Genomic DNA, 113,357 nt, shown 5'->3' on the forward strand with positions numbered 1-113,357 from the left:
CCGCTCGCGACGACCCGGACACGAAGAACGCCCGGGACACGACGAAGGGCCGGACACCCGAGAGTGTCCGGCCCTGAATCGAAACGGTTACGCCGCCTGCGCGAACTCCGCGACGTCGGCGTCGGCCGTCACGGCGAGCGACCCGTCGACCGCGTCCACGGTCACGGCCCCGCCGTCGAGCAGTGCCCCCGACACGAGCAGCTCGGCGATCGCGTCGTCGACGTTGCGCTGGATGACCCGCCGCAGCGGCCGCGCCCCGTACTCGGGCTCGTAACCGTTGTCGGCCAGCCAGTCGGTGGCCGCATCCGTCACCGTCAGCTCGATCTCGTGCGCGGCCAGCCGGGCACGGGTCGCGCCGAGCAGCAGCCCCACGATCGAGCGCAACTGCGCCTTCTCGAGCTTGCGGAACAGCACGATCTCGTCGATGCGGTTGAGGAACTCGGGCCGCATCGCCTCACGGAGCTTGCCCATGACGCGGTCGCGCAGCGCCTTGTCCGAGCCGAAGCCGTTGCCGTCGGACCCGTCGGCCGACTGCGCCACGAAGCCCATCGCCCCCGACCGCGAGGCCAGGAACTCCGACCCCAGGTTCGAGGTCATGATGACCACCGTGTTGCGGAAGTCGACCGTGCGTCCCTGACCGTCGGTCAGCCGTCCGTCGTCGAGCACCTGCAGGAGCAGGTTGAACACATCCGGGTGCGCCTTCTCGATCTCGTCGAACAGCACCACCGAATACGGGTTGCGCCGCACGCGCTCGGTCAGCTGGCCGGCCTCGTCGTAGCCGACGTACCCGGGAGGGGCACCGACCAGACGGGAGACCGTGTGACGCTCACCGAACTCCGACATGTCGAAGCGCAGCATGTTCGCCGCCGAACCGAACAACGAGTCGGCCAGCGACTTCGCCAACTCGGTCTTGCCGACACCGGTCGGGCCGAGGAAGAGGAACGAGCCGATCGGCCGGTTCGAGTCGCCCATGCCGGTGCGGTTGCGCCGCACCGCCTTGGCCACGACGGTCACCGCGTCGTCCTGCCCGATCACGCGCTCGTGCAGCTCGCCCTCGAGGGCGGCCAGCCGCTCACGGTCGACCTCGGCGAGCCGGGACACCGGGATGCCGGTCGCCCGCGAGATCACCGCGGCGATCTCGGCCTCGTCGACCACCGCATCCAGGTCGATCCCACCCGCAGCACGCTCGGCGGCGACGCGACGGTTCACCGAGGTCGCCTCCGCCAGCTGCTTCTGCACGTCTTCGATCTCGTCGCGGATGCGCGACGCCTCCTCGTAGTGCTCCGCCGAGACGGCGGCGTTCTTCGCGCCCTCGAGCGCGGCGAGGTCGGCCTGCAGCGCCGAGATGTCGACGACCGCCGGGATCTTGCCGAGCGAGAGGCGCAGCCGGGCACCCGCCTGGTCGATCAGGTCGATCGCCTTGTCGGGCAGGAACCGGTCGCTCACGTACCGGGCCGAGAGCTCCACCGCAGCGGTGAGCGCCGCGTCGGTGTAGGAGACGCCGTGGTGCTCCTCGTACGCCGGGCGCAGACCCTCGAGGATCAGCACCGCATCCGAGATCGACGGCTCGCCGACACTCACCGGCTGGAAGCGACGCTCCAGCGCCGGGTCCTTCTCGATGCCGCGGTATTCCTTCAGCGTGGTCGCACCGACGAGGTGCAGGTCACCGCGGGCCAGGCGGGGCTTCAGGATGTTTCCGGCATCCATTCCGCCCTCACCGGAGCCACCGGCGCCGACCACGGTGTGGATCTCGTCGATGAACACGATCACCTCGTCCTTGTGGGCCGAGATCTCGTCCATGAGGGTGGTGAGCCGCTCCTCGAAGTCGCCGCGGAACCGGGTTCCGGCGAGCATCGCGGGCAGGTCGATGGAGACGATCCGCTTGTCGCGCAGCTGCTCGGGCACGCCGCCGTCGACGATCGCCTGGGCGATGCCGTCGACGATCGCGGTCTTGCCGACGCCCGCCTCGCCCACCAGCACCGGGTTGTTCTTGGTGCGCCGGGAGAGGATCTCGATGGTCTGCTCGATCTCGTCCAGCCGTCCGATCACCGGGTCGAGCTCGCCCTGGCGGGCCAGCTCCGTGAGGTCGGTGCCGAACTTGTCGAGGGTCGGGGTGTCGGATGCGGCCTGGCCGTCCGCCCCACCCGCGGCGGTGGCGCTGGGGTCGGCCGAACCGGTGGCGCCCTCGGGGCCGGCGCCCACGTTCTGGCGCATCCCCTCCTGCAACGCCTCGGGGGTGACACCCGCCTGGGCCAGCACCTGGCCGGCGGGGGAGTCCTGGTTGATCACGAGTGCGAAGAAGAGGTGCTCGGGGTCGATGTAGGTCGAGCCGGATGCCCGTGCCACCTGGTAGGCGTGGAACAGTGCACGCTGGGCGCTCTGCGTCAGCGCGGGCTGCGTCACCCGGTCGGTGGAGGCGGCGGGCAGCCGCTGCTCGGCCGCGGCCGCGATGGCGCGCGGGTCGGCGCCGACACCGCGGATGGCGTCGGACGCGGGCTGCTGCGGCGCGATGGTGCGCAGGATGTGCAGCGCGTCGAGCTCGCGGTGACCGTGCTGGATGGCGTACTGACCGGCCTCGGCCAGCAGCTCCTGAGTGCGACGGCTGATCAGCTTGCTGAGGTCGATGGAGCGACCGGCGCGGGCCGCGCGCTCGCCCTCGAGGTAGCGCGCGAGGAACTCGTCGAACGAGTTGCTGCCGCCCTCGGTGCCGCCCTGGGTGGGGTCAAAGTTCTCGGGCACGAAACCTCCTGGTTGAAACTTGAGTGCCTTACTGTCAAGTTCAACGCTGCCCCGTGCTCGATATTCCCTCGCCCACCGACACTTTCTGGCAATCTCCTGATGGCGGTTCGATTCAGCGCTGAGCTCGCGGCCGCGGCGGCTGGGGCTTCTGCACCGCCAACTCACCACCCGCCCGGCCGCCGAAGGGCCGGCCGTGGTCGGCGAACTCCTCGCGGAAGTAGCCGAACCGCCACTCGCCGAGCTCGATCCGGGCGCCGGTGCGCAGCACCCGGTCGCGGTTCTGCGCGTCGTCGCCCGGCCAGCCCGAACCGCCGCCCACCGGACCGATGGCGTGCAGCACGTACTCGTCGGCGGCGTCGTGGCGGATCTCGGCGTGCAGCGCCTCCAAACCGGGCAGCCGCAGGTCGCAGTCCGGCCCCGACCCGATCGTCGTGACGTCGGGCCTGAGGTCGAACTCCCGTGGCGGCCTGCCGTCCCAGTGCTCGGAGCCGATCACGAAGATCAGCCGCGGCCGGCCCGAGCCGGGCACCGCGTGCGTGGTGGTCGGCCGGTGCCTGTGGTGTCGCGCAAGCGTCGGGGCGAGCGGGAAGAGCGTAGCGGGCGGCAACGGCAGCGGCTCCGCCCGCGCCGAACCCCGGTTCCGCAGGAGCAGGGGCGCCACCGCGGGCGGGCTGCCGAGCACGACGTGCGGCGACCAGGTCACCACCCGCTGCACCGGGTTGGCCTTCACGGCACCGATCCGCACGATGGTGCCGGCGGGGCCCGTCACGTCGACCGACACCCCGCGCCGCGCGAGAGCGGCTGCCACCACCCGCAGGTCGCGGAGCCGGCCGGTCGTGCCGAACGGCAGCCGGGTGGGATCGCTCACCGCGACCGTGACGCGGTCTCCGGCGGCGGTCACGTGGGCGTCGAAGTCGCCCTCGGTGATCTCGAGGTCGATGTCGAAGCGAAGCATGGCCGACGGCTCACGACTTCGGCGACGATGACTGCGACGACGCCGCGTTCGCCGTGCCGTTCTCGCTGGTCGTCACTCGCAGGGTGCCGTTGAACTTCCAGATCGCGCGTGGCGCATCCGGGCCGATGTCGCGCGGGACCTCGACGGTGAGGTCGTCGAAGTGGTAGTTCACCGCGGCGCCGCGCCCGGTGAGGTACGACCACATCTCGCGGCCGAGGTCGGTCCAGTCGGCGATCGAGCGGCCCTCGGGGCCGTCGGGCGAGGCGAATGGATCGGTGGTGGAAAGCGTGTCAGACATCTCTCGTCCTTCCCGGAATGAGCGGGGCGTCGTCGTCCCGTTGCTTCATATTCGTCCGTCTTTCAGAAAATTGCTAGATGATCTAGTAATAAACGTGCCTAGGATCTGAGGGTGGGAATTCAGACTGCCGTGGATGCGGTGCACGAGGCCGGTTCGATCGTCGAGGCGATGCGGCTGGCCGACGACCTGGCCCTGGAGGCCAGCCGGGAGCCGGGCGGCCGAACCCTGCGGGTGCTGACCGCGGCGATCGACGACAGCGACGAGGTCACGGCCATCGCCGCCGTGCACGCCCTCGGCCACGTCTTCGGCGACGACGCCGACCGCACGCTCTCGCGACTGCTCTCCGGCGACCGCTCCTTCCTCAGCGACCACGTCGCCTGGGTGCTCGGTTCGCGCCTCCCGCACTTCGCCTCCGTCGGGCGCCTGCTCGGCATCGTCGTGCGCGGCGGCTTCGGCGGCATGATCGCCCAGCGCTCGCTCGAACTGTGGGCGCAGACCAGTCCCGAGCACATCGCCGTGGCGACCGAGAGCGCCTTGCTCGGCATCGAGGCTCCGGATGCGCGCTACCGCCTGATCGAGACGTTGGGCCTCGTCGACGGCGCGGCACCGGCGCGCGTGCTCCTCGAGGTGGCAGCCGACACCGGGGAAGACCTGCTGGTGCGCTCGGCCGCCATCGCGGCGCTCGGCCAGCGTCGTGGGGATGCGCGCGTCGCCGCCCTGCTCGACGACCTCGCGTGCGCGGCCGACGACGCCCAGCTCGCCGCCACCGCCCAACTCGCCCTGATCGACCTCGCCGGCGGCCCCATCCGCACCGGATCGGCCGACGCGCCGTTCACCGTCGCGCAGCTCTTTCTGCACGCCGACGTCGACGCGGGCCTGAACGCGGCGGGCAGCGGCGACAACGGGGGAGTCGCCACGCTGCTCGTGCGCCTCGGCGACGCCTTGGTGCGCGAGGGCGGGCCGGGCACCCGGGTCGTCACCATGTCGCGCGGATCGGTCGAGAGCGCGATCGACAGCGTCACCCACATCGCGAGCGGCGCCGCGGGGCATCACTACGGCCGCATTCCGCTGCTCACGCCCACGCAGAGCTCGGCGACGGCGTGGCCGCAGCGGGTCGCGGCGCGCCGCGGCATCCGACGCCTCCTGCGCGCCGCCGGCGAGGTCGACCTCATCCACCTGCGGATGGCCGAGGTGGGCAGCCTCGCCGCCTCCGACGTGGCGCGCGAACTCGACCTGCCGGTGGTGTTCACGGTCGCACCCGACCCGCACGCCGTCATCCACTCGCTCGAGACCGCCGGCTCGCTCACCCGCTCGTCATTCGGCGAGGCGGATGCGCGCGAGCACTTCTGGTTCCGCGCCCGGCTCGTGCAGCGCCTCGCGTCGAACGCGAACCACACCGTGCTGTTCCCGCGGCCCGAGCTGCGGCGTGACATGCGGACGCTGGTGGGCATCGACATCGCCGCGCATCCGGAGCGGCACACCATCGTGCCCGAGGGGATCGACCTGCCCTCGGTCGACGCGGCGGTGCGCGACGCGGCGGCGCACGCGGGCGGCGCGGCGGCGGCCGGGCCCCTTGCTGAGCTGCGGGCGCTCGTCGAGACCCTGCCGCCGGAGCGCCGCGGCCTGCCGCTCATCGTGAGCGCGGGGCGACTGCACCGGGTGAAGGGGATGGCGGCCATCGTGGCGGCCTGGCAGGCGGGGTCGGCCGACCGTGCGAACCTGCTGCTGGTGGGCGGCGACCTGGCTCAGCCGTCGGCCGACGAGCGGGAGCAGCTGGCGGCGATCGACGCCATCGTTCCGCCCGCAGAACACGCCGCGCGCGGGCTGCTGTTGCCGGGGCACCGCCCCAACGACACCGTCGCCCGCTGGATGGCGGCGGCCCGGCTCGGACTGCCCGGTCTCGCGGCGGCGGGCGGCGTCTACGTCTGCGGCAGCGTGAAGGAGGAGTTCGGGCTGGCTCTGCTCGAAGCCATGGCGGCGGGACTGTTCGTGGTGGCGCCCGACGGCGGCGGCCCGGCGACCTACGTCGATGACGGCGACACCGGCATCCTCACCCGCACCGCCGATCCGGCCGCGCTGGCGGCCGCCATCGGCCGGGCGCTCGACATCGCTGGGGCCGAGCCGGCGGCGGCGAACGCGGCGCAGACCGCCGCGCAGCCCACGCCCGAGCGCGCCGCCCGGTCGCGGGCCGTCGTGGAGCGGCGGTTCACCGTGCAGGCGATGGCGGCGGCCCTCGATGAGGTCTACCGCCGGGTGCGCACCGAGAACGCCGAGGCTGAAGCGGCGGTGTCCGTCGCATGACGGTGCTCGTGCTCTCGCCCGACTACGCCTCCCACCTGCTGCCGCTCGCGTCTCTCGCGTCCGCCTGGCAGCGCCGCGGGGAGCGCGTGGTGGTGGCGACCGGACCGGCGACCGACCCGATCGTTCGCCGTTTCGGATTCGAGCGGATGCCCCTCAGCCTCGGCCGCGGATCGAACGCCGCCGTCATCCGGGCCGACGAGCAGCCGCCCGAGGAGGACGCGTCGCTGCGGGGGTTCTTCGACGCCACGCGGCGGGGCATGCTGCCCACCCTCGCCTACCAGGCGGCCGAGCGTCTGACCGATCTGATGTGGGAGCCGGTGGCCAAGGCGCGCGAGACGATCGCCGTGGTGGAGCAGGTGCAGCCCGACACGATCCTCGTCGACCACCTCGCCTTCAGTGCGCGCCTGGGGTTGGCGGCGGCGGGCATCCGGTACGCCGACGTCGTGCTGGGGCACCCGAGTGCGCTGCCCGTTGGCGAGGAGCTCTACGGCTTCCCGCCGACGTGGCCCACCGCTTTCCGGCCGGACGAGACGGAGATCGCCGAGCTGCGGGAGCTCTGCCGACGGGTGAGTGAGTCGTTCACGGCGGAGTGGAACGGGGCGCTCGCAGCCCTCGACCCCGGTGCCACCCCGAGTGCGTCAGCCTTCGCCGAGACCGGCGACCACCTGCTGCTCAACTACCCGGGCGAACTGGCCGACCCACGGCGGGCGGGCCTGCTGCCGCCGCACACCTTCCTCGGCGCGGCACCGCGTGACGACTCCGGCGACGCCGAGGTCGAACGGTGGATCGCCGAATCGGACGCGCCTTACGTCTACGTCAGCTTCGGCAGTTTCCTCTCGGTGCGCGACGACGTGCTCGGGCGGGTGGCTTCCGCGCTGCGGGCGGCAGGGGTGCGCGCGGCGATCGCGACGGGTTCGGCCGACCGTGGCGCCCTCGGGACGATTCCCGGCGACTGGCTGGTGCGGGAGTATCTGCCGCAGGTGACGCTGCTCGCGGGAGCCGCGGCGGGCGTGAGTCACGGTGGCAACAACAGTGTCACCGAGGCGGTCGCTGCGGGTGTGCCGCTTGTCGTGCTGCCCTTCTCGACCGACCAGTTCGACGGCGCCGCCGCCCTCGAGGATGCGGGTGCCGGCATCGCGCTCGACCCGAACGCGGCGTCGGTGACAGAGCTCCGTGACGCGATCGTGCAACTCGTCGACCCGGCCTTCGCGGGTCGCGCCGTTCTCGTCGGGATCGCGGCCGGGCTGCGGGAGCTACCCGGTTCCGAGCGCGCGTTCCGTGCGCTCACGACCTGAACGACGTCAGGGCACGAGCACGAACTTGCCGCCCGGATGCTGCCCCTGCAGCTTCGCGAGCGCCTCGCGCGCCTCGGCGAGCGGGAACTCCCGGGCGATCGGCGCCACCAGCTCGCCCCGGCCCGCGAGGTCGATCAGCCGCGCTCGCGCCGCGGCCCGGAAGGCGGCGCTCGCCGGCAACGCGCCCGCGATGGCGCGGAAGCCGTCCTCCCGCGCCCGTCCCGCTGCCGCGATGGTCACGATCCGCTCGCGGTCGGTCACGAGCGCGACCGACACGTCGACCGCCTCGTCGGTGCCGACGGCGTCGAGCGCGGCGTCGATGCCGTCGGGTGCGAGGTCGCGCACCCGCTGCTCGAGCCCCGGCCCGTACGCCACCGGCTCGCCGCCGAAGTGCCGCACCACGTCGGCGTTCGCGGCGCTCGCCGTGCCGATCACGCGGGCGCCGAGCAGCCGGGCCTGCTGCAGCACACTGACGCCCACGGCTCCGGATGCGCCGTGCAGCAGCACGGTGTCGCCGGCCTTCACCCGTGTGACGTCGAGCATCTCGGCCGCGGTCGTGCCGACGAGCAGCAGCGCCGAGGCCTCGGCGAACGACAGCGCGGGCGGCTTCGCGAACACGTCGGCCGCCGGCACCGTGAGTGCGGTGGCGTACCCGCCCTGCACGCGGAACGCGAGCACCTCGTCGCCCACCGCCCCAGCACCGGACGCGATCTGCGTGCCGGGCCCGATCGCCGCGATCACGCCGGAGCACTCGTAGCCGATCGGGATCGGCAGGCGGCTCCGGTCGTCGCCCCGCTCCACGTGCTTGTAGTCGGCCGGGTTCATCCCGGCCGCCCTGATCTCGATCGTGACCTCGCCCTGCGCCGGAGCCGGGACCTCGGTCTCGACCTCCTCGAAGACGTCGAGTCCGCCGTACTCCCGTGCCACCCACATCCGTGCCATGCGCTCCACGCTACGCCGGCTGCGGCGGGTCGGCCTCACCCTCCCAGAAGTTCCAGCGGTACCCCCAGGGGTCGACGACGGTGAACATCGTGGGGCCGTAGGGCTGTCGCTCGGGCGGCTCGCCCGCGGCCGCCGCATCGACGGCGCGCACCTGCTCGAAGTAGGCGTGCACGTCGTCGACGTGCACGATCACGAGCGCCCCGCCGCCTTCATCCGGCCCCGGCGCCCGCCCCGAGATCGAGACGCGGGCGCCGCCGATCCGGATGTCGGCCTCCTTCGTGACCGGCCCGCCCATGCACCACCGGGTCGACGGCCCGAAGCCGAGCACGCGCTCGAGCCAGTCGAGCGCGGCATCCGCATCGGGGTAGTAGAGGTAGGGCACGACTTCGGTGAAGGCCATGCGGCCACCCTGCCGCACGCCGCGAGTGCTGACAAGAGCGGCGGATGCTCAGTGCGCGATCGCGCGAGCGGCCCGCGTGTAGCGGTCGGCGAGCTCGGCGAAGGCGGCGACCAGCTCCGGCGGTTCCACCGCCTCGATGGGCGCGTCGAAGCGCCCGAACGTGGCCGCGAGTGCGACCCACGACCAGGCGCCGAGCTCGAGGCGGCACCGCCCGTCGCCCAGGTCCTCCACCGTGCCGTCGCCGGCGAACGGCGTCACCTCGCGAGCGGATGCTGCGAGCACGACCGAGCCTCGGCACGCCCACCGGTCGTCGGCGGTGGAGCCCTTGAAGCGGGCCGCGACGAACCGCCGCACGTCGCCGCCCGGCACCTCGCGCGGTGCGAAGCGCGGCCCGGTCGGGGTGCGCGGCCGGATGCGATCGGCCCGGAACACGCGCCACTGCGTCTTCTCGAGGTCCCAGGCCACGAGGTACCAGCGCCCGTTCGAACTGACGAGGTGGTGCGGCTCGACGCGTCGGAGGGCATCCGCTTCGCCGTACTCGAAGCGCAGCACCTCGCGGGCGCGCACCGCGGTCGAGAGGGCGATGAGAACATCCGTCGCCACCGGTTCGACGGGTGCGCCGCCGGGCTGGTGCGGCAGCGTCGTGAACTCGAGTGCCTGCATCCGGTGCCGGAGGCGTGCCGGCATGACCTGCCGCACGGTCGTGAGGGCGCGCAACGCCCCCTCCTCGATGCCGGCGCCGGTGGTCGCCGCGGCCTGCAGCGAGACGGCGAGGGCGACGACCTGGTCGTCGTCGAAGAGCAGGGGCGGCAGCTCGCTGCCCGCGTCGAGCCGGTAGCCGCCATCGGGCCCCATCGTGGCCTGGATGCGGTAGCCCAGCTCGCGCAGCCGGTCGACATCGCGTCGCACGGTGCGATGGCTGACCTCGAGGCGGTCGGCCAGCAGCGCTCCCGGCCAGTCGCGGCGGGTCTGCAGCAGCGACAGCAGCTCGAGGAGGCGTGCGGTGGTCGTCGTCACACCCTCCACCCTATTTCGAGTCGAGGACCGAAACTGTCCTAGACGCTTGCCAGAGTGGATGTCGCCGGGCAACTCCGGCGCTCATCCACTCGAAAACCAGGAGCAGTCATGACGATCACGACCACCACCCACCTCAACTTCCGCGGCGAGGCCCGAGAGGCCCTCGAGTTCTACCGGACCGTCTTCGGTGGTGAGCTCACCATCGCGAGCTATGCCGATTTCGGGATGCCCGCGGATGCTCCCGGAGCCACGAACGTCGTGTTCGGCCAGGTGATCTCACCCGACGGCTTCCGCGTGATGGCGTACGACATCCCAGGCCCGGCGGCGGAGCCGACGACCGACGGTGCAGGGTCGTCCGCGCCCGCAGCCACCCGTCGCGAGAACGGCGTCACCCTCACCGACCAGCCGTTCTTCGTCTCGGTGCGCGGCGAAACCCTCGCAGAGGTGGAACACCTCTGGGCTGGTCTCAGTGCCGGCGCCACGATCGTCGAGCCCCTCGCCGCCTCCGCCTGGAGCCCCGGTTTCGGCATGCTCACCGACCGCTTCGGGGTGACCTGGGTGATCGACGTCGCGGCCGCCCTCGGCGCGGAGTCGTAGCGCTCAGGCCCCGTGCGGGTCGAGCTGGTTGAGCGTCGCCACGGTCTGGTCGTAGTCGCCACGTGCCTCCCCGTAGCGCAGGAACTTCACCCGCTCGACCTGGATCTCCTTCGCATCGGGTTCGGCCTCGATCAGGCCGACCACCTCGGCGATGAACTCGTCCAGGGGCATCGCGAAGGCGCTCTCGCGCTGCCCCGGCATCAGGTCGGTGGCGACCGACGGCGGTTCGAGCTCGGTGACCGTCACCGAGGTGCCGGCGAGCTGCAGGCGGAGCGACTCGCTGAGCATGTGGATGGCGGCCTTGGTCGCGTTGTAGCTCGGCGTGATCCGCAGCGGTGTGAACGCGAGCCCCGACGAGACGGTCACGATGGTGGCGGCCGGCCGCGACCGCAGGTGTTCGATGAACGCGGCTATCAGCCGGATCGGGCCGAGCAGGTTCGTCGTCACCGTCTGCTCGGCCGAGGCGAGGAAGCCCTCGGGGGTCGTCCAGTCCTCGGCGCGCATGATGCCGGCCATCGTGATGAGCACGTCGAGATCGGGGTGCTCCGCGATCACGGTCGTGGCTGCACGCTCGATGCTCTCGGGGTCGGTGGTGTCGATCGCGACGGTGTGGATGCCCGGATGCTCGGCCGCGATCTGCTCGAGCAGCTCGGCCCGCCGGCCACCGACGATGACCTCGTTGCCCTTGGCCTGCAGGGCGAGTGCGAGGGCGAGACCGATGCCGCTCGTCGCGCCGGGGATGAAGATGGTGTTTCCGCTGATGTTCATGACCCGAGTCTCCGCGCCGGCGTGGCCGCCTGCCAGAGACGGCTTATCGGGGGATCACCGATCCCTGCCTCCGCCGCTGCGCACGGTCGATACTGTCGGTATGGATCGCGACGCCCTCGGCACCTTCCTCACCCGCCATCGGGACGCCCTGCTGCCCGCCGACGTGGGCCTCACGGCCGGCCCGCGCCGGCGCACGGCAGGCCTCCGCCGCGAGGAGGTCGCCCAGCTGGCCGGCATGTCGACCGACTACTACACGCGCCTCGAGCAGGGCCGCGGGCCGCAGCCGAGCGTGCAGATCCTCGGCTCGGTGGCGCGCGCCCTGCGCCTCACCCCCGACGAGCGCGACTACCTCTTCCGGGTCGCGGGCCACAGCGCGCCCGATCGCCACTCCGTGGGCGACTACGTGGCTCCCGCGCTCCTCCGGGTGCTCGACCGGCTCACCGACACCCCGGCCCTCATCCTCTCGATCCTCGGCGAGACCCTCGTGCAGAACGAGCCCGCCAAGGCGTTGTTCGGCGACGTCAGCGGGTTCACCGGGTTCGATCGCAGCGAGATCTACCGGTGGTTCGTGCATCCGGAGCCGCTACCCCGAACACGACCAGGCGCGGCAGGGCCGGGCCCAGGTGGCGTCGTTGCGGGCGGCGCTCGGTGCGCTCGGCCCCAACTCGCGCGCGGCCGAGCTCGTGCGGGAGCTCAGCAGGCGGAGCGCGGAGTTCACGGCCCTCTGGGAGGCGCAGGAGGTGAGCCGGCGCTTCGAGGATCACAAGGTGCTGCTCCACCCCGAACTCGGCCCGATCGAGGTCGACTGCCAGGTGCTCTTCACCGAGGACCAGTCGCAGGCGCTCCTCGTGCTGACGGCGCCGCCGCGCTCCGAGTCGGCGGGAAAGCTCGAGCTGCTCGCCGTGCTCGGCAGCCAGCGGTTCGGGGCCGAGGCGCGTTCATAGCGTCGTCATAGCCGGCGCATCGGATGCGCATGGGCCGGTCACGAAGACTGGGGTCTCCACCGACCGTGCGGAGGCACCCATGAGCAGAATCCCCGAACCCGAGTCCACCCCCGAGGGGCCCGCCTACGAGGGCCGGTTGCTCGACCGAGCGGACGAGGAGGTGGTCGACCAGGGCGTGGCGTTCGACCTGCGCACGTTGCTCAGCCGCCGCTCGCTGTTCGGCGTCGTGGGTCTCGGCCTCGGCGCCGTCGCGCTCGCGGCCTGCACGACCGGCACGGGCGGTGCGAGTGCGACCGGCGGGGCGGCGGCAACCGGCTCCGGCACCGCCACTGCCACGCCCTCCGCCGCAGGACTGCCGGCGGCCGAGATCCCCGACGAGACCGCGGGGCCGTACCCGGGTGACGGATCGAACGGTGCCGACGTGCTCGAGCAATCCGGCGTCGTGCGGAGCGACATCCGTTCCAGTATCGGCGGCGGAGCGACGGCGGCCGGTGTGCCGATGGCACTGACCCTCACCGTGCTCGACCAGGCGAACGGCGACGTGCCGTTCACGGGTGCCGCCGTCTACGTCTGGCACTGCGACGCCGGCGGCGGGTACTCGATGTACTCCAGCGGCATCGAGAACGAGACCTACCTCCGCGGTGTGCAGGTCGCCGACGCCTCGGGCGCGGTGACGTACAGCTCGATCTTCCCGGCCTGCTACTCGGGGCGATGGCCGCACATCCATTTCGAGGTCTACCCGTCGGTGAACGACATCGGCGACTCCACGAACGCCATCGCGACGTCACAGGTGGCGCTGCCTCAGGCTGTCTGCGAGACGGTCTACGCCCTCGACGGCTACGAGGGCTCGACCGCGAACCTGGCGAAGGTCAGCCTCGACTCCGACAACGTGTTCGGCGACGACGGCGGCGCCCTCCAGCTCGCGACCGTGACCGGCGACGCCACGTCCGGCTACCAGGTCGCCCTCACGGTGCGCGTCGACACTAGCACCACCCCCACGGCCGGTTCCGCACCCTCAGGCGCCGGCGCCGGTGGCAGCGCCGGCGGGCCCGCCGGCGGCACCCCGCCGACGCGCTGACAGGCGCAACACGAGGTAGCGCCAAATGTCGCCACGGCGCCTGTGTGGCGGCCCTTGGCGCTACCTCGCTCGGGGGCGGCGGCCCCCGGGGGCCGGTGCGCCGCCGAGCGAGAGGGTTGCCAGGAAGCCGACGGCGAGGAAGCCCGCGGCCGCGAACGCCGAGTAGCGGGTGCCGTCGGAGAACGCGATCTTCGCATCCGTGACCACGTCGGCCATCGACGGGTCGCGCTCAAGACCGGCGATCGCGGCACCCGAACTGTCCACCACCTGCGACACGAGCTGCGAGCGTGAGGCGTCCGGCACCCCGGAGTCGCTGAGCCGCGCGTCGAGCTGTGCCGCTGCCGTCGTGAACAGGACCGTGCCGAGGATCGCGATGCCGAGGGCCGACCCGATCTGCCGCGCGGTGCTCTGCGTGCCCGACCCCTGGCCGCTCTGGGCGAGCGGCACATCCTTCAGCACGACGCCGGTGAGCTGGGCCGTCGCGAGCCCCACCCCGAAGCCGTACACGAACAGGAACGGGATGAGGAGGCCCCAGGCCGTGTCGGGCCCGATCACGAAACCGAGACCCGCCACCCCCACGATCTCGGCGGCGAGGCCGACCCGCACGATCACGACCGGCGCGATCCGGTTGCCGAACGCGCCGGCGAACCCCGACGCCACGAACGAGCCGACGGCGAGGGCCACCAGGATGAACCCGGTCTGCAGGGCGTCGAAGCCGAGCACGTTCTGCAGCCACAGCGGCAGCGACAGGATGATGCCGAACTCGCCGAGCGACACGATCATGGCCGCGAGGTTGCCGTTGCGGAAGCTCGGGATGCGGAAGAGGTCGAACGCGAGCATCGTGCTCTGCCCGCGTCGCATCCGTCGCCGCCCCCAGAGCACGAAGGCGACGCCGGCCAGGATGCACACCGCGAACGCCAGCGGGATGGGGGAGAGGTCGAACGGCCAGGTCCAGTCGCCGATCGCGGGCGGGGTGTCGGTGAGCCACCAGCCGTAGGTGCGGCCCTCGATCAGGCCGAACACGAGGGTGGCGCTCGTGATCACCGAGAGCACGGCTCCCACCACGTCGACGCGCTGGGGAACGGTGGCGCCCGGAGCAGCCGTGGCATCCGGAGCATCCGGAGCGCCCGCCTCGTCGCCCGCCCGCGACTCGCGCACGAACAGCAGCACGCCCACGACGATGACCACGCCGAGCGGGATGTTGATGCCGAACGCCCAGCGCCACGAGAAGTAGGTCGTGAGCCACCCGCCGAGGAGCGGCCCCACCGCGGTCATGCCGCCGATGGTCGACCCCCAGACGGCGAACGCGATGGCCCGGTCGCGCCCGCGGAAGGTGGCGTTGATGATCGAGAGCGTGGTCGGCAGCACCATCGCGCCGCCGACGCCCTGGATGACCCGCGCGCCGATCAGGAGGTCTCCCGAGGGTGCGAGCGCCGCGAGCACGCTGGCGCCGGCGAACACCACGACGCCGAGGATGAGCATCCGCCGTCGGCCGAACCGGTCGGCGAGCGTGCCGAACACGAGCAGCAGCGCCGCGAACACGAGCGTGTAGGACTCCTGCACCCATTGCACCTGGGTGGAGGAGATGCCGAGGTCGTCGATGATCGACGGGATCGCCACGTTCACGATCGTCGAGTCGACGATGATCAGCGCCACCGCGAGGCTGATGAAGACGAGCCCGATCCAGCGTGCGCGTGCGGTCATGGCGACCTCCGGTCGATGCGGGCGAGCGATCTGCTCGCGCCGATTTCGCTAATCAGCTTAGCGACTTTCCGAGATCTTGACATCGGTCAGGCAAGGCCCTATCGTCTAGTAATCCGCATTAGTAAAGCGCATTAGGAAACGATGTCGAAGAAGACGAGCTCCCCCCGCATGACCCAGCGCCGCATCGCCGAGCTGGCTCAGGTCAGCCAGACCACCGTGTCGCTGGTGATGAACGGCAAGGCCGATTCCTCGCACATCCCGCCGGAGACGGTACAGCGGGTACTCGCCATCGTGGCCGACTCGCAGTACGTCGCCGACCCGGCCGCCCGCCGCCTCGCCGGCGCCGCGAACCGCATCTTCGGCATCTTCACCTACGAGTCCGCCTTCCCGAGCGAGAGCGTCGACTTCTACACGCCGCTCCTCACCGGGATCGAGGCGGCCGCCGAGCACGCCGGCCACGACCTGCTCATGTTCACCAGCGCTCCGGTCGAGAACGGCCGTCGGCACCTGTTCCACCCGAACAACAGGCTGCGGCTGGCCGACGGATGCCTGCTGCTCGGTCGCGAGATGGATGCCGACGAGCTCACCCGGCTGGTGCAGCTCGAGTTCCCTTTCGTCGCCGTCGGCCGCCGCGAGACCGCGATCCCGGTGCCCTACGTCGGTGTCGACTACGTGTCGGCCACGGCCGCCCTCGTGTCCGATGCGCTGGCGGCCGGGCACCGCGACTTCTATTACCTCCACCTCGACAGCACCGGCGAGTCGGTGCTCGACCGCCAGACCGGATTCTTCCGCGAATTGATGGACAGCACGGCGCGTTTCGAGTCCCGCCCGGTCGCCACCGCAACCCTGCGCGCGGCCTGGGAGGAGGCGAAGGTCTGGCGCCCCACGGTGCTCTTCGTCGAGGACCCCGAGCACGCCGAGACCATTCACCGCTGGGCGGCGGAGGAAGGCATCCGGGTGCCGGAGGACCTCTCGATGGTGGTGCTCGGTGAGCACAGCCGACCCGAGAACCGCGACGTCGACTTCACCCGGCTCTCGGCGCCGCGCATCGAGCTGGGCTCGCGCGCCGTGCAGGCGCTCAGCCGGATGCTCGGCGAGGACGCGCCTGCCGAGCCGATCCAGGAGCTGCTGGCGTGCACCCTCGAACCGGGCACCACCCTCGCGGCACCGAACCGCGACGGGCAGGCCGCACGATGACGATGACGACGATGACGATGACGACAGCATCCACCCTCACCCCCGACCTCCTCGTCGTGGGCGGCGGCCTCGGCGGTGTCGCGGCGGCCCTCGGCGCGCTGCGCTCCGGCGCGAGCGTGGTGCTCACCGAGGAGTACCGCTGGCTCGGCGGCCAGCTCACCAGCCAGGCGGTGCCGTTCGACGAGCACACCTGGATCGAGGAGTTCGGCAGCACCGCCCTCTACCGCGACCTCCGCGACGGCATCCGCGAGTACTACCGCCGCTGGTACCCGCTGAACGACCAGGCCCGCGCCACCCGCTTCCTCAATCCGGGCGCCGGCCTCGTCTCCCGCATCTGCGCCGAGCCGCGCGTCGCGGTCGCGGTGATCGACGCCCTGCTCGCGCCCTATGTCTCGGCCGGCCGCCTCACTCTCATCCAGCCCGCCGTGCCCGTGCGCGCCGAGGTCGACGGCGACCGGGTCACGAGCGTCACCGTGCAGAGCATCGCGGACGGCGAGACGGATGCCCCCCGCCGCACCACGATCGAAGCGGCCTTCGTCATCGACGCCACCGAGCTCGGCGACCTCCTCCCGCTGACCGACACGCCGTACGTCACCGGCTTCGAGTCCCGCGCTGACACCGGTGAACCGAGCGCGCCCGAGACTGCGCAGCCCGCGAACCAGCAGGCGTTCAGCTGGTGCTTCATCGTCGACCACGACGAGGGCGGTGACCACACCATCGAGCGTCCCGCCGACTACGACTACTGGCGCGCCGTGCAGCCCGACTTCTGGGGCGCCCCGATGATCTCGCTCACCGGCCCCGACCCGCGCTCGCTCGAGATCTACACCCGCAGCTTCACCCCCACCATCGACGACGACCCGTTCGCCCAGACCGCCGACCAGCGGGCAGCCGCGGGCGACCGCGAGCTCTGGACCTTCCGGCGCATCCTGGCGAAGAAGAACCTCGTGCCGGGCGCGATCGACAGCGACATCGTGCTCGCCAACTGGCCCATGATCGACTACCTCGGCGGCGTGATCGTCGACGTGCCGGATGCCGCACGCCACCTCGAGGCCGCCCGCGCCCAGTCCCGCGCCATGCTCTACTGGCTGCAGACGGAGGCGCCGCGCCCCGACGGCGGCTTCGGCTGGCCAGGCCTCCGCCTCCGCCCCGACGTCGCGGGCACCGACGACGGTTTGGCGATGGCGCCCTACATCCGCGAGTCGCGCCGCATCCTCGCCGAGTACCGGGTGACCGAGCTCGACCTCTCCATCGAGGCGCGCGGCGATGCGAACCCGGCCACCTTCGCCGACAGCGTCGGCGTCGGCATGTACCGCATCGACCTGCACCCCTCGACCGGCGGCGACAACTACATCGACGTGCCGTCGGTGCCCTACGAGATCCCGCTCGGCGCCCTCATCCCACGCGGCCGCAGCAACCTGCTCGCCGGCGGCAAGAACATCGGCACCACGCACATCACGAACGGCGCCTACCGGCTGCACCCCACCGAGTGGAACATCGGCGAATCGGCCGGCCGGCTCGCCGCCTTCTGCCGGGAGCGTGGGCTCACGCCGAGCGCGGTGCGCAACGACGAGGCTCTGCTGCACGAGTTCCAGCAGGTGATCGAGGCCGACGGTGTGCAGCTGCACTGGCCGACCGTGGAGGGCTACTGACCATGGCCGACACGACACTGCTCCAGGGCGTCACCGTGCCGATGGTGACCCCGATGACCGCGGGCGGAATCCCGGATGCGCGGGGCGCCGCCGCCCTCCTCGACACCTTCGAGGCGGCCGACGTCGACGTGCTGATGCTGCTCGGCTCGAACGGCGAGGGCGCTCTCGTGCCCCAGCGCGAGGCTGCGGCCTTCGCGGTCGACGTGGCCGCGGACTGGCGCCGTCGCCGCGGCGCCGACGCCCGCGTTCTCGTCACCGCGTTCGGCACCGGCACGCGCGCGACCGTCGCCGTCGCCGAGGCACTCCTCGCCGCCGAACCGTCGGCCGTGGTCGCGGCGCCGCCGCTCTACTTCCACCACACCGAGACCGAGCTGGTGACCCACTACCGCGCGGTCGCCGCGGTCGGCGCGCCCGTGGTGGTCTACAACATCCCGCGGTACAGCGGCAACCCGGTCACCCCGGCACTCCTGGCCCGGCTGGTCGAGCTCCCCGGGCTGGTCGGCATCAAGGACTCCGGTGGAACGGATGCGCTCATCCCCGCCGCGGTGGCGTTGCGCGAGCAGCGCCCCGGCTTCCAAGTGTCGCAGGGCGCCGAGGGCGCGCTGGTCTGGGCGCTCCGTCAGGGCGCCGACGGCATCACCCCGGGCCTGGCGAACCTCGCGCCGGCCCTGTGCGTGGCGTTGTTCCGGGCCGCGCAGGCCGGCGACGCCGCCGGCGCCGAGGCCGACGCCGCGCAGCGCGCGCTCGACCGGCTCGCCGGTGTGCACGCCATCCGCCCCGGTGTGGCCGCGATGAAGGCCGCCCTGCGCCTCCGCGGCCTCGTGGCCGACGAGGTGGCGCCGCCCTTCGAGCGCTACGACGACGCCGAGCTCGCGCGGCTGGGCGAGTGGCTCGCCTCCGTGGATGACATCCTCACCGGCGAGCAGGTCGGCGCGGGCGCACAGGGGGTGCGCTCGTGACCGGCATCATCCTCCGGCGGCTCGGCTCCACGGTGATCGTGGTGCTCGGGGCCGTGACGCTCATCTTCCTCCTGGTGCGGCTCGCCCCGGGCGACCCGGCCCTCGTCATCCTGGGCCCCACCGCCACGCCCGAGCAGCTCGACGCGTTGCGGCTGCGGCTCGGTCTCAACACGAGCCTGGGCCAGCAGTACCTCATCTTCCTCGGCGACCTGGTGCGCCTGGACTTCGGCGAATCGATCCGGCTCGGCAAGCCCGCGATCGACGAGGTGATGAACCGGCTGCCGGCCACCCTGCAGCTCACCTTCGTGGCGGCGCTCGCCTCCGTCGTGATCGGCATCCCGCTCGGCATCCTGGCCGGCCGGAAGCCCGGCGGGGTGGCCGACCGGGTCATCTCGACCCTCGCGCTCGTCGGCAAGTCGATCCCCGGGTTCTGGCTCGGCGTCATCCTCATCCTCGTGTTCGCCCGCACCCTGCAGATCCTGCCGAGCTTCGGCTACGGCACGCCGGCGAACATCGTGCTGCCCGCCATCACGCTGACGCTGCCGTTCCTCGCCATCGTCATCCGGCTGATGCGCTCCTCGGTCGTCGACACGCTCGGCGAACCCTTCGTGCAGACCGCCTACGCGAAGGGCCTCACCGAGCGCGTGGTGCTCGGCGACCACATCGCCCGCAACTCGTTGCTGCCCGTGGTGACCGTGACGGGCCTGCAGATCAGCACCCTGATCGGCGGCGCCGTCATCACCGAGACCGTGTTCGCGTGGCCGGGCATCGGCTCGCTCCTCGTCGAGAGCGTCGCGGCTCGCGACTACAGCGTGGTGCAGGCGGTCGCGGTGGTGGTGGCGCTCATCGTCGTGATCATCAACATCCTCACCGACCTGCTCTACCTGCGGCTCGATCCGCGCATCCGATTGGGGGCGCTCGCATGAGCATCGACTCCGAGATCGCGATCGGCGCCACGGCGCCGTCGGGCGGGTCCGGCCCCGGTTCCGTGCCGGAATCCGTCCCGCCGTCGGGCGGGAACGCCGGCCGCCGACGCCGCCGCGGCTTTGACGGCGGCCTGTGGATCTCCCTCGGCGTGCTGGTCGTGCTGCTGCTGATCGGCTTCATCGGCCCGCTCCTTCTGCCGTTCGACCCCGCATCCGTCTCGCTCCTCGACCGGCTGAAGCCCCCGGGCAGCGTGCTCGCCGACGGCAGCGTGGCCTGGTTCGGCACCGACGCACTCGGGCAGAGCCTCGCCGTGCTCATGGTGAACGGGCTGCGCACCTCGCTCGTCGTCGCCGGGGCCGCCACGATCGTGGCCGCCCTCGTGGGCGTCGCCCTCGGCGTGATCGCGGGCTACTCCGGCAAGTGGGTGGACGCGGTGGTCTCGCGGGTGGTGGAGATCGTGCTGGTGTTCCCGGCCATCCTGCTCGCCATCGTGATCGCCGGGCTCCTCGGCCCGAGCATCCTCAACCTCATCCTGGTGCTGGCGGTCACCCGTTGGGTGGTGTTCACCCGGGTCACCCGGGCGTCGACGCTCAGCATCCGGGAGCGGGACTGGGTGAAGTCGTCGCGCGTGCTCGGCGTGGCGTCGCCACTCATCATCCTGCGGCACATCCTGCCGTTCCTCGTCGGCCCGCTGGTGACCGTCGCCACGCTCGAATTCGCGGCGTTCGTGATGGCCGAGGCGAGCCTCAGCTTCCTCGGCATCGGGCTCCCCGCGAGCGCCGTATCGCTCGGCAAGACGATCTCCGAAGGGCGCGACCACCTGGTCGACGCCTACTGGATCACCACCTACCCCGGCCTCCTCCTCGTGATCCTCGTGGTCACGATCGGCCTCCTCGGCGACAGCCTGTCGCATCGCTTCGGCAAAGCCCGCTGAACTCCCTCTCTCACTCCCACTCTCACCCTCACACAGCACCCATCCCGACAAGGAGACGACGATGTCCATCCACCCCTCACTCCGGCGCCGCCGGACGGCGTTCGCGGCAGGCCTTGCCGTGACCGCGGCCGCCGCGCTCGTGCTCACCGGTTGCACCGGCAGCCCGCAGGCCACCTCAACCGCCAGCCCCGAGAACGTGGCGCAAGACCTCACCGTCGGTCTGCCCGTCGCCACCATCGCCAACCTCGACCCATTCGGCGCCAACGCGCTCGCCCAGGGCAACCTCCAGGTCGACGCCCAGATCTTCGACACCGTCGTCACGTACGAGAACGGTGAGTACACGCCGTCGCTCGCGACGGAGTGGACCTCGTCGGACGACGCGAAACGGTGGACCTTCACCCTGCGCGATGACGTCACCTTCAGCGACGGCTCCGCGCTCGACGCCACCGACGTGAAGGCGTCGATGGATCAGGTGGTCGCGCTCGCCGGCCCGCTGGCGGGCATCTTCAAGCCCCTCACGGCCACGGTCGTCAGCCCCACGGAGCTGCAGATCACCTCCGATGTCGGCCAGGGTGCGCTGCTCGGCAAGATGTCGATGCTCGCCGTCGGCCCGTCGGAGCTCGTCGCAACCGAGGGCTTCGGCCTCTCGCCCGTGGGCTCGGGCCCCTTCATCGTCGACTCCTTCGACCCGAGCGGCGGGGTCGACCTCACCGCGAACGCCGACTACTGGAACGGCGCGCCGAAGCTCGACACGCTGGCGTTCCGGATGATCCCGGAGCAGTCGGCGCGCTCGACGGCGCTCGAGACCGGCGAGATCCAGCTCACCTGGACGGTGCCCGACGACGAGGTCGCCGCCCTCAGCAGCGACCCGAACCTCGTGGTCGAGTCGACGCCGACGCTCGCGAACCTCGTGCTCTGGTTCAACTCGAGCCGCGCCCAGTTCGCCGACGCCGCGGTGCGCCAGGCGCTCTGGCAGGCGGTCGACTTCCAGACCATCATCGACGCGCTCTACCCGAACACCGGCACGGCGATGAACGGCCCGCTGCCCGACGACGTCTTCGGCGCGAGCGACCAGACCCCGTACGACTTCGATCCGGATGCGGCGAAGGCGGCTCTCGAAAAGGCGGGCTGGGACTTCAACCAGACCATCAAGATCCTCATGACGGCCAACACCTACCAGCCGTTCGTCGAAGCCGTCATCGCCGACTGGGCCAAGATCGGCGTCAAGGCCGAGGTCGACCTGCAGGAGGCGGCCGTGGGCACCCAGAACCTGCTCGGACTCAACTGGGACGTCGTGATCATCCAGCCCGTCATCACCAGCACCGGTGACGCCGACTACAACCTCGGCCGCCTCTACACCTGTGCGGCGAAGCGCACCGGTTACTGCAACCCCGATCTGGATGCGCTGCTCGCCCAGGCGGGTTCGTCGCCCGACCAGGATGCGCGGAAGGACCTGTACGACCAGGCCGGGAAGATCATCTGGGACGACGCCGTCGGAATGTTCCCGATGACCGTGGTGCAGGTGTGGGCGTGGAGTTCGGCGCTCGAGGGCGTCGAGCTCGACCCGATCTACAAGCCCGACCTCACCCAGGTGCAGTTCACCCGATGAACGCCGCAGCCGCCGCTCCGGCGCCCACGCCGGCAGCCGCCCCCTTCGCAGACGACCCGCTCCTCCAGATCGACCACCTGGTCGTCGGCACCGAGTCGACCGAGATCCTCAAGGGTGTCTCGTTGTCGGCCCGGGCCGGCCGCACCACCGGTGTGGTCGGGGAGTCGGGGAGTGGCAAGAGCATGACCGCCCTGGCCGTGCTGGGGCTCCTGCCGACGGGCGTGCGGGCGACCGGGGGGAGCATCCGTTTCGACGGCCGTGACCTCCTGGCGCTCGGCCCGCGGGAGCGGCGGCTGGTTCGCGGCAAGCAGGTCGGCATGGTGTTCCAGGATCCGCTGGCGGCGCTCGACCCGGTGATGCGGATCGACGACCAGATCGGGGAGATCCTGCGCCGGCGCGACGGCGTGAGCCGCCGCGAGGCGCGGAAGCGGGCCGTGGAGCTGCTGCACCGGGTGGAGGTGCCGGAGCCCGAGCATCGGGCGGCGTCGTATCCGCACCAGCTCTCCGGCGGTCAGCGGCAGCGCGTGGTGATCGCGATGGCGCTGGCGGGGAAGCCCCGACTCATCCTCGCCGACGAGCCGACCACCGCGCTCGACGTCACCGTGCAGGCGCGCATTCTGGAGCTGCTGCGGCGGCTGCAGCGGGAGGAGGACCTCTCGATCCTCCTGATCAGCCACGACCTGCGGGTGATGGCGCACTTCGCCGACGACCTCGTGGTGATGCAGCACGGCGAGGTGGTCGAGTCGGGGCCGGCGGCGACGGTGCTCGGCGACCCGCAGCATCCGTACACCCGCAACCTCATCGACAACGTGCCGGCGGTGCACGCGTGAATCCGGAGGCATGACCATGACCACTCTCCTCTCGGTCGACGGGCTCGATCTCAGCTACACCCGGGCCGGGCGCACCACCCGCGCCGTGCGCGACGTCTCGTTCGAGGTGGCGGCGGGCGAGGTGCTCGCGGTGGTGGGGGAGTCGGGCTCGGGCAAGTCGAGCCTCGCGAAGTGCATCGTGGGGCTGGCGCAACCCGACCGCGGTGCGATCGAGCTCGCCGGCGCGCCGCTTGGGCACCGGCGGCGCTCGAAGGAGGAGCGCCGGCGGGTGCAGATGGTGTTCCAAGACCCGCGCTCGGCGCTCGACCCGCGGATGACCGTGTTCTCGCTCATCGACGAGGGCTGGCGCACCCACCGCTCGATCGCGCCCGCCGACCGGCGTGCAGCGGCCGGAGCGCTGCTCGAGAGCGTCGGCCTCGACCCGCTGCTGCTCGACCGGCGCCCCAGCCAGATCTCCGGCGGGCAGGCGCAGCGGGTGAGCATCGCCCGGGCGCTCGCGGTGGAGCCCGAGCTGCTGGTCTGCGACGAGGCGGTGTCGGCCCTGGACGTCTCGGTGCAGACGCAGGTGCTGGCGCTGCTCGCGGAGATCCGCACGCGGCTGAATCTCACGATGGTGTTCATCACCCACGACCTCGGCGTCGTGCGGCGGATCGCCGATCGGGTGGCCGTGATGTACCTCGGCGAGATCGTCGAGATCGGGCCGGTGGACGAGGTGTTCGCCGCGCCGAAACAGGAGTACACGCGCACGCTGCTCTCGGCGGCGCTCGACTTGGCGACGGATTGGACGTGACATGACTCAGGGATTGATGAATCGGCGGGCGTTGATGGGGCTGGTCGGTGTGGGAGCGGGAGCCGCGGCGGCGGCCTCCTGCCCGAGACCGCGATGGCGGCGGGGGTGACCGGATCCGGGAGCCCAGCATCCGGAGCTCCCGCCACCGGTCCGGTGTTGCGGGTGACCGACTTCGGTGCGGTCGGCGACGGCATCACTGACGACACCGAGGCGATCCAGGGCGCGATCAACATCGCTTCTGCGGCGCAGACGGGCGGTGTGGTCTATCTGCCCACCGGCTCCTACCGCCTCACCCGCCAGCCGGGAGAGGCCACGATCACGCTGCGGTCGAAGGTGACCCTCCGGGGCGACGGATACTCGACGCACGTCTTCCTCGACCCGACGACGGCGCCCGATCCGACTCGACACTACGTGCTGCGGGTGGGCGGTAAGGACGAGGCCGCCACCGACGTGGTGGTCGAAAACCTCCGTCTCACCGTCAACAACGCGGCCATCGGCGGCGGCTCGCTGATGGGTGTGTGCGCGCGTCACGACGGCACCGACAAGACGATCCACTCCGACAACATCACCGTGCGCAATTGCTACATCCTGGATTCGCAGATCGCGGTCGGCTGCACCAAGAGCGCCGTCACCGGGCCGTACCCCGCGGAGCGGCTGGCCGGCCAGTTCCGCAACTGGACGGTGGAGAACTGTGTGCTCGATCTCTCCGGCAACAAGATGATCGAGTTCGGCGAGTGCGAGAACGGGCAGATCCGCAACAACGTGATGACGCGATGCACCGACGGACCACAGGCGATCTTCCACAGCCGCAACATCCTGATCGAGGGCAACCGGGTGGGGTACACCGTGTCGGGCATCAACGTCACGGCGGGGAGCAACAACGTCACCATCATCGGCAACGTCGTCGAGGCCGAGCCGACCATCGCGACCACCGTGGTGAACCCGGCGCTCTACTTCCGCACCGAGGCGACGGCGTCGACGGACTACGTGCAGTCGGACATCCGCTCGATCGGCAACGTCTACCGCGATCGGTACACCGCGACCAAACGGGCCTTCCGCACCGGCACGCGCACCGAGGTCTCGAGCTCGGTCTACGAGCGTGCGACGTTCGTGGGCGACACCTTCGACGGCAACGTGCAGCTGGCCGACCTGCTGGCGCCGGGGAAGACGACGCTGCGCGACTTCACCTTCACGAACTGCACCTTCTTGGGCGACGTGGTCAGTGCCCCGAACTCGACGACTCCGACCTCCGACGTGGCGATCGTGGCGAGCGACCTGCGGCGCACGGCCGGGTACACCATCAACGCGAACCGCTGGTCGATCCAGAACAGCCGGGTGCGCGGGCCGCTCATCGTGAGCTCGACCGCGAGCGACACGATGATCACCGACAATCGCGTCGACGGCACGATCACGGATGCGGGTGCCGGATCGCTGATCGCCGACAACAAGTCGCTGACCCCGCCCGCCTGATGGCGGGGCGGGGTGGCGCAATGAGGTCGGTCGGCATCGTGGGCACCGGTGCGTTCGCCGCCGTGCATGCCGACGCTCTGGCGCGCCATCCGCTCCTTCGTCTGGTCGGCGTCGCGGGGGCCGCGCCGACGAGCGCCGATGTCCTCGCCGCCGAGTACGCCGCGCGTTCCTATCCCGGCGCGCAAGCCCTCTTCGACGATCCCGCCCTCGACGCCGTCATCATCGCGACCCCGCACGCGACCCACGCCGAGCTCGCGACTGCCGCGCTCCGTGCCGGCAAGCACGTCCTGATCGAGAAGCCGGTCGCGGTGACGACGGCCGAGGCGGATGCGCTGAGCCGGGTGGTCGCCGCATCCGGCGCCCGGGCGATGGTCGGTCACCTCATGCGCTGGGCGCCGGCGCACGCGCAGGCCCGCGCGCTGCTCGACGGTGGGGCGATCGGCGAGGTGGTGGCGGCGGAGAGTCGCCGCGTCATCCCCTGGAACGCGGCCGAGCGCCGCCCCTGGCACCTCGACGCCGCGGCGGGCGGCGGGATGTGGCTCGTGCAGGGCGTGCACGTGCTCGACCAGCTGCGCTGGCTGCTCGGCACGCACCCCGATCGGGCTGTCGGCACGGCCGCGACCCGCTTCCATCCTGGCCAGACCGCCGATGACTTCGGCACGGCCTTGCTCGACTACGACGGAGTGGAGGCGTCGGTCACGATCGCCGGCGTCGCCCAGGGTCCGGCGGAGGTCTCCACCGACGTCTACGGCACCCGCGGTGTGCTGCGCGTCTCCCATCGCGGCCTCCTCCAGGTCGACACGGGTGCAGGCTGGCAGAACCGCCTCGTCGAGCCGCAGCCACCCCTCGACCACTGGGCCGCCACCCTCGACGGCGAGCTGGACGAGTTCGCCCATGTCATCGACGGCGCCGATGCCGCGACCGACCTCGCTTACGGCCGGCAGATCCTCGCGACCGTCGAGTCGGTGCGCCGCTCGCAGGAGTCGGGCCGCTGGGAGGCGGTCGCATGACCCGCGACTTCGTGATCCTCGGTGCCTCGCACTGGCACGCGCCGTGGCACCTCCGCTCACTCGAGGCGGCCGGGCAGCGGGTGGTCGGCCTGAGCGACCCCTCGCCCGCGGCGCGGCGTGCGCTGAGCGAAACCGGGCCGCTCGGGTACGACTCCTGGCAAGAGGCGCTCGACGCGCATCCGGACGCGATCCCCGTCATCCTCACCCCGCCCGCCGACACACCGCCGGTGCTCGACCTCGTGACGGCGGAGCGTCGCCCGTTCGTGCTCGAGAAGCCCGGCACGGTCGATGCCGCGGCGCTCGAACCGGCCGCAGCAGCGGTCGCCGCGCACCGCATCCCGACCCTCGTCCCGCTGGTGAACCGCTACGCCGACTTCTGGGCTGCCGTCGACCGCACCGACCTCCGCCGCACCTGGACGCACGCGCACTTCCGCATCATCGCCGGCCCGCCCGACCGCTACCTCCGCGACGGCGTGCCTTGGGTGCTCGACCCGGTGCGCTACGGCGGCGGCGCCCTGCGCAACCTCGGGGTGCACGCGGCGGATGCGATCGCCGAGCTCGTGCACGGATCGATCGGCCCCGAACACCTCCGAATCCGCTCGGCGCAGCTCTCCCGCTCGCTGCACCACCTCGCCGTCGAGGACTTCGCCCTCGCCACCCTCGTGACCGCCGACGGCCGCACCATCACGATCGAGGCCGGCTACGCGATGCCGGCCGAGAACGCGCCCGACAAGGAGTGGCGCCTGCACGGGCCGGGCGAGAGCGTCGCCGAGTCGAACGGGCTCGTGATCGTGCGGGATGCCGCGGGCGTACACACGGCGGAGAGCGCTCCGTCGTCGGCGCAGTACCTCACCTTCGGGCACACGATGGCGGCACTGGCGACGCTTCCCGACGGCGGTTTCGTCGATTTCGCCGGCGTGCCCGAGTTACTGGCGGCGCAGCGTCTGGTCGACCGGATCTACGCGGCGGCAGAGACCGTCTGAGACATCCCGTACCGGATTCACCCCATCGAACAACGAGCAAAGGAGCTGCAGTGACGATCGCAACGACACACCGGTGGAAGAGATGGGCGGCGACGGTGCTCGCCACGGCCCTCGTGGTTGGCGCCCTCAGCGCGGCCGGCCTGGCGGGCGCGGCCCCCTCCGCCACGGCCGCCGACCCGCAGCTGCTCGAGAAGAACACCGTCTGGGCGGCCGGGTCGGGGTCGGTGGCCTCGCACCGCATCCCGAGCCTGGTGGTCACCACGGCCGGCACGGTGCTCGTGGCCACGGAGGCCCGCACCACGAACGGCGACGACGATCCGCACCACCTCGTCGTGAAGCGCTCGACCGACGGCGGCCAGAGCTGGGGCGCCGATATCACGATCGAGGCCAGCACGGCGGGGGAGTCGTGGGCGAACCCGACCCCCGTCGTCGACCAGAGCACCGGTCGCATCGTCCTCTTCTACGCCCTGAACCACGACAACGTGAGTTCGCAGGTCTTCTACCGCTCGAGCGACGACGACGGCGTGACCTGGTCGTCGCAGGTCGAGGTGACCTCGCTGTTCGACGGCAACCCGGAGGGCTGGACCTTCCACCTCCCCGGCCCGGGCCACGGCATCCAGCTCGCCGACGGCCGGCTCCTCGTCGAGGTGTGGCATCGCAAGTCGGTGACCCTGCCGGCCGCGTCGCGCGCCTACGGCGCGACGGTCGTCTACAGCGACGACGGCGGCGCGACCTGGGAAGCGGGCGGCGGCCCGGCGCTCGACACGGCGTACCCGATCGGCGAGGCCGGCGTCGAGCAGCGCGCCGACGGCAGCCTGCTGATGCTCGGCCGCTACTCGGTCTCCGGCACCCACAGCCGCATCGGCGCCGTGAGCGCCGACGGTGGCGAGACCTGGTCGGATGCGTTCCTCGCGGCCGGCATCCCCTCGGCCACGACGGTGCAGGCGGGCTATGCGCGCTTCCGCGCCGACGGGGACAGCGTGTCGCGCCTGCTGTTCAGCCGGCCCGTCGGAGCGACCACGCGCACCGACCTCACCCTCGCCGTCTCCTACGACGAGGGCGAGAGCTTCCCGGTGGAGCGGGTGGTGCAGTCGGGAGCAGCCGCCTACTCCGACATCGCGACGCTCGACGACGGCACGATCCTGGTGCTCTACGAGGTGGGCTCGACCGTCCAGATCGCGCGCCTCAACCTGGAGTGGCTGACGAACGGCACCGACTCCGTCGACGACGGACCCGCCGTGACCCGCACGGTGATCGAGGCCGAGGGCCTCACCCGCACGGCGAGCGATCCGACCTCGGTGGTCTCCGATCCCATCCTGAGTGGCGGCGCGTACGTCGAGCTCGACGGCTCGGCGACCGGTGACTACCTGGATGTCGCGTTCACCGCCCCGGCCGCGGGCACTTACGACCTCGGCATCCACTACCTCACCCGCAACGACCGCGCGAACTTCGCGGTGACGGTGGACGGCAGCCCGGCCGCGGCCGGTTCGCCGGTGACGGGGTACACGAGCATCCGCAAGTACCCGGTGGCCGACCTCGGCGCGGTGACGCTCACGGCCGGCACCCACCATCTGCGCCTGCAGGTGACGGGCAAGTCGTCGTCGTCGAGCGACTACCGCATCGGCCTCGACTACCTCACGCTGTCGCAGTAGCGGGGCATGCTGGACGCACCCCCGGGAGGATTCCACGAGAATGGAACCCTCCTGGGGGCAGCGGACAGTAGAGGGTATGGGGACGGAATCTCACGACGAGGCGGCCGACTGGGCCGCCGCGCTCACGGGTGACTCCGCCGCGTTCGGCCGCGTGTTCGATCGCCATCGCGATCGGGTGTTCGGGCAGGCGCTGCGGCTCATCCGCGATCCGCACGATGCCGAGGATGCGACGGCGCTGGTCTTTCTCGAGGCGTGGCGCAAGCGTGCATCCGTGCGGGTGATCGACGGGTCGGTGATCGGCTGGCTGCTGGTGGCGACGAACCACGTCGTACGCAATCTCGCGCGCAGTTCCCGGCGCTATCGGGCGGTGCTCGAGCGCATCCCGAAGCCGTCGGTCGACGACGAGCCGGACTTCTCGGATGCGGTGGGTGCGCGGATCGATCAGGTCGCGCGCGACGCCAAGGTGCGGGAGGCGTTCTCTCGCCTCTCGGAGGCCGACCAGAACGTCATCACGCTGTGCGTGCTCGAAGATCTGACGACCGGGCAGGCCTCGCGTGTGCTCGGCGTGCCCGTCGGCACGGTGAAATCGCGCCTGTCGCGCGCCAAGTCGCGGCTCGCCGTGCACACGAGCGAGCTGCTCGATCCGTCCACGAGTGTCACCGGAGGTGTGAAATGAGCGAACGTCCTCGATTCGATGAGACGCGGAGCGCCGCCATCCGGGCCGCGCTCGTGGCGACGGTGGAGGAGTCGCCGCGGCGTGACCGCCGGCGCCAGGTGCGCGTGGCGCTGGCGGCGGTGCTGGCCGCGCTCGGCCTCGGCCTCGGCGGCACCGCGGTGGCGTTCGCGGTGACCGGTGTCTCGCTGTTCGGTGATGGCGGGATCACGGCGGCGGCACCTCCGACCTCTGCCTCGCCCACGCCGACCCCCACTCCCACGGCGACGGATGCTCCGCCCACCGCGGCCCCGCATCCAGTCGTGCTGACGGGGGAGCTGATCGCCCCGCACGACGTGCTCACGCAGCCGGCGGTGAGCCCGGTCTGGTCGCTGCAGCTGCCGGGCGCGGGGGACATGTGCGAGTACCCGCGGGTGATCGACGTGGCCGACGGCTACGCCCTGGTGCAGACCGGCCCGACGACCCCGCCGGAGGATTCGGTCTACGACTGTGATCTCGACGCGAGCCGGTTCTCGCTCACCCTGCTCGACACGAGCACCGGTGTGCCGGTGTGGAGTCGCGACTGGTCGTGGGCATTCACCTACGGTGACCAGACCACCGCGACCTTGCTCGGCACTTCGGGTCGTGTGCTGGTGTGGGACGTGCTCGGTGGGCCCGGCCCGAAGGAGGTGCTCGACCTGGCGACGGGTTCGACTCTCTCGTCGGTGACGCTTCCCGACGGGTTCACCGTGCGCGACCTCAACGCCGTGCCGGGCGACTCGGGCGACGTCACGTTCGTGGCGCAGAAGCTCGATGCGCCGGGAGCGCCGACCACGTCGTGGGCGGTGGAGCGCGCCGACCCGCGCGATCTCGCGAGCCCGCGCTGGTCGGTGCCGTTCGATGCGCAACGGGCGAACACCCCGCCCATCACGAACACGAGCTCGATCCTGCAGGTCAGCCACTGGTACGACGGGCAGCCCTCGGTGCTCGACGTGTACGACGTCGATTCGGGTGCCGTGATGGCCGGTGGGACGACCGGTCGCGACTATGCGTACTACGACGGGTTCACCCTCCGCTCCTCCGACCGCATCGATTACCAGCGAGCCCGAACGGTGGCGGGCATCGACGACGCCGGCAACGAGGTGTGGAGCCGTTCGCTCGACGCGGGCTACGCGGTGGCGCCGGTCGACCTCATCCCGCGGCAGCCGGGACGTGACATCCCGCGGGTCTCGGAGGTGCTGTTGATCGGTCCGGGCACGCAGCTCGAACTGGTCGACGGCGCGACCGGGCAGTCGCGGTGGACCGCTGACGGGTCCGGATGCACGAAGGGGGCAGGGCTCAACAGTCCGGCGCTCTCGACGTTCGGTTTCACTCTGGCGGCCGACGGCGTGATCGTGCAGTCCGGCGAGCAGGGCGGCTTGTGCGGATTCGACGAGGCGACGGGTGCGCCGGTGGATGTGTCGCAGCGGCCGTCGGACTTCGTCGGAGCGCAGGGCGCGCTCGCCCAGTACAGGTTGGACGGCGCGCTCGGAACGGGTGGGCTCTACACCTCGAAGTGGCAGACGCCGCCGCCCACGCCGATGCCGCAGAGCGGCACCGGAACCGCGTTCGATGCGGTGACCGGAGCGCCGCTGTGGAGCATCCCGGCGTACTACGACGAGCGGTGGGCGTTCGCCGGGGGTTACCTCGTGGGGTTCTCGCAGGGCCGGGTGTTCGGCATCGGCTGAGCCGGTACCGTTCGGAGCTCGCGGCGAGTGATCTCTACCGGCCGGGCTCCTGCCGCCTCACTGGTCGCAGGGCGTGCTAGAAAGGCAGGTTGCGGGCGTCCGGTGGCGCGATGACGATACCGGTGATCTTGCCGGAGCCGTTGTAGGCCACGCGACCGATCCATTCGCCTGTCTCGTGTCGCAGCGTGGCCTGGACGATGATGCCGGTGCTGAGATGCCGATTCGCGAATCGGCTGAGTGTCGTGCTGCCGTCAGGCGTCCGTGCCGTCACATCGACGCATTCTTCGAGTCGGCCGGAGTCGTCCCGGATCTGGTGCCAGACGCTCATGAGTCTGCGTCGGGTGAGCGCGCGGCCGCAGGCATAGGTCATGTGCGCACGCACCGCTTCGTATTCGTCGGCATCCAGTTGGGTGAAGACCTCGACCGTGCGGGCCAGCAGGTCGGTGCTCTCCTCCGTGGTGGTCTCGTCGGCGCCACTGCCGAATCGCTTGAACGCGGCCTGCCGGCTGATGCCGAGTTCGGTGCCGATCGCCTGCCACGACACGCCCCGCGATCGGGCGATGGACACGAGCTCTGACAGACGGTTCTGCGAACGTCGCGTCAACTCGTCCGCTTGCCCGATGATCGGCAGTTCGTCACCGGATCGCTCAGGACCGGCTTCGACACGCGAGGCCAGTTCGGAAAGGGTCGACTCGTTCGACGATGTTGAGCTGCTCATGTGATGAGGGTAGGGATAATCGGGTGTGCGCGTCAACTAGAGGATGACATTCACAGGCGCTGTCGTGGTTCGAGGCGCACCGTTGTGCTGGCGCCCGCTATCGGCTCCCGCGCTGCGGCGAGGAACGCGTCGACGGCTGCCCAGGTCGCCTCGGGCGCCTCCAGGTGCGGCAGGTGGCCCGCCTCCTCGATCTGAACCAACTCCGCACCGGGCACCGCGCGTGCCAGCGCCCGCCCGTACCCCGGTGTGACGATGCGGTCGCTGGCTCCCCACACGACGAGCAGCGGGGTGTCGGGGGAGATGCCGCCCAGCCGCCCGAGCAGTCCGGGGTCGCTCATCGTCGCACCGGCGATGGTCGCCATCGCCCGCCCGTTGCCCGCCAGCACGGCGCGCTGCTCGTCGCTGAGGCCGGCGGGGTCGATGTACCCGCGATCGGGGTCGTGCCAGGCGTGTTCGGCGAGCTCGCGTGGGCTGAGGGCGAAGAAGTCGGCGGCGGGTTCGTCGGGCACCTCGATGCCGACCGAGTCGATCACGATGACGGGACCGAGGAGCCCCGCGAACCGCTCGTCGCCCGCGGCCTGCACAGCCATCTCCAGCGCGATCCACCCGCCGATCGACGATCCGACGACGGCGACGTCCTGCTCGCCCCGCTCCCGCAGGAGTTCGAGGTACGCCGTCGCCAGCTGACCCACCGAGGTGAGGCCGGCGGGTAACGGTGTCCCGTCCCACCCCGGATGCGTCGGCGCGAGCACGTGCCGCGTGGCGGCGAGATGGCCGACGATGGGCGCCACGGTGCGGGGGCCGCCCCCGCCGTGCAGCACGAGTGCGGCGGGAGCGGTCGTTGTGCCCTGTTCGGTGAGTGGTGCGTGGGCGATGTGTTCAAGCATCCGATGTCTCCATATCAACATATTTATATAAGTGTGCTGATACAGTAACACCATGGCAACCGATCTGGAACTGCTCGGCCAGGCGATCAAGCGGGCACAGTACCGCAACCACCGCACGATGGATGCTGCGCTGCGCGAGGTCGGCGTGAGCCTCGTGCAGTGGGATGCGATGCGGGCCATCGCGAACGCGCCCGGCGCATCCGGTCACGAGTTGGCGGTGGCGACCTTCCAGAGCGACCAGTCGTTCGGCACCCTCGCGACGCGGTTGATCGCGGGTGGGTGGGTCACGCGGTCCTCCGGTCGGGGGCGCCGGCTCGAGTACGCGCTCACGGAGAGGGGGGAGGAGGTGCTCGACGCCGGACGTGGGGTGGCATCCCGGATGCTGCCGACGCTGTTCGCACCGCTCGACGAGCGCCATCGGGCAGCGCTGTTCGAGGCTCTGCGCCTGTTGGAGGCGGATGCGGCGGCTTGACCGGCCTGAGGCTCAGGGTTCGACGTTCTCCAGGTCCGCAAGCAGGCTCGGCCGGGTCGGCTCCCACCCGAGCTCGGCGCGGGTGCGTGCGCTGGAAGCGGGCTGGTCGGCGGCGAACACGGGACCGATCGGTCCGAAGCTCTCGACCGGCACCGATTCGACGGGCAGTCCGAGCCGACGGCCGATCACGGTCACCATGTCGAGCACCCTGTCGCCCTCATCCGCCACCGCGTGCCAGGCGTGTCCCGCGGGTGAGTTCTCGAGCGCCAGCCGGAACAGCACGGCGGCGTCGAGGGCGTGCACGGCAGGCCAACGTTGGCTGCCGTCGCCCGGGTATCCGGCCACGCCGGTCTGGCGGGCGATCTGGGTGAGCAGCCCTGCGAATCCGCCCTCTCCGTTGTTGTGCACCGTGCGGGGGAGGCGGATGGCTGAGGTGCGTACGCCGCGTTCGGCGAGCGCGAGGATGCGGTTGACCGTCACGCCTCGTCCGCCGACCGGGCCGCCCGTGGGTAGTGGGTCGTCTTCGGTCGAGGGTCGGCCGTCGGCCTGAGGGGTGCCCGATACGGTGACGAGCGGTTTGCCCGTGCCGATCAGTGCGTCGCCGAGGGTGGTGAGAGCGGCGGTCTCCTCGGCGATGTTCTGGTTGAGGGCTTCGGGTGTGCTGAAGTCGTTGCCGAAGGCGAGGTGGATGACCCCGTCGGCCTTCTCAGCCTCGCGGCGAAGCAAGTCGAGGTCGACGAGGCTGCCGCGAACGGTGTCGGCGCCGGCGGCGGCGGCCTTGGCGGCGGACGCGTCGGAGCGGGTGAGGACGGTGACGGAGTGGCCGGCGGAGAGCAGTTCGGCGACGACCGCCGACCCGATCAGGCCGGTGCCGCCGGTGATGAAGACGCGCAGGGGAAACCTCCACGGTGTGATGCGACTAATGTCTCATCACAGTAGCACCCTGATGAGACACATGTCGCATCGCGTAGACTGAGCGTGTGCCCAGATGGAAACCGGATGCGCGGGAGCGCCTCGTCGAGGCCGCGCTCGACCTCTTCACCGAGCGGGGCTACGACGAGACGACGGTGGCGCAGATCGCCGAGCGGGCAGGGCTGACGCGGAGCACGTTCTTCCGGCACTTCACCGACAAGCGTGAACTCCTGTCGGCGGGGCAGGAGATGCTGAGCACGCTGCTGGCCGAGGGCATCGCCGCGGCGCCGGAGAATGCGTCGCCGTTGGATGCGGTGGCGAGCGGCCTCGATCGTGCATCCGGGGCGATGACGGAGTTCAACCGCGGTCTCGGCCCGCGTCTCCATGCGGCGATCGAATCCAACGATGAGCTGCGGGCCCGCAATGCGATGAAGACCGTCGGTCTGGCGGCGGCGATGTCGGATGCGCTGCGTCGCCGCGGTACGTCGGAGGCGGCAGCGCAGGTGGCGGCGGAGCTCGGGGTGCTGGCGTTCGGCCTCGGTTATCGCCGGTGGTCCGACCCAGAGCGCGACGATGCCCCGGGCGACCTGGTCACACATACGAGGGCAGCCTTCGCCGAGCTGAGGGCGGCAGCAGCCGAGCTCCGCTAGCACGACGCGAGCGTGGAAGGTTGCAAGCGCCGTCCAGAGGTGTCGGAATCTCGATCAGCCAGCCAGCCAGCCTGCCGTGTCGTGACCCGACCTGGCGCAATCCTCTCTAGGTGACGCCTCTCGATTCAACCATGGTTCATTGAGGGCAAGCGCGAAGCGCGCGGCAGCCTCTGTCGGGGTGAGACGTTCGGGGTGCTGTTTGTTGACGTGCTGCCGCGCGCTGCGCGCTTGCCGAAGATGTTCCGTGGTTGCGTTTCCGGGCGCGCCGGATTAAGCGGCTGGCCGGTTGATGGTGCGTCGGCGGGTGGTCGGGATCGGGGCCTGGGTGATGTCGATCCACCTCGGCGGTATGAGGTGGGGGACGCCTTTGAGCATGATCAGTTTCCACGCCGCACGGTGGAGGTGGGAGTGGTGGAAGTGACACAGCAGCACGCCGTTATCGATGTCGGTTCGGCCCGGCGGGTGATCGTCATCCCCCCACTCATCGACGTGGTGGGTTTCGCAGAAGGAGGGTGGCCGGTCGCAGCCCGGGGCGACACAGCCGCCATCCCGGGCGGCGAGGGCCCGGTTCTGCGCCGGAGTGAAGAACCGCTTCATCTTCCCCTGGTGAAGCACCTCGCCGCGGTCACCGAACACCGTCACCGCCGTTGGGGACGAGCAGCGCATCTGCGCGATGGTCGACGCCGGGATCGGGGCGTCGATCCCGTCGATCCACCCCACACCGCGGCCGGCCTCGAGGTCGTCGAGAGTGATATGCACGTTCACGGTGGTGGTGGCCCCGTTCAGGCGCGGCATGTCCGCGGCGCCCGCGGCGCGCGCGATCAACTCGGTCACGGTGTCCGCATTCTTCTGCGCCTGACTCCGCATGTCGGTCATGACCATCTCTGCGACAGCTTCCTCGTCGGTGAGGAACCGGGGCCCGGTCACGCGGGGGCTTTGCATCGCCTGGATACTCGCCAACCACACCCCGCCCTGCTCCGGCGTCAACGCGAACTTCCCCCGGATCATCCCATCCGAAGCCTGCGCGATCGTCAACGACCTCTGAGCTTGCAACACCTCATCCCGCGGCTCCGCACCATCGGGGTCGATGACTTCGCGGAGGTGGATGGCCAACTTGTGGGTCTCATCTGTGGTGAGGTGCAACGCGACCGTCTCATCGACCAGGGTCTGTTCCGCGCCGGCCACAACGTCAGGGGCGCATCCCCGGGTGGCCAGCGCACCGCACTCCTTCACGATCACCGCCGCCGCCTCCACACCCACCGTGCCGTCATCCAGGGCCGCTCCCACCGCGGGGAACGGGGCGGGGCCTTCGCCGCCGCCGAGGAGCATCGCCCCTCGCAGTCGCTGCCCGAGCTCGAGCCGCGCCTTGCACTCCCGCGCCGATGCCCCCGTCACGTTCGCGACGAGCTTCACCGGGCTGGTGAAGTTCAACGACCGGCTCAGCCCCTCATCACCAAGCTCACTCCGCGACCGCACCCCCACCTCACCCGCAACCCGCACCTGCACCCCCGACACCACCCGGCCCACCGCCTCAAGAGCGGCCATCACCTCCAGCAGCTCCTCGTCAGAGACCCCACCCAACCCCGCCCCGACCGCGCCCGCGACATCACGGAGATCGGTGACGATCTCTCGGAGTCGGGCAGCTGAAGTCATACTGATATTCTATCATCAATCAGTGACGAATGCTCGAATATCCGAACACGCATTCGACCAGAGTGGGACAGCGCGCGCGAGGCGCGATCCCTCTGTTTCGCCCGTGTAACACGCTCGTAAAAACCACCACCTCTCCCGACCCGACTCTTGACAGCCCAGCGTCGCGTACACCAATCTGACCACACGGTACGAAAAAACGTACCAAGTGGTACACGGAGATCAACGACACGGGGGAGGTGACGGATGCCAAGCAGCCGCGGCAAGAAGAGCAAGCGCGACGTGCTCCTCGACAAGATCATCGACCAGCTCATGACGAGCGGGATCAGTGACCTGACTGCGGCTTCGACCTGCTGTGCTCGCGCTTCGGTGATAGTCATGATGCCTCCTGGTGCCCGATTGTAGTCGGAGCCGCCGACAAGGCGCGGGCAGTTGGTGCAGCATTCCCTCGCACGGATGACGCAGGTGATCGCCGGCCGCTCGCGCCGGGAGGATGTGGACGGCGTACACATGCGGGTAGGCTCGGAGCATGACGAAGCTGCGTGTTCACAATCTTGCCGTCTCGATCGACGGGTTCGCGACCGGGGAGGGGCGCACCTTCGAGGCGCCGTTCGGGCACGCGGGGCACCGGCTGATGGGGTGGTTCTTTCCGACCCGCTCGTTCGGCAGCATGAGCGGGCACGGTGACGAAGCGTACGGGCCGGGCACGACGGGCGTCGACGACGCCTTCGCCGCGGCGACCAAGGCGGGGATCGGCGCCGAGATCATGGGCCGCGGCAAGTTCGGGCCGCAGACGGGGCCGTGGGAGGACGAGACCTGGCAGGGCTGGTGGGGCGACGAACCGCCGTTCCACTCGCCCGTGATCGTGCTGACCCATTACCCGCGGCCTGACATCGTTCTCGGCGAGACCACATTCCTGTTCCGGAATGTGTCGCCGCAGGAGGCACTCGCCGAAGCGACCGAGCTCGCCGGCGGCCTCGACGTGCGGCTCGGCGGAGGGCCGACGATCGTGCGTGAGTTCCTCGAGGCGGATCTCGTCGACCACATGCACATCGTCGTGTCACCGATCGTGCTCGGGCGCGGGGTGAGTCTCTGGGAGGGGCTCGAGGGTGTGGAGGAGCGATTCGCGGTGGAGGCGGTGGCGTCGCCGACGGGGGTTGTGCACTACGTGTTCACGCGGTGAGACACGGGGCATCAGCGCGCTGAAGGGTGCGTGAGGCGGGCGCGGGCTCGGCGGGGCTGCGAGGCGAAGCGGTGCTGACGCCGCGGGCGTGGCGGGTGTGCGCTGGCGCGGTGATCGTGGCTCGCTCTCAGAGCGGTGCCAGGCAACACCGATGACGATGGGGTAGCTTCGCTCCTCGTGTCGGACGGTCGTGATCTCCCAGAGCTGAGCCCGCGCGGCGGACTCCTCGTGCGGGAGGCCGATCTCGGCGCGCGCACGCGGATCGGCGGCGGTGCGACGAGCGACGTCGAGCGGCTCGACACCTTCACCGTGCCGGGATACGACGGCGGAGTGGCGTTCGTGCGGATGCGGGATGCAGCCGGCGCCGACGACGCGCTGCGGCTCGGGCGGCTCGCCGCGTGGCGTGACGGGCTCGACCCGCGTGAGCGCGCGACGCTCGACGGGGTCGCCGCGTGGCCGCTCGCCGCGGTGACCGACGATGACGGGGCGACGCTGGGGTGCCTGGTGCCGCTGGCCGCGCATCCGTTCTATTACGTTCCCGCGGGGGAGCGCGAGACGAGCAAGGCACCGCAGAGCGCCAAGTGGCTCGTGGTCGCGCCCAAGCGCGCGCGACGGGCGGGAGCGGAGGCCGTCGCCGAGCGCGACCTCGTCGCCCGCTGCACCGTGCTCGCGCGGATGTGTCTGCTGCTCGACCTGCTGCACCGGCACGGGATCGTCTACGGCGACCTCTCCGACCGGGCCGTGCTGTTCGGGGCGGGCGAGGTGCCGACCGCCTTCGTGGTCGGCTGCGAGGGGGCCGCGTTCGCCGACGCCGCCGGTCGCGGGACGGCCGCCCAGCGCAACAGCGTGGGCTGGGTGGCGCCCGAGACCGTGGAGTCGGGGGAGGGGGAGAACGGGCATCCGGACGCCGTGCTCAAGGCGGCACCGTCGGTGCAGAGCGTGGCGACGGACCGGTACAAGCTCGGACTTCTCATCCTGCGCGTGCTCGCACCCGCGGGCGACGGACTCGAGCGCAGCCGCGACGCCGCCCGCCTTCGCAGCGTGCTCGACGACACGGGCGAACGGATGCTGCAGCGCGCGCTCGGCGAGGCTCCAGGTGAGCGGCCGAGCGCGGCGGACTGGTACACGTACCTGCGCGGAGTGATCGTGCAGAACCTCGAGGCGCCGGTGATCCGGAGCGTGGTCGTGAGCCCCGCGCTCGTGGCCGAGGGCGACGAGGTGTGGCTCGACGTCGAGCTGGCGGGCGCGCAGCAGCTCACCATCGAGTTGCCGGGGCGCGCCGACATCACACGCGAGGTCCGCGGCCGCACGGTGTCGGAGCGGTTCACCGCGCGGCAGAGCGGGCGCATCCGAGTGCGGGCGGCGAACCCGCACGGCGACACGGTCGCGCTCTCGAACACGGTGCGGGTGCTGCCGGTGCCGACACCGGCGCAGGTCGTGGTCGCGGCGCCGGAGATTCCCGGGTTGCTCGGCGTGATCCCCGACTTCGCGGCACTGCAGACGGGGCTGGCGATCGCGACCGCTGATCGGCTGGCCGCCCCGCCGGCCCCAGCGGTGGCGTCGCCCACGCCGGCCGAAGAAGCGGATGCGCGTGCCGACCGTGCCTCGCGAAGCCGCTCGCCGAGGCGCTCCGCGCCGGCGCAGCAGCCGCCCGTGCCCGTGACCTCGCCCTATGACGCCGTCGCCGCGCTGCGCGAGCGCATCGAGGCCGATGCGGTGCCGCTGAACGACATCCTGCGCCTGGGTGTGGAGGCCGAGCGCGCTTCGCGGGAGCAGCTGCTCCCGTCGTTCAGCGAGGTGCTGGCCGAGGTGCGCGCCCTGCGGAGCCGTGGCCGTGGCCGTGGCCGCGGCACCGGCATCGATGCGGCCGCCGAGCTCGCCGAGGACGACTGACCCGCAGGGGACCCAGGTCTATTCCACCGCCGCATCCGTGCATGACAGCATGGTGACCACAGCGCGGCCGTCATCCAGCAAGGCGGCCGGCAGCGGGAGGCGGGACCCATGGCACACAGCATCGGCGTGCGACGGAACAGGCGGGCAGCAGCGGGGATCGCGGCCGTCGCGACGGCGATCCTGCTGAGCGCCTGCACGGCCGGAAGCGGGAGCAGCGGCAGCACCGAAGCCGGCGCGAGCACTGACGCCCCGGCCCCCGTCGCCACCCGCTCCGCCGCCCCCGAGGGCGAACTGCCCACCGAGCTGCAGTCGAAGCTGCAAGCCGCCGTCGAGAAGGTCATGGCCGACTACGACGTGCCCGGCGCCGCCGCCGGTGTCTGGGTTCCGGGTGAGGGGTCGTGGACGACGGCGGTGGGCCTGGCCGACATCGCCGGCAACGTGCCCGTGACCACCGACATGCAGTGGCCCATCCGCAGCGTCACCAAGTCGTACACCGTCACCCTGCTGCTCCAGCTCGCCGATGAAGGCAAGCTGAGCCTCGACGACACCCTCGACCAGTACGTCGACGGTGTCACGAACGGCGACACCATCACCCTCCGCGAGCTCGCCAACATGTCCAGCGGCAACGCCGACTACGTGGGCGAGGCGTTCATCGCCGACTTCTCCAAAGACCCGTCGAAGATCTACACCCTCGATGAGCTGAACAGCTTCGTGCTGGGCCAGCCCGCCCAGTTCGAGCCGGGCACCGAGTACGTCTACACGAACGCCAACACGAACCTGCTCGGCGCCGTGATCGAGAAGGTCACCGGCCAGGACTACGCCGACGTGCTGCAGGAGCGCATCCTCGACCCGCTCGGCCAGACCGGAACCGAGTACATCCTCGACGCCTCGACCTGGGCCGAGCCGCACCCCACGGGTTACCAGCCGGCCGACGACGGAACGCAGGAGCCCCAGACCGAGAACTCCTCCATCCTCGGCGCCGCCGGTTCGCTCTTCTCCACCCTCGACGACGGGCGGGTCTGGGCCGAGACACTCGGCTCGGGCGCTCTCCTGAAGCCCGCGACCCAGGATGAGCGAGAGCAGGGCCACCAGATCGCCTCGCCGCCCTACGACCAGTACGCCCTCGGCATCGGCGAGACGAACGGCTGGTGGGGGCACAACGGCGAGGGCGTCGGCTTCACCGCCGCCACCTTCCATGACAACGCCACGGGAGCCAGCATCGTCGTGTACATGAACGAGTCGAACGTGGCCGGGCGCGCGCATCCGGCCGACCAGGCCTTCCGAGCGCTCGCCGAGGTCCTCGCGAACGGAGCGAGCAAGTGACCCGGCGCGGCCTCACCCGCGCCGGTGCCGGGCGCACCGCCGTGGTCGTCGCCGTCATCGCCGCCGCTGCGGTCACGGCCGGCTGCACCGGCACGCCGAGCAGCAGCCCCACCCCGAGCAACGCGAGCGGGGCCTACCGCCCCGGTCAGGTCCCTGGGCTTCCGGATGCGGCACTCGACGTCATGAACCAGCCGCAGTACGCGCAGGGCCGCTGGCTCATCTCGGTGGAGGACATCGACAGCGGTGAGACGCTGATCGATCTCGACGGCGACAAGATGGCCGAACCCGGCTCGTTCGTGAAGACCTACAGCGCGGGCGCCGCGTGGGTGAAGTGGGGGCCCGACCACACCGTCAGCACCCCGGTGAAGCAGAACGGCACCGTGAACGGCGGCACCCTCACCGGCGACCTCGTGCTGGTGGGCCAGGGCGACCTCACCATGGGCGGGCGCACCAAGGCCGACGGCACGGTCGACTTCGCGAACCTCGACCACAACGACGCCAACCCGCTGCCCGGCGCCACGCTCACGCCCGAGAATCCGCTCGCGGGGCTCGACGAGCTGGCGGCTCAGGTCAAGGCCTCCGGCATCTCGGCGGTGAACGGCGACGTGGTGATCGACGACCGGTTGTTCAGCGGCGAGCTCGCCGGCGAACCGATCACGCCGACCATCATCAACCAGAATCTGCTCGACGTGCTGGTGACGCCGGGAGCCGAGGGGCAGCCGGCCACCGCGGCCCTCACACCCGCCGTCGCGCCCTGGACGCTCGTCAACCAGGTGCAGACGGTGGCCGCCGGCGGACCGACGAAGGTCACACCGCCGACGCCGTCGCCCGACAACCCGAACGAACTCGTCGTGACGGGCACCATCGCCGCCGACAGCGACCCGGTGCTGAAGGTGTATGTGCTCGACGACACCGAGTCGTTCGCGCGCACCGCATTCATCGAGGCGTTGCAGCGCGCCGGCGTCACGGTCTCGGCGAACCCGACCGCCCCGAATTCAGCCGCAACGCTGCCCGATCAGGCCGCCGTCACCGCACTGCCGACCGTCGCCGCGCTCGAATCCCTCCCGCTCGCCGAAGAGGTGAAGTACACCATGAAGATCAGCTACAACCGGGGCGCGCAGACCTTCATCTGCCGCCTCGCCGCCGAGGCGGGCGACCCCACCTGCGAGAGCGGTATGGGCATCGCGCAGCAGATCTGGGCGGATGCGGGCCTCGACACCCTCGGCGCCTCCCTCGTCGACGGCTCGGGTCTGTCGGGCAACTTCATCACCCCGCAGAACGCGGTCGACATCCAGACCATCTTCGCCAAGCGACCCGACGCCGAGCGGTGGAAGGAGACGCTGCCGATCCTCGGCGTCGACGGCTCACTCGCCGACGTACAGGCCGACAGCGAGTCGGCGGGCAAGGTGTTCGCGAAGACCGGCACGCTGCTCGGGGGCGACTCGTTCAACGGGCGGTACCGGCTGGTCACCAAGACCCTGGGTGGCGTGATGGACACCGAGAGCGGCCGGCACCTCGCCTTCACGGTGATGGTGAACACCGGCTTCTACGACGACCTCGACGGCGTGTTCGAAGCGAACAACGACGTCGGAGCGGTGGCCGCGGCCATTCAGCAGGCGTACTAGTGCGCACTCGACCGCGGAGCCCCCAGCGGATGCGCGCGACCCGGAGCACCACGATCGCGGTCCTCCTGCTGGGCGCTGTCGCGCTCTCGGCGTGCACGGGCTCGCCGGGCTCGGCCCCCGCATCCGCATCCTCGTCGCCGTCGTCGGCCACCGCACCTGCCGGCGACAGCGACGCGGGCGCGGCTGCGACGCCATCCCGGCTCGTGACCCCGCTGGATCAGGACGCGCTGACGGCGATCTTCGAGAGCACCGCGGAGGAGCTCGGTCAGCCGGGCGCCGCGATGCTGCTGCGCACACCCGAAGGTGGGTTCACCGCCACCTACGGCACTAGGACACGGGGCGGGAGCACGCGCGTGTCGGCAGAGGATCACATCCGCATCGGGTCCAACACGAAGACCTGGACGGGCACCGTCATCCTGCAGCTCGTGCAGGAGGGCAGGATCGCCCTCGACGACGCCGTCTCGACCTTCCGTCCGGATGTTCCGAACGGCCAGAACATCACGATCGAGCAGCTGCTCGAGATGCGCAGCGGGCTCGCCAACTACACCGACACGTACGAACTCAACGCCGGTCTCGACGCCGACCCGCAGCGGGCGTGGAAGCCCGAAGAACTCCTGGCGATGGCCTTCGCCCTCCCGCCGACCTTCGCTCCCGGCGCGGCCTATCAGTACTCGAATACCAACACCGTGCTGCTCGGCCTGATCGCCGAGCAGGTCGAGGGCAAGCCACTTGCACTGATCTTCCACGACCGGCTGTTCGCTCCGCTCGGCCTGACCGAGACCTCCTTCCCGGCCATCGACGACACCGACCTGCCCCTTCCGCGCGCGGACGGCTACCACTGGTGGACCAACGTCGGCACCATCTCCTCCACGAAGCTGCCACCGGATCTGCTCGCCCAGGCCCAGGCCGGCACCTTCCAGCCCACCGACAGCACCCTCGACAACCCGTCGTGGGCCTGGTCGGCCGGCGCCGGCATCTCGACCCTCGACGACCTCGCCACCTGGGTCGAGGCGCTCGGCGGCAAAGGGACGCCGCTCCTGAACCCCGAGCTGCAGCGGTCGCGCCTGAACAGCGCCCAGCCCGTCGCCGCCGACGCCCCGGGCGCCTACGGGTGGGGCATCGCGAAGATGGGCAGCTTCTACGGCCACACCGGAGAACTGCCCGGCTACAACTCCTTCATGGGCTACGACCCGGCCACCGACGTGACCCTCGTGGTGTGGGCGAACCTCGCGCCCGCGGCGAACGGGAAGGGCCCGGCAGACGTCATCGCCCAGGCGCTCGTCAAGGCCCTCTACGAGTGACCTCGAGCGCGGGCCGAGCCGGCACGATGCTGGCTCAGCGCTCAGCGCTCAGCGCTCGGCAGTGCCCGCCTCCGAGAGGTAGCGGATGACCGCCAGCACGCGACGGTGGTCGTCGGCGTCGACCGGCAGGCCGAACGCGTCGTAGATCTTCGAGGTGTGCTGCACCACCGCCTTCTCCGAGGTGCCGAGACGCGCCGCGATGTGCGCGTTGCTGCGCCCCTCCGCCATCAGCCCCAGCACCTCGAGCTGGCGTGCGGTCAACGCACCCACCGCGCCACTGACCTTGCTCGCGCGCGAGACGAGCACGGCGACCACCTCAGGATCGAGCGCGGTGCCGCCCGCTTCGACCCGCCGGAGGTCGGCGGTGAAGGTGCGCACATCCGCGATGCGCTGCTTGAGCAGGTAGCCCACGCCGCCCTCGCGGTCGGCCAGCAACTCACTCGCGTACCGGCGTTGCACGTGCTGCGACAGCACCACGACGGCGATCTCCGGATGGTTCTGCCGGATGCGCACGGCCGCGCGAAGGCCCTCGTCGGTGTGGGTCGGCGGCATCCGGATGTCGGTGATCACGAGCTGCGGCCGGAGTCGCGCCACCTCGTGCTCGAGCTCGACTGCCGTGCCGACCGCTGCCACCACCTCGATGCCGTCGTTCTCGAGCACGTGCCCGATGCCCTCACGCAGCAGCACCTCGTCTTCGCCGATCACGACCCGCACGGCAACTCCACCCGCAATCGAGTGCCCGCGCCCTCGGCGGACTCGAGCTCGAAGGTGCCGCCGACGGCATCGATGCGATCGGCCAGACCCTTGAGCCCGGTTCCGCGCTCGATCGCCGCACCACCGCGCCCGTCGTCGGCCACGCTCACCCGGAGCCGGTCGCCGGCCCGGCGGAGCTGCACAGCGACGGTGCTCGCTCCGGAGTGCTTGACCGCGTTGGTGAGCGCCTCCGCCACGATCAGGTAGGCGGTCTGCGCGGTGGCCGGGCTCAGCTCGTCGTCGTCGACGTCGCTGTCGAGGGTGGCCGGTATGGCCAGCCGGTCGACGAGGTCTTCGGCGGCTGCGGTCAGGCCCCGCTCCACCAGCGCCGAGGGCAGCACGTCGTGCACGAGGCGGCGCAGGTCGGCTGCCGCCTGGTCGATGCGCTCCCGCAACTCGGTGGCCGACGCCGCGGTCGCGGCCGGGGTGCCGGGCGCGTTGGCGATCTGCTGCGCTTCGAGCGCCAGCAGCACGAGCTGCACCTGCAGGCCGTCGTGCAGGTCGCGGGCGATGCGGCCGCGCTCGCGGTCGGCGGTCTCCACCAGGCGGAGCCGGGAGAGACTGAGCGCCTCGTTGCTGCGCAGCAGCGCCGCCAGCAGACGCTCCCGGTCGAGGGCGATGGCGAGCACCCGGCCCGCCCGCTGCACCTCCTCCGGGTCGGCGATCATCAGACTGTCGTAGCTGATGGTGGCCACGAGCAGTCCGTCCACCCGCACGTCGTGCCGGCGGCGGGACCCTTCGGCGGCCACCGTGACGGAGTCGGCGGGAAGGTCGACGGATGCGCGGTCGTCGTCGCCGGGATAGGCCACCTCGAGCGACTCGTCACCGAGCGACGCGGCGAGCGCCCGCTGCACCGCCGACCTCGACGACCCCGAGAGACTCAGCCAGGCGCTCAGCGCATCCGTCTCCGCCGTGCTGCCGAAGTGACCGGAGAGGAGACCGGCCAGGAAGGCCAGTGGGATGCCTCCGATGAGCACCAGCTGGGTGGTGCCCACCACCACGAAGTCGGCGCCGAACAAGGGCAGCACATTGGCCGACGCCGGAACCGCGAGGATGGCGAGGATGCCGTAGAGGTAGAGGGGCACGAGCGTTCTGCGGGTTCGCGGCTCGGCTGCGCGCAGTCGTGTCACCAGAAGGGCGGCCGTGACCACCACGACCGCGAGCCCGGCGATCCGTTGCAGCCACGTCGCGGCGGTCAGCAACGCGGGCTGATCGGGAGGCAGGAGATACAGCGGGATCTGGAGCACCAGGCACACCAGGTAGCCCGCCAGAACGGTGACCACGGAGAGCCGGCCGCGCAGCCGGCCCGACGGGAAGGCGTGCAGCAGATGGACGGTGACCGCGATGCTGCTGGTGGCGAAGACCACGCTGAGCGCCTGGAACACCGGCTGGCCGAGGTTACCGACGCCGGTGACGAAGACGGCGAGCGCTCCAACGAGCAGCAGGGCTCCGGTGAGGTTGGCCGGCCGGCGCCACCACGCGGCGACACCGGCCGCCGTCCAGATGAGGAACACGACGGTGAACGCGACGGGAATCCAGAACTCGGCCGGCGCGACCGCCCCGACCACGAGCTGGGTGACACCGAGCAGGAGAGCGAAGGCGGCGACGGCGACGAGGGCGAGCCGCAGCGAGCCGGTGCGGGAGGCGGCCGACCTCAGGCGGGGCGCGGCGGTGCTCGTGCGGGAACCCATGTCAGCGCGAGCATAGACGGGCGGGTGCCGCACTGTCGAGGTCGCTGAGCTCACCCCTCCAGGGTGGTGCGCGAGCGGCGTCGGGTCGATAGACCTGAGTCCCCGTTTCGCGGGGCCGCCGCGAGCAGCGCCGGCAGCAGCACGACGTCGACGAGGTCGGCCACGGTCTCGGGCTCGAGCGAGCGCTTGCGCAGGGAGACGCTGCCGAAGGCCGCCGTCGGCACGATGTTCGCAATGAGGTCGACCCGGGCATCCGCCGGTACCACTCCGCGCCCGATCCAGCGCTCGATCACCGCGACGAGCGTCGCCACGGGCGGGCCGCCGATCGTGCGGTAGGCCGCTTCGCGCAGCTCTTCGTCGCGGCCGAGTTCGCCCAGTACGCTCGCCAGCACAGAGCCCGCGCGTGCATCCGCACCGGCGAAGTGCAGTGCCGCCTCGAGGAGGTCGCCGCGGAGCGAGCCGGTGTCGGGGAGCGGCATCGGCACCTGCGTCGCCCGAACCGCGGCCACCACGAGCTCGACCTTCGTGCTCCACCGCCGGTAGATGGCCGACTTGCCGCAGTGCGCCCGCGCGGCCACGCCCGCGATGGTCGTGCCGGGGTAACCGCTCTCGATGAGCAGGTCTTGCGTGGCGGTCAGGATGCTCCGCTCGACATCGGGGTCGCGCGGCCGGCCGGCGGTTCGAGGGGCGTCATCGGATTCCACAAGACGTCATTGTACCTTTCGGGTCCAGCGAGTACCGTTATTCAATAACGGTTCTGATCGGAACCGTAATCGAGGTGAGTCCCCACCGAAGGAGCCATCATGACCACATCCGCCGTCTCCCACCCCGCGCCCGCGCGATCCTGGGTGCGCACGACGCTCGTCCTCGCCGCCGCCGTCGTGGTCGCGATCGCACTCAACGCCGCGGTCGCCGCCGTGGCGGTCGCCGCCGGCGCGCCCACCGACTACGGTCCGCTGACCGCACCCGCCTTCGCGTCCATGACGCTCGTCGGCGTGCTCGCCGGCTGGGCGGGCTGGTCGATCGTGGTGCGGCGCGCCCGCGATCCGCGTCGCGTGCTCACCGTGCTCGTGCCGGTCGTGGCCGCGCTGACCTTCGTGCCCGATGTGCTGCTGCTCGTGTTCGCGTTCATCCCCGGCACGACGACCGCCGCGGTCCTCGCCCTGATGGCGATGCACCTCGTGGTGCTCGGGGTCGCCGTGCCCGCCTACCTGCTCGCCACACCGCGGGAGCGCCTGCGCCGGGCGGCATAGCCGGCACTCAGAGGGGTGCCAGGGAACACGGATGCTCGTGAGGTAGCTTCGCTCCTCGTGCCGGGAGGTGCGGGCGCGCCCTCGGCGCGCATCCGTCGTTCCGGCCGATGTCACCTCCCGAAAGGTCACGATGGCTCGTCGCTACAACTCCAACCCCGTCTCGAACTTCTTCGCCTGGCTCGGTGGCGCGCGCCTGGACGTGTTGCAGGATGCGCCCGGCGACCGCGCACGGTTCGTCGCGATGGGCGGGGTCATCCTGAGCACTGCGTTCCTCAGCGCGGTCTCGGCGGCGTTCGCGCTGAAGATGGCCGTCGGGGCGCCGATCGCGGTCGCGGTGATCGTGGGGGTGTTCTGGGGGGTCATCATCCTGAACCTCGACCGGCTGCTCATCATCGGCATGGCGAAGCAGAAGGGGGTGGCGCGCAACATCGGGCTCGCGATCCCGCGCATCGCGCTCGCCCTCATCATCGGCACGGTCATTTCGACGCCGTTGACGTTGCAGATCTTCAACGCCGAGATCACCTCCGAGATCCAGGTGATGCAGGCCGAGGACAAGGCGGCGTTCGAGCAGCGGATGGCCGACGATCCGCGGTTCGCCGCCATCCCCGACCTGCAGGCGTCCATCGCCGCGAATCAGGCCATCGTCGACAAGGGGCTGCAGACCGACCTGTCGGCCGACCCGAACTACGCCGCCGCGGTGGCCGCGACCGCTGCCGCGCAGGCGGCGTTCGATGCGGCGCAGGCTGCCTACCTGGCCGAGATCGACGGCACCGGGGGCACCGGCATCCGGGGCGACGGCGCGGTGACGCAGTCGAAGCTCGTGGCGATGCAGGCCGCGCAAGATCGGCTCGATGCCGCGAAAGCCGCCGAGCAGACGGCGCAGGCCGCCGCGCAGACGAACCTGCAGGCATCCGCACAGAGCCGGCTCGACGCCGCCAAGGCGCAACTGGCCGACGACCAGGCGACCCTCGCGTCGGCGCAGCAGGAGCGCGCCGCCGAGCAGGCCGCCTACGACAGCGCGGTCGACAACAGTGCCGGGTTGCTCTCGCGGTTGTCGGCACTGTTCCGGCTGGGCGAGGCGAACGCGCTGCTCAATGTGGCGCACATCATGATCGCGGCGCTGTTCGTGTGCGTCGAGTTGCTGCCGGTGATCGTGAAGGTGCTCTCGAACCTCGGCACACCGACCGCCTACGACCGGATGCTCGACGTGCGCGAAGACGGCGAGGTCGCCGGGGGTGCGGTGTGGGCTGCGGAGCGAGCGCGCGCCATCGAGGCGGAGGCGTCGGTGCAGGTGGCGGTGGCCGAAGACCGGGCGGCGCACCAGGTGGAGTTCGGCAAGCGCATCAACGCCGCCGTACTGGAGCAGCAGGAGGCCGTGATCTCGCGGGCGCTCGAGGTGTGGGGCGGGTACGCCGGCGAGCGGGCTGCCGCGCGGATGGCGGAGTGGGAGGCGTCGCTCGAGGCGGGCGAGGCGCCGGACTCCACGCTACGGGCGGTGGACGGCCGGGGTGCGGATGCGCGGGGCCGGGCCGCGGCGGCGACGGGTATCACCGCCCGTACAGGTGGCGGCCTCGCCGACCCGCGTGACATCGCGCCGACGCGGCCGCTCGACCTGCAGCGCGCCGGGGCCGCGCCGATGGACGCGACCGACGAACTGAGCGCCCTCTTCGACGCCGACACGGCGGAGACGGCGGTCATCGACCGCGCCGACCTGGGCGGCCCGGCCGCCGGTGCCGACTCACCTGGCCCGGCCGCCGGTGCCGATCGTGCGTCGGACGTCGCGGAGCCGCGGCGGGTGCCGACGCGCCCCGTGCCGCGCAACTCCGACCGCGCCGCCTTCCTCCGCCAGGCGGGGCTGCCCGACCAGCTCTGACCCGCGGCCGCGCGTCGGTGGGCGGGTCTGCGTGACCGGCTTCGACGCGGAGGTGGCCGTCGGTCATGCGGCTGCCCGACCGGCTCTGACCCGCGGCCGCGGCTCCAGGTTCCCCCGAACGAGTGGTAGCGACCGCCCGAGCCGCTGCCCTAGCGTCTGGGGGTGGTGGCCGCCGTCCGGCGCCGCCGGCAGGGGAGCACGGTGAGTCCGAGACATGCGCGAGCGCGCCCAGCGCCGGTGCTCGTCGACCGCCGGATGTTCCTCGGTCTGCTGGGCGTGGGCGTCGTCGCCGGGGGAGCGACCGCCGTCGCGGTCTCGAGCGCGGCGTCGCCGACGACGAGCACCGGCGCGGTGAGCGCATCCGCGACCCCGTCGCTGACGCCCACGGCGACTCCGACACCCACGGCCACCCCGACTCCCACCCCGACGCCGACCCCGACTCCCACACCGACACCACCGGCCCTCCCGCCGATCGAAAAGGTCGCCCTACCCGGCGGCGCCATCACGGGCCTGCCCGGTGACGGCAATCTGCTCGCCTGGACGGTCGACGACGGATCGAACGCCGACGTCATCCGCCTCTACACCGAGTTCGCGGCGGCGTCGGGCACGCGGCTCACCTTCTTCCTCAACGGCACGTACCCGGGCTGGACGCAGCACGCCGATCTCCTCCGCCCGCTCGTGCAGTCGGGGCAGATCCAGCTCGGCAACCACACCTTCGACCACGCCGACCTCACCAAACTGAGCGACGCCGACGTGCTCGACCAGTTGCAGCGCAACCACGACTTCATCCTCGCCACTTACGGGGTGGATGCGCGGCCGTACTTCCGCCCGCCCTACGGCTTCCACGACTCCCGGGTCGACGCGCTCGCCGCGAGCATCGGGTACACCTGCCCGGTGCTCTGGTACGGCTCGCTGTCGGACTCGGGGCTCATCACCGAGCAACAAGTCGTCGACTTCGCCACGCAGTGGTTCCTGCCCCAGCACATCGTGATCGGGCACCTCAACTTCGCACCCGTCACCAACGTCTTCCCGCAGCTCCAGGGCATCATCGCCGAGCGGGGCCTCCGCACCGTCACGCTCGACGACGTCTTCCTGCGCTGAGCGGGTCTGGCCGCAGGCGGCCGGATGCCCGGTGCTACGGTGAGGGTCGTGCCACGGATGTCACCCCGACCCGGTCGTGCCCTGCGCCGCCGTCAGAGCGCCGGCAGCGCGGATCCAGCGCTGGAGCGGCGGCTGCGCGACCTCGAAGACCGTGCCGAGATCACCGCCCTGATCGCGCGCTACGGACCAGCCGTCGACTCGCTGCAGGCGGCCGAGGTGGGAGCGCTCTGGGCGGAGACCGGGGAGTACGCGTTCGACGACACGGTGCTGCGGGGTGCCGCCGTCGGAGCCCTCGTCGATCTGCCGCAGCACCGTCAGCTCGTGGCCAACGGCTGCGCCCACGTGCTGACGAGCCCGCGGATCGACCTCGCGGGCGACCGCGCGGTGGCGGTCAACCACTCGGTGGTCTTCGAGTTCCCGCCGGCTGCCCCGCGCTCGGCGTCGGGCGCGCCGGCGGTGGACGTCGAGCCGAGCGGCGCACCCGGCGGTTGGCTCGCCGTGCGCGTGAGCGCCAACCGCTGGCACCTCGTGCGCACGCCCGCGGGCTGGCGTGTCGAGTCGCGCACGAACCGCCTGCTCGACGGTGCCGCGGCCGCCCGGGCGCTCCTCGAGCCGCTCTGACGCGCCAGGCAGTGACACCGAGCGCACGGCCCGATGGGCGGCCTGCCGCGGGCGTCGCGCAGCGGTCAGCGGTCAGCGGGTGTTGAGGCGGGCCTTGGCGGGGCGACGGCGGAGGGTGAAGACGTAGCAGAGGGCGGCGCCGACGAGGGCGGCCAGGGCCGAGAGGCCGAGGGGCGGGAACTCGGGCCAGTCGTCGGGCATGTCGGAGGTGGCCCAGACGAAGAGCCATACGGTCGAGACTGCTGTCGACGTGCCGAGCCACCAGACCACGTCGCGCAGCAACCCGGGCGGCGCGCGGCGTGAGCGCCGGCGACCGGCCGCGACCGCGCTGAGCACGCCGATGCCGAGCGCGAGCACACCGAGCGCCACCACGAGCGCGAGCGGGAACGCGTCGCGGATGCGCTGCACCGTCAGTGCCCCGGCATCGGGCCCCACGAACGTCCCCGCCGGGAAGTCGAGCATCGCGCCCACGTCGTCGACGGTCAGCTCGAACGGATAGCCGGTGTCCTCCGCATCGCGGAGGTCGAGCGAGAAGGTCGTGGCGCCGTCAGCCGCGGTCTGGGACTCGGTGGTGCCGGAGTCGTCGGGCGGTGCGCTGCCGAACGGCACGACCGCATCCGTCCACTGCTGCACGGAGTCCGCCGCGGTGTCCAGCGTGATCCAGCCGGCCGCCCGTGACGCGTCCATCACCTCGTCGGGCACCGTGAGCGAGCTGCGCACCGAGTCGGGTGCCGGATCGTCGCGGAACGGGGGCGCGTCGTCCCACCCCTCGAGGAGGCTCACCCAGCGCAGCCGGTCGACCGTTCCGCCCGCCGACTCGCCGTCGCCCGCTGCGGCCGGCGCCGCCACGATCGGCGAATCCACCGTGTACGTGATCTCGAGGGCGTGCTCGCCGCTCAGCACCTGCCGGAACGCCGTCGTGAGCAGCACGGTGTCGCCCTCGCGCGTGGTGCCGTAGCGGGCATCCGCCCCGTCCAATCGCACCGAGACGACGTGCAGACCGAGCTCCTGGCCGTCGAGCCGCGTCGGCCATTGCCGCGCGAACTGCGGCACCTCGGCGCTCGACTCGGTGCCGAAATCGACCGTGATCTGCTCGGTCGCGGTGAGGGTCGCCCGCCGGGCCCCTTCGGCGGAGTCGACGTCGAGGGTCGCGGCCGAGTCGAACGCTGTGACCTTGTTCCAGTAGGTTCCCGGCAGATCGCCCGAGCTCGAGCTGTAGTCGGGCGAGCGTGGGTACGGGTTCGGCAGCACGGCAGCCGCCGTCACCGACGCCGCGAGCACGGCGACGGCGAGGATGCGCACCAGGATGCGCGGGGCGCTGAGGAAGTCGAGCGTGCGCCAGCCGCGCGCGGCCTGCGGGTCGCCGAGCGTCGTCTCAACGAGTGCCGCGACCTGCCGCCCGGCGGTGCGCGGGTCGACGGTGAGCACCGCGTAGGGCAGCAGCCGGTCGCCGATCGTCGCGCGATCGAGGAACGAGGTGCGGGCGACGAAGACCTCGACCCCCTGGAGGTGCTGCTTGACCAGCGCACCGGCCCGGGTGAGCGGCCTGGCCGAGAGGGCGATGCCGAGCACCACGAGGGAGATGGCCGACGAGAGCAGCACGAACACGGCCGGCCACCACACCACCGCGAGAGTGGCCTGGTGCGAGAGCTGGCGCACGAGCCCCCACTGCAGCAGGGTGAGAGCGAGGGGGGCGGCGATGAACAGGTCGCGCACGAACCCGGTGGGCACGCGGCGGAGCCCCTCGGCCAGCTGGGCATGGCGCTCGGGCGCCTGCCCGTAGGCGAGCAGTGCGCGCAGGCGGTCGCCGAGCCGGCCTGCGCGACGGGCGCTGCGCGCGACCGCCCGCAGCCGATCGGCCCGCGACGAGTCGGGCCGCACGGCGGCTCGGGCGGCGGCGCGGCGCCGGCCACGACGAGCCGTTCCGGGCTTGCCGCCGCGGGCATCCGGTGAATCCCCACCGCTGCCGCCACCGCCCACCGCGGCCAGCGCCGTCGCGAGCTCCAGCGCGAGCGGGGTGCGCAGCACCTGCGCGGCCATGCGCGCGGTCACGCCATCCGGTGGCTCCGACTGGGACACGAACCACGGCCGGCCGCGCTCGTCGCTCCAGGCCACCGCGCGCGCCGCGAACGCGAAGAGCAGCGTGAGCACGAGGAACGCCAGTGGCAGCACCGGCCCGAACGACTGCAGCAGGAACAGCGGTGTCGGCCCGGGCATCGTGAAGGTGCCGGGCTCGAACACCATGGTGAACCGGGCGGATGCGTGGGGCGGAATGTTCTGATCGTTCGTGAACGAGTACGTCACCTCGCCCGGCGGGCTGTCGGCCTCCGGCTCGAGCCACTCGCCGGCGGCGACGATGCTCCAGGCCAGCGAGCCGCGGGGCGCGCGGACGAGCTGGTCGTCGAGTTCGGTGGGCATCGTGATGGTGACGTCGAGCCCCGAGAACGCCTGCGGCCACGACGGGCCGAAGACGTCCCAGGCGAGCAGGTCGACCGCGCCGCCGCCGCCCCGCTCATCGGTCGTCGCGTAGGCCAGATCGTGCAGTCGGTAGCGGATGACGTACCGGTGGTCGCCCGTGACCGGCGCTGCCCGGGTGACGTCGCCGCCGTGGTCATCCGGGTCGCGTGACTGCAGCGTGAGGGTGAGCTGGTCGGAGCTCTCCGACGAGCTCACCACGACGGGCTCGCCGTCCATCGTCGCCTCGATGCCGGAGGGCGTCAGGGCGTGACCCTCGTACTGGGTCGGCAGCACCCGCACGATGCCGTACTCCTCGACGTCGTCGGGGAAGAAGGCGTCGATGGTCTCCACCACGTCGGCCTCGAGGTGGCCGTCGTCGGTGCGGGAGAGCGCGTAGTCGACGTCGAAGTCGCGGGCGATCCAGGTGTCGGTCGCGTGCGAGGCCGATTCGGTGATGTCGTCGAGGGTGAGCGGCGGGTTGATCACCGGGCCGAACAGCAGGATGCCTCCGGCCAGCGCCACGACCCCCCAGAACGCCAGCAGCGCCGCCCGCAGTCGTGGCCCGCCGTGCGAACGCAGCCACGCCTCGAGCGCGAGGAGCCACCGGGACAGGAGCGCCCAGAGGGGAGTGGGTTGCGGCCGCGGGTCGGGGATGCGCGTCTCATCGATGCCGTCCCCCGTCACCGTCCCGATCTTACGTGGGGCGCCCTTCCTGCGCATTCGCTGCAACCTCGGCGAACGTCCGCCGCAGCGGGTCACGGAGGCATATCGTTGAGTATCGTTCGCGGTGCACAGAGGAGGACATCATGGGTGGTTCGAACACGGCCGGCGGCTTCGGCGGCTTCGGCAACAGCTTCGGCAACGGCGGCGGCTTCGGTTCCGGCGGCGCGGGTCGCGGCGAGGGCATCTGGCAGGCGATGGAGGAGTTCCGGGCCCGGTTCGAGAAGAAGGTCGGTACCCGCATGGGCCGCGGCGACGTGCGCGCAGCGGTGCTCGCGCTGCTGGCCGAGAAGCCGATGCACGGCTACCAGATCATCCACGAGATCGAGGAGCGCTCGGGCGGCAGCTGGAAGCCGAGCCCCGGCTCGGTCTACCCGACCCTTCAGCTGCTCGCCGACGAGGGTCTCATCTCGGCCGAGGAGTCGAACGGGCGCAAGACCTACGCGCTCACCGACGCGGGCCGCGCCGAGGCGGCGAGTGCCAGCACGTCGGCCCCGTGGGCGTCGGCGTCCGGCTCCGACGGTGCGGGCGGTGGGCGCGGTGACCGCGACTTCGGCGCGCTGCCCAAGGCCGGCTTCGAACTCGCCCAGGCAGCGGCGCAGGTGGGCCGCACCGGCACGCCCGAGCAGGTCAAGCAGGCCGTGGCCGAGCTCGAGGATGCGCGGCGGCGCCTCTACTCGATCCTCGCGCAGGACTGACGCGGGTGACCTCGGCGCTCCCCGCGCAACCGGACGCCCGCGCCCGCCCGGCCGTGGGCACGACCGCCGCCACCCGTGCGCGGTACCGGCGCATCCTGCGCTTCGCCGGCTGGAACCTCGCGGTGACCTGGTGGTACGAACTGGTGCTGCCGCGCATCGGCCTGACCCGCATCGCCGAGCGCACCCGGGCCAGACGGATGCAGCGCTTCGCGCGCCGGTTCCACGTGCTCGCCGTCGAGCTGGGCGGCCTCATGATCAAGGTCGGGCAGTTCATGTCCTCGCGCCTGGACGTGCTGCCGCCGGAGATCACCAAGGAGCTCGAGGGCCTGCAGGACGAGGTCCCGCCGGTGCCGTTCGCCGAGATCCGGGCGCTCGCCGAAGCCGAGCTCGGCATGCCGCTCGCCCGAGCGTTCAGTTGGATCGACGAGAACGCGCTCGCCGCAGCCTCGCTCGGCCAGGCGCACCGGGCCCGGCTGGCACCGCTCGACGCGCTCGACACGGGTCTCAGCGGCGTCGTCATCAAGGTGCAACGACCGGGCATCGACGCGATCGTCGACGTCGATCTGGCCGCGCTGCGCCGGGTGGGCCGCTGGCTCAGCCATGTGCGGATCGTGTCGTCGCGGGTGGATGCCCCGGCGCTCGTCGAGGAGTTCGCGCTGACCAGCCTCGAGGAGATCGACTACCTGCACGAGGCCGCCAGCTCGGTGCGCTTCGCCGAGGAATTCGCGGGCGACGACCGCGTCGCCGTGCCCGAGGTCGTGTGGGAGCGCACGACCCGGCGCGTGCTCACCCTGCAGGACGTCACGGCCATCAAGATCACCGACGCTGTGGCCCTCCGCGCCGCCGGCATCGACCCGGCCGAGGTTGCGCCGGTGTTCGCCGCCGTGATGTTCGACCAGCTGTTCACGAACGGCTTCTTCCACGCCGACCCGCACCCGGGCAACATCTTCGTCACGCCCGTGCCGCAGGGCGGCGACGGGGCCGCGGATGCGGCGGGTGGCCCCGCCTGGCGCCTCACCTTCATCGACTTCGGCATGATGGGCACCGTTCCGCCCACCACTCGGAGCGGGCTGCGCAAGATGCTCATCGCCGCCGCGTCGCGCGACGGGAAGGGACTCGTGGCCGCGGCCCAGGAGATCGGTGTGCTGCTGCCGAGCGCCGAGACGAGCGAGCTGGAGCGCGCCCTGACCCAGTTGTTCGCCCGCTTCGGCGGCATGGGCTTCGCCGAGCTGCGCGAGGTCGACCCGCGCGAGTTCCGGGACTTCGGGGAACAGTTCGGGCACGTGGTGCGCTCGCTGCCGTTCCAGCTGCCCGAGAACTTCCTGCTGATCATCCGGGCGATGTCGCTCACCTCGGGGGTCTGCAGCGCGCTCGATCCCACCTTCAACCTGTGGAACTCCGTCGAGCCGTACGCCCAGCAGCTCATCCGCGAGGAGCGCGGCAACCTGGTGCAGGACCTCGGCAAGCAGGCCCTCGAGAACCTCGCGCTGGTCTGGTCGCTGCCGAAGCGGGTGGACGCGCTGATGTCCCGCATCGACGACGGCACCGTGGCGACCCGCAACCCCGAACTCGAGCGCCGGATCGTCTCGCTCGAGCGAGTGGGCCGGCGCGTGGTGTCGGCGGTGCTGTTCGCGGCGCTTCTCGTGGCGGGCGCGGTGGTGCGGGCCGACGACACGGTGTTCGGCACGGTGCTCATCGTGGTGTCGGTGCTGCCCCTCCTGCATGCCCTGTTCGCGGGACGTCGCGCGCGCTGACGCCCCCTCAGCGCTCGCGACGCCACGCCGCCCAGAGGTCGGCGTAGCGCGGATTCGTGGCGACGAGCACGGCGTGCGGGGCGGTTTGCTCGATGCGGCCGCGATCCATCAGCACGACGCGGTCGGCGGCAGCGGCCTGACTGAGGCGGTGGGCGATCACCAGGGCGGTGCGCCCGCGGGTGACCTCCGTGGCGGCGCGGTCGAGTAGGTCGGCATCGAGCGAGCCGGACTCGGCGGTGGCCTCGTCGAGGATGACCAGGGCCGGCCGGGCCAGCAGCACCCGTGCCAGCGCGAGCTGTTGCGCCTCGGCGGGGGTGAGTGAGGTGCCGGCCGCGCCGAGCGGCTCGTCGAGTCCGGCGGGGAGGCGTTCGAGCAGGCGGCGGGCGCCCACCTGGCCGAGGGCGGCCGCCAGTTCCTCGTCGGTGGCGCCCGGGGCCGCGAGCGTCAGGTTCTCGCGCAGGGCGACAGCGAAGACGTGCACCTCCTGGGTCACCAGCACGGCCCGCGAGGTGCGCTGCACCCGGCCGTCGACCGGCTCGTGCACCCCGGCGGCGAGGGCTGCGAGGGTGCTCTTTCCGGCACCGGACGCGCCGACGACGGCGACCGTCTCCCCGGGCGCCACGGCGAGGTCGATGTCCGTGAGCACCTCATGGCCGGCCGTGTACGAATGCGACACCCGCGAGAGACGGAGTGCCGCCGAAGCAGGGGCGGCAACGGATGCGGGACGCCCACCCGACGGCACGGGCGCCGCCGCTGTGATCACACCGACGACGCGGCCGAGCGAGGCCAGCGCCGATTGCAGCTCGTCGACCACGAACAGGAGCTGGTTGATCGGTGCGAACAGGCGCAGGAAGAGCAGCATCGCCGCGGTGGTGCCGCCGATGGTGCCGGAGCCGCCGGCCAGCAGGAGGAAGCCCACCACGAGCAACCCGCCCATGCCGAGGAACTCCGCCACGTTCAGCCGCGCGAAGAAGGTGTTCTGGATGCCGCGGGCCCGCATCGTCCACCGCACGACCGACCACGAGGCCGCCGCGATCCGCCCGAGGTGCTGCGGAGCCAGGCCGTAGGCACGCACCGTCTCGATGCCACGCAGTGAGTCGAGCAGGTGCTGTGCGCGCTCGGCGGCCGCGGCCCGCTCGGCCGCGTAGGTCGCAGGGGCGTGGCGGAGGTACCACCGCACCGCGAGCACGTGCACCGGCACCACGGCGACGAGAGCCAGCGCGTACCAGGGGTCGATCACCGCCATGCCCACGACGGTCACCGCGATCGTGAAGAGCGACCCCGCGATCGCCGGCACCACATTCGGGATGGCGTCGGACACCACGGCCACGTCGTCACCCGCCCGCGACACGAGGTCGCCGGTGCCGGCGCGCTCGATGCGCGACTGCGGCAGGCGGAACGTGGATTCGACCATGCGTTCGCGGAGGTCGGCGAGCATCCGCTCGATGAGGCCTGCCGCCGCCACCACCCCGATCGTGGTCAGTACCGTGCCCACCGCGATTGCGGCCGCCATCACGGCACCGAGTCGCCACACGAGCGTGACGTCGCCCGTGCCGAGCCCGGCCGTGACCGCATCCACGATCTCCCCGAGCGCCAGGGGCGACACGATGCCGGCGGTCGCCGCAGCGATCAGCACCAGCACGAGCGGCACGAGCTGCCACCACCGTCGGCCGAGCGCACGCGCGCTCTCCCGCAGCACCGCCCGACCGCCCGCCACCGGCAGACGGTCCGCGGATGCTGCGGGCGAGGGCGGAGTGGGCGAGGATGCGGTCGTCGTCATGCGGAGAGCTCCGTCGTCGAACCGTCGGGGCCGGGTCGCACGATGCGGTCGGCGATCGACAGGAGGGCCGGGGAATGGGTGACGATGACGGTGGCTCCCGCGCCGCGCGCCGCGCGCAGGCGGTCGGCGATGGCCGCCTCCGTCACCGCGTCCACCGCCGTCGTCGGGTCGTGCAGCACGAGCAGAGGTATGTCCTGCGCCAGCGCCCGGGCGAGCGCCACGCGCTGGCGCTGACCGCCCGAGAGTGCGGAGCCGCTCTCGCCGACCGCGCTGTCGTAGCCGTGCGGAAGCGACTCGGCCAGCTCCTCGCATCCGGCCGCCCGCAAGGCCACCGTGACGCGCGCCGGCGCGACCCCGGGCAGTGCGACGTTCTGCAGCACCGATCCGGCGAACAGGTGCGCGGCGTGCGGAGCGACGAGGGCCGTCGGATGCGCGTGGCGGAGTTCTGCGATCACGACCCCGGCCGAGGCGTCATCGGCCGCGATCGCGACGATCTCGCCGGGAGCGAGCGCGCCGACGGTCGTCACCGGTGACGTTTCGCGCACCCGGGACGTTTCGCGAGGATCCCCCGCGTCGCCGGGGCGCTCGGGCAGCCCGGCCTGCGTCGGAGCGGCGGAGGGGCGCGCTTCGTCGCGCAGCAGCTCGAGCAGGCGCGCCGAGGAGGCCGTCGCGGACGCCCACCAGCTGCCCGCCTCGCGCGCCGCGTTCTGCAGGGGGTCGATCAGGAACTGCGTGAGGCCGATCACCGTGATGAGTTCGCCGAGGCCGAACGCTCCCGCGAGCGCCATGAGCCCGGCCGCCACCGCGATGGCGGTGAGGAAGAGACCGGTCACGAGATCCATGGCGCCACCGAAGGTTCCCTCCGCGCGCCGGGCGTGGACGGTTCGGGAGAGCGCCGTCCGGCTGGCCATGCGGTACCGGCGAGCCGCCTCCGCCTCTGCTTCTGCGCCGATTCCGCGGATCACGCGGTACCCGGCCATCAGGTCGGCCGCCTGACCCGCCGCGGCCGCCGCAGCCTCCTGCTCGTCGCCGCTGCGCCGGCGCAGCCCCCGCCCGGCCAGGTCGGTGAGCCCGAGCAGCAGGGGCGCTCCGAGCAGCACCGCCAACCCCAGCGGCCACGAGATCGACAGCAGCACCGCGCCACCGAAGACCACCGCCGCGAGCTGTCCCACCGGATACACGCCGATCTCGACGGCCGCAGACAACCGGTTGACGTCGGAGGTCGCGAGGGAGAGGGCCGTGCCGGGCTGGTCGGCCGCGCGGCGTCGCGCGCTGCCCGGGCGCAGCAGCAGGTGCTCGGCCACGAGTGTGCGCAGCCGGTGCTGCACGGCGAGCATCCCGAGTTCGGCGATGCGGGCGCCGAAGCGCCAGGAGAACGACAGGACGGCGAAGTCGGCGGCGAGCACGACGAGCCAGAACACCAGCTGACCGAGGTCGCCGGTGGCGACCGCCCGCTCGATCGCGATGCCCATCAGCACCGGAACGAGGGCCTCGCCGATCTGGTGAACGACGACCAGAGCGGCGGCCGGCACGGTGAATCGTGGCGCGCCCGCGAGCACACGCAGCGTGAAGCGGGCGGGCGACGGGTCGTCGTCCAGGCGCAGGATGCGCGTGCGGATCGGTTCGGGTGGTGCCTGCAGCAGCATCCGCGGCTCACGACGGGCACGGCCGGGGCGCCCTGTCACGCGTCACCGCTCAGTGCGCCCACCCGCCGGAGGGATGCGGGACGGGAGCCGCCCGGGCGGCCCGCACGCCCGGGGCGCTCGCGGCCGATCGGGGTCACCGACGGCGTGCCCGTCACCGGGTCGGGCATCACGACGCAGCGCAGCCCGAACACCTCCTCCACCAGCTCCGCCGTCACGATCGAGGCGGGCGCGCCCTCGGCCACCACCGCGCCATCCTTCATCGCGATCAGGTGCGTGCCATAGCGCGCCGCCTGGTTGAGGTCGTGCAGCACCGCCACCACGGTGGTGCCCTGCTCGTGCAGATCGGTGAACAGCTCCATCAGCTCGATCTGGTGCGCGATGTCGAGGAAGGTCGTGGGCTCGTCCAGCAGCATCAGCGGCGTCTGCTGCGCGAGCACCATCGCCACCCACACCCGTTGCCGCTGCCCGCCCGACAGCTCGTCGACCAACCGGCCCGACAGCGCGGTCACGCCGGTCGCCGCCATCGCCGCCGTCACGGCATCCTCGTCGGCCGGCGACCACTGCCGCAGGAATCCCTGGTGCGGATGCCGTCCCCGCGCCACCAGGTCGGCCACCGTGATCCCGTCCGGCGCCAGCGAGGTCTGCGGCAACAGCCCGAGCACCCGCGCCACCTCCTTCGCCTTGTACTCCGCGATCGACTTGCCGTCGAGCACCACCTGCCCGGCCGCGGGCGCGATCAGCCGCGACAGGGCACGGAGCAGCGTGGACTTGCCGCAGGCGTTCGGTCCGACGATCACGGTGAACGAGCCATCCGGAACGGCGACCGACAGGTCGTTCGAGATGACCCGCTTGTCGTAGCCGATGCGGATGCCGTCCGCCCGCAGCCGAGCACCGGCAGCGGTTCGCAGCGCGGGGGAGAGTGCGGTCATGAGCGCCTCCGGGCTTCGTGGATGAGGAGCCAGACGAGGTAGACCCCGCCCACGACGACGGTCACCACCCCCACCGGCAGCGACCCGGGCAGCGCGTGCTGGGCCAGGATGTCGGATGCCGCGAGCACGAACGCGCCGAGGAAGGCCGCCGGCACGAGCGCGATCCCGGCCGTGCGCGTGATGCGCCGGGCGATCTGCGGCGCCGCCAGCGCCACGAACGCGATCGGCCCGGCCGCCGCGGTGACGACCGCCGTCAGCACGACGGCGCAGATCACGAGCCCGAGTCGTGCGGGCTCCACCCGGGAACCGAGCGACCGCGCCGCGTCGTCGCCGAGTTCGAGCTGCCGCATCGAGCCCGAGAGCGCGCAGAGTGCCAGGAAGGCGATCAGGATGAGCGCCGCGGCCGGCAGGAACTGCGCCCAGCCCACGAGGTTCAGCGACCCGGCACCCCAGATCGCCGCGGTCATCGCCACCTCGAGCTTCGCGCGCAGCACGAGGTAGACGGCGAGTGCTTCGAGCATCGCCGAGACCCCGATGCCCACCACGATCAGCCGGAACCCCTGCACTCCGCGCCGGTAGGCCAGCAGATACACCAGCGCGGCCGCCGCGAGACCGCCGAGGATCGCCCCGCCCGCGACCGGCAGGGTTCCGCCGCCCGCTCCGAACAGGATGATCACCACCAGCCCGCCCGCGTACGACCCCGCCGAGAGGCCGATGATGTCGGGGCTCGCCAGTGGGTTGCGGGTCAGCGACTGGAAGATCGCGCCCGAGACGCCGAGCGCGGCCCCGAACACCACGGCGCCGAGCACGCGCGGCAGCCGCCACTGCAGCACGACGGTCTCGGTGATGCCGCTCTGCTGCCCGAGGAACGCCGACACCACCTCCGGCACCGACAGCGGCAGGTCGCCGAGGCAGAGGGCGAGCACGGCGACGCCCAGCGTCAGTACGGCGAGCGCGACGCAGCTGAGCACGGTGCGCATCCGGAACCGGAGCGAGAACGGGCCGCCGCGCCAGACGACGGTGCGCATCCCGAAGTCGACGCTCACAGGGTCCTCGCCTTCGCGCGGCGCACGAGCACGATCAGCATGGGCGCGCCCACGAATGCTGTCACGACCCCCACCGGTACCTCGCTCGGCCACAGGATGACGCGGCCGATCACATCCGACACCAGCAGGATGGTCGGAGCGATCACGACGGAGTAGGGGAGGATCCAGCGTTGGTCGGGGCCGACGATCCAGCGCGCGAGGTGCGGGACCATGAGACCCACGAACGCGATCGGGCCGGCGATCGCCGTCGCTGCTCCGGCGAGCAGGGTGATCGCCAGCACCGACAGCACCCGGGTACGCAGGAGGTGCGTGCCGAGGGAGGAGGCGAGGTCGTCGCCGAGCCCCATTGCGTTGAGCGAGCGGGCGCACAACAGCGCGATCGCCACGCCCACCACCACGAACGGCAGGGCGGGCAGGATGACGTCGAACCCGCGCTCGACGAACGAGCCGGCGTTCCAGCTGCGGAGTTTGGCGAAGGTCACGGGGTCGAGCAGGGTCAGCGCCGTGGTGATGCCCGTGAACACCGCCGCCAGCGCGACGCCGGCGAGGGTCAGCCGCACCGGATCAGGCCCGCCGCGGCCGGCCGAGCCCACCAGGTAGACCAGCACGGTCACGACGAACGCGCCGGCGAACGCGAACGGCAGGTACTGCACGGGGCTGCCCGCCCCGAGCACGACGCCGATCGCCACGAACAGGCCGGCGCCGGCGTCGACGCCGAGGATGCCCGGGTCGCCGAGCGGATTGCGGGTGAGTGCCTGGATGACCGCACCCGCCACGCCGAGCCCCACCCCCACCACGAGTCCCGCGACGGTGCGCGGCACGCGCAGGTCGACCACGACCTGGTCGGCGGTCGTGTTGCTGTAGGCGGTGAGCGCGTGCCAGAGCTCCTCCGGCGAGAGGTGGTTCGAGCCGACCAGGATGCTGAGGAGCACCGCGGCGATCAGCGCGACGACCGCGAAGCTGAGCCCGAGCATCCGGCGCCGGTTCGCCGAACCGGGGGAGCGGCTGGGTGTCTCCCGGTTCGGCGGTGGCGCGGCGGGCTGCGGATGCGCCGGCCGCGCGGTCGTGCTGCTCAGGGTCAGCCCTCGATGCTCTGCGGCGCCTGGCCGTTCACGGCGTCGACGAGCCGGGGCACGAGCTTCTCGAGCACGTACTTCTGGCTGAGCGGGGTGAGGAAGTAGATCGCCCCGGAGAGAGTCGGGTCGGTGAACACGGCGTGCCCGCCGGTCACGGCCTTCAGGCTCGAGGTGGTGCCGAAGTCGAGCAGCTCCTGCACGCCCTCGGGCGACTCGGTGGCGAACACGATCACGTCGGCGTCGATGAGGCCCATGTTCTCGGGCGAGATCTGCGCCTGCTGACCTTCCTCGGCCGCGTACTTCTCGAGGCCCGGGGTCATGGTGAAGCCGAGGTCGGTGAGGAAGTCGGTGTTCAGGCCGTCGGGGTACACCCACATGTTGCCGTCATACGGCGTGCCCTGCGAGAAGCTGGCGGTGAGGCCGGCGAACTCCGGATGCGCGGCGGCGGCCTCGGCGTAGGCGTCCTCGACACCCGTGATGAGCTCCTCGCCCTCGGCGGAGCGGCCCACCGCGGCGGCGACCTGGCGGGTCTGGTCCTGCCAGCTGGAGAAGTAGAGGCCGGAACCCTCGATGCCCGCGACGGTCGGGGCGATCTCGGCGAGTTTGGCGTAGCTCTCCTCGGTGAGGCCGGCGTTGGTGCCGATGATGAGGTCGGGCTTCAGCGACGCGATCTTCTCGTACTCGAAGCCGTCGGTCTGGTCGAGCACGGTCGGCTCGGCGTCGCCGAGGAGGCCCTGCGCCCACGGCCAGACCGCGAAGGGCTGCTCGCCGTACCACTCGGTGGTGGCGATCGGCGTCACGCCGAGCTCGAGCAGGATGTCCTGCTCGGTCAGGCCAGCCACGACGATCCGCTGCGGTTCGGCGGGGATCGTGGTCTCGCCGAACTGGTGCTCGATGGTCACCGGAAAGCTGTCGGAAGGTTCGGTGGTGTAGTCCGGGTTGTGCTCGGCGGCCTCGCTCGTGCTGCTGCAGCCGGCCAGGGCGGCGCCGGTCAGGGCGAGCGCGGCGGCGGTGGCGAGGAGGCGGCGGGGGAGAGTGCTGTTCATGGGTCCTCAGATGGTCGGGGCCGGCTGGCGCGGAGGTCGAGGACAGGTTAGCCTTGCCTAACTCCGCGCGCCATCCTCGCGAGCGGACCCCGATGCCGAAGGAGCGACATCCGGATGTCTCTTGCCGACGATTCGCGGACCGATTCTGGGCCTGTTGCGGGCCTGGATGCCGCTGAAGCGACATCCGAGAATTTCGCCGCTTCGCGCTCCCGCGTCGACTCCGGGACGGGTTTCGAGCTGCACGCGCACCAGGAGGACCAGCTCGCCTGGATGAGTTCGGGGTCGATGGAACTGGCGGTCGAGGGCGAGCGCTGGCACCTGCGGCAAGAGCACTTCGCGTGGATTCCGGGTGGGATGCTGCACGAGATGACTTTCGAGGAGCCGGGGGAGCTGGTGAGCGTCTACGCCGATCCGGGGCTGCGGCCGCGCGGGAACTGGGATCGGCCGCGCACCCTGCAGGCCGACGAGCTCGCGGCCGCGCTGCTGCTCCACCTGGTCGACGGGTCGCCGTCGCCGCTGCGCCGAAGCCGGTGCCGGCTGCTGCTGGCCGATCTCCTCGCCGAGGCGCCGGCACACCACGACGCGGTGGCCCTGCCGCGGGACCCGCGGGCGCGGGCGATCGCGGCCCGGCTGCTCGAACAGCCGGACGACCCACGCCCCCTCGCCGAATGGGCCGGCGCGCACGGCGTGAGCACGAAGACGATCGCGCGCGCGTTCGTGGCCGACACGGGGAGCACCTTCCGGGAGTGGCGGGTGCGGGCGCGGCTGCACGCCGCGGCCGGGATGCTCGCCCGCGGCCAGGCGGTGCAGACCGTGGCGCGCGCCGTCGGCTACGAGTCCGTGAGCAGCTTCATCGCCGCCTTCAAGCTCCGCTTCGGCACCACCCCCGCCCACTACGCCGCCGCCGCCACCCGCCCCGCCCGATCGGCCTGACTACTACTCTGCGCGCAGCACGGCGTGATCGTCCGTGGTCCAGAGCTGATTTCGGTTGTCCGCGAAGCTCACGCGGGTGACGCTCCACTTCGCCGTGACGGCGAGCGGCCGCAGCGGCCCGGAACTCTCGCCGGCGTCGACGGGATACTCCCACCGCCCACCACTCGGATGCAGCCGAACGAAGAGATCCCCCGGTGGCAGGACGCGCAGCCGGATCGGCGCTGCCACGGGTCTGTCATCGATCCGCGCCTCCATCTCGACGTCGTGGAACGTGGACCCGGAGGTATTGAGCACGCGAATGCCCCAGCCTCCGTCTCGTGGTGACCCACGCCGGCGGAAGGCCGAGCCAGGCAGGTAAGTTATCCACACACCCTCCCTAGGAAGCTGAATATTGCTCAGTCCAGGACTATCTTCGTGGGGTGATCGTGGGCGTGTACATCGATGGGTTCAACCTCTACTACGGCGCGCGCGGGCTGTGCGGGCGCTCGAGCGCGGGATGGCGGTGGCTCGACTTGCGGGCGCTGGGCGAGCGTCTTGTGGCGGGCCACTCGGGGTGGGGAGAGGTGAGCGGGATGCGGATTGTGTACTGCACCGCACGGATCAGCGGCGCCGGGAACGCGAGCGGGCAGCAGGATCAGGACGTGTACCTGCGGGCGCTGCGGGTGGCCCGGTCGGTGGACCAGATCGCGCTCGGGAACTACGTGTCCCGGGTGTCGACGGCTCCGCTCGCGACGGCCGACTCGCGCGGGCGGCCGGTCATCCATCGACCGGGGTGGCCGATCATGGTGCAGGACGGTGCTGGGGTGCCGCAGCCGGATGCGCGGTACATGGCGTCGAGCGCTCGGCGTGAGGAGAAGGGGAGTGACGTCAACGTCGCATCGCACCTGCTGATCGACGTGCTGGAGGGGCGGGTGGATGCCGTGGTCGTGGTGAGCAACGACAGCGATCTGGAGTTCCCGATCCGGCAAGCGCGGAACCGGGTGCCGGTCGGCCTGGTGAACCCGACGAAGGGGTTTCCGGCAGGGCGTCTCAACGGTGATACGAGTGACGGAGTCGGTCAGCACTGGTGGCATCAGCTCACCCCCGCAGAGGTCATGCTGTCGCAGCTTCCGGTGCGAATCGGGAAGCTGGTACGTCCTGCAGGATGGTGACGATAGAAAGTGATCATTCGTCGAGGACTGTGCTACAGTATCCGAATACCGCTCGGTCCCTCTGGGGCCGAGTTTTCTTTTACCGGCGGCGGGTTGGCCGACGGCGGCTTGGCGGGCGGTGGTTCGAGGCGGGCGCCGGGTGCGAGAGCATTGTGGGATGACCGCAACGCTCGTCGCCAAAGGGGTGGCCGGAGGCCACGACCACCGCACGCTCTTCAGCGGGCTCGACCTCGTGGTCGCGCCCGGCGACGTCGTGGGCGTGGTGGGGGCGAACGGGGCGGGCAAGTCGACGCTGCTGCGCATCCTCGCCGGCATCGACGCGCCCCTGGAGGGGAGTGTCGACCTCGCCCCTGCCGACGCGTTCGTCGGCTGGTTGCCGCAGGAGCACGAGCGCGTGGCCGGGGAGACAGTGGCCGAGTACGTGGGCCGACGCACCGGCACCACCGCGGCGACGGAGGAGATGGATGCGGCTGCCGCGGCGCTCGCGGAGACCGAGCCCCGCGCATCCGGAGCCCCCGACCCCGCCGATCTGTACTCGGCCGCGCTCGAGCGCTGGCTGGCGAGCGGTGCCGCCGACCTCGACGAGCGCCTGCCCGCCGTGCTCGCCGAACTGGGCCTCGGTGTCGCATCCGATGCCCTGATGACCAGCCTCTCGGGCGGTCAGGCCGCCCGCGTCGGGCTCGCCGCGCTGCTGCTCTCGCGCTTCGACGTGGTGCTGCTCGACGAACCCACCAACGACCTCGACCTCGACGGGCTCGAACGCTTGGAGGGGTTCATCCGGGGGCTTCGGGGCGGCGTGGTGCTCGTCAGCCACGACCGTGAGTTCCTGGCCCGCAGCGTCACTCGCGTGCTCGAACTCGACCTGGCGCAGGGCACGAACCGGGTCTACGGCGGCGGGTACGACGCCTTCCTCGAGGAGCGCGCGACGGCGAAACGCCACGCCCGGGAGGAGTACGAGGAGTTCGCCGACAAGAAGGCCGACCTCGTCGCGCGAGCACGCACGCAGCGCGAATGGTCGAGTCAGGGTGTGCGCAACGCGATGAAGAAGGCGCCGGACAACGACAAGATCCGCCGCAAGGCCTCCGTCGAGTCGAGCGAGAAGCAGGCGCAGAAGGTGCGGCAGATGGAGAGCCGTATCGCGCGGCTCGACGAGGTGGAGGAGCCGCGCAAGGAATGGCAGCTGCAGTTCACCATCGGCTCGGCGCCGCGGTCGTCGTCGGTGGTGTCGACGCTGTCCTCGGTGGTCGTCGTGCAGGGCGACTTCACGCTCGGCCCGGTGACGCTGCAGGTGGATGCGGGCGACCGCATCGGCATCACCGGACCCAACGGCGCCGGCAAGTCGACCCTGCTGCGGGCGCTGCTGGGGCGGGTCGCGCCGTCGTCGGGGCAGGCGTCGCTCGGCGCATCCGTCGCCATCGGCGAGATCGACCAGGCCCGCGCTGTGCTCGCAGGACGGGCGTCGCTGGCGGATGCGTTCGAAGCGCAGGTGCCGGACTGGCCGGTCGCCGAGGTGCGCACCCTGCTGGCCAAGTTCGGGCTGAAGGCCGACCACGTCGGCCGCCCGGTCGACGAGCTGTCGCCCGGCGAGCGCACCCGGGCCGGGCTCGCCCTGCTGCAGGCGCGCGGCGTCAACCTGCTCGTGCTCGACGAGCCCACGAACCACCTCGACCTGCCCGCGATCGAGCAGCTCGAGCAGGCCCTCGAGTCGTACACCGGCACGCTCCTGCTCGTGACGCACGACCGGCGGATGCTGTCGACGGTGTCGCTCAACCGCCACTGGCGCGTGGAGAACGGCCGCGTGACCGAGACCTGACGTGCGGTGAACCGCATAGTTGCCTCGGGGGAGCGCGCGATGTCGGAGGATGCTGCGATCATCGGGTCATGAACGCGACCCGGCCCCCGTCGCTCGTGCCCGGTCGGCCGGTGCCGCCTCAGCCGGCCCCGCCTCAGCCGGCCCCACCTCAGCCGGCGCTGTCGCCGCCCGTGCGCTGGTTCCTGGCGGGCGGCAAGGCGATCACCTGGTGCGCCGGGTTGCTCGCGGCCATCAGCGCGCTCGTGCTCTTCGTGCCGAACGCGGTGAACACCGTCTTCTGGCGCCCCGTGGAGTACGGACTGTTGGAGCGTATCCACGCGGGCGATTCCAGCGATTTCGTCACGAGCCTGCTCGGTCAGCCGGCACTCGTGCAGGCGTTCGCCGGAACGGGGCTCACCCAGGCGACCTACCTGCGGCGCGATCACGTGGTGATGACCGTGGCCGACGAAGCCGGGCGCGTCGTGCTCTACTCGGTGCTGTCCTGCGACCCCGCGTTCGCGCCCACCTTCACGACGCCCATCCGCAGCACGGTGCAGCTGCAGGCGCGCCCACTCGCCGAGGCGGAGTCGGCCTTCGACGGCGGAGCGCGCGCGGAACTGAACGACCGCGCAGCGTTCGCCCTGCCGCCGATCAGTGTGTCGAGCGTCGACCAGCTCGTGGAGGTCGGCATCCAGTCGGGCAGCAATGTCGCGCGGGCGCAGTCGTGGTTCGTCGGCATCAACGGGGCGTGCGCCGACACCGCTGTGCTCGCCGCTGATCTCCCGACGACCACGACGGAACCGACGGATGCGGCGGTCGCCGCCCTCCGCACCTCGACGGCCGCGAACTTCTACGCCGAGACGGCGACCGGCGTCACAGCGAGCCTGCAGCCTGACGGCGAGATCGCGCTCGGCCCGTACACGAGCGTGCCGCTCGCCACGCCGCTCGGCCTCTACGTCACGCCCTACGTCTTCAACCTGCCGATCGATCGCCTCGACCGCTCCGCCACCCGCACCTTCTGACTGCCCGTCGCGGTCTGCTCAGCGAGCTGCGAGGCGCAGCATCTCTTGCGCTTGCAGCAGAACGCTCGCGCGGTCGTCCGTGAGTGTGAAACCGTCCTCACCGAAGACATCGAATGTGAGATCGACGATCTCCTGCGGATCGGTGATCTCGAGATGCCGGATCAGCATCACGATGTCGGCATGATCCTTCGCGCGGCCCGCTGCCATCTTCATCGCCAGGAGGAATCGCGGCGAGGCGAGCCGCACGTGCATGCCGCCGAGCTCGATCACCTGGGCATCCGTGTCGTCATGCTCGAGGCTCATGAACGAGAAGGCGCTCTGGTTGATCCAATGCTCCGGCAGATTCTTCTCGAGGCCATCGCCGCCGCCTCCTCGCGCACGACGTCGAACGGCTGGAAGAGGCCGTCGACATCCTCGGTCGCTCGGCGGGAGCCCAGACCGATGGCCATGGCTGTGCCGCCGATGATGTACGCATCGACGGATGCGCCTCGACGCTCGAGTCGGTCACCCAGTTCCGTGAGCAGGGCGCTGATTTCGTCTGGGCTGAGGAGACGCGGAGCTGTCACCGCGTCATCAGGTCCTTCTCGCGCATCAGGATTCGTCGTGAGAGGAAGGCCGGTTCGGAGGAGCGCCTGACGAATTCGACATACTCGGGCGAGTACTCGTCGAAACCGCTCGGAATCCACTCGTCGTCGAGCGGCGGCTTGCGGGTCCACCGAGGCGCTTCGACACCGCGCCGTGATGCTTCCCAGGCGACCGCCGTGGCCAACAGCGTGTCCCACCGCTGATCGCTCAGCGTCGCGGGCTTCTTCAGGAAGTCAGCGATCTCGTTGTCATTCTCCGCCTGACGGAAGTGGTCGATCGCCTGGATCGTGAGGCGCAGGGCGGCATCCGGGTCCCCGGTTGCGAGTTCGTGATCGATCGCTCGGGCTGCCGACCTGGCGCTGAGGAGGTTGCGTGCAGCCATCGTGCTCGGAGTGGACACGACGCTGAGCCGTTCGCCCATGACGTCCAGCGCGCGTCGGAGGGAGGCGACCTTGATCGTGCCGGCACGCTCGGATTGCTCGAGTTGGGACACGGCGCCCGCAGTCACCGCGAGTCGAGCCGCCAGGTCGTAGATCGACAGTCCCAGCCGGGTGCGAGCGTCACGAATCAGGTCGGTCACGCTGCCTCCTCTGTATAGGTATAACTATACTCCATGGCGATGGCGTGACGAGTAGACTAGACGCCTTCGAGGCGCCTGCGACTCCAGCTGCGAATTCCCGATCGTCAGCGAGGGCGTGCCAGTGGGGCTCGGCGACTACGGCATCCACGTCGGCGACGCTCCCCGCCCGGCCTACGCGTTCGACGAGTGCCAACTCCGTAGCGGCCCCGCCTCTCCCTCGACTGAACTCGCGTCCTCCGGGCACCACCCCCGCAGCCGAAGACGCGGTGTGCGACGGTCGGGCTACGGGGCGCAGGGGCCGAGGGTGGCCGTGACGTCGATGTAGCGGGGGCGGTAGTTGGCGACGTCGGCGTAGACGTCGGCGGTGTCGAAGCTGTTCACGTTGTAGGTGATCGTGATGGTGCGGCCGTGCGTGAACTGCGGATGCGCCTTCGCGTTGTACGTGAACACGTTGCCGCCGGTCTCGGGGGTCGTGTAGAGCAGGGTCTTGTGGCCGAACGGGCCCTTCGGCGAGAGCGCGGCGTAGCCGACGATCTTCGCGCTCAGTGCCTCGGTGGCGTCGCCCGTCACGAGCAGGTACGCGCCGTGCACCTTCTGCACGCTGAACTCGTTCGAGACGCCCTCGAGCACGCGCGTCGATGCGGTGGGATCGGCGACCCAGGAGCTGCCCGCGAGGTAACGCCAGGCCGACGGATCGGTCAGCTGGCCCGACGGCACCCGCGCGAGGTGTGCCCACTTCTGCGACTGCTGGTCCTCGACGCCGTAGACGTAGGTGTACCCGCCGTCCTCGAGGATCGCCGAACCCCAGTGGATGCCCGACTCCGGCAACTCCGTCGTTCCGGTGAGCGTCATGGTCGCCAGGTCGAACGACGCGATCGCGCTGCCCGCGAACGCGAAATCGAACACACCCGTCCCCGTCTTCTCGAACTCGAGCAGCAGCACCCGCAACGACCCGCCCTCGACCGTGGCGTCGCCGAACCAGTACCAGTTCTGCGCCTCGTCGCCGCCGGGCACGGTCACGAGGGAGGCCGGCGCATCCGTCGTTCCGCCCGTGTAGGTGGTGAGGGCGCCGTCGTCCTCGACGATGATCGAGTTGTGCACGAAGGGGGAGTCGGCCGGGCGTGAGTGGTCGGGGTTGACCTCGCCGAGGAAGGTGTCGGAGTAGATCCACGCGGTGCGGCCGTCGGGGAGCGGCACGCTGTACGAGGAGTCGGCGCCGGTCCAGCGGCCGGCCGTGTCGCCGTAGTCGTTGAAGAGCGTGGTCAGCTCGGTGTTCGTCGTGGCGGTGGGCTGGATGCAGGGGAGGGCCGGATGCCCGGACACCGCGCTCGCCGCGCCCGCCGCCACCGGGGCGCCCGTCGCGGCCAGGGCGAGCGCCGTCACCGCCGCCGCCATCGTCGTGAACCCGATCCGTCGACCTCGTCGTCGCATGCTCATCAGCGGGAAATCCTCTCGCGATCGGCAGACACCGCGGCCTCGACAGCTCAGTCTGCGCCTGTTAACGTTATCAAGCCGGAACGGTAGCACCTACCGCGACATCGCGCCAGTGTTCACCCGACCCGACGGCACGCAGGTTGTACCGTGGATCAGCGGCCTGCTCTCGAAGGGATGACACGTGAAGCGCTCCGAATCGCGACCGCCCACGGTCAAGGAGGTCGCGGCCCGTGCGGGAGTGAGTCCGATGACGGTGTCGCGCACGCTCGGCGGGGGCCTGAACGTGCGGCCCGAGATCCAGCAGCGGGTGCTGGCGGCCGTCGAAGAGCTCGGCTACCGCCGCAACGAGAACGCCCGCAGCCTCCGGCCGGGCCAGCCGAGCGGGCTGATCGGTGTGGCCATCACGAACCTCGCCAACCCGTACTACGGCAACTTCGCGCTGGGTGTGGAGGAGATCGCGGCCGAGCACGGCCGGCGCATCCTGCTCGGCAACACCGGTGAGGCGATCGACCGGGAACGGCAGCTCGTCGCCGACTTCGTGGGCCGGCAGGTGGAGGGGCTCGTGCTCGTGCCCTCGGGCGGCGCCTACGACCACCTCAGCCGCGAGCGCCTCGGCGACGCGCCGCTCGTGCTGGCGTCGCGCCGGGTCGACGGTCTGCACGCCGATGTCGTGGTGCTCGACGACGTCGGCGGCGCCTACAACGGCACCATGAAGCTGCTGCGCGAGGGGCACACCCGCATCGCCTACCTCGGCAACGTGCTCTCGGTGATCACCGGGCAGCGACGGTTCGACGGGTTCCAGCGCGCGCTCGACGAGAAGGGTGTGGCCCTGGCTCCTGAGCTGATCCGGCGCAGTCAGCAGGATGTCGAATCGGCCCGCATCGCGACCGAAGAGCTCTTCGACCTCGCCGACCCGCCCACCGCGATCTTCTGTGCCAACAACCGCAACACGATCGGTGCGCTGCAGGAGATCGGGCGGCGTGCGGCCGCCGGGCGGAGCGAGTTCCCGAGCATCGTGAGCTTCGACGACTTCGAGCTCGCCGAGCTGATGCCGGTGCCGGTGACGGTGCTGCACCACGACGCGCGCGAGTTGGGGCGCGTGGCGGGGCGGTTGTTGTTCGAGCGGCTGGACGGCGACACCGGGCCTGCCCGCACCATCGAGTTGCCCGTGTCGCTGCGCGTCGCGCGCTCCTGAACGACGGCTCGCGGATGCCCGGGTTGCGGTGATGGTCGCGATGCGGTTATGGTAACGATACCAAGACGCGGGCGGGCTGCTGGTATCGCTCGCTGAGGGCCGGCCCGCCCCGCCCACCGCCCCACATCAGAGAGGATGCGCCGATGACCGAGCTCTGCATCGACTTCGGCGGATCGGCGATCAAGCTCGGTGTCTGCGACGACGGCCGCGTCCTGGCGCGCTCTGAGCTGCCGGTGCAGGGCACCCCCGCGGACCTCGACCGCGCCGCCGCCGAACTCCGCCGCCTGGCCGACACCCTGCCCGTGACGCAAGCGCCCGTGGGCGGGGCGGCCAGCGCTGCACCGAGCCATGACGCGAGGGAAGCGGGCGCAGGTGGAGCCGACGGTGGGGTTGCTCTACGCGACGCGCGGGCGGCGGGCGGGGACGCCGTCGGCGGAGCGCGGGCGTGGGGCGGCGCATCCGTCGTCGCGATCGGGGTGCCGGGCGTGGTCGACCGGCGTCGGTCGGCGCTCGTCGCCGCCCACGACAAGTACGGGTACCTCGCGGGGCGCGACCTCGACGCGTGGGCCCGCGAGACGTTCGGGCTGCCGGCGGTGGTCGAGAACGACGCTCGCGCCGCCCTGCTCGGCGAGGCACGCTACGGCGTCGCCCGCGGCGCACAGAACGCGGTGATCGCCGTGTTCGGCACGGGCATCGGCACCGCCGCGCTGCTCGACGGCCGGCTGCTGCACGGTAGCCACGATCACGCCGGCATCCTCGGCGGCCACGTCACCGTCGACCTCGACGGCCCGGTCTGCAACTGCGGCAACGTCGGCTGCGCCGAGGCGATCGCCAGCACCTGGGCCCTCGACCGCTCCCTCGCCGCCATCGAACGCCGCGGGGCGGCAACCGAGCCGGACACCGCGGACAACTCCAAACGAAATGGCGAGCTCGGCGCTATTGCTGCCGCTCAGCACGACGATTGGAGAACTCCGCGCGATCGCACCGGGAGGGGCGACGGCACTGGCGCCAGCACCGGCGGGGCGACGCTGCGCGCCCGGATCGACGCGGGGCACGCGGTCGGCATCGCCGACATCGTCGAGACGCTCGAGCACCCCGACTCCCGCGCGCTGCTCGACCTCTACCTCCGCGCCTGGAGCGCCGCCATCGTCGGCCTCTGCCACGCCTACGACCCCGACGTCGTCATCGTGTCGGGCGGCGTGATGCGCTCGGCGCAGCTGATCCTTCCCGCCCTGACCGAACAGGTGCACGCGCACCTCTGGTCGTCGTCGTTCCGGCCGCCGCTCGTGGTGCCCGAGCATCCCGACAGCTCCGTCGTGCTCGGGCTCTCCGCCCTGGCGCACCCGACCGACGACGCCGCAACCGAAAGGCCCCGCACCCGATGAGTTCCCGCCCGTCGAGCTACGACAAACAGCCCACCATCCCGCTCCCCGACGGCGCCACCGTGCTCCGTGGCGGCGCGGCCTGGGCCGCGGTCGACACCGCAGCCCGCGAGCGCAGCGGTGGCCGCGCACCCGTCATCGCGATCGACACCTACCCCGGCGTCGACCTCCCTGCCTTCACGAAGGCCGTCGCCGCCGCGCTGCCCGACTACGAGATCGTCGACATCGAGGATGCCGCGGCGCTTCCCATCGAGACCATCGACCGCCTCATCGCGCCCAACCTCACCGACGACCGGGTCTTCGGTGTGTTGAGCCACCTCTCCCTTCCCGCGTTCTACGATGCCGAGCGCCTCGCCACGATGCGGCGGCGCCTGACCGGCGGCGACCGAGCCAGGGACGCCGACGCCCGCCCCACCGTCGTGATCGGCTGGGGCGCCGAACTCGCCGCCCCGAACGCCGACGCCCTCGTGCTCGTCGACCTCGCCCGCTGGGAACTGCAGCTGCGCCTCCGTGCCGGCGCCACCAATTGGCGCACGCCGAACTCCGCCGAGGAGCCGCTGCGCAAGTACAAGCGCGGCTTCTTCGTGGAGTGGCGCATCGCCGACCGCCACAAGCGCCGCTTCTTCGACCACGTCGACTTCGTGGTCGACGGCGCCGCGCGCGACGCGACCGGCGGCATGGTGACGGGCGACGCCTTCCGCGGCGCGCTCGAACACGCTACCACCGGCCCGATGCGCGTCGTGCCGTTCTTCGACCCCGGCGTCTGGGGCGGCCACTGGATGCAGGACCGCCTCGACCTCGAACCCGCCGCCAACAACTACGCCTGGTGCTTCGACTGCGTGCCCGAGGAGAACTCGCTGCTGCTCGAGGGCCCCACCCCGGAGGGGGAGCGCGCCGTGGTCGAGATCCCCGCCATCGATCTCGTGCTGCAGCAGCCGCGTGAACTCCTCGGCGCCAAGACCTTCGCGCGGTTCGGGGCCGAGTTCCCCATCCGCTTCGACTTCCTCGACACCATGGGCGGCGGCAACCTCTCGCTCCAGGTGCATCCGCTCACCGACTACATCCAGCAGACCTTCGGCATGCATTACACGCAGGACGAGAGCTACTACCTGCTCGACGCCGACGACGACGCGGTGGTCTACCTCGGCATCAAGGACGGGACCGACCCGGCCGAGATGATGGCGGCGCTCCGGGCGGCGACGGATGGGGAGCATCCGTTCGACGCCGACCGCTTCGTCAACTCCTACCCGGCCAAGAAGCACGACCACTTCGCCATCCCCGCCGGCACCGTGCACGCGTCCGGCGCGAACTCGATGGTGCTCGAGATCTCGGCGACGCCGTTCATCTTCACCTTCAAGCTCTGGGACTGGGGACGCCTCGGCCTCGACGGTGTTCCGCGCCCGGTCCACCTCGAGCACGGCGGCAACAACATCCAGTGGGACCGCACCACCGGATGGGTGGCCGAGAACCTGCTCGACCAGGTCGAGACGCTCGAGGAGCACCCGAACGGCGACCGCGAGGAGCGCACGGGCCTGCACGAGCTCGAGTTCATCGAGGTGCGCCGCAACTGGTTCGCCGACGTGGCCGCGCACGACACCGAGGGCACGGTCAACGTGCTGAACCTCGTGGAGGGCGACGAGGTCGAGGTCGTGAGCCCCACCGGCGCCTTCCCGCCCTACACCGTGCACTACGCCGAGACGTTCATCGTGCCGGCGGCGGTGGGGCCCTACCTCATCCGGCGCACCCCGAACTCGGTGAGCGAACGCTTCGCCACCGTCAAAGCCTCCGTGCGCGGCACGGAAGACCCAACGCACACCACCCCGCACCACGCAGTACCGACGAACCACAGAGAACGAGGGAGTTCACGATGAAATCGACGACACGGAGGCTCGGCCTCCTGGCCACCGTCTCGGTTGCCGCCCTGGCCCTGACCGCCTGCTCCGGCGGCGGAGGCGGCTCCAGCGACGGCGCCACCACCGGCACCCTGAACTTCTACACCGACAAGGCGGCCTGGGAGCCCGACTTCGACACGCTGAGCGAGACCTCGAGCTCCGACGTCGACATCGAGCTGAACACCACCGGGTACTCGGATGCGAACCAGTACGACGCGTTCATCCGCCAGTCGTTCCGCACCAACAAGAGCCCGGGGCTGTTCAGCTGGCACACCGGGTCGTCGCTCAAGGAGCTCGTCGATGAGAACCTCGTCGCCGAGACCACCGACATCTGGGACAAGGCGATCAAAGACGGCTACGTCAGTGAAGACCTGAAGAAGTACTACACGATCGACGGCAAGCAGTACTGCGTGCCGATGAACATCGCCTACTGGATCATGTACTACAACAAGAAGATCTTCGACGAGAACGGCCTCGAGAAGCCCACCACCTGGGACGAACTGATGCAGGACGCCGCGACCCTCAAGGCCAACGGTGTCACGCCGTTCTACCAGACCAGCGTGCTGTTCACCTTCCCCTGGTTCCAGCAGCTCGTCGCCGGCACGGACCCCGAGCTCTACAACGGGCTCTCGACCGGCGAGGTGAAGTACACCGACCCGCGCATCGTCGACATCATGAACGTCTGGCTCGACCAGCAGAAGAAGGGCTGGTTCAGCGACGCCGGCAGCACCACCGACCCGGCGGTCATGCTGAAGCAGGGCGACATGGCCATGATCAACTTCGGCAGCTTCTTCGGGGCGTCGCTGGATGCCGCGGGCATGACCCAGGGCACCGACTACGACTTCTTCGTGATCCCCGCGGTGAACTCCGACGTCGACCCGAACGCCGTCGCGGTCGAGACCGGCCCGCTCTGCACCGCCGAGAACTCGCCCCAGCGCGACCTCGGCATGGCTTTCGCCGAGTGGTGGATGAGCCCGGATGCGCAGAGCGCGTGGAGCGAGGCGCGCGGCGACGTGCCGTTCAACCCGAAGGCGACGGTGGCCAACCAGGCCCTGAGCGAGCTCGGCACCTCGGTGGCGACCGACGACCAGCTCGTCGAGCGGTACTTCGAGGCGACGCCCACCCCCATCCTCACCGTGGCACTGGAGCAGTTCGGGGCGTTCAACGCGAACCCGGGCGACCCGCTGCCGTTCCTGCAGAAGATCCAGGATGCGGCCGACGCGTACTGGGCCGACCAGGGCACCGACCAGAAGTAAGAAACGGAAGCCTTCGTGTCTCGTCGTGACTCGACCAGCTACCAGTGGTCCGCCCGGGGCTTCATCGCCCCGGGCGTGATCCTGGTGGCGGTGCTGCTCTACGCACCGCTGCTCTGGACGACCTACCTCAGCTTCACCGAGTACAACGGGCTCGGCGACCCCGACTGGGTGGGCCTGGCCAACTACGGCGCGATGTTCGCCGACCCCGAGTTCTTCGGCTCGCTCGGCAACACGCTGCTCTGGGTGGCCGGCACGCTGATCGTGCCGGTGGGGCTCGGCCTCGGCCTCGCCCTGCTCACCTTCGACCTCAAGGGCGGCATCTGGCTGCGGCTGCCGTTCCTCATCCCCTACGCCATCTCGGGCATCGGGGTGGGGCTGATCTGGTCGTTCATCCTGCAGAGCGACGGCGCGCTCGACCAGGCGCTCGCGCTCGTCGGCGTCGTCGATCCGCCCCGCTGGCTGCTGGATGCGCCGCTCAACACCGTCGTGATGATCCTCGCGTCGTCGTGGCAGGGCGTGGGCGTGAACGCGCTGCTGTTCACCATCGGGCTGCAGTCCATCCCGAAGGAGCCGCTCGAGGCGGCCCGCCTCGACGGCGCCCGGGGCGCGCGGCTGTTCGGCAGCATCCTGTGGCCGATGCTGCGCCCGCTGACCGCGGTGGTGATCGGGCTCTCGATCGTGGCGAGCCTCAAGACCTTCGACATCGTGCAGGGCATGACGAAGGGCGGGCCGGGACGGGCATCCGAGACCCTCGCGCTCACCATGTACAAAGACACCTTCGTCAACAGCGACTACGGGCTGGGGTCGGCGATCGCGGTGTTCCTCACCATCGTCACGCTCGTGGCATCCGTGCTCTATCTCCGGCAGCAGCTGTCGAAGAAGAACGAGATCTAGGAGGGCTCGATGTCGAGATTCATCCGCACCGCCGTCTTGATCGTGGCCGGCATCATCTGGTTGCTGCCGGTCTACCTCCTCGTCATCAACGCCGCCAAGTCGCCCGCCGACTTCACCTCGAAGGAGGCGTGGCTGCCGAACGGCTTCGCGCTGTTCGAGAACATGTCGGATGCGCTTTCCCTCTCCGGTCTCGGCGACGCCGTGTTCAGCACGCTCATCTACGCTGTCGTGTCGCCGATCGTCGCCGTGCTCGTCGGCGCCGCCGCCGGGTTCGCGATCGTCGCGCTGCGGCTGAAGCACGGCTTCGCCTGGTTCGTCGTGATCTTCGGCGGCACCGTCTTCCCGCTCCAGATGGTGCTCATCCCGCTGTTCGACGGCTACTCCCGGGTGGGCCTGTTCGACACCCGGCTCGGCATGGTGCTCATCTACACCGCCATCTCGGTGCCGTTCTCGGCGTTCGTGATGCGCAACTTCTTCTCCGGCATCGCGCACAACGTGTTCGAGGCGGCGGTGGTCGACGGAGCATCGACCTGGCGCATCTTCACCCGGGTCTACATCCCGATGTCGCTCAGCGCCCTGGTGGCCATCTTCATCCTGCAGGCCACGTTCGTCTGGAACGACCTGCTGCTCGGGCTCACGCTCAGTCAGTCCGACGACGTGCGGCCCATCGTCACGACGCTCAGCGGCATGCAGAGCACCTACGGGGGTGCGCAGCTGTCGACGGTGCTGGCGGCGGGCATCCTCGTGTCGCTGCCGACGGTCGTGCTGTTCCTGTTCACCCAGAAGTTCTTCGCCAAGGGCCTCGCGCTCGGGCAGTACTAGAGAGATCTCGATGCCGAACCCGCTCATCCCCACGGTCGACGACCTCGCCGCCGACCCGGTCACCCACCACTACGACGACATGATCGCGCCCGCCGGGCTCACGAACTTCCTGGGCACGGTGCGGGTCGAGCACGACCTGACGGCCGTGGGCGCGGCGACCTTCCCGCCGATCGCGCAGGGCGCCGCCGTCACGGGGGTGTTGTTCGTCGACGGGCGGGTGTTCGAGTCGTACGGCGTTCCGGTGACGCACGAGTGGCGGGCCGACCGGGTGGTGCGCACCGCGGAGGTGAACGGGCTGCGGATCGTCACCACCACGGTGTGCGTGCCGGGGGAGACCGCGGTGGCGGTGGATGTCGCGGTCACGGCCCTCGCGCCCGCTTCCGCGGGCGGGCGCACGTCGGCGACGTTCGCGCTCGCGCTCAACGCGCGGGTGACGGATGCGGGGCGGGCCTGGCTCGACGCCGAGCCGCCGGACGCGACGAACAGCGTCGTGGCGACGAGTTCGGCCCTTGTGTTCGGCGACCCGGCCGGGGGCGCGTGGAGTGTGCAGGGGGTCGATGTCCCGAGCGAGGTGCGGCTGAGTGGGATTCCGGTGGGGGAGACCGAGGGGTTCGAGATCGGGATCGGCGGCATGGGCCGTGGCGGTGAGGTGACCGTCGCGCTCGACCTGACCGGCGGCAGCGCGCGGTTCGGGTTCGTACAGGCGATCGCGGCCTCGCGCGCAGAGGCGGAGGCGGTGTTCGCGCGGGTGGCGGCCGACGTGCCCGGAGCGGTGCGGGCATCCGAAGCGCTGTGGAACCGGCAGCTCGAGGCGATCTTCACGCCCGGGAACACCGAGTACTCGGGGCATCTGCCGGTGCTGGACACCGCATCCGACGACCTGCGCCGGCTGTACTGGTGGGGCGCGCTCGGGGTGATCTGGTTCCGGCGCGAGTTCGCGGGGAACGTGCTCGGCCGCAGCTACGACACGCTGATGCCGAACTACTGGTCGACGACCACGTTCATCTGGGACTACAGCCTCAGCTCGGTGTCGCACGCCCTGCTCGACCCGGCCGAGATGAAGCGGCAGCTGACGCACTGGATCGGCAGCGACATCCACACCCACTTCGGCACCTCGTCGCTGACCGGCGGCCCGGTGGGTCGCTGGTACTCGGTGAACGACTACGCCATGACCAGACTGGTGAACGACTACGTGCGCTTCACCGGCGACCGCGGGTATCTCGACGAGGAGATGGCCGACGGACGCACCGTGCGCGAACACCTGCACTCCTGGGCGCTCGCCTGGCAGGGGCTCCGCGGCACGAGCCCGCTGGCCGACTACGGCGGCATCGACAACCTGCTCGAGTGCGTGAGCTCCTACACGCACGAGGTGGCGAGCCTCAACGCGGCGAACGTGTGGTGCCTGCGCACCGCCGCCGAGGTGGCGTCGCTGACGGGCGACGAGGCGCTCGCGGCGTCGCTGCGGGCCGATGCGTCCGCGCTCGTCGGCGACGTGCTCGGCCTCTACGACCCCGGGACAGGTCACTTCGTCGCCCGCCAGCCCGACGGCAGCCGGCTCCCGGTGCGGCACTGCTACGACTTCAACGTCGTGGGCACGACGATCGCCGGTGACCTGCCGGGCGAGCTGCGGGCCGAGATGGTGGCGTTCTTCCAGCGCGAATTGCAGACGGACAACTGGATGCGCGCCCTCTCGCCGTGGGACCCCGACGCGAGCTTCTCGGTGCGGCCCGACCACCAGTGGAACGGCGCCTACCCGGCCTGGCCCGCCGATGCGGCGCGGGCACTGGTCGCGCTCGGCGCGCCGGCGGTGGCGACGGAGTGGATCGGCGGGCTCGTGCGCTCCACCAATCAGGGACCGACCGGTCAGGCGCACTTCGTGGAGGAGGCGCCCGCCGGCATCAACGGCGGGGCGCGCAAGGCACCGCCGCAGCTGCCGTACATCACCGACTGGGCGTGCTCGTCGTCGGGTGCGTGGGTCGCGCTCGTGATCGAGTCGTTGTTCGGGGCGGCCGTGGCGCTCGACGGCTCTCTGTCGGTGGGCGGGCCGGATGCGGGAAGGCCGGCGGTCGCGGCGCTCGACCCCGACGCGGTGCTCCGCGGGCTGCGGGCCGGCGACGAACTCTACGACGTGCACGCCGGCGGTCGCGTCGTCGCGGTGGGCGACGCGGGCTGAGGCGCTGACGCGGGCCGCGGCGTTGACGCAGGCTGGGGCGACGTTGCGCCTGGTGCGCCTGGGCCGGCCGGTACGACTGGGCCGCCCGGTGCGGCCGGTGGCGCGGCGGTGCTCGCGTCGAGCGGGGTGTGGTGGTCGAATGGCAGGAGCTGCGCATCCGTTCGCTCGGGGCGGCTGAGCAGCACGAGAGGATCGCCCGTGGCCGCCAGCACCACCCTGCAGCTCACCTACCGCAATCTGCGGCTCGGCATCGCGGCGACCGTCGTGCTCATCGGGGTGGCGGTCACGCTCGTCACCATCGACGACGGCGTGCTCGTCTCGATCAGCGCCTACTACTACACACCCGCCCGCAACGTGCTGGTCGGGGCCCTGGTGGCGGCGGCCCTCGGCATGCTCGCGCTCTCGGGGCGCGGCGTGCAGCGGGCACTGCTCGACGCGGCGGCCCTGTTCGCGCCGCTGATCGCGCTGGTGCCGACCCTGCTCACGCCGTCGAAGTCGCCGGGGGCGGCCGACGACGTCTGCGGTGCGGCGGCGACCTGCATCCCTTCCGCGGTGCTGCCCGACGTCGAGATCGGCGTCTGGACCTACCTCATCGTCGGCACCGGAGCCGTGGTCGTCGCGATCGTCGTGGCGTCGGTGCGCGCCGCGCGGGAGGGGTGGGCGGCCGTGCGGTCGCTCGTGCCGTCGTTCGCCATCGCGATCGCGGTGCTGGTCGTCGTCTTCATGGCCTGGACGGCACAGCGCGAGGCGTTCCTGGCATCGACGCACCTGGCCGCATCGGTGGTGTTCTTCGGGCTCATCGCGGGGGTCGCGGTCGCCAACGCGATCGAACCGGCCGACCACCCCACCTGGCGCTTTCCCGCCGCGCTGCGGGTGGCGTACTGGGTCATCGCGGTCGCGCTCGTGGTCGACCTGCTCGGCCTCATCGTCGTGGTGGGCTCGGGGCTCGCCGTCGAGGTGACGCCCTCGCCGCTGTTCGTGGGCGAGGCGATCGCGCTGGGGCTCTTCGTCGTGTTCTGGGTGGTCCAGTCGGTGCAGAAGTGGAACGAGGACGACCCGCGCATCCGCGCCGTCTGAGCCGTGTGAGCTGCCTGCGCTAAACGGCGCGGTAGGGGCGGAAGAAGTCGCGCAGCTCCTCGGCGTAGCGCGCGGGTTGCTCGAAGGCGGCGAAGTGCCCGCCCCGTTCGGGCTCGGTCACCCGCACCGTGTTGGCGCTGCGGTCGAGCCAGGCCCGCGGCGGGGTGAGGATGTCGCTGCGGAACAGCGAGAAGCCGCTCGGCACCTCCACGCGGCGTGCGAGCTGCTCGGGCGGGAGGGCGGCGTTCGCGTGGTACATCCGCATCGATGAGCCGATGGTTTCCGTGAGCCAGTAGATCATGACGTTCGTGAGGATCTCGTCGTTGCTGTAGGCGCTCGACAGATCGCCGTCCGGCCCGCAGTCGCTCCACGAACGGAGCTTCTCCACGATCCACGCCGCGAGACCGGCCGGTGAATCGGTGAGCCCCACAGCGGCCGTCTGCGGTTTGGTGCGGTGCATCGCACCGTAGGCGCCCTCGGCGGCGAGCCAGCGTGCGCCGTCGTCGATCCACCGCTGTTCCTCGACGGTGAGCTCGGCGCCGTCGCCGAGCGGGCGGGGAACGCCGGCGTCGGTGCGGTGCACCGCGGGCATCCGTTCGGGATACTCGAGCGCGAGGTAACGGCTGACATGGCTGCCCATGTCGCCACCGCTCGCGCCGAAGCGCTCGTAGCCGAGCCCGGTCATGAGCTCCGCCCAGAGGTGCGCGACGTCGAGCGAGCTCCGCGGCCGGTCGGTGGGCCGCTCGGAATAGCCGTAGCCCGGCAGGTCGGGCACGACGACGTCGAAGGCGTCGGCGGGGTCGGCGCCGTGCGCGCCCGGGTCGGTGAGCAGTGGGATGAGCTTGCTGTACCGCCAGAACGAGTCGGGCCAGCCATGGGTGAGCACGAGCGGCAGCGGTCGCAGACCCGGCGCGGCCACCGCGCGGGCGTGGACGAAGTGGATGCTGAGCGGCGCGGGCTCACCGAGGGTCACCCGGTAGTGCGGCAGCTGGTTCAGCGCCGCCTCCTGAGCCGGCCAGTCGAACTCCTCGGCCCAGTACCGCACCAACTCGCGGAGGTAATCGATGTCGGCACCGAGCCCCCAGCCGCCCTCGTCGAGCCGGTCGGGCCAGCGGATGGCCCGGAGGCGCCGCCGCAGGTCGTCGAGCGCGGCGGGGTCGGTCTGCAGGTCGAATCGCTGAGGCTGGAACGACGGCTCGGGCATGCCGGAACCCTACTGCCGTCGGGCGCAGTGCGGAAGGTGGAGCGGGGCCGGCCCGCGCACCCGTGTCGACGGATTCGGCGTCCGCAACGACGGAGATCGCGGCCCGATGACTGGGCCGACGGAGTCACAGCCCGGCAGCGGCCGCGCAGTCCGTCGTTGCGGGATGTGCCGCTGATGCGTGGCCGGATGCGCGGTGCGCTAGCGTCGGAGGGTGGACCAGGACGGATGGATCGAACACCGCCGCGGCGACAGGGAACTCCTCGGCTGGATGCGGCCGGAGGGCGACGGCTTCGTCGTCATCGACCTGCTCGGCCGGGAGATCAGCGCCGCGCTCGACTGGTTCGCCGCCGAGGAACTGCTCGATGAGGCGGGGCTGCGCTACCTCGCCGAACCGTTCGAGCTCGAGCGCGCTGACGGCTCGCCGCTCCGGGTACGCCTGACCGAGGTCAGCACGCGGCGCATCCGGGTGAAGAAGGACGACTACGGCGACATCACGGCATCCCTCGTCGAGTACGAGCTGCCCTGGCCCCTCCCCGCCGAGTTGCGCCCGCTGGCCTGAGCAGAACGACGCGCGACTGCCCGGCGCAGCCTCAGTCGCAGGCGATGCCGTCGCCGTCCCGGTCGAGGTCGTAGATGTCGGAGCCGATCACGGTCACCGGTCCCTGCACGTACGCCGGCCCGTTGCCGCTCCCGCCGGCGCAGTCGACGTCGGACGCGATGGGGACGCACGCCCCGCTGTAGTTCGGGTCGCATCCGCCGCCCTCATCGGGTGCCGGCTCGGCTTCGGGCGCGGGTGGGGGTGCGGGCTGGCCGACGCCGACCGCGGTGACCTCGTCGACGGGAGGCACGGTCACGGTCTCGGAGACGAGCGTCCGCCCCTTCTCCACGCCGTCGACCAGCGTCACCTGCCAGGTCGTCACCTTCGTGCCGGGGACGCCGGGCGTCACGATGACGTTCGTTCCCACCTCCTGGGCCGGCTCGTCGTAGCTCGTGTGCCCGAACGGGATCTGCTCGGGCACGTCCACCGTGGTCACGGTGACGACGGGCTTCGGTGACGGCGTCGGCGTCGGAGTGGGTGTCGGCGTCCCGGTCGCAGAGGATGCCGCGCCTGAGCCCGATGGGCCCGCCACCGGAGCCGAGCCCACGGCGGCGAAATCCACCACCGTTCCCGTCGACGGGCCGGACGGATGCGGCGCGACGACCGCGCCGAGCAGCAGCACCGCGACAGCCACACCGAGCGCGCCGCCGCCCGCCCCGCGCGCACGCGGAAGGTTGAGCCAGCCCGGGCGGCCGGTGACGAGAGTCCAGATGCCGCCGCCGAGCACGAAGAGGGCGACGCCCACCAGGAATCCGCCGGCGCCACTGCCGGGGATGGCGATGACACCGACCAGGAGCGCGACGCCGCCGACGATCCAGGTGGCCGACGTCGGGCGCCAGCGGCGACCGCGCGTCACGGACGATGCCGCGACGGGCGGGGGAGCAGCCGGAGGAAGGGCGGCGCGGTATCCGTCGGTCCAGCGGGTGCCGTCCCACCAGCGCTCACGGCCGGGTGCTCGGATCGGGGAACCAGCCGGCGGGCGGCAGCGGTGTGCTCATGGCATCGCAATCGGGTCGAGAGCGGAGGGCTCGGGTCGGTGCGGCCGGGTACGCGCCGGGTGAACGCGCATCCGCACCGTGCGAGGAGACTACAGGTGTCGGTTAAGAGTGCTGTAGCCCCTCTTCGGGTGGCTCGGGCGGGCCCGGCCCCCGGGCATAGGCGCGCTCAGAGTGCGGGCGACTCAGGGGACTCAGGGGACTCAGGGGACTCGGGCGGCTCGGCGGACGCGGGCGGCTCGGCGGGCAAGACGTGCTCGAGGTAGCCGCCCGCCGCGTCGCGCACCCGCCAGCCGCTCGAGCGCAGGCGCGGGTTGAGGCCGCGGCGGCGCCAGTGCGTGTCGAAGAGCATCGCGCCGGTCACCATGCGCGTCACCGACTCGTCGTCGGCGTCGGAGAGCGCCATCGCCCGCGGATCCATGTCGACGATCTGCGCGTCCTTGAACGCGTCCTCGTCGTCGACCTCGACCTCCAGCTCGATCACGATGCGATACGTCGCCATGCTGTCAGGCTACCCGGAACGGCCGTTTTGACGGATGCTCAGGATGCGCGCTAGGGTGTCGCCGGGACGGGCGCGCGGAGAGACGCGAGGCCCCGTCGTGCGCAGACCGCGCTTGATCATCGTCGACCGGTTCGACGAGCTCGCCACGGGGTCGCGCTACGTGTTCTCGTTCATCGAGATCACGTCGACCCTCACCGTGCTGCGCTTCCTCGGGCTGACGGATGCCTTTCCGGCCGAGCTGCTGCAGCTCGCCCCGACCCTGCGTGACGACACGGGTCGCGTCTATCCGCTGGTCGCGACCGCCACCGGCACACTGCTCCCGCTCGAGGTGATGCTGGGCTACCAGGGTGCGCCTGCGCCGACGGTGCGGGTGCTGAAGCTCGTCGGGCCCGATCGGCGCATCCTGCAGGTCGTGCGACTGCGGTGAGACGTCAGGACGTCGCGGCGCCGAGGACGTCGTCGATCTTGCCGAGCGCCAGGCGCATCCCCTCCTCCATCCCCATCTGCACGAGCTGATCCATCTGCTCGACCGACTCGAAGGCGTTCACCGTCGTCATGCGGGTGCGGCCGTCGACCACGTCGATCTGCACCGACTGGCGGATCAGGGGCATCGTCTCATCGGGCGAGTCGTCGTCGTGCGCGAAGCCGTCGATGAACGCCAGATGCGTGGGTGCGTCGACCTCGGTGATGCGCCACCAGCCGTGCGCCTCATCGCCCTCCGGCCCCGTCATGTAATAGTGCGACTCGCCACCGACCACCAGGTCGTGCTGCGTGAACGTGGCGGGCCAGGTCGGCGGGCCCCACCAGAGCTCGAGCTGGCGCGGGTCGGACCAGAGCTGCCACACGCGGTCCACGCCGGCGTCGAACTCGGCGACGAAGGTGAGGGTGAGAGCCTCGGTGTTCTTCTCAGTGCTGATGACCGGCATCGGTCGTTCCTTTCGTGCTGGAGGGGGGAGTCGCGGATACGACGGGTTCGTCGGCGAGGAGCGCAGCCATCCGCTGCACCCGGTCGCGCCAGATGGCCTCGAACTGGTCGAGGAGCTGTGTGGCCCGGTGCAGGGTGTCGAGGTTCGCTCGCACGATCTGCTCCTTTCCGCGCCGCTGCTTCACCACGAGGGCCGAGCGTTCGAGCACCGTGACGTGCTTCTGCACGGCGGCGAAGCTCATCGTGTAGCGCTCGGCGAGACTCGAGATCGACTGCTCGCGCCGGAGGGTGCGACGCACGATATCGCGTCGCGTGCTGTCGGCGAGGGCGTGGAAGACCGCATCCGCGTCGGTCTCGCTCATCAGTTGTGCAACCATTTGGTTATACGTTAGCGAGCCCCGACGAATCGCACAACCTTTTGGTTGTATGAATCAGCCGCGCGAGGTCGTCGTGTGCGCCGGCGGCAGCGTGCCGCCGAGCAGCTGTTGCACCGTCACGGGCGTGAAGCCGCGGCCGAGCAGCCCGTCGAGGATGGCCGGCGTCATGCGCGCCGTGTTCTCGTGCACGTCGTGCAGCAGGATGATCGCTCCCGGGGTTGCCTGACCCACGGCCCGGTCGAGCAGCACGTCGTCGTCGGGCAGCTGCCAGTCGTTCGTGTCGATCGTCCAGAGGATGGCGGGGAGCTCCGTCTGGGCGAGCACCCGGGCGTCGACCGCGCCGTAGGGCGGCCGGAAGGTGGTCGGGCGCTCCCCGGTCACCGCCTTGATGGCCTGGCCGGTGCGGACGAGCTGGTCGGCGATGTCGGGATCGGGCAGCTTCGTGAGATCGGGGTGGTTCCACGTGTGGTTGCCGATCTCGTGGCTCTCGGCGTGCATCCGCGCCACCTCGTCGGGGTAGCGGCCGACGTTCACGCCCTGGAGGAAGAAGGTCGCGGCTGCGCGACGGGCATCGAGTGCGTCGAGCACGGCTGCGGTGTCGGCGCCGGGGCCGTCGTCGAAGGTCACGGCCACGCACGCGAACAGATCGCAGTCGACCGACTCGGCACCCCGCCAGGGTGCGGGCGGCAGGGTGAGCGGGGCTCCGGATGCGAGCACCGACTGCACCTGCGCGCCCGCTTCAGTGAGGAGCCCGGTGGCGGTCGCGGCCGGGACCGTGACGAAGAACGGGTCGGGCCGGTCGCGCGCGGCATCGGCCAGGCGGTCGAGTTCGGGGGTGGTGAAGTCGCTCGGCAGGTGCACGACGAGCGCGCCGTCGGCGGCGAAGGAGAAGTGGGCGGAGAGCGCGCGGAGCTGGTCCATGGGAAAGTCGTCGACGCTCTGCACCATGTCGGGCTGCAGTGCACCGGCACGCACTTTGAGCGACTGCACGACGAGTCGCAGCAGGGTGCGGAGACCGTCGTCGCTCAGCAGTGTGTCGCTTGTCGTGACGAAGGCGCCGGCGGTGTCGGCGTAGTAGACGGTGGTGGCGTCGGCGATGACCTGGCCCTGGTCGGCGGTGAGGATGCGCAGCGCCTCGACGAGCACGGAGCCGGCGGCCGCGACCACCTCGCAGGTGACGGTGAGCGTGCGCCCGCCGCCGGGCGGCGTGAACGCGGGGTCGGCGAGGAGCTCGGCGGCGGGGCGGGTGGCGGAGCCCGGTACGCAGCCGCGGGATTCGGGCGGGATGCCCGGGGCGTCGGCCGCGGGCGTGTAGGGCGTGCCGGTGGCGGCGGTGTGCTCGGCGATGGCGGCGGTGACGCGGCCGCGCAGGGTGTCGGTGAACGGCTGGTTGCCGGGGATCTCGCCCCAGCGAGCGGCCACCCCCGAGGTGTCGCTGTAGAGCAGGCGCACGTCGAGGCCGGGGGCGCTCGGGTCCGCGGGAGCGCCGGCAGCGTCGGGGCCGCTGGGGTCGCCGGCGGAGGCGGCGGCGCCGAGCTGCAGTGCGGCCGGCGCGGGGTCGCGCGGTGCCCAGGGCGGTGCGGCCGGCAGAGAGGCGCACCCGCTGAGCAGCGCGGCCACGGCGATCGCGACGATAGTCGCGGCGCGCCGGCGCCCGGCGCTGAACGGGCGGAGTCGGCCGGTTGGGCCTGACGCCCGCGTCGGTGTCGCCGCTGACCGCGACGCTGGCGCTGGCACCGATCGCGACGCTGACGCCGATCCCGATCCCGGTGCTCGGGTCGATCGCGTTGCGGGAACTGGTACTGGCGCTGGTGCTGGTGCCGATCGCGGTGCGGGAACTGGTGCTGGTGCGTGTGCCGACTGCGGCGCTGGGGCCGATCGCGGTGCTGGGGCCGTCATGGTGTGGCTCCAGCCGGAGGGCTTGGGAGGGATGCGGCCGGAGGGGCCGACGAGGATGCGACCGGAGGCGCCGACGAGGGGGTGGGCGGCGGCGTCGACGCGGGCGCCGCGACGGCGAAGGCCGCGGATGCCGCCAGGTCGGCGGTGACCGTGCGGTAGCGAGGCGCATCCGTCGTGGGTGTGGTGGCGACGAGCGAGAGGGCGAGTGCGGGGCCGGGCGCGCCGCCGACCGGGCTCGGCAGGAGGACCACGAGGGTGGTGGTCGAGTCGCCGGAGACGACGTCGATGTAGCGGACGGTGACCCCGGAGGTCAGTGTCTCCTCGCTCCAGCGGGTGGGCAGCGGGTCTGTCGCCGTCGCGGTGGGGGCGGGTGACGCGGGTGCGACCGTGGCTGCCGGCGCGGTCGCGGCCGCGGTTGTGGACGCAGCAGACGCGGGCGCCGCGGCCGATGCCGAGGTCGGCACGCCGGCCGGGTGGGCCGCGAGCAGGGTGGATTGCACGGCCTCGACCGATGCCGACGACGTGTCGGGCAGCGGCGCGAGCCCGAGCGTCACCCGGTAGACGCCGTCGGGGGAGACGAGCGTTGCCGCATCCTCGGGCAGAAAAGGGCCCACGCCGAGCGCGACCCAGCCGGCCGACACCTCGACGCCGGCGCTGCCCCCGGCATCCTGAACCGTGACCCGAGTGGGTGCCTCGAATCGTTCGCGGGGGGTTTCGGCGAGCACGGGTGGCAGCCACCACAGCGCCAACCCGGCCGCCACGAGCAGCAGCGTCGCGACGACAGCAAGCACGAGCAGCACGATGCGCCCGGGCGTCCATCGACGCTCGAGTCGCTCCCTGGTCGTTGCCATCATCACTCCGGACGGAATCGTCGTCGCGCACCGGCTGGATCTCCGGCGACCGACGGATGCGCCCCCGTCCGTCCGCATCCGTGATCAGGGTAGGCAGCGCCGCCGGTGACGCGGGGGCTGACGCGCCGTCGAGATGGACTCGTTATGCGCTTTCCCCGAACTGGGGGTGCCGGGGGAGCCGCCCACGGCGCGGCCCTCTGTCACGATGATCAGGTGTTTCGCACCATCGCACGCTCGGCGGTGGTGGCCGTGACGGTGGTGCCGTGGCTCGCCCGTCCCCAACGAAGAGGTTCGCCGTGAAGCTCCGCCCCGCATCCGTCGCCGTGCTCGCCTCGGCCGTCGCCCTCACCGTCGCCGTCGGCCTCGCCGGATGCGCGGGGGCGACGCCGGCCGGCGCGCCGAGCTCCTCACCCGCAGCCGGCCCCGCTGCGTCGAGCCCTACGCCGTCAGCCCCCGCGACCGACGCGCCCGTCGTGGTGGAAGAACTCGGCAAGGGCGAGCAGGACGCCGCGGTCGACGTGGAGGTCGACGGCCCGACGCAGGTGGCGTTCCGGCGCATCACCATCCACCCCGGCGCCGGTACGGGCAAGCACTGTCACGACGGTCAGCTGATCGCGGTGGTCGAGCAGGGCGAGTTCACGCACTACGCCCCCATCTACCCCGGTGGTGTGCACGTCTACCACGCCGGCGACTCGATCGTGGAGGGCGCGCACTACGTACACGAGGGCAAGAACGAGGGAACCGAGGACGTCGTGCTGCTCGTCACCTACGTCATCCCCGACGGCGACCCGCTCGCCGAGACCGACCTCAGCCACTGCGACCCGGAGTAGCAGCCAACCCCGCGCCGGCTCAGCCGGCCGGCGGCGCGCCCTCGACCAGTGCCGCGACGAGGCCCGGGAACCGCGCGTCGAGCTCGGCGCGCCGCAGCTGGATGGCGTGCGTGCGGCCGTCGACGATCGTGCGGGTCAGCCCCGCTTCCCGCAGCGCCTTGAAGTGGTGCGCGAGGGTCGACTTCTGCACGTCGAAACCCCAGTCGGGGGCGCTCTTGGAGTGCGGCTCGCCGTCGCCGAGCACGGTGACGATGCGCAGCCGGATGGGGTCGGCCACGGCCCGCAGCACATCCACCAGTTCGACGTCGGCCATGTCGGGCACCGGGTAGTCGTTCGTCATCGTCCCGTCCCTTCCCGGTCGCGTCTCTACAAAATAGTTCGATGCACATCGAACTATGGTACGGTGATCGTATGACATCGATCGAACAATCATACGCGCCTCGGCTCACGTCGCGCTTGGCGATCCTCGCGGTCGGTCTGTTCGTGGTCGGCACCAATGCCTTCGTGATCGCGGGGCTGCTCCCCGCCATCGCCGCGTCGTTCGGCGTCTCGCCCGACCAGGTCAGCTACTCCATCTCCTACTACGCGATCGTGGTGGCCGTCGCGGCACCCGCGCTCTCCATCCTCCTGCCCCGCCTGTCACGCACCACCCTGATGGCCGTCGGCACCGCCCTGGTCGCCGTCGGCACCCTCATCGCGGCAGCCGCACCCGGCCTCGAACTGTTCACCGTCGGCCGGCTCGTCGCCGCCCTGGGCGGCGCGGCTCTCGTGCCCGCCGCGACGGCGGCCGCCGCCGCTCTCGCTCCGGCCAAGCGACGCGGGCGTGCCATCGCCTTCGTCGCCGTCGGATTCACCGCGGCCTCCGCCTTCGGTGCCCCGCTCGGTACCGCGCTGGCATCGCTCGGCGGCTGGCGGCTCCCGCTCTACGCGCTGGCCGGCGTGGCGGCAGGGGTCGCCGTGGCGATCGTCTTCTTCGTGCGCGGGGTGCCGCTCGGTCACGCGGTGTCGGTGCGGCGACGGTTCGCGATCCTCGCCGACCCGCGCATCCTGCTCACTCTCGCCGCCGCTCTGCTCGTCTTCTGCGGCTTCAACGCCGTCTACATCTTCAGCTCCGCCGTCACCGCGCAGGCGACCGACGACTCGAGCTCGCTGCTCGCCGTGCTCCTGCTCGTCTTCGGTGTATCGGGGGTCGTCGGCAACCTGTTCGCCGGCCGGCTCGTCGACCGTCACGGCAGCCGCGTGATGACCGCCGCCACCCTGCTGCTGCAGTTGGCGGCGCTGGCGGCGCTGCCGCTGGTCGCGAGCAGCCTCGTGGGCACCGCCGTGCTGTTCGCGGTGTGGGGCGCCTCGGCCAACGCAGCGACCCTGCCGCTGCAGCACCGGCTGATCGAGATCGACCCGGCCACCTCGGGCATCGCGCTCTCCTGGTTCTCCACGGCCATGTACGCCGGAATCGCCCTCGCACCGCCGCTCGGCGCAACGGCCTTCGGGATCGGTGGCGGTGAGCTCGTGCCGGAGGTGGCATCGGGTGCGCTGCTGCTCGCGCTCGGCGTGTTCCAGCTCGGCTGGCTGCGCCGTCGCGGGGCGGCTGCGGTGCCGACGAATGGGGCCACGACGGGGGCGATCGCGACACGCTGAACCACAGCCGCTGCACATGAGCATTAAACGCAACATGCGTATATGCTGTGTGCGTTCGGCAGGGCCTCGGGGGCGGTGTCACGACGAAAGGCCCTCCCATGCCCTCTGCCCATCGACCTCTGCTGCGGCGGCTCACCCCGGCTCTGGCGGTGGTCGCAACCGCCGCAAGCGTGTTCATCAGCACGCCGGCCGGCGCTGCGACTCCACCGCCGGATGCCCCTCCCGCCATCACCGATCCGATCGCGCTGATCGGCCGGCTGGCTCCCGACCTGCTCGCGGAAACGAGCGCTCCGCCCACTCCCGCCGAGGCGGCGGCGATCCAGGCGCAGACCGGGTCGGCGCCCTTCCGGGCCGATCTGCCGACCGACAGCGCGCATCCGCTGCTCCTGTCGCCCGCCGAGACCGAGGGAGCCGGGCTGCCGGTCTCGCTCACCATCGACGGGGCGCGCGGGCAGGCCCGGCAGCAGCAGGGGGTGACGGTCTTCGCGGCGGACGGTGACGCATCCGCCGCCTATCTGCAGCCGATCATGAACGGCGTGCGCCTGCTCACCGCGCTCGCCGATTCGTCGGCCGGCGAAGACTTCTCCTACACCTTCGATCTACCCGACGGCAGCTACCCGACGCTGTTGCCCGGTGGCGACACCATTCTCTCCGATGCGTCGCACCACTACATCGGTTCGCTCGGCGAGGCGTGGGCGACGGATGCGCAGGGGCGGTCGCTCGCAACCACCTACAGCTGGCGCGGGTCGACTCTGACGCAGCACGTCGAGCTGGCCGGGGCGGCCTTCCCGGTGCTGATCGATCCGACCTGGTACTACACCTACGACTTCTCGGCGACCCTGCCGGGGTACCACGCGCGCTACCCGATGGCGTCCGAGGTCGCCGTCGACCGCCTGCTCCATGGCTGCTTCAACTGCTACTTCCCGATCTTCGGCGCGCCAAGCGCGTACCCGAACGACGGGCAGATCCTCAACCTCAACGCGAGCCCGTTCTCATTGGAGCTCACGGCGGCGCCGGTGCTGAAGCAGACGGCGAATGGCGGGGCGATGCAATTCGTCGCACAGCCCGGTCACTTCGACGGCGCGGGTTCGATGATCACGTTCGTGTGGTACAACGACCCGAGCGGCTACATCCACCTGTACGTGCACGCGAAGGTCATGCGCGATCTCGGGACATTCCTGAATCTCCAGAATTCGCACATCGCCGCCACGAACTGGCTGCTCTACTGGCAGCGGGTCGCCGACCACGCAAGTGGAAGCAGCGGGGGCGGCGGAGTATGACAGACCGGGTGAGCGGGCCGACGGGGGGCTCCCGCCGGCCACTCGCCCGGGTCGCCCTGCTCGCCATTCCCGGAGGCATCACGGTGGGCGCCGTCGTCGGGGTGAAGTACTCGCTCATCTTCACCGTGCAGGGATTGCTGTTCGACCCGACGTGGCTCGGCGGCACGGGTTCTCCCGGACTCGGCGCGTTCGGTGCGCTGGTGGGGCTCGCCGTGGGAGCGGGCTATGGTCTCGTGGTCGGGCTGGCGACCTGGCTGGCGCTCGCGCTGTGCTGGCTTCTGGCAGTTCCTTCCGCACCGACGGTCGGCATCGGCGCGGTCGCTGTGCTGGCGACATCCGTCGGTTTCGTCGCATGGACTGTCGGCATCGACCCGGCGACGCTGCTGGTGCCGCTGTACGGTTCGGCGCACGGGATCGCCGGCGTCATCCTTCTGGTGTGGGTGGCGAGCCTGCGACCGCGCGATTATTGGGCCATAATTGAGCAAAGATCGACTATGGCGAAAGGGTCTCGTGCACCATCAGCCCCGTGAGGCGCAGCGTCGGCCCAGGCTCCCGCAACCACTCGCTCGCACTGCTCTGCTCGCGGCACCGGGCGGTGTGGTCGTCGGTGCGCTGATCGGGATCGTGTACTCCCTCATCAGCACGGTGCCCGAACTCCTGTTCAGACCTGCGTGGGCGGGCGGGACCGGTTCGGCAGGATTCACCGTCGACGGCGCGCTGTTGGGCCTCGTCATCGGCGCGGTCTTTGGTCTGGTCGCCGGGCCGAGCGCAGCAGGTGCACTCGCTCTGGCCTTTGCTGCCGGCGTGCCGCGACTGATCGCGTGCGTCGTCGGATGCTCAGCCCTCGCTGCGGCGGCCTTCGGGATGACGCTGATCGCGTTCGGGCCCGATCCGCCGACGCTGCTCGTGCCGTCGCTCGGTTCGGCGCAGGGAGCGGGGGGAGTGATCCTGCTCAGCTGGGGCGCCACCCTGCGACCACGGGACTATGCGGAGGCAGTGGCGGCCCGGACGCACACGAAGCAGCTGGGCTAGTAGCGTCGGAGCATGGGAACCGGCAGTGCAGGTGGCGGCGGGGCGGAAGACGGCGACGACGGGATCGAGGCTGCGCTCCGGGCGGCGCTCGCCGACGTCGTGGGGCGGCTCACCGCCGCCAGGGCGCGCACCGAGGCGCTCGGTGCGTTCGAGCGGCGGCGGAGCATCCTCGGCGTCCGCCGCGGCCCGGTGCTCGTGCCGCTCGGCCGGGTCTGGCGTCTCGGCGTGCTGCTGCTGGATGCTCAAGGCGGCCTGCACGAAGTCGGCGCCGTCACCCGCGCGATCGACCCTGGACGGGTCACGAACCAGTCTCCCCGGGCCGAGGAACGCCGGGACTACCGGCGCGCGGCCTTCCAGGGCAAGTTCGAGCGGGGCGACACCGTCAACTACGACACCACACCGATCGCCCTCGACGCCGAGAGTCTCCGCGGCGCCGGCGGGCTGCTCTCCGTCGACGGCGACACCGTGCTGGTGCGCTGGAGCAAACTGCCCGGGGCGGGCGGACTCACGCCCCTCATCCCGTATCTTCTCGAACGCGCCGACCTCCTTACGGCGCCACCGCCCTGACGTCGTCGACGATGTCGGTCGCGGGGGATACGGTGAGGGCATGATCCCAACCGACCCCGCCGAGCGGCACCGCGAGGTGGCCGCGACCTTCACCGCCCGCGTCGACGGCGTCGCGCCCGGCGGGTGGGATGCGCCGTCGCCGGTCGAGGGGTGGACCGCACGCGACGTGGTCGGGCACCTCGTCGGCTGGTTGCCGGCGTTCCTCGAGCGCGGGAGCGGTGTCGTTCTGCCGAGCGGCCCATCCGTCGCCGACGACCCGGCCGCCGCGTGGCACATCCACGCCGACGGCGTGCAGGCGCTGCTCGACGATCCCGCCACGGCGCAACGGATGCTCAGCAACCCCCACATGGGCGACCTCCCACTGCCGCAGGCCATCGACCGGTTCTACACCGTCGACGTGTTCATGCACACCTGGGATCTGGCATCCGCCACCCGGCAAGACGGTCGGCTCGATCTCGACTTCTGCGCCCAGCTCGTCGACGGGATGGAGCCGATGGAGGAGATCATCCGCGGGTCGGGGCAGTACGGTCCGCGGGTGCCGGTGCCCGATGACGCCGACGCTCAGGCGCGCCTGCTCGGCTTCATCGGGCGCGACCCGTTCTGGCGCCCGCCGGTGTCCTGAGCACGGGCGCGACCGCGGGCCGGCCGTGCGCCGTCAGGCGGGCTCGTCGAGCGGGATCAGCCCCGTCGTCGTGCCGGCGACGACTGCGAGCTGCTCGATCCATTCGCGGTTGAGTGACGGCTCGCGGCTGCCGCGGAACAGGAACTGGAGCGGAATCGCCGGATCGAGCCACAACGACACCCGGCCGCCGCCGCTGTCGCGCGGCACCTCCCAGCTGAAGGTGAACGACTCTCGCCGCCGGAACTTCGTGACGATGACCACCCGGAGATGTGCGAGCAGCCGATCGTCGAACTCGAATTCGGACCCCTGAGGCCCGTACACCAGCGTTCCCATGGGCACCCCTCCCGCGCGTGACCCGATTTTATCCTCCCGGGCAGGGTGGGCGTCCCGGGCAGGGTGGGCGACGGCTGATTACGCTCGAAGAATGGATGCCTGCACCCACCTCTGCACGACCGCCGCCGAGATCGCGACCCGCTCGCTCGCCAACCGGGCAACCCCCAGGCGCTATCTCGTCGAGCTCGGCCGTGCGGCCGCGGGCGTCCGCCTCGGCCCCCTGTGGCTGCTCGATGCCGCGCGCGGCGGCCGCAACCGCATCCCGGGCCGCGGTTTCGCGCCCGAGTTCGACGACAGCACCCGCGGGCAGGCGCGGCACTTCGCCGGGATCGTGGCGGTCGCCGCCCGCATCGGCCCCGGCCCGGCCCGCTGGGCATCGGTGTACGTCGGCCGCGACCACCCCGACACCGCCGACGGTCGCCTCACCGACGCGGCGGTCGAGTTCACCCGGCTCGTCGCATCCGGCCGGCTGCCGCTCGCCGACACCTCCGCGTGGATCGCCCGCCACCTCTGCGCCTGATCGCGCTGTGCTCGATCGGCGCGTGCGGGTGGAAGGCAGCGAGCAGCACAGGACGCGGGCGGGCAGGGCACGTATCCTGGAGGTGCAAGGAGGGTGCGGGATGGGCTGGCGGCGACGGGAGCGGGCACCGCGGTGGCTCGCGACCGGCAAACCGGTCGAGGCACCCGAGCCCATCGCCCCGGAGAGCATCGAGGCGGCCGTCGCCGACGGCATGCTCATCGCCCGGTTCTCGGTGGTGATGGCGGTCAAGAACCGCCTGATCGTGGCGGCTTTGCGCGACGATCTGCCGTTCGACCGCGACCGTGCGGCCGACATCGTACGCGAGGTCGTCGAGGAGGTCGCGGCCGAGCAGGAACGCAACGAGGAGCACGCCGACGAGGTGATCGGCCAGGCCGAACATGATCGCGGTGTGGCCCGCCACGAGCACGACTACAAGTCCCGCGACGTCGAGTTGCTGGGCGCGCGACGTCGCGTCTACCACGAGGTCGCTCGCGACATCCGGCGCGCGGCCGACGACCCCGCCTGGCTGGCGGCGGTGGTCGAAGACGCACGGCAGGCCGCCTGGGCCGACATCGGCCGTGAGCTCGCCCACCGCCTCGACGACACCGAGCGCGTGACGCATCTCGTCGTCGACGACGACTACCTCCGGGACCGCGCCGAGCGGATGCGCCGGGTGCGCGAGTTCGACCTGTGGGAGCTGGCGGATGCGCGCTACGCCCGCACCCCGAGACCGCGCCGTGCCCGATCGGCCGCGCGCGACACCGACTGAAGCGCCTGCCATCCCGCCCCCGGGCGGAGTAGATTCTGCCCAGGGAGGACGCCGTGGCCGATCTCATCGCAGACGCGTTTGAGGCCTTCGGCGCGTCGGTACGCCCGTCGTCCGGTCAACTCGCCGCTGTGATGGGCCTCCGCGACCGTGTGGCGGATGCGGTGGCCGGTGACAGCAGAGTGCTGCGCCTGGTCGACACCGGCTCCTTCGCGCACGGCACGGCGGTCGGCGCCAGTCAACTCGACGTGATCGTCGTGCTGCGCGGGGCGAAGCCGAAGTCGCTCGCGCGATCGGTGGAGGTCGTGCGCTCCGTGGTAGTGGTCGACGATGTCGCTCTCGCATCGTCGCGCGACGACTCCGTCGTGCTGGAGGACCTGATCGAAGGCCTGGTCGAAGCACCCGCAGAATCCGCCGCCTCAGCCGCCTCCGCCCCCGCGATCGCCGCCGTGCGCCTGCTGCCCGCCTATGAAGCGACCGAACCCGGCGCGGCTGCCGACCAGGGCGCATCCGACACCCTCTGGGTGTCCGACGCCGCCCACCGCTGGGTGCGGCACCGGCCGTCGGCCCGAACCGTGCTGCTCGACCGGATCGACGGCGACGGGGCGGTGCGCGCCCTCATCCGCCTGCTGCTCGCCTGGAAGCACCGGCACGGGCTCGCCGTCTCGTCGTATTACCTCGAGACGGTCGCCCTGCGCCAAGCGTTGCAGCAGCGCTCGTTCAGCCTGCTCTGGGATCTGTGCTGGCTCTGGGAGGGGCTGTCCACCGACGCCCTCGCGCCGGTCGTCGACCTGACGAGTCCCAGTCAGACCCAGCACGTGCGCGCCTGCGCCACCCTCGCGCGGGCACTGGAGGCGCAGTTCCCCGTCGAGCGGGCCGCCTCGAGCGCGCGCGGCGCCGTCAACGCCTACATCGACGGCGATCTCCCCACCACCACCGCCTACCTCCGTGCCCTGTTCGGTGACGAGTTCCCCGCGCTCTGATTGACCCGCGCTCTGATTGACTAGGGGCATGAGCACCGTCGACCCGGCCATTGCCGCCCGGGAGAAGGCCGCCCGGCGCCCGAGGAACGTGCGGGTGGTCGCGCTGCTTCTCCTGCTGCTCGTCGGCGGCTTCGCCGCCGGGTACGGCTGGGCCTCGCTCGGCGCGCTGACCGACGACGCCACGCCCTCCGTCACCGCAATGGTCGCCGTGTCGGTCGGCACGGCGTTGACCATCATCAGCTCGATCGCCTGGACGAGCACCGTGCTGCGGCGTGCCGATCTGGGCGTCGCACTCGGGAACGCCGCCGTCTTCCTGAGCGCCGGGGCCGGTGTCCTGCTCGCGGCGCAGACCTACCGCGAACCGCTGATCCCCGACCTCGTCGGCTTCGGCCTGCTCGGCCTCGGTCTGGTGGCACTCGTGCTCGGCTGGCTCGCCGCTGCCGCACGCCGCCGCGCGGCGGCGGTTCAGGACGAGATGATGCGCAGCGGGATGCTCACCACGGCGACCGTGAGCGACCAGGGCTGGACGGTGTTCCGCGAGAGCAGTCGCATCCTCACCACCGTCACGTTCACCTTCGTCGACACCGCCGGGGTGCGTCGCTGGGTGCGCAAACCGGTGCTCGTGCGCGCCGAGAACCCGCTCGTGAACGGGGCGGAGACCCGGCTGTGGTACGACGCCGCGCATCCGGGTGACGAGAAGCGCATCGTGGTGGAGGCTGCGGTCGAGTCGCCGATCCGTCCGGTCCGCTGAATCCCGCGCGGGCCGGGACGCGCCAGCGTGCCCGCGCCCTGGTACGGTCGGCAGCATGACCACGACTCGGCGCGCCGCCCTCGTCTACAACCCCATCAAAGTCGACCTCGACGCCCTGAAAGCCGCGGTCGCGGCTGAGGAACAGGCGGCCGGCTGGGCCGAGACACTCTGGCTCGAGACCGAGGTCGACGACCCGGGCCAGGGGCAGACCAAGCAGGCGCTCGAGGCCGGAGTCGACCTCGTCATCGCCGCCGGCGGCGACGGCACCGTGCGTGCGGTCGCCGAGGCGCTGCACGAGTCGGATGTTCCGCTCGCCCTCCTCCCGTCGGGCACCGGCAATCTGCTCGCCCGCAACCTCGATCTCACGCTCGACGACGTCGAGAACGCCCTGCACACGGCGTTCCAGGGCAAGAACCGGGCGATCGATCTCGGTCTCATCCGCATCCGCCACGAAGACGCATCCGTCACCCAGCACGCCTACCTCGTGATGGCCGGCCTCGGCCTCGACGCCAAGATGCTCGCCGCCACCGACGACGAACTGAAGGCGAAGGTGGGCTGGCTCGCCTACGCGAAGGCCATCGGCCAAGTGCTCGGCGACCGCAACCACCTGCGCATCCAGTACAACCTCGACCGCAAGGGCAACCGCTCGGTGCGGGCCAACTCGATCATGATCGGGAACTGCGGGTCGCTGCCGGCCAACATCCTGCTGCTGCCCGAGGCGGCGGTCGACGACGGCATCTTCGACATCGTCATCCTGCGGCCCGAGGGCTTCATCGGCTGGCTGCAGATCATCGTCAAGATCTTCTGGGAGAACGGCGTGCTGCGACGCACCACCGCGGGGCGCAAGCTGATGGGTGCCACCAAGGAGGTGCGGGCGCTCAACTACCTGAAGGGCAAAGAGCTCGTGGTGCGCCTCGGCCGACCCGAGGAGATTGAGCTCGACGGCGACGGTCTCGGGCTCGCCACCGCCCTCAAGACCTGGGTCTCCCACGGCGGACTGCAGGTGCGGGTGCCGGCCGACGACTGACGGGTGCAGCCGGCCTTCACACCGCGGCGCGCGACGCCTTCTTGTCGCGGGGCCGCCGGGCGTAGTCGCGCGCCCGGCTGCTGGAGAGGGCGATGAGGATGAGGATGTCGAGCGACACCCCCACCAGGTTCGTTCCGAGTGTGATCGCCTGGTGCCCTGAGACGTGCTCGACGGCGGCGATGATGATGTTGATCACGCTGAACGACATCACCGCGATGCGCGCGATGTTGCTGCCGAAGAAGACGTAGAGCCCGAACAGCACCTCGGCGACGCCGAAAGCCGCGGTGAACCCGATCAGCACCCAGATGGTGACGTCGCGGAGGTCGATGGCGTCGGGCAGGTCCATGCCGACGTCGACGCTGAGGGCGTCTCGGACGTTCTGCCAGTCGAGCAGCACGAGCAGGATCAGCACCATCGGCGTGACCGCCCGCAGCAGCACCACCACGGCGCCGAACGTCGTCTGCGCCGGCCGGCGCACCGCCTTCTCGGGCAGCGCACTGCCGTTCGCGGAGGTGTGCGGTGTGGGTACCGGCGCCAGGGTCTCGGCGACGGATGCCGCGCTCGGCACCACCGCACGCAGATCGATGATCGGCAGGTCGCCATCGGTGATGATGGCGTCGCCCCCGCCGTTGCGGGAGTGATAGCCGGTGGAGAAGTCCTTCAGCACGTCGACGGTCACTGCCGGATCGGCGTCGCTCACCGTCGTCACGATGTGATCGCGCTCGATGTCGGTGTTCTCGTCGATCTTGTGCGTGATCTGCAGGGTGAACAACGAGAAACCGACGGCACGGTCGTAGGTGCCGGCCGCCAGCCAGTCGGTGCTGTGCCCGCCCGGCAGCAGCCAGGCATCCGGGCACCGCCAGAACCGCACGTGGTGTCGTTTCGCCGGGTTGCCCTTCACCTCCTGCTGGTAGGCGAAATCCTGGTTGCGGCCGAACAGCATGAGCGGGCTGACCGGTGCCTCGTTGTAGCTGCGGCGCAGCAGCGTCGACGCCACGATACGGGTGGCGCTGCGGAGGGTGAGGTCGTCGGCCCTGGTCCAGCCTGCGGCCAGCATGGCGGTGTGTACCTGCTCCTCGGTGCCGAGGAGGCCGAGGTTCACCGGGTCGCCGAGCAGCCCGTCGCTCGTGCGGGTGCGGCCGATGAAGTAGTTCGGCACGTAGATGTTGGTGAGGATGCGGTGCAGCCGCGGCAGCGCCACATAGGCCACGAGCAGCCAGAACACGAGGTAGAACCACAGCTGCGCCCAGCCCATCGAGAACCCGTCGGTGAGCACGAGGTAGGCGAGCCAGATCGACGCGAGACCGGCCACCACGAAGAACAGGTTGTCGAGCACGGCGTTGATCGAGAAGCGACGGCGCCGGCGCGCGGCCGGGGGAGCGGCCGAGGTGAGCGTGTCGGGCATGAAGCAAAGATACCGCCGAGGCTCAGTTGCGCGTGGCCACGAGCTCCACGTCTTCGACTCGGGACCGGGGCATCAGCAGGGCCACGATCACGGTCAGCACCGCACACACCAGCACGGCGGTGAACACGGCTTCGGATGCTCCGACGATCGTCTGCGGGTCGTGTGCGCCGCTCGGGGCATCCGTCGGGCTGAGGATGGCGTTCGCGATCGCACCGAACACCGCGACGCCGACCGCGCTGCCGATCGATCGGGCGAACAGGTTCGACCCTGTGACGACTCCGCGTTCGCTCCACGAGACGCTCGATTGGGCGGCGATGATGCTCGGCGTGGCCGTCCAGCCGAGACCGAAGCCGATGACGAAGCAGCACGCGGCGACCGCTGCGATGGAGGGGGTGCCCGCCAGGAGGGCGAGCGCGAGTGACCCGAGTGTGGTGAGGCTGAGACCGGCGAGCACGGTCGCGCGGAACCCGATGCGGAAGTAGAGCCGCCCCGAGATCGAGGCGGCGACCGGCCAGCCGAGCGTGAGCGCCGCCAAGGCGAGGCCCGAGACGAGCGGCGAGACGCCGATCGACCCTTCCAGGTAGGTGGGGATGAAGGAGGTGAGTCCGATGATGATGGCTCCGACCCCGAGTGCGATCAGGGTGGTGGTGAGGAGCAGGCGCTTCGAGAAGATCCAGAGCGGGAGCACCGGCTCGGGCGCGCGCCGCTCGACCAGGACGAAGGCGGCCAATGCCAGGACGCCGAGGGTGAAGGCGCCGATGCTCTCGGGTGAGATCCAGGCCCAGGCCTGGCCGCCTTCGAGGAGGGCGAGGATGATCGCGCTCATGCCGATGGTGAGCAGCACCGCGCCGGGATAGTCGATGCGGTGACGTCGTTTCTCGATGGTCTCGTGGAAATGACGGACGAGCAGCCAGGCCGCCAGGAGGCAGACCGGCACGTTCACGAAGAAGATGAAGCGCCACGAGACGAACTCGGAGAAGAGACCGCCGAGGGTGGGGCCCACCACCGAGGAGACGGCCCAGACGCTCGCCAGGTAGCCCTGGGTCTTGGCGCGTTCGGCGACGGTGTAGATGTCACCCGCGATGGTGAGCGCCATGGGCTGCACGGCGCCGGCGCCGAGACCCTGGAGGGCGCGGAAGGCGATGAGGGCGGGCATGCTCCACGCGAAGCCGCAGAGGATCGACCCCGCGAGGAACAGCCCGATGCCGATGAGGATGATCGGCTTGCGGCCGACCATGTCGGAGAGTTTGGCGTAGATGGGCACCGAGACGGCCTGGCTCAGCAGGTAGATGGAGAACAGCCAGGGGAACTGCGCGAAGCCGCCGAGGTCTTTGACGATGGAGGGAACCGCGGTGGCCAGGATCGTGGCCTCGATCGCCACCAGTCCGGTGGTGACCATCAGGGCGACGAGGATGGGGCCGCGCTTCGAGCGGAAGCCGACGCCGTCGGCGGCGGGTGCGGTCACTCGGCGGCCTCGTTCTCGGCGGTCTCGTGCTCGCTGGTCTCGTTCTCGCCGGCCTCGTTCTCGCCGTTCAGGGCGAGATCGGTGAGGAGCGCCTGGAAGGTTGCGGGCGCCCGGCGGATCTCGGCGCGACCCGCGACCGGACCCGCCCAATGCCAGGTCGGTGCCACGTTCACGATCTCGAACTCGACGAGCGCGCCGCTCTCCTCGGGTCGCACCCGGTACTCGCCCCGGTACCACCAATCGCCCTGCACGATCACCGTCCGGCTCGCTGCGTCGACCAGTGACCGCCCTTCGTCGCCACCCTGCAGGCCCGCGAAGCGCTCGGCGAGAGCGCGGAAGACCGCATCCGGAGGCCCTGGGAGATGTCCGGCGAACGACCGCACGATCGTGTGCTTGAGAGGGCGTTCGAGGGTGATTGTTGCCACTCGGCAAGGATATGCCCGGGCTCGGACATCGGCCCGCGGCCCGCGGCCCGGTTCAGAACTCTCGGGCGATGGTGACGCGGGTGACGTAGGGGAGATCGTAGGCGGTGCGGCCGGTCAGGTCGGGATGGGCGGTCAGGAGGTCCTCGACGCGGGCGAGCATCGCCGCGCGTTCGGTCGTGGGCATCGCGATGACATAGCTGCGGGATGTGATCATGGCGAGGAGCTGCTCGTGGTCGACCGTCGCGGTCCAGCGGAACTCGGCGTGGGCGTCGCGGGTGAGCGGCGGCCCGACCGGGGGAGTGATGCTGTCGTACTTCTCGGCCGCCGAGGCGCCCATGATGCCGCTCAGTCGGTGCACCCAGTCGATCGAGTCGTCGCGGATGTTCCACACCAGCGCCAGCACGCCGCCCGGACGCAGGATGCGCGCCGCCTCCCGCGAGGCGGCCTCGACGTCGACCCAGTGCCAGGCCTGGGCGACGGTCACGACGTCGGCGGAGTCGTCGCCGAGCGGGATGCTCTCGGCCGTGCCATCGAGCGCGAGCACGCCGGGAAGATTGGCGGCGAGGCGGGCACGCATCTGCGCATCCGGTTCGACCGCGGTGACGGATGCGACGCGGCCGACGAGCCCGGTGGTGAACTTGCCCGTGCCGGCACCCACGTCGACGACGTCGGGCAGAGCGCCGTCGTCCGTCGCGGCCCGGGAGAGCAGCCACTCCACCGCATCGAGGGGATAGCTCGGGCGCCCACGGTCGTAGGCAGCGGCTTCGCCCCCGAACGACAGCGCGTGCGACGTGTCTCTGGCCATGTGCCCATCTTCCTCCATCCCGTGGGGCGTGCTGCGCGATCTCGTGGGGCGTGCTGCGCGATCCCCCGGGGGGCGCCTGCATCGCTCGTCGCGGGCTTCCTTATTTCCGCGTTCCGTGCTTTCCGCAGCCCGGGTGGCGCGGGTTTCCTGGGTGGCGGGTGGCGCGGGTTTCCTGGATGGCGGGTGGCGCAGGTTTCCTGCGTGGCGCGTGGCGCGTGCCTGCTGCGTTCCGCATGGCGCGGTTCCTGCCGCGCGCATGGCGCGTTTGGTGCGGTCTGCTCGACGCTGCGGTCGCTCCTGGGCATGCGTGGCGGGCCCGACGTGACAGCGGGAGAGGTGAGGCGCGCTTGTTTGCCTGATATCCGCTCGCTCAAAGATGCCCCCGTCCTGCGTGGCCGGAGTGTGCTTCGGCGCGTCTTGGCGCCGGACGGGTGGCCGGGCGCGTCAGAAGGGGGGTTCATCGGGGAGGGGTTGCGGTTGTCGGCGCGGGACGTTGCCGGGTGGGCGGTTCGGGGTGGTGACCGCCCGATGTGGTCGGCGGTGGTCGGGCGGGCGCGTGGTGTACCGCGCGCCAGACGGCGCCCTCCAGTGCAATGCCCGCCTGTCACCGGCTTCCACCTGCCAGTCCGATTGATGTTTGAGGGTGTGATGTCGGCGGCAGAGCGCTGCCAGGTTATCGAGGCTGGTCTCACCGCCCTGCGCCCAATCGGTGGTGTGATCGAGATCGCAGCGATCAGCCCGGCGGCGGCAGCCGGGGAAGCGGCAGGTCTCGTCGTCGAGCACGACCGCCGCTCGGAGGTCTGCAGGCACTTTGTAGTGCTCGCGACCCACGCTGAGTCGTTGACCGGTGATCGGGTCGGACAGGATGCGGGTGAACGACGGTGCCCCCGCCGCGAGCCGCAGTGTGGTCTCGATGTCGATCGGGCCGTAGCCGAGAAGCTCGCCGGGCTCGTCGGAACGGCCGAGGAGCGTCATGACCGGCACGGTCACTGCGACGTTCGCGCGGATGCCCCGTGCGCGCGCTGCTGTCTCGCCATCTCGGTGCAGTAGCAGGTCGACGAGACCGTCAGCGCGAAGTTGCGCATGGGTCCGAGTCTCCTCCGGCGAGTGCAGTGCGCGAGCGAGCTGGTCGATGGTGTCGTCGATGGCGAACGCCGATGCTGCGGGCAGATGACAGACGACCGAGGCCATTCCGTCGTGCTCGTTCTCGATCCACACGGCGCGCTCTTCGCGCGCCTCGCGGTGGCGCACCTCGATGGTCTCCGGATGCATCCGCTCGCGCAGCAGTCGCGAACGCCCGGCGAGCTGGGCGGGAGTGAGAGAGACGGCCTCGACCAGAGCGGCGTTCTCGAATTCGCCGCTCGCGCCGACGGGGAGCGATCGCGCTTCGCGCACGATCGCTTGTGCGTGCTGGTACCCAATGTCGCCACGCGCCAACGCCGACAGTGTTGCCGGGAGGACACTGCTGAGCACTTCGGCTTCGTCGATTCGCCGGGCCGCCGTCGACTCGGGAATCTTCAAAGTAGCGGCGACTTCGGCCACCAAAGATCTCCTCGAATGCTGCAGCGAACCGCCGGGCAGGCCGGCGAGCTGATCGGCCTTGCTGGCCGCTGCAGCGAGCAGCTCGACCGCCTTCGCCTCGAGTGCCGCCTGCTCCCGACGGATGACCGCCACTGCTGCGGCATCGGCGCCGATGCCGCGCGCGAGCGCCTGCCGGGACTGCGCGGAGGCAGGCAACGCGTCGGCGGCGGGGACGTCGCCGGTGGAATTGATTCGGAAAGAAATTTGACTTTTCATGAGCTTAGCTCAATCATATATCGAACATAGTTTCGAATCAAGCAATCGGGCCACCGCTACCTCATGCGGCATACGGGCCGCGGAGAGGGTGTAACAGTGAGTCGTTCACAGGTGGATCATTGCATCGGCGATGCGCGTGCCGAGGAGGACGGCGGTGAGCGCCGGGCCACGCCGCGGCACAGTCGGCACGATCGACGTGTCCACCACCCGCAATGCCGTTGTGCCTTGCACCCGTCCTTGTTGGTCGACCACGGCTCCTGGGTCGCCGGCGGCACCCATGCGCGCGCTCCCGCAGAGGTGGATGGCCGTGCCGAGGTTCTGTTGCACCCAGCGATCGAGCGTCGCGTCGTCCGAAAGCGTCGCCGCGTCGATGTTCGACAGCCCTTCAGAGACCGCGCCAAAGGCCCGGGACTGGAGCAGGTGAGCTGTGCGGCGCACCGCCTGGCGCATTTTCGCGCGATCCTCCGCTGTTGCGAGGTAGTCGTAGTCGATGCGCGGTGGAGCGGAAGGGTCATTCGATGTCAGCCGGATGCGTCCGCGCGATTGTGCGGTCTGCAGCGCCACGAGCACGGCGAGATCGGGAGAGGGGGATGGCCCCCCGGTCAGCAGGGTGTGCATCGGCCTGAGCAGCGGTATGGCCTCGAACTCGCCACCGCCGTCGAGAGCCGCATTGAGCGTGCTTTCCATCGCCGTCTCGTGGGGCTGAGGAGCCACATCCGCGCGCGGTCGCCAGGTGAGCTGCACCTGCGGATGGTCGCTGAAGCCCACACCGACACCGGGAGCATCGGCCACCACCGGAATCCCGAGCGCCTCGAGCTCGAGGCGCGGGCCGATCCCCGAGCGCAGGAGCAGGGTGGGGGACATGATGCTCCCGGCGGCGAGCACGACCTCCCGCCCGCGAGCCACTGCCTCCCGCCCGCGAGCCACTGCCTCCCGCCCGGCGGTCGGTGCGAGCTCCACGCCAACGGCGCGAGTGCCTTCGAAGAGGATGCGGCTCACCGACGTGTTCGCTCGCACCTCCAATCCGGGGTGGTCGGCAAGGGGGAGAAGGTAGGCGAGGGCGGTGTTCCAACGGACGCCGTCGCGGACGTTCATCGGGAGGGGTCCGTGGCCGGGCGGCTGCTCGCCGTTCTTGTCGGGTTCGTCGGCGTATCCCGCGGCCGAGGCCGCGGCCGCGAATGCGGCGGTGACGGGGTGGGCGGGTTTGCGAGGCGCTGGACGGAGCGCCCTCTGTGGGTGTCCGTCGGGAGACGCGACCTCGGATTCGGCGGCCGAGGACGCCGCGCGCCCGGGCGCGAGCGCGGGACGCGAGACCGGCATCGGGCCGGCCGTGCCGTGGAGGGCGGATGCCGGGAAGTCGACGTCGGTCTCCAGATCGCGGAGGAACGGCAGGCAGGCCTCGTAGCTCCACTCGGGGTTGCCCGCGGCCACCCAGTCGTCGAAATCGGCGCGACGCGGACGCACGAAGTAGGCGCCGTTGATCGTGGTCGACCCGCCGGCGATCCTGCCGCGGGCAATCGAGTAGGGACGACTCGGGGTGAGATGCGCGTCGAATGCCCAATTGTCCGGATGCGCGGGGTCGGCCCCCCGGATCGTACCCGCGTCGAGCAGGTCCGCCGGCATCCCGGCGGCGGTCTCGGGCACCGGCCCTGCCTCGACCAGCAGCACCCGCTTCCCGCCCGACACGAGCGCGGCCGCCAGAGGGGCACCCGCCCCGCCGGCACCCACCACGATCACGTCGTACTCGGGCTCGTCCGGTGGTGTCATGCCTAGAGAGCAGTGCGCGGATCGAAGGTGGTGCCGAGCATCCGGATGGCGGAGTCGAGCAGCTTGGCGAGGTCGGCGTCGTCGTGCTTCAGCCACTGCTCGTAGGCCGACAGCGACACCGCGAGGTACGCCCAGGCGATCGCCTGTGGCTGCAGGCCGTCCTCGGGCACGCCGAGGCGGGAGGCCGCGAACTCCGCCACCACCTGCCGCCAGGAGGCATACCGCAGAGTCGAATGCGCCACCAGCGTCGGCACGTTCAGCAGCAGAGCCATGCGCTGCCGGTGGTAGGGCACCTCCTCGGGTGGGAAGCGGTTGAACTCGATCACCGCCTGCCGAAGGGCCTCCGCCAAGGGCAACGACGCGGGAAGGGACTGGAGGTACGCCCGCATCCGGTCGAGCAGCAGTTCGAACTCGCCCCACGGCAGATCGTTCTTCGACGGGAAGTAGCGAAAGAAGGTGCGGCGCCCGATTCCGGCTCGCGCGGCGATCTCATCGATGGTGGTCTCATCGAAGCCGTGCTCGACGAACAGTTGCAGCGCGATGTGACTGAGCTCGGCCTGCGAAGTCGAGGGGGCGCGACCGAGGCGGGGCGGCTCGCCCGCGCGGGCCGACGAGTCGAGGCTCATCGATTCCCCTCCATTCGGCGTTCGGTCTTCCATTCGGCACTCGGTGTCATTAGTATCGTCTTCATCACAGTAATTCGACGAAGAAGACGATTACGACCATGAGGAGAATCCCATGAGTACACGTGAACCCGCTGTTCCCACGCCCGAGTCGAGCGCGCTGATCGAAGCCGATTCGCTGGTCGAAGAGGTCTCGATCGACGGTATGTGCGGCGTCTACTGAGCCGGCCATGACCGCGCCCGATTCTACCGCTCCGGATCTCGACAGCGCGTGGGATCTGCACCCACAGGTCTCGGTCCGACCGGAGCCGTTCGGTGCTCTGCTCTACCACTTCGGCACCCGCAAGCTGTCGTTCCTGAAAGACCGAGCCCTGCTCGCAGCGGTGCAGTCGCTCGCCACCGCCCCGTCGGTCCGAGCCGCGTTCGAGAGCGCCGGAATCGGCGCTGCCGACGTTCCCCGCTATCAATCCGCTCTCGGCACGCTCGCCGCGTCGTCGATGGTGATCGAGAGGAAGCAATGACGATCCTGGATGCGCCACCCACGGGTACGGCAGCCGCCACCGCTCGGGCGACTCCCGCCGCACCGGTCAAGACGCAGCGGCTGGTCGACCTGTTCGAGTACGGTCTGGATTCGCCGATCTGTCTCACCTGGGAGCTGACCTACGCCTGCAACCTCAGTTGCGTGCACTGCCTGTCGAGTTCGGGCCGGCGCGATCCGCGCGAGCTGAGCACGGCGGAGTGCAAGGCGGTGATCGACGAACTCGAACGGATGCAGGTGTTCTACGTGAACATCGGCGGCGGCGAACCCACGGTCCGCAGTGACTTCTGGGAGCTCGTCGACTACGCCACCGCCCACAAGGTCGGGGTGAAGTTCTCGACCAACGGGGTGAAGATCACCCCCGAGGTGGCGCGCAAGCTCGCCGCGAGCGATTACGTGGATGTTCAGATCTCGTTGGACGGCGCGACCGCGGAGGTCAACGACTACGTGCGAGGCCCCGGCTCCTACGCCACGGCGATGCGTGCCATGCAGAACATGAAGGACGCCGGCTTCACCGGGTTCAAGATCTCGGTGGTGTGCACCCGCCAGAACATCGGGCAGCTGGACGAGTTCAAGGCCATCGCCGACGAGTACGGTGCACAGCTGCGCCTGACCCGTCTCCGCCCGTCCGGCCGCGGAGCCGACGTGTGGGACGAGCTGCACCCGTTGCCCGAGCAGCAGCGCGAACTGTACGACTGGTTGGTCGCCAACGGCGAGAACGTCCTGACCGGTGACTCGTTCTTCCACCTCTCCGCCTACGGTTCGGCGCTGCCGGGCCTGAACCTGTGCGGTGCGGGGCGGGTGGTGTGCCTGATCGATCCGGTCGGCGACGTGTACGCGTGCCCCTTCGCGATCCACGACGAGTTCCTCGCCGGGAACGTGCGGAGCGAGGGCGGATTCCAGGAGGTGTGGCGCAACTCCGAGTTGTTCACGAGACTCCGCACGCCCCAATCGGGCGGGGCGTGCACGAGCTGCTCGTTCTTCGACTCCTGCAAGGGCGGATGCATGGCCGCGAAGTTCTTCACCGGCCTGCCCCTCGACGGCCCCGACCCCGAGTGCGTTCGCGGCTTCGGCGAAGAAGCCCTGCAGAAGCGCAAGATGGACGGTTCGATCCCGAAGCCCGAGGGCGACCACTCGCACCGCACCGAACGGGCCCCGCGCCGCGGGGTGCCCGTGACGCTCTCGCTGACCCGACCCGCGCATCCGCCGGTCAGTGCGTGCGAGGAGAACCCCCTCGCCGGATTCACCCCGGGGGACTGACCCCGGGGATCAAGGCCACGGGCCGCATTCACGACCCGCGTGAAGAGAAAGGAACATGCAATGGGTCGAGTCGAGGGCAAGGTCGCCTTCATCACCGGAGCCGCTCGTGGACAGGGGCGCTCGCACGCGATCCGCCTCGCGCAAGAGGGCGCGGACATCATCGCGGTCGACCTGGCCGACCACATCCCGAACATCGACTACCCCTCGGCCACCGAGGAGGACCTCGCCGAGACCGTGCGTCAGGTCGAGGCGCTCGACCGGCGGATCATCGCGACGAAGGTCGACATCCGTGACCGCGCCGCGCTGAAAGCGGCCGTCGACGAGGGCGTCGGCCAGCTCGGCAAGCTCGACATCGTGGTGGCGAACGCCGGCATCTGCGTGATCGCCGACTGGCAGGGCACTTCGGAGGACGTCTGGGAGCAGACCATCGGCACCAACCTCACCGGAACCTGGAACACCCTCCAGACCACGACGCAGCACCTCATCGACAACGGCGGCGGGTCGATCATCATGACCAGCTCGGCGGCGGGCATCAAGGGCCTGCCGTTCCTCTCGGCCTACGTCGCCTCGAAGCACGGTGTGGTCGGGCTCATGCGCGCCTACGCCACCGAGCTCGCCGAATACAACGTGCGCGTCAACACCATCCATCCCACCGGGGTCAACACCCCGATGGGCACCCTCGGTGGTGGCGCGTTCGGGCCGCTGCTGGAGGCGCATCCGAAGCTCGGCGGGATGCTCGCGAATCTGCTGCCGATCGAGATCACCGAACCCGTCGACCAGTCGAACGCCGTGCTCTGGCTCGCCTCCGACGAGTCGCGCTACGTCACGAGCCTCGAACTCACCGTCGACGCGGGCAACACCCAGTTCTGAGCGGGCACCGGAAACCCCGAACGAAAACCGGAAACAAAAAGAACGAAGAGTACGAAGAGAAGAGAAGGGAGCTCGCAATGGGGCGGGTAGAAGGAAAGGTCGCGTTCGTCACGGGCGCGGCCCGCGGCCAGGGCCGCAGTCACGCGCTGCGGCTGGCGCAAGAGGGTGCCGACATCATCGCGGTGGACATCGAGGACCAGATCGGCACGGTGCCGTACCCGATGTCGACCCCCGACGACATGGCCGAGACGGTGCGCCAGATCGAGGCGCTCGACCGGCGCATCGTGGCGACCAAAGCGGATGTTCGGGACTATGACGCGACGAAGGCGGCGCTCGACGAGGGCATTGCCCAACTCGGCCGCCTCGACATCGTGGCCGCCAATGCGGGCATCTTCAGTTTCGGCAGCATGGAGGAGCTCACCGAGGAGCAGTGGAGCGACATGCTCGACACCAACCTCACCGGGGTCTGGCACGCGGTGAAGGCGGCGATCCCGCACCTCAAGGCGGGCGGCAACGGGGGCTCGATCATCCTCACCTCGTCGACGGCGGGGCTCATGGCCATCCCGAACATCGGGCACTACGTCGCCGCCAAGCACGGCGTGGTCGGGCTGATGCGAACGCTCGCGCTCGAGTTGGCACCGGATTTCATCCGGGTGAACTCGGTGCATCCGACCAGTGTCGACACGGACATGATCCAGAACGACGCGACCTACGCCCTGTTCGCCGGCGACCTGCCGGTCGAGGAGCGCACACGTGACGTGGTCGGTGAGCGGTTCCAGACGCTCAATGCGCTGCCGATCAAGTGGGTCGAACCGGTCGACATCTCCAACGCCGTGCTCTGGCTGGCGTCCGACGAGTCGCGGTACGTGACCGGGGTCACGCTGCCGATCGACGCCGGATCTCTCATCAAGTAGCAGGATTCCCAGCGGCAACTCGAGAAAGGAGCTCGCAATGGGGCGGGTAGAAGGAAAGGTCGCGTTCATCACGGGCGCGGCGCGTGGTCAGGGGCGCTCGCACGCCATCCGGCTGGCGCAGGAGGGCGCCGACATCATCGCGATCGACATCTGCGAGGCGATCCCGGAGAACCCTTACGATCCGGCGACGGAGGAGGATCTCGCCGAGACCGTGCGCCAGGTCGAAGCGCTCGACCGGCGCATCGTCGCCTCGAAGGCCGACGTGCGTGACTTCGAGCAACTGAAGGGGGCGCTGGATGCGGGGGTCGCCGAACTCGGCCGCCTCGACATCGTCTCGGCCAACGCCGGCATCTCGGGGTCGCCGAACAAGTCGCAGGACATTCCGGATGCGGAATGGAAGAACATGATCGACATCAACCTGGGCGGGGTGTGGCGCACGGCCAAGGCCGCCATCCCGCACCTCCGGGCCGGTGGACGCGGCGGGTCGATCATCCTCACCAGCTCGGACGCGGGTCTGTTCCCCTACGAGAACATCTCGCACTACGTCTCCGCCAAGCACGGCGTCGTGGGCCTCATGCGAACGCTCGCGCTCGAACTGGCGCCGGACTTCATCCGGGTGAACAGCCTGCATCCGACCACGGTCGACACGCCGATGGTGCAGAACGACGCCATCTACCGGTTGTTCCGGCCTGACCTCGAGAACCCGACGAAGCAGGACTTCGCCGACGCCGCGACCTTCATGAACGCCTTGCCGGTGCCCTGGGTCGAAGCGGTCGACATCTCGAACGCCCTGCTCTGGCTGGCCTCGGACGAGTCGCGCTACGTCACGGGCGTCACCCTGCCGGTGGACGCGGGGGCGGCGGTCAAATGACCGGGCGCGTGGAGGGGAAGGTCGCGTTCATCACGGGCGCGGCCCGCGGCCAGGGGCGCTCGCACGCCCTCCGGCTGGCGCAGGAGGGTGCCGACATCATCGCGATCGACATCGCGGAGTCGATCCCGGGCATGGAGCGCTACTACGCCGGCGCCACCGAGGAGGATCTCGCCGAGACGGTGCGCCAGGTCGAGGCGCTCGACCGCCGCATCGTGGCCCGCAAGGCCGACGTTCGCGACTACGA

General features: G+C 71.0%; 106 protein-coding genes and 2 pseudogenes (1 of these 108 running past the window's edge). 65 read left to right on the forward strand and 43 right to left on the reverse strand.

Translation table 11 applies throughout. The annotated features are described in order from the left end of the window. Positions 1–87: 87 nt before the first annotated feature. The 3 genes from AC3WLB_RS13545 to AC3WLB_RS13555 all read right to left on the reverse strand — a co-directional run bounded on the left by AC3WLB_RS13545 (position 88) and on the right by AC3WLB_RS13555 (position 3,992). The gene (locus AC3WLB_RS13545) at positions 88–2,739 is read right to left on the reverse strand and encodes an ATP-dependent Clp protease ATP-binding subunit (RefSeq protein WP_492506787.1); all 2,652 of its coding nucleotides are present in this window, start codon (positions 2,737–2,739) and stop codon (positions 88–90) included. Positions 2,740–2,851: 112 nt separating this feature from the next. Next, positions 2,852–3,694, reverse strand: coding sequence for an FHA domain-containing protein (locus tag AC3WLB_RS13550; protein WP_492506789.1), 843 nt, complete (start codon positions 3,692–3,694; stop codon positions 2,852–2,854). Between the two features lie 10 nt (positions 3,695–3,704). Beyond that, on the reverse strand, positions 3,705–3,992 hold the full coding sequence (locus AC3WLB_RS13555; RefSeq protein WP_492506791.1) for a hypothetical protein: 288 nt from the start codon (positions 3,990–3,992) through the stop codon (positions 3,705–3,707). Between the two features lie 111 nt (positions 3,993–4,103). On the opposite strand from AC3WLB_RS13555, the gene AC3WLB_RS13560 reads away from it, so the two are divergent. Then, entirely contained in the window at positions 4,104–6,293 is a 2,190-nt protein-coding gene (locus AC3WLB_RS13560) for a glycosyltransferase family 4 protein (RefSeq protein WP_492506793.1), read from the forward strand. Further along, positions 6,290–7,588, forward strand: a complete 1,299-nt coding sequence (locus tag AC3WLB_RS13565; protein ID WP_492506795.1) for a nucleotide disphospho-sugar-binding domain-containing protein — start codon at positions 6,290–6,292, stop codon at positions 7,586–7,588. Before AC3WLB_RS13560 ends, AC3WLB_RS13565 begins: the two co-directional genes overlap by 4 nt. 6 nt (positions 7,589–7,594) lie before the next feature. Here the strand turns inward: AC3WLB_RS13565 and AC3WLB_RS13570 are convergent, their stop codons facing one another. Genes AC3WLB_RS13570 through AC3WLB_RS13580 form a run of 3 tightly spaced genes read right to left on the reverse strand, consistent with a single transcriptional unit; the run spans position 7,595 to position 9,947 of the window. Further along, positions 7,595–8,530, reverse strand: a complete 936-nt coding sequence (locus AC3WLB_RS13570) for an NADP-dependent oxidoreductase (protein ID WP_492506797.1) — start codon at positions 8,528–8,530, stop codon at positions 7,595–7,597. A gap of 10 nt (positions 8,531–8,540) precedes the next feature. Continuing rightward, positions 8,541–8,930, reverse strand: coding sequence for a VOC family protein (locus tag AC3WLB_RS13575; RefSeq protein WP_492506799.1), 390 nt, complete (start codon positions 8,928–8,930; stop codon positions 8,541–8,543). A gap of 48 nt (positions 8,931–8,978) precedes the next feature. Further along, positions 8,979–9,947 (reverse strand): helix-turn-helix transcriptional regulator, encoded by a 969-nt coding sequence (locus AC3WLB_RS13580; protein WP_492506801.1) that lies wholly within the window; start codon positions 9,945–9,947, stop codon positions 8,979–8,981. A gap of 108 nt (positions 9,948–10,055) precedes the next feature. Between AC3WLB_RS13580 and AC3WLB_RS13585 the strand changes: the two genes are divergently transcribed. Beyond that, positions 10,056–10,544 (forward strand): VOC family protein, encoded by a 489-nt coding sequence (locus tag AC3WLB_RS13585; RefSeq protein ID WP_492506803.1) that lies wholly within the window; start codon positions 10,056–10,058, stop codon positions 10,542–10,544. A gap of 3 nt (positions 10,545–10,547) precedes the next feature. Here AC3WLB_RS13585 and AC3WLB_RS13590 read toward each other — a convergent pair whose 3' ends face one another. Continuing rightward, positions 10,548–11,312, reverse strand: coding sequence for an SDR family oxidoreductase (locus AC3WLB_RS13590; protein WP_492506804.1), 765 nt, complete (start codon positions 11,310–11,312; stop codon positions 10,548–10,550). Between the two features lie 100 nt (positions 11,313–11,412). Between AC3WLB_RS13590 and AC3WLB_RS13595 the strand changes: the two are divergent. Further along, a pseudogene (locus tag AC3WLB_RS13595) lies at positions 11,413–12,256 on the forward strand (helix-turn-helix transcriptional regulator). 79 nt (positions 12,257–12,335) lie between these two features. After that, complete coding sequence (locus tag AC3WLB_RS13600) at positions 12,336–13,334, forward strand: intradiol ring-cleavage dioxygenase (RefSeq protein WP_492506806.1); 999 nt, start codon at positions 12,336–12,338, stop codon at positions 13,332–13,334. 60 nt (positions 13,335–13,394) lie between these two features. On the opposite strand, the gene AC3WLB_RS13605 is transcribed toward AC3WLB_RS13600, so the two are convergent. Continuing rightward, positions 13,395–15,038 carry an MFS transporter gene (locus AC3WLB_RS13605; protein WP_492506808.1) on the reverse strand — a complete coding sequence of 548 codons (1,644 nt, stop codon included), beginning with the start codon at positions 15,036–15,038 and terminating at the stop codon, positions 13,395–13,397. A gap of 141 nt (positions 15,039–15,179) precedes the next feature. Between AC3WLB_RS13605 and AC3WLB_RS13610 the strand changes: the two genes are divergently transcribed. From AC3WLB_RS13610 to AC3WLB_RS13675, 14 genes are all read left to right on the forward strand, one after another. Next, complete coding sequence (locus tag AC3WLB_RS13610) at positions 15,180–16,235, forward strand: LacI family DNA-binding transcriptional regulator (RefSeq protein WP_492506810.1); 1,056 nt, start codon at positions 15,180–15,182, stop codon at positions 16,233–16,235. An 11-nt stretch (positions 16,236–16,246) separates the two neighbouring features. Continuing rightward, on the forward strand, positions 16,247–17,884 hold the full coding sequence (locus AC3WLB_RS13615) for an FAD-dependent oxidoreductase (RefSeq protein WP_492506812.1): 1,638 nt from the start codon (positions 16,247–16,249) through the stop codon (positions 17,882–17,884). Positions 17,885–17,886: 2 nt separating this feature from the next. Further along, positions 17,887–18,843 carry a dihydrodipicolinate synthase family protein gene (locus AC3WLB_RS13620; protein ID WP_492506814.1) on the forward strand — a complete coding sequence of 319 codons (957 nt, stop codon included), beginning with the start codon at positions 17,887–17,889 and terminating at the stop codon, positions 18,841–18,843. Beyond that, entirely contained in the window at positions 18,840–19,769 is a 930-nt protein-coding gene (locus AC3WLB_RS13625; protein ID WP_492506816.1) for an ABC transporter permease, read from the forward strand. Before AC3WLB_RS13620 ends, AC3WLB_RS13625 begins: the two co-directional genes overlap by 4 nt. Then, complete coding sequence (locus AC3WLB_RS13630; RefSeq protein ID WP_492506818.1) at positions 19,766–20,704, forward strand: ABC transporter permease; 939 nt, start codon at positions 19,766–19,768, stop codon at positions 20,702–20,704. The genes AC3WLB_RS13625 and AC3WLB_RS13630 overlap by 4 nt, the downstream gene beginning before the upstream one ends. 61 nt (positions 20,705–20,765) lie before the next feature. Continuing rightward, complete coding sequence (locus tag AC3WLB_RS13635) at positions 20,766–22,313, forward strand: ABC transporter substrate-binding protein (protein ID WP_492506820.1); 1,548 nt, start codon at positions 20,766–20,768, stop codon at positions 22,311–22,313. Continuing rightward, the gene (locus AC3WLB_RS13640) at positions 22,310–23,143 is read left to right on the forward strand and encodes an ATP-binding cassette domain-containing protein (RefSeq protein ID WP_492506822.1); all 834 of its coding nucleotides are present in this window, start codon (positions 22,310–22,312) and stop codon (positions 23,141–23,143) included. The genes AC3WLB_RS13635 and AC3WLB_RS13640 overlap by 4 nt, the downstream gene beginning before the upstream one ends. Before the next feature lie 10 nt (positions 23,144–23,153). After that, entirely contained in the window at positions 23,154–23,933 is a 780-nt protein-coding gene (locus AC3WLB_RS13645; RefSeq protein WP_492506824.1) for an ATP-binding cassette domain-containing protein, read from the forward strand. Between the two features lie 105 nt (positions 23,934–24,038). Continuing rightward, the gene (locus AC3WLB_RS13650) at positions 24,039–25,403 is read left to right on the forward strand and encodes a glycosyl hydrolase family 28-related protein (RefSeq protein WP_492506826.1); all 1,365 of its coding nucleotides are present in this window, start codon (positions 24,039–24,041) and stop codon (positions 25,401–25,403) included. A 20-nt stretch (positions 25,404–25,423) separates the two neighbouring features. Beyond that, positions 25,424–26,413 (forward strand): Gfo/Idh/MocA family protein, encoded by a 990-nt coding sequence (locus AC3WLB_RS13655; RefSeq protein WP_492506828.1) that lies wholly within the window; start codon positions 25,424–25,426, stop codon positions 26,411–26,413. Then, positions 26,410–27,396 carry a Gfo/Idh/MocA family protein gene (locus AC3WLB_RS13660; RefSeq protein ID WP_492506830.1) on the forward strand — a complete coding sequence of 329 codons (987 nt, stop codon included), beginning with the start codon at positions 26,410–26,412 and terminating at the stop codon, positions 27,394–27,396. The genes AC3WLB_RS13655 and AC3WLB_RS13660 overlap by 4 nt, the downstream gene beginning before the upstream one ends. Positions 27,397–27,446: 50 nt before the next feature. Next, a complete protein-coding gene (locus tag AC3WLB_RS13665) occupies positions 27,447–29,048 on the forward strand; it encodes an exo-alpha-sialidase (protein WP_492506832.1) in 1,602 nt (533 codons plus the stop codon). Positions 29,049–29,124: 76 nt separating this feature from the next. Beyond that, positions 29,125–29,724: an RNA polymerase sigma factor gene (locus AC3WLB_RS13670; RefSeq protein ID WP_492506834.1), complete on the forward strand. Its 600-nt coding sequence runs from the start codon at positions 29,125–29,127 to the stop codon at positions 29,722–29,724. Beyond that, positions 29,721–31,427, forward strand: a complete 1,707-nt coding sequence (locus tag AC3WLB_RS13675; protein ID WP_492506836.1) for a hypothetical protein — start codon at positions 29,721–29,723, stop codon at positions 31,425–31,427. Before AC3WLB_RS13670 ends, AC3WLB_RS13675 begins: the two co-directional genes overlap by 4 nt. 76 nt (positions 31,428–31,503) lie before the next feature. On the opposite strand, the gene AC3WLB_RS13680 is transcribed toward AC3WLB_RS13675, so the two are convergent. Continuing rightward, complete coding sequence (locus AC3WLB_RS13680) at positions 31,504–32,181, reverse strand: hypothetical protein (RefSeq protein ID WP_492506838.1); 678 nt, start codon at positions 32,179–32,181, stop codon at positions 31,504–31,506. A 14-nt stretch (positions 32,182–32,195) separates the two neighbouring features. Continuing rightward, positions 32,196–33,032, reverse strand: a complete 837-nt coding sequence (locus AC3WLB_RS13685) for an alpha/beta fold hydrolase (RefSeq protein ID WP_492506840.1) — start codon at positions 33,030–33,032, stop codon at positions 32,196–32,198. A 52-nt stretch (positions 33,033–33,084) separates the two neighbouring features. Between AC3WLB_RS13685 and AC3WLB_RS13690 the strand changes: the two genes are divergently transcribed. Continuing rightward, the gene (locus AC3WLB_RS13690; RefSeq protein ID WP_492506842.1) at positions 33,085–33,504 is read left to right on the forward strand and encodes a MarR family winged helix-turn-helix transcriptional regulator; all 420 of its coding nucleotides are present in this window, start codon (positions 33,085–33,087) and stop codon (positions 33,502–33,504) included. A gap of 12 nt (positions 33,505–33,516) precedes the next feature. On the opposite strand, the gene AC3WLB_RS13695 is transcribed toward AC3WLB_RS13690, so the two are convergent. Further along, positions 33,517–34,428, reverse strand: coding sequence for an SDR family oxidoreductase (locus tag AC3WLB_RS13695; RefSeq protein ID WP_492507285.1), 912 nt, complete (start codon positions 34,426–34,428; stop codon positions 33,517–33,519). Between the two features lie 56 nt (positions 34,429–34,484). On the opposite strand from AC3WLB_RS13695, the gene AC3WLB_RS13700 reads away from it, so the two are divergent. After that, on the forward strand, positions 34,485–35,066 hold the full coding sequence (locus AC3WLB_RS13700) for a TetR/AcrR family transcriptional regulator (protein ID WP_492506844.1): 582 nt from the start codon (positions 34,485–34,487) through the stop codon (positions 35,064–35,066). A 270-nt stretch (positions 35,067–35,336) separates the two neighbouring features. On the opposite strand, the gene AC3WLB_RS13705 is transcribed toward AC3WLB_RS13700, so the two are convergent. Further along, the gene (locus tag AC3WLB_RS13705) at positions 35,337–36,719 is read right to left on the reverse strand and encodes an HNH endonuclease signature motif containing protein (RefSeq protein ID WP_492506846.1); all 1,383 of its coding nucleotides are present in this window, start codon (positions 36,717–36,719) and stop codon (positions 35,337–35,339) included. A gap of 526 nt (positions 36,720–37,245) precedes the next feature. On the opposite strand from AC3WLB_RS13705, the gene AC3WLB_RS13710 reads away from it, so the two are divergent. The 5 genes from AC3WLB_RS13710 (at position 37,246) to AC3WLB_RS13730 (ending at position 44,041) form a co-directional block, all read left to right on the forward strand. Continuing rightward, on the forward strand, positions 37,246–37,899 hold the full coding sequence (locus AC3WLB_RS13710) for a dihydrofolate reductase family protein (protein ID WP_492506848.1): 654 nt from the start codon (positions 37,246–37,248) through the stop codon (positions 37,897–37,899). Positions 37,900–38,076: 177 nt separating this feature from the next. Then, entirely contained in the window at positions 38,077–39,792 is a 1,716-nt protein-coding gene (locus tag AC3WLB_RS13715; RefSeq protein ID WP_492506850.1) for a hypothetical protein, read from the forward strand. A 108-nt stretch (positions 39,793–39,900) separates the two neighbouring features. Further along, positions 39,901–41,115, forward strand: coding sequence for a serine hydrolase domain-containing protein (locus AC3WLB_RS13720; RefSeq protein WP_492506852.1), 1,215 nt, complete (start codon positions 39,901–39,903; stop codon positions 41,113–41,115). Beyond that, a complete protein-coding gene (gene dacB / locus AC3WLB_RS13725; RefSeq protein ID WP_492506854.1) occupies positions 41,112–42,740 on the forward strand; it encodes a D-alanyl-D-alanine carboxypeptidase/D-alanyl-D-alanine endopeptidase in 1,629 nt (542 codons plus the stop codon). The genes AC3WLB_RS13720 and dacB overlap by 4 nt, the downstream gene beginning before the upstream one ends. 29 nt (positions 42,741–42,769) lie before the next feature. Continuing rightward, positions 42,770–44,041, forward strand: coding sequence for a serine hydrolase domain-containing protein (locus AC3WLB_RS13730; RefSeq protein WP_492506856.1), 1,272 nt, complete (start codon positions 42,770–42,772; stop codon positions 44,039–44,041). Positions 44,042–44,089: 48 nt separating this feature from the next. Here the strand turns inward: AC3WLB_RS13730 and AC3WLB_RS13735 are convergent, their stop codons facing one another. The 3 genes from AC3WLB_RS13735 to AC3WLB_RS13745 are packed head-to-tail and all read right to left on the reverse strand — an operon-like array spanning position 44,090 to position 47,189. Next, positions 44,090–44,755: a response regulator transcription factor gene (locus AC3WLB_RS13735; protein WP_022897368.1), complete on the reverse strand. Its 666-nt coding sequence runs from the start codon at positions 44,753–44,755 to the stop codon at positions 44,090–44,092. Further along, complete coding sequence (locus tag AC3WLB_RS13740; protein ID WP_492506858.1) at positions 44,743–46,485, reverse strand: sensor histidine kinase; 1,743 nt, start codon at positions 46,483–46,485, stop codon at positions 44,743–44,745. The genes AC3WLB_RS13735 and AC3WLB_RS13740 overlap by 13 nt, the downstream gene beginning before the upstream one ends. Before the next feature lie 50 nt (positions 46,486–46,535). Next, positions 46,536–47,189 (reverse strand): TetR-like C-terminal domain-containing protein, encoded by a 654-nt coding sequence (locus tag AC3WLB_RS13745; RefSeq protein ID WP_492506860.1) that lies wholly within the window; start codon positions 47,187–47,189, stop codon positions 46,536–46,538. A 99-nt stretch (positions 47,190–47,288) separates the two neighbouring features. Here AC3WLB_RS13745 and AC3WLB_RS13750 point away from each other — a divergent pair, with 99 nt between their 5' ends. From AC3WLB_RS13750 to AC3WLB_RS13765, 4 genes are all read left to right on the forward strand, one after another. Beyond that, complete coding sequence (locus AC3WLB_RS13750; protein ID WP_492506862.1) at positions 47,289–47,738, forward strand: DUF6069 family protein; 450 nt, start codon at positions 47,289–47,291, stop codon at positions 47,736–47,738. 130 nt (positions 47,739–47,868) lie between these two features. After that, entirely contained in the window at positions 47,869–49,611 is a 1,743-nt protein-coding gene (locus tag AC3WLB_RS13755; protein ID WP_492506864.1) for a DUF4407 domain-containing protein, read from the forward strand. Between the two features lie 201 nt (positions 49,612–49,812). Next, entirely contained in the window at positions 49,813–50,712 is a 900-nt protein-coding gene (locus AC3WLB_RS13760) for a polysaccharide deacetylase family protein (protein ID WP_492506866.1), read from the forward strand. 57 nt (positions 50,713–50,769) lie between these two features. Then, complete coding sequence (locus AC3WLB_RS13765) at positions 50,770–51,333, forward strand: nuclear transport factor 2 family protein (RefSeq protein ID WP_492506868.1); 564 nt, start codon at positions 50,770–50,772, stop codon at positions 51,331–51,333. A gap of 72 nt (positions 51,334–51,405) precedes the next feature. On the opposite strand, the gene AC3WLB_RS13770 is transcribed toward AC3WLB_RS13765, so the two are convergent. Further along, positions 51,406–54,474: a DUF2207 domain-containing protein gene (locus tag AC3WLB_RS13770; protein WP_492506870.1), complete on the reverse strand. Its 3,069-nt coding sequence runs from the start codon at positions 54,472–54,474 to the stop codon at positions 51,406–51,408. Positions 54,475–54,596: 122 nt separating this feature from the next. On the opposite strand from AC3WLB_RS13770, the gene AC3WLB_RS13775 reads away from it, so the two are divergent. Beyond that, a complete protein-coding gene (locus AC3WLB_RS13775) occupies positions 54,597–55,208 on the forward strand; it encodes a PadR family transcriptional regulator (protein WP_492506872.1) in 612 nt (203 codons plus the stop codon). 53 nt (positions 55,209–55,261) lie between these two features. Continuing rightward, positions 55,262–56,962, forward strand: coding sequence for an ABC1 kinase family protein (locus tag AC3WLB_RS13780; RefSeq protein WP_492507287.1), 1,701 nt, complete (start codon positions 55,262–55,264; stop codon positions 56,960–56,962). A gap of 7 nt (positions 56,963–56,969) precedes the next feature. On the opposite strand, the gene AC3WLB_RS13785 is transcribed toward AC3WLB_RS13780, so the two are convergent. From AC3WLB_RS13785 to AC3WLB_RS13810, 6 genes are all read right to left on the reverse strand, one after another. After that, a complete protein-coding gene (locus AC3WLB_RS13785; protein WP_492506874.1) occupies positions 56,970–58,742 on the reverse strand; it encodes an ABC transporter ATP-binding protein in 1,773 nt (590 codons plus the stop codon). Next, positions 58,739–60,427, reverse strand: coding sequence for an ABC transporter transmembrane domain-containing protein (locus tag AC3WLB_RS13790; protein WP_492506876.1), 1,689 nt, complete (start codon positions 60,425–60,427; stop codon positions 58,739–58,741). The genes AC3WLB_RS13785 and AC3WLB_RS13790 overlap by 4 nt, the downstream gene beginning before the upstream one ends. Further along, on the reverse strand, positions 60,424–61,317 hold the full coding sequence (locus AC3WLB_RS13795) for an ABC transporter ATP-binding protein (protein ID WP_492506878.1): 894 nt from the start codon (positions 61,315–61,317) through the stop codon (positions 60,424–60,426). Before AC3WLB_RS13795 ends, AC3WLB_RS13790 begins: the two co-directional genes overlap by 4 nt. After that, complete coding sequence (locus AC3WLB_RS13800) at positions 61,314–62,363, reverse strand: FecCD family ABC transporter permease (RefSeq protein ID WP_492506880.1); 1,050 nt, start codon at positions 62,361–62,363, stop codon at positions 61,314–61,316. The genes AC3WLB_RS13795 and AC3WLB_RS13800 overlap by 4 nt, the downstream gene beginning before the upstream one ends. Beyond that, a complete protein-coding gene (locus AC3WLB_RS13805; RefSeq protein WP_492506882.1) occupies positions 62,360–63,337 on the reverse strand; it encodes a FecCD family ABC transporter permease in 978 nt (325 codons plus the stop codon). The genes AC3WLB_RS13800 and AC3WLB_RS13805 overlap by 4 nt, the downstream gene beginning before the upstream one ends. 104 nt (positions 63,338–63,441) lie before the next feature. Further along, a complete protein-coding gene (locus tag AC3WLB_RS13810) occupies positions 63,442–64,485 on the reverse strand; it encodes an ABC transporter substrate-binding protein (protein ID WP_492506883.1) in 1,044 nt (347 codons plus the stop codon). A gap of 114 nt (positions 64,486–64,599) precedes the next feature. Here AC3WLB_RS13810 and AC3WLB_RS13815 point away from each other — a divergent pair, with 114 nt between their 5' ends. Beyond that, positions 64,600–65,418, forward strand: coding sequence for a helix-turn-helix domain-containing protein (locus AC3WLB_RS13815; RefSeq protein ID WP_492506885.1), 819 nt, complete (start codon positions 64,600–64,602; stop codon positions 65,416–65,418). 3 nt (positions 65,419–65,421) lie between these two features. Here the strand turns inward: AC3WLB_RS13815 and AC3WLB_RS13820 are convergent, their stop codons facing one another. Further along, entirely contained in the window at positions 65,422–65,646 is a 225-nt protein-coding gene (locus AC3WLB_RS13820; RefSeq protein WP_492506887.1) for a hypothetical protein, read from the reverse strand. Positions 65,647–65,837: 191 nt separating this feature from the next. Here AC3WLB_RS13820 and AC3WLB_RS13825 point away from each other — a divergent pair, with 191 nt between their 5' ends. The 3 genes from AC3WLB_RS13825 to AC3WLB_RS13835 all read left to right on the forward strand — a co-directional run bounded on the left by AC3WLB_RS13825 (position 65,838) and on the right by AC3WLB_RS13835 (position 69,383). Then, a complete protein-coding gene (locus tag AC3WLB_RS13825) occupies positions 65,838–66,569 on the forward strand; it encodes an NYN domain-containing protein (RefSeq protein ID WP_492506889.1) in 732 nt (243 codons plus the stop codon). A gap of 157 nt (positions 66,570–66,726) precedes the next feature. Further along, on the forward strand, positions 66,727–68,382 hold the full coding sequence (locus AC3WLB_RS13830) for an ABC-F family ATP-binding cassette domain-containing protein (RefSeq protein ID WP_492506891.1): 1,656 nt from the start codon (positions 66,727–66,729) through the stop codon (positions 68,380–68,382). A gap of 68 nt (positions 68,383–68,450) precedes the next feature. Then, on the forward strand, positions 68,451–69,383 hold the full coding sequence (locus tag AC3WLB_RS13835; RefSeq protein ID WP_492506893.1) for an ETEC_3214 domain-containing protein: 933 nt from the start codon (positions 68,451–68,453) through the stop codon (positions 69,381–69,383). Positions 69,384–69,401: 18 nt separating this feature from the next. Here the strand turns inward: AC3WLB_RS13835 and AC3WLB_RS13840 are convergent, their stop codons facing one another. The 3 genes from AC3WLB_RS13840 to AC3WLB_RS13850 all read right to left on the reverse strand — a co-directional run bounded on the left by AC3WLB_RS13840 (position 69,402) and on the right by AC3WLB_RS13850 (position 71,985). Then, the gene (locus AC3WLB_RS13840; protein ID WP_492506895.1) at positions 69,402–69,653 is read right to left on the reverse strand and encodes a hypothetical protein; all 252 of its coding nucleotides are present in this window, start codon (positions 69,651–69,653) and stop codon (positions 69,402–69,404) included. A 292-nt stretch (positions 69,654–69,945) separates the two neighbouring features. Further along, a complete protein-coding gene (locus AC3WLB_RS13845; RefSeq protein ID WP_492506897.1) occupies positions 69,946–70,548 on the reverse strand; it encodes a helix-turn-helix domain-containing protein in 603 nt (200 codons plus the stop codon). A gap of 282 nt (positions 70,549–70,830) precedes the next feature. Next, positions 70,831–71,985 (reverse strand): DUF5005 domain-containing protein, encoded by a 1,155-nt coding sequence (locus tag AC3WLB_RS13850; protein ID WP_492506899.1) that lies wholly within the window; start codon positions 71,983–71,985, stop codon positions 70,831–70,833. A gap of 178 nt (positions 71,986–72,163) precedes the next feature. Here AC3WLB_RS13850 and AC3WLB_RS13855 point away from each other — a divergent pair, with 178 nt between their 5' ends. The 8 genes from AC3WLB_RS13855 to AC3WLB_RS13890 all read left to right on the forward strand — a co-directional run bounded on the left by AC3WLB_RS13855 (position 72,164) and on the right by AC3WLB_RS13890 (position 82,673). Next, positions 72,164–73,177 (forward strand): LacI family DNA-binding transcriptional regulator, encoded by a 1,014-nt coding sequence (locus AC3WLB_RS13855; RefSeq protein ID WP_022895686.1) that lies wholly within the window; start codon positions 72,164–72,166, stop codon positions 73,175–73,177. Between the two features lie 143 nt (positions 73,178–73,320). Further along, complete coding sequence (locus AC3WLB_RS13860; RefSeq protein ID WP_492506902.1) at positions 73,321–74,562, forward strand: ROK family protein; 1,242 nt, start codon at positions 73,321–73,323, stop codon at positions 74,560–74,562. Then, entirely contained in the window at positions 74,559–76,430 is a 1,872-nt protein-coding gene (locus AC3WLB_RS13865) for a class I mannose-6-phosphate isomerase (protein WP_492506904.1), read from the forward strand. Before AC3WLB_RS13860 ends, AC3WLB_RS13865 begins: the two co-directional genes overlap by 4 nt. Then, entirely contained in the window at positions 76,427–77,707 is a 1,281-nt protein-coding gene (locus AC3WLB_RS13870; protein ID WP_022897222.1) for an extracellular solute-binding protein, read from the forward strand. The genes AC3WLB_RS13865 and AC3WLB_RS13870 overlap by 4 nt, the downstream gene beginning before the upstream one ends. 15 nt (positions 77,708–77,722) lie before the next feature. Then, a complete protein-coding gene (locus AC3WLB_RS13875) occupies positions 77,723–78,601 on the forward strand; it encodes a carbohydrate ABC transporter permease (protein ID WP_022897221.1) in 879 nt (292 codons plus the stop codon). A 9-nt stretch (positions 78,602–78,610) separates the two neighbouring features. Beyond that, positions 78,611–79,423, forward strand: coding sequence for a carbohydrate ABC transporter permease (locus AC3WLB_RS13880; RefSeq protein WP_022897220.1), 813 nt, complete (start codon positions 78,611–78,613; stop codon positions 79,421–79,423). Positions 79,424–79,433: 10 nt separating this feature from the next. Further along, entirely contained in the window at positions 79,434–81,596 is a 2,163-nt protein-coding gene (locus tag AC3WLB_RS13885) for a glucosidase family protein (RefSeq protein WP_492506907.1), read from the forward strand. Positions 81,597–81,794: 198 nt separating this feature from the next. Continuing rightward, the gene (locus AC3WLB_RS13890; protein WP_492506909.1) at positions 81,795–82,673 is read left to right on the forward strand and encodes a hypothetical protein; all 879 of its coding nucleotides are present in this window, start codon (positions 81,795–81,797) and stop codon (positions 82,671–82,673) included. Between the two features lie 19 nt (positions 82,674–82,692). Here the strand turns inward: AC3WLB_RS13890 and AC3WLB_RS13895 are convergent, their stop codons facing one another. Further along, the gene (locus AC3WLB_RS13895) at positions 82,693–83,877 is read right to left on the reverse strand and encodes an epoxide hydrolase family protein (RefSeq protein ID WP_492506911.1); all 1,185 of its coding nucleotides are present in this window, start codon (positions 83,875–83,877) and stop codon (positions 82,693–82,695) included. Between the two features lie 211 nt (positions 83,878–84,088). Here AC3WLB_RS13895 and AC3WLB_RS13900 point away from each other — a divergent pair, with 211 nt between their 5' ends. Then, positions 84,089–84,436, forward strand: a complete 348-nt coding sequence (locus AC3WLB_RS13900; RefSeq protein ID WP_492506913.1) for a hypothetical protein — start codon at positions 84,089–84,091, stop codon at positions 84,434–84,436. 31 nt (positions 84,437–84,467) lie between these two features. Here AC3WLB_RS13900 and AC3WLB_RS13905 read toward each other — a convergent pair whose 3' ends face one another. The 3 genes and pseudogenes from AC3WLB_RS13905 to AC3WLB_RS13915 all read right to left on the reverse strand — a co-directional run bounded on the left by AC3WLB_RS13905 (position 84,468) and on the right by AC3WLB_RS13915 (position 85,972). Further along, entirely contained in the window at positions 84,468–85,331 is an 864-nt protein-coding gene (locus tag AC3WLB_RS13905) for a G5 domain-containing protein (RefSeq protein WP_492506915.1), read from the reverse strand. A gap of 36 nt (positions 85,332–85,367) precedes the next feature. Then, positions 85,368–85,436 (reverse strand): annotated as a pseudogene (locus AC3WLB_RS13910) (DUF2510 domain-containing protein); the annotation flags it as partial. A 203-nt stretch (positions 85,437–85,639) separates the two neighbouring features. After that, entirely contained in the window at positions 85,640–85,972 is a 333-nt protein-coding gene (locus tag AC3WLB_RS13915; RefSeq protein ID WP_492506916.1) for a hypothetical protein, read from the reverse strand. A 97-nt stretch (positions 85,973–86,069) separates the two neighbouring features. On the opposite strand from AC3WLB_RS13915, the gene AC3WLB_RS13920 reads away from it, so the two are divergent. Next, positions 86,070–86,399 (forward strand): hypothetical protein, encoded by a 330-nt coding sequence (locus AC3WLB_RS13920; RefSeq protein WP_492506918.1) that lies wholly within the window; start codon positions 86,070–86,072, stop codon positions 86,397–86,399. Between the two features lie 4 nt (positions 86,400–86,403). Here AC3WLB_RS13920 and AC3WLB_RS13925 read toward each other — a convergent pair whose 3' ends face one another. The 4 genes from AC3WLB_RS13925 to AC3WLB_RS13940 all read right to left on the reverse strand — a co-directional run bounded on the left by AC3WLB_RS13925 (position 86,404) and on the right by AC3WLB_RS13940 (position 90,024). Then, the gene (locus AC3WLB_RS13925; RefSeq protein ID WP_492506920.1) at positions 86,404–86,898 is read right to left on the reverse strand and encodes an SRPBCC family protein; all 495 of its coding nucleotides are present in this window, start codon (positions 86,896–86,898) and stop codon (positions 86,404–86,406) included. Further along, the gene (locus tag AC3WLB_RS13930) at positions 86,879–87,259 is read right to left on the reverse strand and encodes an ArsR/SmtB family transcription factor (protein ID WP_492506922.1); all 381 of its coding nucleotides are present in this window, start codon (positions 87,257–87,259) and stop codon (positions 86,879–86,881) included. Before AC3WLB_RS13930 ends, AC3WLB_RS13925 begins: the two co-directional genes overlap by 20 nt. Positions 87,260–87,328: 69 nt before the next feature. Then, positions 87,329–88,894 carry a polysaccharide deacetylase family protein gene (locus AC3WLB_RS13935; RefSeq protein ID WP_492506924.1) on the reverse strand — a complete coding sequence of 522 codons (1,566 nt, stop codon included), beginning with the start codon at positions 88,892–88,894 and terminating at the stop codon, positions 87,329–87,331. 275 nt (positions 88,895–89,169) lie between these two features. Beyond that, positions 89,170–90,024: a hypothetical protein gene (locus AC3WLB_RS13940; protein ID WP_492506926.1), complete on the reverse strand. Its 855-nt coding sequence runs from the start codon at positions 90,022–90,024 to the stop codon at positions 89,170–89,172. Between the two features lie 296 nt (positions 90,025–90,320). Here AC3WLB_RS13940 and AC3WLB_RS13945 point away from each other — a divergent pair, with 296 nt between their 5' ends. After that, complete coding sequence (locus tag AC3WLB_RS13945; protein ID WP_492506928.1) at positions 90,321–90,854, forward strand: cupin domain-containing protein; 534 nt, start codon at positions 90,321–90,323, stop codon at positions 90,852–90,854. Positions 90,855–90,873: 19 nt separating this feature from the next. On the opposite strand, the gene AC3WLB_RS13950 is transcribed toward AC3WLB_RS13945, so the two are convergent. After that, positions 90,874–91,194 (reverse strand): ArsR/SmtB family transcription factor, encoded by a 321-nt coding sequence (locus AC3WLB_RS13950; RefSeq protein WP_492506930.1) that lies wholly within the window; start codon positions 91,192–91,194, stop codon positions 90,874–90,876. A gap of 71 nt (positions 91,195–91,265) precedes the next feature. Here AC3WLB_RS13950 and AC3WLB_RS13955 point away from each other — a divergent pair, with 71 nt between their 5' ends. The 6 genes from AC3WLB_RS13955 (at position 91,266) to AC3WLB_RS13980 (ending at position 95,993) form a co-directional block, all read left to right on the forward strand. Further along, the gene (locus tag AC3WLB_RS13955; protein ID WP_492506932.1) at positions 91,266–92,492 is read left to right on the forward strand and encodes an MFS transporter; all 1,227 of its coding nucleotides are present in this window, start codon (positions 91,266–91,268) and stop codon (positions 92,490–92,492) included. Between the two features lie 98 nt (positions 92,493–92,590). After that, the gene (locus tag AC3WLB_RS13960; protein WP_492506934.1) at positions 92,591–93,772 is read left to right on the forward strand and encodes a hypothetical protein; all 1,182 of its coding nucleotides are present in this window, start codon (positions 92,591–92,593) and stop codon (positions 93,770–93,772) included. An 8-nt stretch (positions 93,773–93,780) separates the two neighbouring features. Further along, positions 93,781–94,302 carry a hypothetical protein gene (locus tag AC3WLB_RS13965; protein ID WP_492506936.1) on the forward strand — a complete coding sequence of 174 codons (522 nt, stop codon included), beginning with the start codon at positions 93,781–93,783 and terminating at the stop codon, positions 94,300–94,302. Next, the gene (locus AC3WLB_RS13970) at positions 94,283–94,804 is read left to right on the forward strand and encodes a hypothetical protein (RefSeq protein WP_492506938.1); all 522 of its coding nucleotides are present in this window, start codon (positions 94,283–94,285) and stop codon (positions 94,802–94,804) included. The genes AC3WLB_RS13965 and AC3WLB_RS13970 overlap by 20 nt, the downstream gene beginning before the upstream one ends. A 12-nt stretch (positions 94,805–94,816) precedes the next feature. After that, a complete protein-coding gene (locus tag AC3WLB_RS13975) occupies positions 94,817–95,371 on the forward strand; it encodes a hypothetical protein (protein ID WP_492506940.1) in 555 nt (184 codons plus the stop codon). A gap of 40 nt (positions 95,372–95,411) precedes the next feature. Next, entirely contained in the window at positions 95,412–95,993 is a 582-nt protein-coding gene (locus AC3WLB_RS13980; RefSeq protein WP_492506942.1) for a TIGR03086 family metal-binding protein, read from the forward strand. 33 nt (positions 95,994–96,026) lie between these two features. On the opposite strand, the gene AC3WLB_RS13985 is transcribed toward AC3WLB_RS13980, so the two are convergent. Then, the gene (locus AC3WLB_RS13985) at positions 96,027–96,326 is read right to left on the reverse strand and encodes a DUF7882 family protein (RefSeq protein WP_492506944.1); all 300 of its coding nucleotides are present in this window, start codon (positions 96,324–96,326) and stop codon (positions 96,027–96,029) included. Positions 96,327–96,417: 91 nt separating this feature from the next. On the opposite strand from AC3WLB_RS13985, the gene AC3WLB_RS13990 reads away from it, so the two are divergent. The 5 genes from AC3WLB_RS13990 to AC3WLB_RS14010 all read left to right on the forward strand — a co-directional run bounded on the left by AC3WLB_RS13990 (position 96,418) and on the right by AC3WLB_RS14010 (position 100,373). Further along, positions 96,418–96,846: a hypothetical protein gene (locus AC3WLB_RS13990; RefSeq protein WP_492506946.1), complete on the forward strand. Its 429-nt coding sequence runs from the start codon at positions 96,418–96,420 to the stop codon at positions 96,844–96,846. Between the two features lie 100 nt (positions 96,847–96,946). Continuing rightward, positions 96,947–97,615, forward strand: coding sequence for a hypothetical protein (locus AC3WLB_RS13995; RefSeq protein WP_492506948.1), 669 nt, complete (start codon positions 96,947–96,949; stop codon positions 97,613–97,615). Between the two features lie 53 nt (positions 97,616–97,668). After that, positions 97,669–98,595, forward strand: coding sequence for a hypothetical protein (locus tag AC3WLB_RS14000; RefSeq protein WP_492506950.1), 927 nt, complete (start codon positions 97,669–97,671; stop codon positions 98,593–98,595). A 28-nt stretch (positions 98,596–98,623) separates the two neighbouring features. Beyond that, entirely contained in the window at positions 98,624–99,346 is a 723-nt protein-coding gene (locus AC3WLB_RS14005; protein ID WP_492506952.1) for a hypothetical protein, read from the forward strand. Between the two features lie 55 nt (positions 99,347–99,401). Then, positions 99,402–100,373, forward strand: coding sequence for a diacylglycerol/lipid kinase family protein (locus AC3WLB_RS14010; protein ID WP_492506954.1), 972 nt, complete (start codon positions 99,402–99,404; stop codon positions 100,371–100,373). Between the two features lie 16 nt (positions 100,374–100,389). Here the strand turns inward: AC3WLB_RS14010 and AC3WLB_RS14015 are convergent, their stop codons facing one another. The 7 genes from AC3WLB_RS14015 to mftR all read right to left on the reverse strand — a co-directional run bounded on the left by AC3WLB_RS14015 (position 100,390) and on the right by mftR (position 108,663). Then, the gene (locus AC3WLB_RS14015) at positions 100,390–101,778 is read right to left on the reverse strand and encodes an LssY C-terminal domain-containing protein (RefSeq protein ID WP_492506956.1); all 1,389 of its coding nucleotides are present in this window, start codon (positions 101,776–101,778) and stop codon (positions 100,390–100,392) included. A 22-nt stretch (positions 101,779–101,800) separates the two neighbouring features. Further along, positions 101,801–103,243 carry an MFS transporter gene (locus tag AC3WLB_RS14020; RefSeq protein WP_492506958.1) on the reverse strand — a complete coding sequence of 481 codons (1,443 nt, stop codon included), beginning with the start codon at positions 103,241–103,243 and terminating at the stop codon, positions 101,801–101,803. Continuing rightward, complete coding sequence (locus tag AC3WLB_RS14025) at positions 103,240–103,668, reverse strand: hypothetical protein (RefSeq protein ID WP_492506960.1); 429 nt, start codon at positions 103,666–103,668, stop codon at positions 103,240–103,242. The genes AC3WLB_RS14020 and AC3WLB_RS14025 overlap by 4 nt, the downstream gene beginning before the upstream one ends. 52 nt (positions 103,669–103,720) lie before the next feature. After that, positions 103,721–104,473, reverse strand: a complete 753-nt coding sequence (locus AC3WLB_RS14030) for a class I SAM-dependent methyltransferase (protein ID WP_492506961.1) — start codon at positions 104,471–104,473, stop codon at positions 103,721–103,723. A 444-nt stretch (positions 104,474–104,917) separates the two neighbouring features. After that, on the reverse strand, positions 104,918–106,270 hold the full coding sequence (locus AC3WLB_RS14035) for an HNH endonuclease signature motif containing protein (RefSeq protein ID WP_492506963.1): 1,353 nt from the start codon (positions 106,268–106,270) through the stop codon (positions 104,918–104,920). A 105-nt stretch (positions 106,271–106,375) separates the two neighbouring features. Next, entirely contained in the window at positions 106,376–108,037 is a 1,662-nt protein-coding gene (locus tag AC3WLB_RS14040) for a GMC family oxidoreductase N-terminal domain-containing protein (RefSeq protein ID WP_492506965.1), read from the reverse strand. A 2-nt stretch (positions 108,038–108,039) separates the two neighbouring features. Continuing rightward, positions 108,040–108,663, reverse strand: coding sequence for a mycofactocin system transcriptional regulator MftR (gene mftR, locus AC3WLB_RS14045; RefSeq protein WP_492506967.1), 624 nt, complete (start codon positions 108,661–108,663; stop codon positions 108,040–108,042). A 112-nt stretch (positions 108,664–108,775) separates the two neighbouring features. On the opposite strand from mftR, the gene mftA reads away from it, so the two are divergent. The 7 genes from mftA to AC3WLB_RS14080 all read left to right on the forward strand — a co-directional run. Then, positions 108,776–108,883 (forward strand): mycofactocin precursor MftA, encoded by a 108-nt coding sequence (gene mftA, locus AC3WLB_RS14050; RefSeq protein WP_022898618.1) that lies wholly within the window; start codon positions 108,776–108,778, stop codon positions 108,881–108,883. Between the two features lie 7 nt (positions 108,884–108,890). Next, positions 108,891–109,181, forward strand: a complete 291-nt coding sequence (gene mftB, locus AC3WLB_RS14055; protein WP_492506970.1) for a mycofactocin biosynthesis chaperone MftB — start codon at positions 108,891–108,893, stop codon at positions 109,179–109,181. Further along, positions 109,178–110,458, forward strand: a complete 1,281-nt coding sequence (gene mftC / locus AC3WLB_RS14060; protein WP_022898616.1) for a mycofactocin radical SAM maturase — start codon at positions 109,178–109,180, stop codon at positions 110,456–110,458. Before mftB ends, mftC begins: the two co-directional genes overlap by 4 nt. A gap of 60 nt (positions 110,459–110,518) precedes the next feature. Continuing rightward, the gene (locus tag AC3WLB_RS14065) at positions 110,519–111,328 is read left to right on the forward strand and encodes a mycofactocin-coupled SDR family oxidoreductase (RefSeq protein ID WP_022898615.1); all 810 of its coding nucleotides are present in this window, start codon (positions 110,519–110,521) and stop codon (positions 111,326–111,328) included. A gap of 77 nt (positions 111,329–111,405) precedes the next feature. Further along, a complete protein-coding gene (locus AC3WLB_RS14070; protein ID WP_492506973.1) occupies positions 111,406–112,242 on the forward strand; it encodes a mycofactocin-coupled SDR family oxidoreductase in 837 nt (278 codons plus the stop codon). 37 nt (positions 112,243–112,279) lie between these two features. Then, the gene (locus tag AC3WLB_RS14075) at positions 112,280–113,113 is read left to right on the forward strand and encodes a mycofactocin-coupled SDR family oxidoreductase (RefSeq protein ID WP_022898613.1); all 834 of its coding nucleotides are present in this window, start codon (positions 112,280–112,282) and stop codon (positions 113,111–113,113) included. Further along, positions 113,110–113,357 carry the 5' portion of a mycofactocin-coupled SDR family oxidoreductase gene (locus AC3WLB_RS14080; RefSeq protein ID WP_492506975.1) on the forward strand. It continues 595 nt past the right edge of the window, so the window shows 248 of its 843 coding nt (coding positions 1–248); the start codon lies at positions 113,110–113,112; the stop codon falls past the right edge of the window. The genes AC3WLB_RS14075 and AC3WLB_RS14080 overlap by 4 nt, the downstream gene beginning before the upstream one ends.

The sequence above is a fragment of the Herbiconiux sp. FW305-C-125 genome (assembly GCF_058783455.1).

Coding starts and splice junctions, on each gene's coding strand:
- AC3WLB_RS13550 (WP_492506789.1), bottom strand. CDS start 3,694: ATGCTTCGCTTCGACATCGACCTCGAGATCACCGAGGGCGACTTCGAC.
- AC3WLB_RS13555 (WP_492506791.1), bottom strand. CDS start 3,992: ATGTCTGACACGCTTTCCACCACCGATCCATTCGCCTCGCCCGACGGC.
- AC3WLB_RS13565 (WP_492506795.1), top strand. CDS start 6,290: ATGACGGTGCTCGTGCTCTCGCCCGACTACGCCTCCCACCTGCTGCCG.
- AC3WLB_RS13570 (WP_492506797.1), bottom strand. CDS start 8,530: ATGGCACGGATGTGGGTGGCACGGGAGTACGGCGGACTCGACGTCTTC.
- AC3WLB_RS13575 (WP_492506799.1), bottom strand. CDS start 8,930: ATGGCCTTCACCGAAGTCGTGCCCTACCTCTACTACCCCGATGCGGAT.
- AC3WLB_RS13585 (WP_492506803.1), top strand. CDS start 10,056: ATGACGATCACGACCACCACCCACCTCAACTTCCGCGGCGAGGCCCGA.
- AC3WLB_RS13590 (WP_492506804.1), bottom strand. CDS start 11,312: ATGAACATCAGCGGAAACACCATCTTCATCCCCGGCGCGACGAGCGGC.
- AC3WLB_RS13600 (WP_492506806.1), top strand. CDS start 12,336: ATGAGCAGAATCCCCGAACCCGAGTCCACCCCCGAGGGGCCCGCCTAC.
- AC3WLB_RS13605 (WP_492506808.1), bottom strand. CDS start 15,038: ATGACCGCACGCGCACGCTGGATCGGGCTCGTCTTCATCAGCCTCGCG.
- AC3WLB_RS13610 (WP_492506810.1), top strand. CDS start 15,180: ATGTCGAAGAAGACGAGCTCCCCCCGCATGACCCAGCGCCGCATCGCC.
- AC3WLB_RS13615 (WP_492506812.1), top strand. CDS start 16,247: ATGACGATGACGACAGCATCCACCCTCACCCCCGACCTCCTCGTCGTG.
- AC3WLB_RS13620 (WP_492506814.1), top strand. CDS start 17,887: ATGGCCGACACGACACTGCTCCAGGGCGTCACCGTGCCGATGGTGACC.
- AC3WLB_RS13630 (WP_492506818.1), top strand. CDS start 19,766: ATGAGCATCGACTCCGAGATCGCGATCGGCGCCACGGCGCCGTCGGGC.
- AC3WLB_RS13635 (WP_492506820.1), top strand. CDS start 20,766: ATGTCCATCCACCCCTCACTCCGGCGCCGCCGGACGGCGTTCGCGGCA.
- AC3WLB_RS13640 (WP_492506822.1), top strand. CDS start 22,310: ATGAACGCCGCAGCCGCCGCTCCGGCGCCCACGCCGGCAGCCGCCCCC.
- AC3WLB_RS13645 (WP_492506824.1), top strand. CDS start 23,154: ATGACCATGACCACTCTCCTCTCGGTCGACGGGCTCGATCTCAGCTAC.
- AC3WLB_RS13655 (WP_492506828.1), top strand. CDS start 25,424: ATGAGGTCGGTCGGCATCGTGGGCACCGGTGCGTTCGCCGCCGTGCAT.
- AC3WLB_RS13660 (WP_492506830.1), top strand. CDS start 26,410: ATGACCCGCGACTTCGTGATCCTCGGTGCCTCGCACTGGCACGCGCCG.
- AC3WLB_RS13670 (WP_492506834.1), top strand. CDS start 29,125: ATGGGGACGGAATCTCACGACGAGGCGGCCGACTGGGCCGCCGCGCTC.
- AC3WLB_RS13675 (WP_492506836.1), top strand. CDS start 29,721: ATGAGCGAACGTCCTCGATTCGATGAGACGCGGAGCGCCGCCATCCGG.
- AC3WLB_RS13685 (WP_492506840.1), bottom strand. CDS start 33,032: ATGCTTGAACACATCGCCCACGCACCACTCACCGAACAGGGCACAACG.
- AC3WLB_RS13690 (WP_492506842.1), top strand. CDS start 33,085: ATGGCAACCGATCTGGAACTGCTCGGCCAGGCGATCAAGCGGGCACAG.
- AC3WLB_RS13705 (WP_492506846.1), bottom strand. CDS start 36,719: ATGACTTCAGCTGCCCGACTCCGAGAGATCGTCACCGATCTCCGTGAT.
- AC3WLB_RS13710 (WP_492506848.1), top strand. CDS start 37,246: ATGACGAAGCTGCGTGTTCACAATCTTGCCGTCTCGATCGACGGGTTC.
- AC3WLB_RS13720 (WP_492506852.1), top strand. CDS start 39,901: ATGGCACACAGCATCGGCGTGCGACGGAACAGGCGGGCAGCAGCGGGG.
- AC3WLB_RS13730 (WP_492506856.1), top strand. CDS start 42,770: ATGCGCGCGACCCGGAGCACCACGATCGCGGTCCTCCTGCTGGGCGCT.
- AC3WLB_RS13740 (WP_492506858.1), bottom strand. CDS start 46,485: ATGGGTTCCCGCACGAGCACCGCCGCGCCCCGCCTGAGGTCGGCCGCC.
- AC3WLB_RS13750 (WP_492506862.1), top strand. CDS start 47,289: ATGACCACATCCGCCGTCTCCCACCCCGCGCCCGCGCGATCCTGGGTG.
- AC3WLB_RS13755 (WP_492506864.1), top strand. CDS start 47,869: ATGGCTCGTCGCTACAACTCCAACCCCGTCTCGAACTTCTTCGCCTGG.
- AC3WLB_RS13765 (WP_492506868.1), top strand. CDS start 50,770: ATGTCACCCCGACCCGGTCGTGCCCTGCGCCGCCGTCAGAGCGCCGGC.
- AC3WLB_RS13775 (WP_492506872.1), top strand. CDS start 54,597: ATGGGTGGTTCGAACACGGCCGGCGGCTTCGGCGGCTTCGGCAACAGC.
- AC3WLB_RS13785 (WP_492506874.1), bottom strand. CDS start 58,742: ATGACGACGACCGCATCCTCGCCCACTCCGCCCTCGCCCGCAGCATCC.
- AC3WLB_RS13795 (WP_492506878.1), bottom strand. CDS start 61,317: ATGACCGCACTCTCCCCCGCGCTGCGAACCGCTGCCGGTGCTCGGCTG.
- AC3WLB_RS13805 (WP_492506882.1), bottom strand. CDS start 63,337: ATGCTCGGGCTCAGCTTCGCGGTCGTCGCGCTGATCGCCGCGGTGCTC.
- AC3WLB_RS13810 (WP_492506883.1), bottom strand. CDS start 64,485: ATGAACAGCACTCTCCCCCGCCGCCTCCTCGCCACCGCCGCCGCGCTC.
- AC3WLB_RS13815 (WP_492506885.1), top strand. CDS start 64,600: ATGTCTCTTGCCGACGATTCGCGGACCGATTCTGGGCCTGTTGCGGGC.
- AC3WLB_RS13830 (WP_492506891.1), top strand. CDS start 66,727: ATGACCGCAACGCTCGTCGCCAAAGGGGTGGCCGGAGGCCACGACCAC.
- AC3WLB_RS13835 (WP_492506893.1), top strand. CDS start 68,451: ATGAACGCGACCCGGCCCCCGTCGCTCGTGCCCGGTCGGCCGGTGCCG.
- AC3WLB_RS13850 (WP_492506899.1), bottom strand. CDS start 71,985: ATGAGCATGCGACGACGAGGTCGACGGATCGGGTTCACGACGATGGCG.
- AC3WLB_RS13860 (WP_492506902.1), top strand. CDS start 73,321: ATGACCGAGCTCTGCATCGACTTCGGCGGATCGGCGATCAAGCTCGGT.
- AC3WLB_RS13865 (WP_492506904.1), top strand. CDS start 74,559: ATGAGTTCCCGCCCGTCGAGCTACGACAAACAGCCCACCATCCCGCTC.
- AC3WLB_RS13870 (WP_022897222.1), top strand. CDS start 76,427: ATGAAATCGACGACACGGAGGCTCGGCCTCCTGGCCACCGTCTCGGTT.
- AC3WLB_RS13880 (WP_022897220.1), top strand. CDS start 78,611: ATGTCGAGATTCATCCGCACCGCCGTCTTGATCGTGGCCGGCATCATC.
- AC3WLB_RS13885 (WP_492506907.1), top strand. CDS start 79,434: ATGCCGAACCCGCTCATCCCCACGGTCGACGACCTCGCCGCCGACCCG.
- AC3WLB_RS13895 (WP_492506911.1), bottom strand. CDS start 83,877: ATGCCCGAGCCGTCGTTCCAGCCTCAGCGATTCGACCTGCAGACCGAC.
- AC3WLB_RS13915 (WP_492506916.1), bottom strand. CDS start 85,972: ATGGCGACGTATCGCATCGTGATCGAGCTGGAGGTCGAGGTCGACGAC.
- AC3WLB_RS13925 (WP_492506920.1), bottom strand. CDS start 86,898: ATGCCGGTCATCAGCACTGAGAAGAACACCGAGGCTCTCACCCTCACC.
- AC3WLB_RS13930 (WP_492506922.1), bottom strand. CDS start 87,259: ATGAGCGAGACCGACGCGGATGCGGTCTTCCACGCCCTCGCCGACAGC.
- AC3WLB_RS13940 (WP_492506926.1), bottom strand. CDS start 90,024: ATGGCAACGACCAGGGAGCGACTCGAGCGTCGATGGACGCCCGGGCGC.
- AC3WLB_RS13950 (WP_492506930.1), bottom strand. CDS start 91,194: ATGACGAACGACTACCCGGTGCCCGACATGGCCGACGTCGAACTGGTG.
- AC3WLB_RS13955 (WP_492506932.1), top strand. CDS start 91,266: ATGACATCGATCGAACAATCATACGCGCCTCGGCTCACGTCGCGCTTG.
- AC3WLB_RS13960 (WP_492506934.1), top strand. CDS start 92,591: ATGCCCTCTGCCCATCGACCTCTGCTGCGGCGGCTCACCCCGGCTCTG.
- AC3WLB_RS13975 (WP_492506940.1), top strand. CDS start 94,817: ATGGGAACCGGCAGTGCAGGTGGCGGCGGGGCGGAAGACGGCGACGAC.
- AC3WLB_RS13980 (WP_492506942.1), top strand. CDS start 95,412: ATGATCCCAACCGACCCCGCCGAGCGGCACCGCGAGGTGGCCGCGACC.
- AC3WLB_RS13985 (WP_492506944.1), bottom strand. CDS start 96,326: ATGGGAACGCTGGTGTACGGGCCTCAGGGGTCCGAATTCGAGTTCGAC.
- AC3WLB_RS13990 (WP_492506946.1), top strand. CDS start 96,418: ATGGATGCCTGCACCCACCTCTGCACGACCGCCGCCGAGATCGCGACC.
- AC3WLB_RS13995 (WP_492506948.1), top strand. CDS start 96,947: ATGGGCTGGCGGCGACGGGAGCGGGCACCGCGGTGGCTCGCGACCGGC.
- AC3WLB_RS14005 (WP_492506952.1), top strand. CDS start 98,624: ATGAGCACCGTCGACCCGGCCATTGCCGCCCGGGAGAAGGCCGCCCGG.
- AC3WLB_RS14010 (WP_492506954.1), top strand. CDS start 99,402: ATGACCACGACTCGGCGCGCCGCCCTCGTCTACAACCCCATCAAAGTC.
- AC3WLB_RS14015 (WP_492506956.1), bottom strand. CDS start 101,778: ATGCCCGACACGCTCACCTCGGCCGCTCCCCCGGCCGCGCGCCGGCGC.
- AC3WLB_RS14030 (WP_492506961.1), bottom strand. CDS start 104,473: ATGGCCAGAGACACGTCGCACGCGCTGTCGTTCGGGGGCGAAGCCGCT.
- AC3WLB_RS14035 (WP_492506963.1), bottom strand. CDS start 106,270: ATGAAAAGTCAAATTTCTTTCCGAATCAATTCCACCGGCGACGTCCCC.
- AC3WLB_RS14040 (WP_492506965.1), bottom strand. CDS start 108,037: ATGACACCACCGGACGAGCCCGAGTACGACGTGATCGTGGTGGGTGCC.
- mftR (WP_492506967.1), bottom strand. CDS start 108,663: ATGAGCCTCGACTCGTCGGCCCGCGCGGGCGAGCCGCCCCGCCTCGGT.
- mftA (WP_022898618.1), top strand. CDS start 108,776: ATGAGTACACGTGAACCCGCTGTTCCCACGCCCGAGTCGAGCGCGCTG.
- mftB (WP_492506970.1), top strand. CDS start 108,891: ATGACCGCGCCCGATTCTACCGCTCCGGATCTCGACAGCGCGTGGGAT.
- mftC (WP_022898616.1), top strand. CDS start 109,178: ATGACGATCCTGGATGCGCCACCCACGGGTACGGCAGCCGCCACCGCT.
- AC3WLB_RS14065 (WP_022898615.1), top strand. CDS start 110,519: ATGGGTCGAGTCGAGGGCAAGGTCGCCTTCATCACCGGAGCCGCTCGT.
- AC3WLB_RS14070 (WP_492506973.1), top strand. CDS start 111,406: ATGGGGCGGGTAGAAGGAAAGGTCGCGTTCGTCACGGGCGCGGCCCGC.
- AC3WLB_RS14075 (WP_022898613.1), top strand. CDS start 112,280: ATGGGGCGGGTAGAAGGAAAGGTCGCGTTCATCACGGGCGCGGCGCGT.